123 protein-coding genes, 1 tRNA gene and 3 pseudogenes (2 of these 127 cut by a window edge) are annotated in these 109,493 nt (G+C 61.1%); 59 read left to right on the top strand and 68 right to left on the bottom strand.

Annotated features, from left to right (window positions below; all coding sequences use genetic code 11):
* Positions 1 to 478: the end of a ribonucleoside-diphosphate reductase gene (locus tag AC0L2M_RS04685; protein WP_473534171.1), read on the top strand. 1,772 nt of this gene lie to the left of the window's left edge; only the last 478 of its 2,250 coding nucleotides appear in the window; its start codon lies off the left edge, out of view; it ends in the stop codon at positions 476 to 478.
* Here the strand turns inward: AC0L2M_RS04685 and AC0L2M_RS04690 are convergent, their stop codons facing one another.
* The 31 genes from AC0L2M_RS04690 to AC0L2M_RS04840 all read right to left on the bottom strand — a co-directional run bounded on the left by AC0L2M_RS04690 (position 479) and on the right by AC0L2M_RS04840 (position 32,723).
* On the bottom strand, positions 479 to 793 hold the full coding sequence (locus AC0L2M_RS04690) for a hypothetical protein (RefSeq protein WP_473534172.1): 315 nt from the start codon (positions 791 to 793) through the stop codon (positions 479 to 481).
* Positions 794 to 840: 47 nt separating this feature from the next.
* The gene (locus tag AC0L2M_RS04695) at positions 841 to 1,254 is read right to left on the bottom strand and encodes a hypothetical protein (RefSeq protein WP_287118361.1); all 414 of its coding nucleotides are present in this window, start codon (positions 1,252 to 1,254) and stop codon (positions 841 to 843) included.
* Positions 1,251 to 1,466, bottom strand: coding sequence for a hypothetical protein (locus AC0L2M_RS04700; RefSeq protein ID WP_287210636.1), 216 nt, complete (start codon positions 1,464 to 1,466; stop codon positions 1,251 to 1,253). Before AC0L2M_RS04700 ends, AC0L2M_RS04695 begins: the two co-directional genes overlap by 4 nt.
* Before the next feature lie 3 nt (positions 1,467 to 1,469).
* Positions 1,470 to 2,405: an N-acetylmuramidase domain-containing protein gene (locus AC0L2M_RS04705; protein ID WP_473534173.1), complete on the bottom strand. Its 936-nt coding sequence runs from the start codon at positions 2,403 to 2,405 to the stop codon at positions 1,470 to 1,472.
* A 56-nt stretch (positions 2,406 to 2,461) separates the two neighbouring features.
* Positions 2,462 to 2,806, bottom strand: a complete 345-nt coding sequence (locus tag AC0L2M_RS04710; RefSeq protein ID WP_292047760.1) for a hypothetical protein — start codon at positions 2,804 to 2,806, stop codon at positions 2,462 to 2,464.
* Positions 2,807 to 2,845: 39 nt separating this feature from the next.
* Entirely contained in the window at positions 2,846 to 3,025 is a 180-nt protein-coding gene (locus tag AC0L2M_RS04715) for a hypothetical protein (RefSeq protein ID WP_292047761.1), read from the bottom strand.
* A 9-nt stretch (positions 3,026 to 3,034) separates the two neighbouring features.
* A complete protein-coding gene (locus AC0L2M_RS04720) occupies positions 3,035 to 3,703 on the bottom strand; it encodes a hypothetical protein (RefSeq protein ID WP_473534174.1) in 669 nt (222 codons plus the stop codon).
* A complete protein-coding gene (locus tag AC0L2M_RS04725; protein ID WP_473534175.1) occupies positions 3,703 to 4,011 on the bottom strand; it encodes a hypothetical protein in 309 nt (102 codons plus the stop codon). The genes AC0L2M_RS04720 and AC0L2M_RS04725 overlap by 1 nt, the downstream gene beginning before the upstream one ends.
* Positions 4,011 to 5,870: a hypothetical protein gene (locus AC0L2M_RS04730; RefSeq protein WP_473534176.1), complete on the bottom strand. Its 1,860-nt coding sequence runs from the start codon at positions 5,868 to 5,870 to the stop codon at positions 4,011 to 4,013. The genes AC0L2M_RS04725 and AC0L2M_RS04730 overlap by 1 nt, the downstream gene beginning before the upstream one ends.
* A gap of 7 nt (positions 5,871 to 5,877) precedes the next feature.
* Positions 5,878 to 7,302, bottom strand: coding sequence for a hypothetical protein (locus tag AC0L2M_RS04735; RefSeq protein WP_473534177.1), 1,425 nt, complete (start codon positions 7,300 to 7,302; stop codon positions 5,878 to 5,880).
* 68 nt (positions 7,303 to 7,370) lie between these two features.
* A complete protein-coding gene (locus tag AC0L2M_RS04740; protein ID WP_473534178.1) occupies positions 7,371 to 8,849 on the bottom strand; it encodes a hypothetical protein in 1,479 nt (492 codons plus the stop codon).
* An 11-nt stretch (positions 8,850 to 8,860) separates the two neighbouring features.
* Entirely contained in the window at positions 8,861 to 13,327 is a 4,467-nt protein-coding gene (locus AC0L2M_RS04745; RefSeq protein WP_473534179.1) for a phage tail protein, read from the bottom strand.
* Positions 13,324 to 14,346: a hypothetical protein gene (locus AC0L2M_RS04750; RefSeq protein ID WP_473534180.1), complete on the bottom strand. Its 1,023-nt coding sequence runs from the start codon at positions 14,344 to 14,346 to the stop codon at positions 13,324 to 13,326. The genes AC0L2M_RS04745 and AC0L2M_RS04750 overlap by 4 nt, the downstream gene beginning before the upstream one ends.
* Before the next feature lie 4 nt (positions 14,347 to 14,350).
* Positions 14,351 to 14,878, bottom strand: coding sequence for a tail assembly protein (locus AC0L2M_RS04755; RefSeq protein WP_473534181.1), 528 nt, complete (start codon positions 14,876 to 14,878; stop codon positions 14,351 to 14,353).
* Entirely contained in the window at positions 14,868 to 15,218 is a 351-nt protein-coding gene (locus AC0L2M_RS04760) for a hypothetical protein (RefSeq protein ID WP_473534182.1), read from the bottom strand. The genes AC0L2M_RS04755 and AC0L2M_RS04760 overlap by 11 nt, the downstream gene beginning before the upstream one ends.
* A complete protein-coding gene (locus tag AC0L2M_RS04765; RefSeq protein ID WP_473534183.1) occupies positions 15,181 to 15,678 on the bottom strand; it encodes an NlpC/P60 family protein in 498 nt (165 codons plus the stop codon). Before AC0L2M_RS04765 ends, AC0L2M_RS04760 begins: the two co-directional genes overlap by 38 nt.
* Positions 15,678 to 16,166 (bottom strand): phage minor tail protein L, encoded by a 489-nt coding sequence (locus tag AC0L2M_RS04770; RefSeq protein WP_473534184.1) that lies wholly within the window; start codon positions 16,164 to 16,166, stop codon positions 15,678 to 15,680. Before AC0L2M_RS04770 ends, AC0L2M_RS04765 begins: the two co-directional genes overlap by 1 nt.
* On the bottom strand, positions 16,163 to 16,546 hold the full coding sequence (locus AC0L2M_RS04775; protein WP_473534185.1) for a hypothetical protein: 384 nt from the start codon (positions 16,544 to 16,546) through the stop codon (positions 16,163 to 16,165). The genes AC0L2M_RS04770 and AC0L2M_RS04775 overlap by 4 nt, the downstream gene beginning before the upstream one ends.
* On the bottom strand, positions 16,546 to 21,975 hold the full coding sequence (locus tag AC0L2M_RS04780) for a phage tail tape measure protein (RefSeq protein WP_473534186.1): 5,430 nt from the start codon (positions 21,973 to 21,975) through the stop codon (positions 16,546 to 16,548). The genes AC0L2M_RS04775 and AC0L2M_RS04780 overlap by 1 nt, the downstream gene beginning before the upstream one ends.
* Before the next feature lie 240 nt (positions 21,976 to 22,215).
* A complete protein-coding gene (locus AC0L2M_RS04785) occupies positions 22,216 to 22,629 on the bottom strand; it encodes a hypothetical protein (RefSeq protein WP_473534187.1) in 414 nt (137 codons plus the stop codon).
* Positions 22,630 to 22,704: 75 nt separating this feature from the next.
* Positions 22,705 to 23,493, bottom strand: coding sequence for a hypothetical protein (locus AC0L2M_RS04790; protein ID WP_473534188.1), 789 nt, complete (start codon positions 23,491 to 23,493; stop codon positions 22,705 to 22,707).
* A gap of 264 nt (positions 23,494 to 23,757) precedes the next feature.
* Positions 23,758 to 24,207, bottom strand: a complete 450-nt coding sequence (locus tag AC0L2M_RS04795; RefSeq protein ID WP_287228378.1) for a hypothetical protein — start codon at positions 24,205 to 24,207, stop codon at positions 23,758 to 23,760.
* Positions 24,207 to 25,115, bottom strand: coding sequence for a hypothetical protein (locus tag AC0L2M_RS04800; RefSeq protein ID WP_473534189.1), 909 nt, complete (start codon positions 25,113 to 25,115; stop codon positions 24,207 to 24,209). Before AC0L2M_RS04800 ends, AC0L2M_RS04795 begins: the two co-directional genes overlap by 1 nt.
* Positions 25,099 to 25,635 (bottom strand): hypothetical protein, encoded by a 537-nt coding sequence (locus AC0L2M_RS04805; protein ID WP_473534190.1) that lies wholly within the window; start codon positions 25,633 to 25,635, stop codon positions 25,099 to 25,101. The genes AC0L2M_RS04800 and AC0L2M_RS04805 overlap by 17 nt, the downstream gene beginning before the upstream one ends.
* On the bottom strand, positions 25,635 to 26,345 hold the full coding sequence (locus AC0L2M_RS04810) for a hypothetical protein (protein ID WP_473534191.1): 711 nt from the start codon (positions 26,343 to 26,345) through the stop codon (positions 25,635 to 25,637). Before AC0L2M_RS04810 ends, AC0L2M_RS04805 begins: the two co-directional genes overlap by 1 nt.
* Positions 26,345 to 26,686: a UBA domain-containing protein gene (locus AC0L2M_RS04815; RefSeq protein ID WP_473534192.1), complete on the bottom strand. Its 342-nt coding sequence runs from the start codon at positions 26,684 to 26,686 to the stop codon at positions 26,345 to 26,347. Before AC0L2M_RS04815 ends, AC0L2M_RS04810 begins: the two co-directional genes overlap by 1 nt.
* A 54-nt stretch (positions 26,687 to 26,740) precedes the next feature.
* A complete protein-coding gene (locus tag AC0L2M_RS04820; protein ID WP_473534193.1) occupies positions 26,741 to 27,940 on the bottom strand; it encodes a hypothetical protein in 1,200 nt (399 codons plus the stop codon).
* Between the two features lie 36 nt (positions 27,941 to 27,976).
* Positions 27,977 to 28,372, bottom strand: a complete 396-nt coding sequence (locus AC0L2M_RS04825; RefSeq protein WP_473534194.1) for a hypothetical protein — start codon at positions 28,370 to 28,372, stop codon at positions 27,977 to 27,979.
* Between the two features lie 33 nt (positions 28,373 to 28,405).
* Positions 28,406 to 29,518 (bottom strand): hypothetical protein, encoded by a 1,113-nt coding sequence (locus AC0L2M_RS04830; RefSeq protein ID WP_292047796.1) that lies wholly within the window; start codon positions 29,516 to 29,518, stop codon positions 28,406 to 28,408.
* Positions 29,519 to 29,597: 79 nt separating this feature from the next.
* Positions 29,598 to 31,040: a hypothetical protein gene (locus AC0L2M_RS04835; RefSeq protein WP_292047797.1), complete on the bottom strand. Its 1,443-nt coding sequence runs from the start codon at positions 31,038 to 31,040 to the stop codon at positions 29,598 to 29,600.
* A 9-nt stretch (positions 31,041 to 31,049) separates the two neighbouring features.
* Positions 31,050 to 32,723, bottom strand: coding sequence for a phage terminase large subunit family protein (locus AC0L2M_RS04840; RefSeq protein WP_473534195.1), 1,674 nt, complete (start codon positions 32,721 to 32,723; stop codon positions 31,050 to 31,052).
* A gap of 180 nt (positions 32,724 to 32,903) precedes the next feature.
* On the opposite strand from AC0L2M_RS04840, the gene AC0L2M_RS04845 reads away from it, so the two are divergent.
* The 17 genes from AC0L2M_RS04845 to AC0L2M_RS04925 all read left to right on the top strand — a co-directional run bounded on the left by AC0L2M_RS04845 (position 32,904) and on the right by AC0L2M_RS04925 (position 45,559).
* Complete coding sequence (locus AC0L2M_RS04845; protein WP_473534196.1) at positions 32,904 to 33,362, top strand: hypothetical protein; 459 nt, start codon at positions 32,904 to 32,906, stop codon at positions 33,360 to 33,362.
* Positions 33,362 to 35,797, top strand: coding sequence for a bifunctional DNA primase/polymerase (locus AC0L2M_RS04850; protein ID WP_473534197.1), 2,436 nt, complete (start codon positions 33,362 to 33,364; stop codon positions 35,795 to 35,797). Before AC0L2M_RS04845 ends, AC0L2M_RS04850 begins: the two co-directional genes overlap by 1 nt.
* 60 nt (positions 35,798 to 35,857) lie before the next feature.
* A complete protein-coding gene (locus tag AC0L2M_RS04855; RefSeq protein ID WP_473534198.1) occupies positions 35,858 to 36,094 on the top strand; it encodes a hypothetical protein in 237 nt (78 codons plus the stop codon).
* A 432-nt stretch (positions 36,095 to 36,526) separates the two neighbouring features.
* Entirely contained in the window at positions 36,527 to 37,252 is a 726-nt protein-coding gene (locus AC0L2M_RS04860; RefSeq protein WP_473534199.1) for a hypothetical protein, read from the top strand.
* A 153-nt stretch (positions 37,253 to 37,405) separates the two neighbouring features.
* Positions 37,406 to 37,828: a hypothetical protein gene (locus AC0L2M_RS04865; RefSeq protein WP_473534200.1), complete on the top strand. Its 423-nt coding sequence runs from the start codon at positions 37,406 to 37,408 to the stop codon at positions 37,826 to 37,828.
* Positions 37,825 to 38,034, top strand: a complete 210-nt coding sequence (locus AC0L2M_RS04870) for a hypothetical protein (RefSeq protein ID WP_128204493.1) — start codon at positions 37,825 to 37,827, stop codon at positions 38,032 to 38,034. The genes AC0L2M_RS04865 and AC0L2M_RS04870 overlap by 4 nt, the downstream gene beginning before the upstream one ends.
* Before the next feature lie 389 nt (positions 38,035 to 38,423).
* The gene (locus AC0L2M_RS04875; protein WP_473534201.1) at positions 38,424 to 38,573 is read left to right on the top strand and encodes a hypothetical protein; all 150 of its coding nucleotides are present in this window, start codon (positions 38,424 to 38,426) and stop codon (positions 38,571 to 38,573) included.
* 226 nt (positions 38,574 to 38,799) lie between these two features.
* On the top strand, positions 38,800 to 39,228 hold the full coding sequence (locus AC0L2M_RS04880; RefSeq protein WP_473534202.1) for a hypothetical protein: 429 nt from the start codon (positions 38,800 to 38,802) through the stop codon (positions 39,226 to 39,228).
* A 162-nt stretch (positions 39,229 to 39,390) separates the two neighbouring features.
* Positions 39,391 to 39,699: a hypothetical protein gene (locus tag AC0L2M_RS04885; protein WP_473534203.1), complete on the top strand. Its 309-nt coding sequence runs from the start codon at positions 39,391 to 39,393 to the stop codon at positions 39,697 to 39,699.
* A gap of 499 nt (positions 39,700 to 40,198) precedes the next feature.
* The gene (locus tag AC0L2M_RS04890) at positions 40,199 to 40,753 is read left to right on the top strand and encodes a hypothetical protein (protein WP_473534204.1); all 555 of its coding nucleotides are present in this window, start codon (positions 40,199 to 40,201) and stop codon (positions 40,751 to 40,753) included.
* A complete protein-coding gene (locus AC0L2M_RS04895) occupies positions 40,750 to 41,103 on the top strand; it encodes a hypothetical protein (protein ID WP_473534205.1) in 354 nt (117 codons plus the stop codon). Before AC0L2M_RS04890 ends, AC0L2M_RS04895 begins: the two co-directional genes overlap by 4 nt.
* Positions 41,100 to 41,360 carry a hypothetical protein gene (locus tag AC0L2M_RS04900; protein WP_473534206.1) on the top strand — a complete coding sequence of 87 codons (261 nt, stop codon included), beginning with the start codon at positions 41,100 to 41,102 and terminating at the stop codon, positions 41,358 to 41,360. The genes AC0L2M_RS04895 and AC0L2M_RS04900 overlap by 4 nt, the downstream gene beginning before the upstream one ends.
* A complete protein-coding gene (locus AC0L2M_RS04905; RefSeq protein ID WP_473534207.1) occupies positions 41,357 to 41,596 on the top strand; it encodes a hypothetical protein in 240 nt (79 codons plus the stop codon). Before AC0L2M_RS04900 ends, AC0L2M_RS04905 begins: the two co-directional genes overlap by 4 nt.
* A gap of 134 nt (positions 41,597 to 41,730) precedes the next feature.
* A complete protein-coding gene (locus AC0L2M_RS04910; protein WP_473534208.1) occupies positions 41,731 to 42,000 on the top strand; it encodes a hypothetical protein in 270 nt (89 codons plus the stop codon).
* 855 nt (positions 42,001 to 42,855) lie between these two features.
* Positions 42,856 to 43,032 carry a hypothetical protein gene (locus tag AC0L2M_RS04915; RefSeq protein ID WP_473534209.1) on the top strand — a complete coding sequence of 59 codons (177 nt, stop codon included), beginning with the start codon at positions 42,856 to 42,858 and terminating at the stop codon, positions 43,030 to 43,032.
* The gene (locus AC0L2M_RS04920; RefSeq protein WP_473534210.1) at positions 43,029 to 44,618 is read left to right on the top strand and encodes an Eco57I restriction-modification methylase domain-containing protein; all 1,590 of its coding nucleotides are present in this window, start codon (positions 43,029 to 43,031) and stop codon (positions 44,616 to 44,618) included. The genes AC0L2M_RS04915 and AC0L2M_RS04920 overlap by 4 nt, the downstream gene beginning before the upstream one ends.
* The gene (locus AC0L2M_RS04925) at positions 44,615 to 45,559 is read left to right on the top strand and encodes a XamI family restriction endonuclease (protein ID WP_473534211.1); all 945 of its coding nucleotides are present in this window, start codon (positions 44,615 to 44,617) and stop codon (positions 45,557 to 45,559) included. The genes AC0L2M_RS04920 and AC0L2M_RS04925 overlap by 4 nt, the downstream gene beginning before the upstream one ends.
* 88 nt (positions 45,560 to 45,647) lie before the next feature.
* Here AC0L2M_RS04925 and AC0L2M_RS04930 read toward each other — a convergent pair whose 3' ends face one another.
* Positions 45,648 to 45,860, bottom strand: coding sequence for a hypothetical protein (locus tag AC0L2M_RS04930; RefSeq protein ID WP_473534212.1), 213 nt, complete (start codon positions 45,858 to 45,860; stop codon positions 45,648 to 45,650).
* 43 nt (positions 45,861 to 45,903) lie between these two features.
* Between AC0L2M_RS04930 and AC0L2M_RS04935 the strand changes: the two genes are divergently transcribed.
* The 3 genes from AC0L2M_RS04935 (at position 45,904) to AC0L2M_RS04945 (ending at position 47,554) form a co-directional block, all read left to right on the top strand.
* Positions 45,904 to 46,473 carry a hypothetical protein gene (locus AC0L2M_RS04935; RefSeq protein WP_473534213.1) on the top strand — a complete coding sequence of 190 codons (570 nt, stop codon included), beginning with the start codon at positions 45,904 to 45,906 and terminating at the stop codon, positions 46,471 to 46,473.
* Positions 46,470 to 46,703, top strand: coding sequence for a hypothetical protein (locus AC0L2M_RS04940; protein WP_473534214.1), 234 nt, complete (start codon positions 46,470 to 46,472; stop codon positions 46,701 to 46,703). The genes AC0L2M_RS04935 and AC0L2M_RS04940 overlap by 4 nt, the downstream gene beginning before the upstream one ends.
* 287 nt (positions 46,704 to 46,990) lie before the next feature.
* Complete coding sequence (locus AC0L2M_RS04945; protein WP_473534215.1) at positions 46,991 to 47,554, top strand: hypothetical protein; 564 nt, start codon at positions 46,991 to 46,993, stop codon at positions 47,552 to 47,554.
* On the opposite strand, the gene AC0L2M_RS04950 is transcribed toward AC0L2M_RS04945, so the two are convergent.
* Positions 47,551 to 48,414: an ATP-dependent DNA ligase gene (locus AC0L2M_RS04950; RefSeq protein WP_473534216.1), complete on the bottom strand. Its 864-nt coding sequence runs from the start codon at positions 48,412 to 48,414 to the stop codon at positions 47,551 to 47,553. The two genes, AC0L2M_RS04945 and AC0L2M_RS04950, sit on opposite strands and share 4 nt — an antisense overlap.
* 252 nt (positions 48,415 to 48,666) lie before the next feature.
* On the opposite strand from AC0L2M_RS04950, the gene AC0L2M_RS04955 reads away from it, so the two are divergent.
* The 15 genes from AC0L2M_RS04955 (at position 48,667) to AC0L2M_RS05025 (ending at position 53,293) form a co-directional block, all read left to right on the top strand.
* A complete protein-coding gene (locus AC0L2M_RS04955; protein WP_473534217.1) occupies positions 48,667 to 48,861 on the top strand; it encodes a hypothetical protein in 195 nt (64 codons plus the stop codon).
* Positions 48,858 to 49,058: a hypothetical protein gene (locus tag AC0L2M_RS04960; protein ID WP_473534218.1), complete on the top strand. Its 201-nt coding sequence runs from the start codon at positions 48,858 to 48,860 to the stop codon at positions 49,056 to 49,058. Before AC0L2M_RS04955 ends, AC0L2M_RS04960 begins: the two co-directional genes overlap by 4 nt.
* Complete coding sequence (locus AC0L2M_RS04965; RefSeq protein WP_473534219.1) at positions 49,055 to 49,318, top strand: hypothetical protein; 264 nt, start codon at positions 49,055 to 49,057, stop codon at positions 49,316 to 49,318. The genes AC0L2M_RS04960 and AC0L2M_RS04965 overlap by 4 nt, the downstream gene beginning before the upstream one ends.
* On the top strand, positions 49,315 to 49,533 hold the full coding sequence (locus tag AC0L2M_RS04970) for a hypothetical protein (protein WP_473534220.1): 219 nt from the start codon (positions 49,315 to 49,317) through the stop codon (positions 49,531 to 49,533). The genes AC0L2M_RS04965 and AC0L2M_RS04970 overlap by 4 nt, the downstream gene beginning before the upstream one ends.
* On the top strand, positions 49,500 to 49,709 hold the full coding sequence (locus tag AC0L2M_RS04975) for a hypothetical protein (RefSeq protein WP_473534221.1): 210 nt from the start codon (positions 49,500 to 49,502) through the stop codon (positions 49,707 to 49,709). The genes AC0L2M_RS04970 and AC0L2M_RS04975 overlap by 34 nt, the downstream gene beginning before the upstream one ends.
* An 8-nt stretch (positions 49,710 to 49,717) precedes the next feature.
* Complete coding sequence (locus tag AC0L2M_RS04980; RefSeq protein ID WP_473534222.1) at positions 49,718 to 49,927, top strand: hypothetical protein; 210 nt, start codon at positions 49,718 to 49,720, stop codon at positions 49,925 to 49,927.
* Positions 49,906 to 50,214 (top strand): hypothetical protein, encoded by a 309-nt coding sequence (locus AC0L2M_RS04985; RefSeq protein ID WP_473534223.1) that lies wholly within the window; start codon positions 49,906 to 49,908, stop codon positions 50,212 to 50,214. Before AC0L2M_RS04980 ends, AC0L2M_RS04985 begins: the two co-directional genes overlap by 22 nt.
* Positions 50,215 to 50,303: 89 nt before the next feature.
* Entirely contained in the window at positions 50,304 to 50,510 is a 207-nt protein-coding gene (locus tag AC0L2M_RS04990) for a hypothetical protein (RefSeq protein ID WP_473534224.1), read from the top strand.
* Positions 50,497 to 51,039: a hypothetical protein gene (locus tag AC0L2M_RS04995; RefSeq protein WP_473534225.1), complete on the top strand. Its 543-nt coding sequence runs from the start codon at positions 50,497 to 50,499 to the stop codon at positions 51,037 to 51,039. The genes AC0L2M_RS04990 and AC0L2M_RS04995 overlap by 14 nt, the downstream gene beginning before the upstream one ends.
* A gap of 73 nt (positions 51,040 to 51,112) precedes the next feature.
* Entirely contained in the window at positions 51,113 to 51,586 is a 474-nt protein-coding gene (locus AC0L2M_RS05000) for a hypothetical protein (RefSeq protein WP_473534226.1), read from the top strand.
* Positions 51,583 to 51,849, top strand: coding sequence for a hypothetical protein (locus AC0L2M_RS05005; RefSeq protein WP_473534227.1), 267 nt, complete (start codon positions 51,583 to 51,585; stop codon positions 51,847 to 51,849). Before AC0L2M_RS05000 ends, AC0L2M_RS05005 begins: the two co-directional genes overlap by 4 nt.
* The gene (locus tag AC0L2M_RS05010) at positions 51,836 to 52,021 is read left to right on the top strand and encodes a hypothetical protein (protein WP_473534228.1); all 186 of its coding nucleotides are present in this window, start codon (positions 51,836 to 51,838) and stop codon (positions 52,019 to 52,021) included. The genes AC0L2M_RS05005 and AC0L2M_RS05010 overlap by 14 nt, the downstream gene beginning before the upstream one ends.
* Positions 52,018 to 52,674 carry a hypothetical protein gene (locus tag AC0L2M_RS05015; protein WP_473534229.1) on the top strand — a complete coding sequence of 219 codons (657 nt, stop codon included), beginning with the start codon at positions 52,018 to 52,020 and terminating at the stop codon, positions 52,672 to 52,674. The genes AC0L2M_RS05010 and AC0L2M_RS05015 overlap by 4 nt, the downstream gene beginning before the upstream one ends.
* Positions 52,671 to 52,928, top strand: a complete 258-nt coding sequence (locus AC0L2M_RS05020) for a hypothetical protein (RefSeq protein ID WP_473534230.1) — start codon at positions 52,671 to 52,673, stop codon at positions 52,926 to 52,928. The genes AC0L2M_RS05015 and AC0L2M_RS05020 overlap by 4 nt, the downstream gene beginning before the upstream one ends.
* Entirely contained in the window at positions 52,925 to 53,293 is a 369-nt protein-coding gene (locus AC0L2M_RS05025) for a hypothetical protein (protein WP_473534231.1), read from the top strand. The genes AC0L2M_RS05020 and AC0L2M_RS05025 overlap by 4 nt, the downstream gene beginning before the upstream one ends.
* On the opposite strand, the gene AC0L2M_RS05030 is transcribed toward AC0L2M_RS05025, so the two are convergent.
* Positions 53,256 to 53,480, bottom strand: a complete 225-nt coding sequence (locus AC0L2M_RS05030) for a hypothetical protein (RefSeq protein WP_128204464.1) — start codon at positions 53,478 to 53,480, stop codon at positions 53,256 to 53,258. The two genes, AC0L2M_RS05025 and AC0L2M_RS05030, sit on opposite strands and share 38 nt — an antisense overlap.
* A 10-nt stretch (positions 53,481 to 53,490) precedes the next feature.
* On the opposite strand from AC0L2M_RS05030, the gene AC0L2M_RS05035 reads away from it, so the two are divergent.
* From AC0L2M_RS05035 to AC0L2M_RS05065, 7 genes and pseudogenes are all read left to right on the top strand, one after another.
* The gene (locus tag AC0L2M_RS05035) at positions 53,491 to 53,679 is read left to right on the top strand and encodes a hypothetical protein (protein WP_473534232.1); all 189 of its coding nucleotides are present in this window, start codon (positions 53,491 to 53,493) and stop codon (positions 53,677 to 53,679) included.
* On the top strand, positions 53,663 to 54,043 hold the full coding sequence (locus tag AC0L2M_RS05040) for a hypothetical protein (RefSeq protein ID WP_473534233.1): 381 nt from the start codon (positions 53,663 to 53,665) through the stop codon (positions 54,041 to 54,043). Before AC0L2M_RS05035 ends, AC0L2M_RS05040 begins: the two co-directional genes overlap by 17 nt.
* A 137-nt stretch (positions 54,044 to 54,180) precedes the next feature.
* Positions 54,181 to 56,343 (top strand): ATP-binding protein, encoded by a 2,163-nt coding sequence (locus AC0L2M_RS05045; protein WP_473534234.1) that lies wholly within the window; start codon positions 54,181 to 54,183, stop codon positions 56,341 to 56,343.
* Positions 56,344 to 56,350: 7 nt separating this feature from the next.
* A complete protein-coding gene (locus tag AC0L2M_RS05050; protein ID WP_473534235.1) occupies positions 56,351 to 57,202 on the top strand; it encodes a hypothetical protein in 852 nt (283 codons plus the stop codon).
* 72 nt (positions 57,203 to 57,274) lie between these two features.
* On the top strand, positions 57,275 to 58,018 hold the full coding sequence (locus AC0L2M_RS05055; protein WP_473534236.1) for a DUF7227 family protein: 744 nt from the start codon (positions 57,275 to 57,277) through the stop codon (positions 58,016 to 58,018).
* 294 nt (positions 58,019 to 58,312) lie between these two features.
* Positions 58,313 to 58,447 (top strand): annotated as a pseudogene (locus AC0L2M_RS05060) (helix-turn-helix domain-containing protein); the annotation flags it as partial.
* Between the two features lie 47 nt (positions 58,448 to 58,494).
* Positions 58,495 to 59,520, top strand: a complete 1,026-nt coding sequence (locus AC0L2M_RS05065; protein ID WP_473534237.1) for a site-specific integrase — start codon at positions 58,495 to 58,497, stop codon at positions 59,518 to 59,520.
* Positions 59,521 to 59,584: 64 nt separating this feature from the next.
* Here the strand turns inward: AC0L2M_RS05065 and AC0L2M_RS05070 are convergent.
* Together AC0L2M_RS05070 and AC0L2M_RS05075 are read right to left on the bottom strand one after the other, a co-directional pair.
* Positions 59,585 to 59,660, bottom strand: a tRNA-Lys gene (locus tag AC0L2M_RS05070).
* 105 nt (positions 59,661 to 59,765) lie between these two features.
* Positions 59,766 to 60,677, bottom strand: coding sequence for a PhzF family phenazine biosynthesis protein (locus tag AC0L2M_RS05075; RefSeq protein WP_473534238.1), 912 nt, complete (start codon positions 60,675 to 60,677; stop codon positions 59,766 to 59,768).
* Between the two features lie 126 nt (positions 60,678 to 60,803).
* Here AC0L2M_RS05075 and AC0L2M_RS05080 point away from each other — a divergent pair, with 126 nt between their 5' ends.
* The 4 genes from AC0L2M_RS05080 (at position 60,804) to AC0L2M_RS05095 (ending at position 64,390) form a co-directional block, all read left to right on the top strand.
* Entirely contained in the window at positions 60,804 to 62,096 is a 1,293-nt protein-coding gene (locus AC0L2M_RS05080) for an efflux RND transporter periplasmic adaptor subunit (protein ID WP_128180444.1), read from the top strand.
* Positions 62,097 to 62,100: 4 nt separating this feature from the next.
* Complete coding sequence (locus AC0L2M_RS05085) at positions 62,101 to 62,805, top strand: ABC transporter ATP-binding protein (RefSeq protein WP_031254763.1); 705 nt, start codon at positions 62,101 to 62,103, stop codon at positions 62,803 to 62,805.
* A 2-nt stretch (positions 62,806 to 62,807) separates the two neighbouring features.
* Positions 62,808 to 64,025, top strand: a complete 1,218-nt coding sequence (locus AC0L2M_RS05090; RefSeq protein ID WP_473534239.1) for an ABC transporter permease — start codon at positions 62,808 to 62,810, stop codon at positions 64,023 to 64,025.
* A 122-nt stretch (positions 64,026 to 64,147) separates the two neighbouring features.
* Entirely contained in the window at positions 64,148 to 64,390 is a 243-nt protein-coding gene (locus AC0L2M_RS05095; protein ID WP_091594283.1) for a hypothetical protein, read from the top strand.
* Between the two features lie 148 nt (positions 64,391 to 64,538).
* Here the strand turns inward: AC0L2M_RS05095 and AC0L2M_RS05100 are convergent, their stop codons facing one another.
* Both AC0L2M_RS05100 and AC0L2M_RS05105 read right to left on the bottom strand, forming a co-directional pair.
* Positions 64,539 to 65,255, bottom strand: coding sequence for a hypothetical protein (locus AC0L2M_RS05100; RefSeq protein WP_473534240.1), 717 nt, complete (start codon positions 65,253 to 65,255; stop codon positions 64,539 to 64,541).
* A 12-nt stretch (positions 65,256 to 65,267) separates the two neighbouring features.
* Positions 65,268 to 66,380, bottom strand: a complete 1,113-nt coding sequence (locus tag AC0L2M_RS05105; protein WP_473534241.1) for an endonuclease/exonuclease/phosphatase family protein — start codon at positions 66,378 to 66,380, stop codon at positions 65,268 to 65,270.
* Between the two features lie 155 nt (positions 66,381 to 66,535).
* On the opposite strand from AC0L2M_RS05105, the gene AC0L2M_RS05110 reads away from it, so the two are divergent.
* Both AC0L2M_RS05110 and AC0L2M_RS05115 read left to right on the top strand, forming a co-directional pair.
* Positions 66,536 to 67,177, top strand: coding sequence for a BA14K family protein (locus tag AC0L2M_RS05110; protein ID WP_023798826.1), 642 nt, complete (start codon positions 66,536 to 66,538; stop codon positions 67,175 to 67,177).
* Between the two features lie 180 nt (positions 67,178 to 67,357).
* Positions 67,358 to 67,642, top strand: a complete 285-nt coding sequence (locus AC0L2M_RS05115; RefSeq protein WP_023798825.1) for a PilZ domain-containing protein — start codon at positions 67,358 to 67,360, stop codon at positions 67,640 to 67,642.
* 206 nt (positions 67,643 to 67,848) lie between these two features.
* Here AC0L2M_RS05115 and ilvC read toward each other — a convergent pair whose 3' ends face one another.
* Both ilvC and AC0L2M_RS05125 read right to left on the bottom strand, forming a co-directional pair.
* On the bottom strand, positions 67,849 to 68,868 hold the full coding sequence (gene ilvC, locus AC0L2M_RS05120; RefSeq protein ID WP_023798824.1) for a ketol-acid reductoisomerase: 1,020 nt from the start codon (positions 68,866 to 68,868) through the stop codon (positions 67,849 to 67,851).
* A 139-nt stretch (positions 68,869 to 69,007) separates the two neighbouring features.
* Positions 69,008 to 69,661, bottom strand: coding sequence for a TetR/AcrR family transcriptional regulator (locus tag AC0L2M_RS05125; RefSeq protein ID WP_023798822.1), 654 nt, complete (start codon positions 69,659 to 69,661; stop codon positions 69,008 to 69,010).
* A gap of 179 nt (positions 69,662 to 69,840) precedes the next feature.
* On the opposite strand from AC0L2M_RS05125, the gene AC0L2M_RS05130 reads away from it, so the two are divergent.
* On the top strand, positions 69,841 to 70,269 hold the full coding sequence (locus AC0L2M_RS05130; RefSeq protein ID WP_023798821.1) for an anthrone oxygenase family protein: 429 nt from the start codon (positions 69,841 to 69,843) through the stop codon (positions 70,267 to 70,269).
* A gap of 38 nt (positions 70,270 to 70,307) precedes the next feature.
* Here the strand turns inward: AC0L2M_RS05130 and AC0L2M_RS05135 are convergent, their stop codons facing one another.
* Positions 70,308 to 70,760 carry a MarR family winged helix-turn-helix transcriptional regulator gene (locus AC0L2M_RS05135; RefSeq protein ID WP_023798820.1) on the bottom strand — a complete coding sequence of 151 codons (453 nt, stop codon included), beginning with the start codon at positions 70,758 to 70,760 and terminating at the stop codon, positions 70,308 to 70,310.
* A gap of 98 nt (positions 70,761 to 70,858) precedes the next feature.
* Between AC0L2M_RS05135 and AC0L2M_RS05140 the strand changes: the two genes are divergently transcribed.
* Positions 70,859 to 71,620, top strand: a complete 762-nt coding sequence (locus tag AC0L2M_RS05140) for a glutathione S-transferase family protein (RefSeq protein ID WP_084833688.1) — start codon at positions 70,859 to 70,861, stop codon at positions 71,618 to 71,620.
* On the opposite strand, the gene AC0L2M_RS05145 is transcribed toward AC0L2M_RS05140, so the two are convergent.
* Both AC0L2M_RS05145 and AC0L2M_RS05150 read right to left on the bottom strand, forming a co-directional pair.
* The gene (locus AC0L2M_RS05145; RefSeq protein WP_023798818.1) at positions 71,583 to 72,854 is read right to left on the bottom strand and encodes an FAD-dependent oxidoreductase; all 1,272 of its coding nucleotides are present in this window, start codon (positions 72,852 to 72,854) and stop codon (positions 71,583 to 71,585) included. The genes AC0L2M_RS05140 and AC0L2M_RS05145 overlap by 38 nt on opposite strands.
* 57 nt (positions 72,855 to 72,911) lie before the next feature.
* The gene (locus AC0L2M_RS05150) at positions 72,912 to 73,322 is read right to left on the bottom strand and encodes a winged helix-turn-helix transcriptional regulator (protein ID WP_023798817.1); all 411 of its coding nucleotides are present in this window, start codon (positions 73,320 to 73,322) and stop codon (positions 72,912 to 72,914) included.
* 136 nt (positions 73,323 to 73,458) lie between these two features.
* Between AC0L2M_RS05150 and AC0L2M_RS05155 the strand changes: the two genes are divergently transcribed.
* Positions 73,459 to 74,349 carry an SDR family oxidoreductase gene (locus AC0L2M_RS05155; RefSeq protein ID WP_473534242.1) on the top strand — a complete coding sequence of 297 codons (891 nt, stop codon included), beginning with the start codon at positions 73,459 to 73,461 and terminating at the stop codon, positions 74,347 to 74,349.
* 157 nt (positions 74,350 to 74,506) lie between these two features.
* On the opposite strand, the gene AC0L2M_RS05160 is transcribed toward AC0L2M_RS05155, so the two are convergent.
* Together AC0L2M_RS05160 and AC0L2M_RS05165 are read right to left on the bottom strand one after the other, a co-directional pair.
* Positions 74,507 to 76,420: a potassium transporter Kup gene (locus AC0L2M_RS05160; RefSeq protein WP_236386182.1), complete on the bottom strand. Its 1,914-nt coding sequence runs from the start codon at positions 76,418 to 76,420 to the stop codon at positions 74,507 to 74,509.
* A gap of 103 nt (positions 76,421 to 76,523) precedes the next feature.
* Positions 76,524 to 77,264, bottom strand: coding sequence for a pyridoxine 5'-phosphate synthase (locus AC0L2M_RS05165; RefSeq protein ID WP_473534243.1), 741 nt, complete (start codon positions 77,262 to 77,264; stop codon positions 76,524 to 76,526).
* 112 nt (positions 77,265 to 77,376) lie between these two features.
* On the opposite strand from AC0L2M_RS05165, the gene AC0L2M_RS05170 reads away from it, so the two are divergent.
* On the top strand, positions 77,377 to 77,781 hold the full coding sequence (locus AC0L2M_RS05170) for a SpoIIAA family protein (protein ID WP_473534244.1): 405 nt from the start codon (positions 77,377 to 77,379) through the stop codon (positions 77,779 to 77,781).
* A 57-nt stretch (positions 77,782 to 77,838) separates the two neighbouring features.
* Here the strand turns inward: AC0L2M_RS05170 and AC0L2M_RS05175 are convergent, their stop codons facing one another.
* A complete protein-coding gene (locus AC0L2M_RS05175) occupies positions 77,839 to 78,966 on the bottom strand; it encodes an ATP-dependent DNA helicase (protein ID WP_473534245.1) in 1,128 nt (375 codons plus the stop codon).
* Between the two features lie 346 nt (positions 78,967 to 79,312).
* Between AC0L2M_RS05175 and AC0L2M_RS05180 the strand changes: the two genes are divergently transcribed.
* Complete coding sequence (locus tag AC0L2M_RS05180) at positions 79,313 to 82,657, top strand: adenylate/guanylate cyclase domain-containing protein (protein ID WP_473534246.1); 3,345 nt, start codon at positions 79,313 to 79,315, stop codon at positions 82,655 to 82,657.
* A 112-nt stretch (positions 82,658 to 82,769) separates the two neighbouring features.
* Here AC0L2M_RS05180 and AC0L2M_RS05185 read toward each other — a convergent pair.
* From AC0L2M_RS05185 to AC0L2M_RS05230, 10 genes and pseudogenes are all read right to left on the bottom strand, one after another.
* Positions 82,770 to 82,955 (bottom strand): annotated as a pseudogene (locus tag AC0L2M_RS05185) (IS630 family transposase); the annotation flags it as partial.
* 93 nt (positions 82,956 to 83,048) lie between these two features.
* A complete protein-coding gene (locus AC0L2M_RS05190; protein ID WP_473534247.1) occupies positions 83,049 to 83,453 on the bottom strand; it encodes a nitrile hydratase accessory protein in 405 nt (134 codons plus the stop codon).
* Positions 83,422 to 84,081 (bottom strand): nitrile hydratase subunit beta, encoded by a 660-nt coding sequence (gene nthB / locus AC0L2M_RS05195; protein ID WP_473534248.1) that lies wholly within the window; start codon positions 84,079 to 84,081, stop codon positions 83,422 to 83,424. The genes AC0L2M_RS05190 and nthB overlap by 32 nt, the downstream gene beginning before the upstream one ends.
* Entirely contained in the window at positions 84,078 to 84,683 is a 606-nt protein-coding gene (gene nthA / locus AC0L2M_RS05200) for a nitrile hydratase subunit alpha (protein ID WP_473534249.1), read from the bottom strand. Before nthA ends, nthB begins: the two co-directional genes overlap by 4 nt.
* Before the next feature lie 65 nt (positions 84,684 to 84,748).
* A pseudogene (locus AC0L2M_RS05205) lies at positions 84,749 to 87,912 on the bottom strand (efflux RND transporter permease subunit).
* Positions 87,909 to 89,141, bottom strand: coding sequence for an efflux RND transporter periplasmic adaptor subunit (locus tag AC0L2M_RS05210; RefSeq protein ID WP_473534250.1), 1,233 nt, complete (start codon positions 89,139 to 89,141; stop codon positions 87,909 to 87,911). The pseudogene AC0L2M_RS05205 and the gene AC0L2M_RS05210 overlap by 4 nt, the downstream one beginning before the upstream one ends.
* Before the next feature lie 169 nt (positions 89,142 to 89,310).
* Positions 89,311 to 89,907, bottom strand: a complete 597-nt coding sequence (locus AC0L2M_RS05215; RefSeq protein WP_473534251.1) for a LysE family translocator — start codon at positions 89,905 to 89,907, stop codon at positions 89,311 to 89,313.
* A 146-nt stretch (positions 89,908 to 90,053) separates the two neighbouring features.
* Positions 90,054 to 90,629: an acetolactate synthase small subunit gene (ilvN, locus tag AC0L2M_RS05220; RefSeq protein ID WP_091594244.1), complete on the bottom strand. Its 576-nt coding sequence runs from the start codon at positions 90,627 to 90,629 to the stop codon at positions 90,054 to 90,056.
* 86 nt (positions 90,630 to 90,715) lie between these two features.
* The gene (locus tag AC0L2M_RS05225) at positions 90,716 to 92,497 is read right to left on the bottom strand and encodes an acetolactate synthase 3 large subunit (protein ID WP_287290879.1); all 1,782 of its coding nucleotides are present in this window, start codon (positions 92,495 to 92,497) and stop codon (positions 90,716 to 90,718) included.
* A 120-nt stretch (positions 92,498 to 92,617) separates the two neighbouring features.
* Positions 92,618 to 92,818 carry a hypothetical protein gene (locus tag AC0L2M_RS05230; RefSeq protein ID WP_091594240.1) on the bottom strand — a complete coding sequence of 67 codons (201 nt, stop codon included), beginning with the start codon at positions 92,816 to 92,818 and terminating at the stop codon, positions 92,618 to 92,620.
* A 138-nt stretch (positions 92,819 to 92,956) separates the two neighbouring features.
* Here AC0L2M_RS05230 and AC0L2M_RS05235 point away from each other — a divergent pair, with 138 nt between their 5' ends.
* Entirely contained in the window at positions 92,957 to 94,759 is a 1,803-nt protein-coding gene (locus tag AC0L2M_RS05235) for an NAD(P)-binding domain-containing protein (RefSeq protein WP_473534252.1), read from the top strand.
* 160 nt (positions 94,760 to 94,919) lie between these two features.
* On the top strand, positions 94,920 to 96,758 hold the full coding sequence (locus tag AC0L2M_RS05240; RefSeq protein ID WP_473534279.1) for an ATP-binding protein: 1,839 nt from the start codon (positions 94,920 to 94,922) through the stop codon (positions 96,756 to 96,758).
* A gap of 216 nt (positions 96,759 to 96,974) precedes the next feature.
* Here AC0L2M_RS05240 and AC0L2M_RS05245 read toward each other — a convergent pair whose 3' ends face one another.
* Both AC0L2M_RS05245 and miaA read right to left on the bottom strand, forming a co-directional pair.
* A complete protein-coding gene (locus AC0L2M_RS05245; protein WP_023798799.1) occupies positions 96,975 to 97,766 on the bottom strand; it encodes a GGDEF domain-containing protein in 792 nt (263 codons plus the stop codon).
* A 103-nt stretch (positions 97,767 to 97,869) separates the two neighbouring features.
* Entirely contained in the window at positions 97,870 to 98,862 is a 993-nt protein-coding gene (miaA, locus tag AC0L2M_RS05250) for a tRNA (adenosine(37)-N6)-dimethylallyltransferase MiaA (RefSeq protein ID WP_023798798.1), read from the bottom strand.
* On the opposite strand from miaA, the gene serB reads away from it, so the two are divergent.
* Together serB and AC0L2M_RS05260 are read left to right on the top strand one after the other, a co-directional pair.
* Entirely contained in the window at positions 98,852 to 99,739 is an 888-nt protein-coding gene (gene serB / locus AC0L2M_RS05255; RefSeq protein WP_473534253.1) for a phosphoserine phosphatase SerB, read from the top strand. The genes miaA and serB overlap by 11 nt on opposite strands.
* A complete protein-coding gene (locus AC0L2M_RS05260; protein ID WP_287176587.1) occupies positions 99,736 to 100,299 on the top strand; it encodes a GNAT family N-acetyltransferase in 564 nt (187 codons plus the stop codon). Before serB ends, AC0L2M_RS05260 begins: the two co-directional genes overlap by 4 nt.
* 16 nt (positions 100,300 to 100,315) lie before the next feature.
* On the opposite strand, the gene AC0L2M_RS05265 is transcribed toward AC0L2M_RS05260, so the two are convergent.
* From AC0L2M_RS05265 to AC0L2M_RS05295, 7 genes are all read right to left on the bottom strand, one after another.
* The gene (locus AC0L2M_RS05265) at positions 100,316 to 100,447 is read right to left on the bottom strand and encodes a hypothetical protein (RefSeq protein WP_280807523.1); all 132 of its coding nucleotides are present in this window, start codon (positions 100,445 to 100,447) and stop codon (positions 100,316 to 100,318) included.
* A 75-nt stretch (positions 100,448 to 100,522) separates the two neighbouring features.
* Positions 100,523 to 102,037, bottom strand: coding sequence for a DegQ family serine endoprotease (locus AC0L2M_RS05270; protein ID WP_023798795.1), 1,515 nt, complete (start codon positions 102,035 to 102,037; stop codon positions 100,523 to 100,525).
* Between the two features lie 138 nt (positions 102,038 to 102,175).
* A complete protein-coding gene (locus tag AC0L2M_RS05275) occupies positions 102,176 to 102,316 on the bottom strand; it encodes a DUF2065 domain-containing protein (RefSeq protein ID WP_236473681.1) in 141 nt (46 codons plus the stop codon).
* Positions 102,317 to 102,470: 154 nt separating this feature from the next.
* Positions 102,471 to 103,448: a protease modulator HflC gene (gene hflC / locus AC0L2M_RS05280; protein WP_023798793.1), complete on the bottom strand. Its 978-nt coding sequence runs from the start codon at positions 103,446 to 103,448 to the stop codon at positions 102,471 to 102,473.
* A complete protein-coding gene (hflK, locus tag AC0L2M_RS05285; RefSeq protein ID WP_091594230.1) occupies positions 103,448 to 104,557 on the bottom strand; it encodes an FtsH protease activity modulator HflK in 1,110 nt (369 codons plus the stop codon). The genes hflC and hflK overlap by 1 nt, the downstream gene beginning before the upstream one ends.
* Positions 104,558 to 104,699: 142 nt before the next feature.
* Positions 104,700 to 105,218 (bottom strand): dihydrofolate reductase, encoded by a 519-nt coding sequence (locus tag AC0L2M_RS05290; protein WP_473534254.1) that lies wholly within the window; start codon positions 105,216 to 105,218, stop codon positions 104,700 to 104,702.
* On the bottom strand, positions 105,218 to 106,225 hold the full coding sequence (locus AC0L2M_RS05295) for a DUF4424 domain-containing protein (protein ID WP_473534255.1): 1,008 nt from the start codon (positions 106,223 to 106,225) through the stop codon (positions 105,218 to 105,220). The genes AC0L2M_RS05290 and AC0L2M_RS05295 overlap by 1 nt, the downstream gene beginning before the upstream one ends.
* Before the next feature lie 245 nt (positions 106,226 to 106,470).
* Between AC0L2M_RS05295 and cobF the strand changes: the two genes are divergently transcribed.
* A complete protein-coding gene (cobF, locus tag AC0L2M_RS05300; protein ID WP_023798789.1) occupies positions 106,471 to 107,244 on the top strand; it encodes a precorrin-6A synthase (deacetylating) in 774 nt (257 codons plus the stop codon).
* Positions 107,245 to 107,271: 27 nt separating this feature from the next.
* Here cobF and AC0L2M_RS05305 read toward each other — a convergent pair whose 3' ends face one another.
* The 3 genes from AC0L2M_RS05305 to modB form a co-directional block, all read right to left on the bottom strand.
* The gene (locus AC0L2M_RS05305; protein ID WP_023798788.1) at positions 107,272 to 107,613 is read right to left on the bottom strand and encodes a winged helix-turn-helix domain-containing protein; all 342 of its coding nucleotides are present in this window, start codon (positions 107,611 to 107,613) and stop codon (positions 107,272 to 107,274) included.
* An 87-nt stretch (positions 107,614 to 107,700) separates the two neighbouring features.
* Entirely contained in the window at positions 107,701 to 108,813 is a 1,113-nt protein-coding gene (modC, locus tag AC0L2M_RS05310) for a molybdenum ABC transporter ATP-binding protein (protein WP_023798787.1), read from the bottom strand.
* Positions 108,810 to 109,493, bottom strand: partial view of a molybdate ABC transporter permease subunit gene (gene modB, locus AC0L2M_RS05315; protein ID WP_023798786.1) — the 3' portion only. The gene runs 21 nt beyond the window's last position; only the last 684 of its 705 coding nucleotides appear in the window; the start codon falls outside the window, past its right edge; it ends in the stop codon at positions 108,810 to 108,812. The genes modC and modB overlap by 4 nt, the downstream gene beginning before the upstream one ends.

Genomic DNA, 109,493 nt, shown 5'->3' on the forward strand with positions numbered 1-109,493 from the left:
CGACCCACTGGTGGCCGAATATGCCGCCAAGGGCTACCCGACTCGCGCTCTCAAGAGCTATGCGGGGACGACGATCGTCGGTTTCCCCACCGCTCCGGTCATCTGCAGCATGGGGAACGTCACCACGGCGGCCGAGGCGACGATGGAGGAGCAATTCCGCTGGCTCCGTCTCCTGGAGACGTTCTGGATCGGCCGTGAGGGCGGCAATCAGGTCTCCTACACCCTGAAATACGATCCCAAGAAGGTCAGCTTCAGGGAATATTCAAAGGTGATGGACGCCAACATCAATCTGGTGCGTGCCGTGTCGGTCCTGCCCCAGGTCGACACCCTGTCCTACGAGTACCAGCCGGAGGAGCCGCTCACCAAGGGCCGCTACGAGGCGATCGTCGCGGCCATCAACGAGCAGATGGCCGAGGACGTGGACAAGGTCCACATCGACTGCGCCGGCGGGGCGTGTCCCGTCGACTTCAACAAGTGATCAGCGCTCACAATAGTATGAGCTGATCGGATCTCTCCGCGCCGCTGTCGCCACGTCCTTATGGGATTGGTTGTAGGCGCGGAGAGATCCTCCAAAAACCCCCACAGTCGAGCTAAGCTGCTCGCAAATCTCTCGAGACGCCTTCTCCCAGTCGTCGGGCTCGTACCAGATGACGTACACCATCGCCTTTGCGTCATTGGTGTAGACCGTCTCTGCATAGCGAACGTTCCACATCATCTCGACCAAATTGGTCTGCGCAGATGCTGGTGAAATGAAAGCGGCGCACAGCGCCGCCAGCGTAATCAATTTCCTCATGGATCCCCCCATAGTTACTACAGGGAAAACCATTTAGTAGCTGGAGATTAACGACGCAATACCCGTCCGAGAACTTCCACACCCATGCCGGCAGCGCCCGTGTAGAAGACGTTCTGCCAAACGATGTCGGCATAAGCTTTGAGCTGCGGGGGAAGAGCAGCAACGTCTGGCAGCGCGCCGTTGCACAGACTGTCGATCATACCCCAACCGAACCAGAGGCTGACGGGCACCGTAGCGATTAGCCATGGTATCCAGAAGGCCTTGAACTGCATGCCGGTTTTGATGACGTCGGCGCCGGTCTTCGCTGCGTCGAGTCGGGTCTCGAGCCGCTTGATCTCCACGTCGGCGCGGATGCGGTCGGCGTCGTTCTTGGCGTTTTCCTTGATCTGCTGCCACTTCGTGAGCCCGTCGACAATCTTGCCGACAGGGTCGAACCCGATGAGCTTCAGGAGCCAGGTCATTCCAGATCGGCCGCACGACGGCGGCGGAGGTATTCGATCGCGAAGCCGTGTGCCACGATGAACAACGGAACCCAGGCGCCTGGAAGGATTGGAGCAACCACCTGGGGGTCGACGTAGGTCAGGATCACCGCCACCATGCCGACGATCATCTGGAGACGCGCTAGGGCGATCGTCTCACTGTCCTTGAAGAACTTCTTGATGCGCTTCCACATAGCTTATTTCCCTGTGAACGCCTTGAAGATGGCGAGGATGATGTCGAGCAGACCCCTGCCCACGGCGGCCTGATCCGCAGTCGAGACGGGAGCCGGGGCCGAGGCCGGAGCCACAATGCCGGCCGACTTCATGATCTCCCAAGTCTTCGGACCAACGATGCCGTCCGCCTTCAGGCCGTGAGCCTTCTGGACGACTGCGACGGCCTGCGCCGTGGCGCGACCGAATGAGCCGTCGATCTCGATGCCACCGAGGGTCTTCTGGAGCTCCTCAACGGCTGCACCCTTGTCACCGATGGTGAGAACGCCATCGGCCCACGGATCGACCACCGGGGCGCCGCCGAGGAATTTCGCGAAGGCCGACGCCAGCTTGATGTCGTACTTGTTCTTGGCGTAGCCCGAGCCATTGTAACCCCGCGCGAAGTCCTTCCAATTGCAGGCACGGAGCGCGTCCAGCAGCTTGGTGCCTTTGATGAAGCGCATCATGCCGTCCACCTGACTTGGCTCGCCGTCGAGGAAGGCATCGAACATCGCCTTGGCCGAGCTGTAGCCACACACCCCCGCGTTGAAGCCCATGACCTGGCCGAGACCATAGGACGCCCAGCGATAGGCCTGGTCCCCGGCGATCTCCACGGCGGCGCGGAGTCGGTCGCGTGAGACCGTGGCTTTGCCGTACGGGACGTCGCCCCAGCTCCTCCAGGCGAGACCCGCCGCCACGAGCTTCTGGCGAACCGCGCCGGAGGTCTCGCGATAGGCAATATGACCTTCGTAGAGGAGCTTCATGTTGCGATCGTTCCAGAAACCAGCAGTGCCGGCCTCGACTTGAACGACGGTTTGAACGTGTGCAGCCTGCAGGTTGTAGGTCCCAGCGATGCGCTGGTAGTCGACGAACGTAAGGCTGGTGGTGTTGCGCCCGATGGCGAATGTTGCTGACGGCTTCATGCCCCGTATATGGGAAGGACTACAACCTCGTTCTGGCTAGTGTGCTGCAGTGTGCATCACCGCTGAGCTTGCGTGTTGTCCTGCTTATACTGGACGTTGCCGACCGCGATCGTGAGCTTCGTCACTTCTCCGGTCAGCTTGTCAAACCTGTCCAGGATCATCTTGTAATTTTCACGAACCTCTTTGTCGGAGGTCTCTATCTGGAGGCGCAACTCGGCCACGTTGTTGTCGACCTTGGCCTCCAGCTCCGTGATGTCAGACTTGGCTTGGTTGAGCTCGAAGCCTTGATAAGTCACGTAGCCAACACCGCTGAAGAGCATTGCCGCGAGCGTAAACACGCCGACAAGGGCCGAGATGACCTTGCCGTTGATGACTATGCCTTTGATCTCTTCTGTGGACATAAGTCGAGATATAGGCACGATGGAGCCGATTTGTTCTACCTACTGCTGCGCAGTGATGCGCTCTGGTGGCGTGTCGCCGAACGCCAACGCATACTGTTTTCGGATCTCCTTGATGATCCAGTCGGAGGCGGTTTTGCTAGTCAGGTCGGCGAGCACGGCGAGCTTGGCGCGGTCCTCTTCAGTTCCATAGGCGATGATGCCCTTGTTGCGCTTCGGCATATGCCTCTCCTAGTAGTTTGTGACGTCGACTATGATGATTGCAGTGTCAATAAAAGCTGGCGTGAATGATGCTCCTCCAGCAAAACCGACGAAGGTTCCAACCTTGCTACCCACGCCACCTGTGCCTGGAGTGTAAAATCGTCCAGTCGTGACAGGGATAAAGATCAATTGTGTTTTGAATGGATTTCCGTTGGGGATGACAGCGTACGTTTTAGTTGCATCATATGTGTACGTCGTATCCCCGGTGTTGGACGTCTCCTGCTTGAAATCGATCGGCTTCAGAGGTTTTCCATTCGACTGGAAAACAATTTCATTGCTGGCGGACCTGACCACCAGCCCATCGCTGATGGAAGGAAGCTGCGATGGAAGATCGAAGACATAGTAATTCAAAACGGGGGGCGGTTCCGGGTGAGCAATTGCTATAAGGTCGAAGGTAAACGTACCGTTGCCGTTGTTATAGCGATGCAGGACGTTGGCCCCACCGGTCGAAGTAAACGCGAGTATAGGACAGCTACCTGGCATCGTCAGCGACGCCGTGTAGCACTGCACGTCGCTGCTTCCGAAGGTGACCGACGTCCATACAGTAATTGTGCCGGTGTATATAAGGGCAAGGTTCTTGTACGTCTCATCAATCTGAATTGTCTGAGCGTCATTGATAATTTTGAGCCCAGCAGGCATCAGTAAACTCCAATAATTAGCGTGGTCGCCTGTCTAGAACTCACGCTCGACGACCCCCAATCCCAGCTGACAGTAGTTGCCGTAGTTGTCAATTTTGGTTGAGTCTTCCCCATATCCGCCCAAGGATCTGCAGCGGATGCGTTGTTGATCCTCAAAGCGAACAGCGTCCCCTGATCGCTGCCAGCTGGTGTAGTGCTACCATTGCTGTTTATGTTCAGGTCCAAAATCTCGAGGATGCGCCCGCAGCGGGTGCTGAGATCGAGCGTGACATTTCCGGTTTCGTCGCGAACAATCAGCCCTTGCGGCATCACCACACCCCTAAACGAACGCGCTCGACATTGTTGGCATCGAAGACCTGGTACAGACCATCAGAGATCACCGTGCGCGCGCCGGTGGCTGCAGTCTGAAACGTGCCGATAGTGGCGAACATCGCCGACAACTCATTGGATTGCAGCTTGTCTGTGGTTATTGAACCGGCCTTTAGATGGACGGTATCGACCTGCTCAGAGCCAATGTGACGGGCCTCCACGGCATCCGCCTGGATGGCATCGGAGTCGATGGAGTTGAGGCGTGCCTGATCGGCAATCACGGTGCCGGTCTTCAACAAACCACCGTCGATGATCGTGCGGCCATAGTCTGTGACGAGATGCTTGTCACCCTTGTAGGCCGCCAGGATGACATAGTCATCGTCGAAGGCGGTGGCAGCGTTCGTGGTGGCCGTTAGGACCGTCGCGTCCTTTTGGTAGCAGATGAAGAGTGTTCCGCTGGTCCAGGTCCCGTCGCCGGCCGTGATTGAGCGAGTGACAATGTTGCCATCGTCGCCGATGTAGCGGATCGTGCCGGCCGTCCAGGAGACCTTGTTGGCGGTTGGGTTATTGAAGTCGAACTGGACGTCGTCGACTTGGATACCCCGCTGGCCGAAAACCGCCGCCTCGGCGCGCACCGTGCCGGTGCCGAGCTGGTTGCCGTTGATGGTGGTCAGGTCGCCTGGGTTGCGCCAGTCGGCAAGGGTCGTGGAGCCGCTAACCGTGATCTTGCCGGGATCGACCTTGGTTGAGCCACCATTGATGCGCGTGGCCGGATCGGCGGCCATGGTGTTGAGCGTGGTTCCGCTGACGGTTATCGAACCAGCAAGGGCCGTACCAGCCTCGAGCTTAGCCGCGCTCAAGCTGGCGATCTTGGCGTCGGTGATGAGCGCATCGCCGATCTGGGCGGTCTGGGTGATAACATTGCTCGCCGCCAGCTTGTTGCCCGAGACGGTGCCGTTGACCAGCACGTCGCCACCGAAAAAGGCTGCCAATTGATGCCATACGCCCGAGCTGTTGAGAACTCTGGTCTGGCTGAAACCAGCCGCCGAATTGTAGAGCGTGACGACATCCCCGCTTCTTGGCGTGACGTTGTATGCAATGAGAATGGCTTCGACTGCCTCTGCGTCGGTCCAGACCGAGCCGGGGATCGCCGCGGCTACCTGGACCGTTCCGCGCGCGCCGGACGTCGCCAGCGCGATGCGCTGAATGCTGTAGACATCGGTCAGGTCGCCACAGGTGGCGGTGATGAACAACTCATCGGCATCACCGAACTCGGCCAGGTCGATATAGCAGGTATCGCCGTCACCCATACCGGGCAAACCGACGACGTAGTTCCTAAGCCCCCATTCCTCGGCGTCGGTTCTCACCGTCATGCCGTTGCTGGCGTAGAAGAAAACCGGATCGATGGTGTTTGTGCGGACGGCGGTGATCACGAGGGTCTGGCTGATCGGATCAGCGACATTGTCGCGGAACGTGAAGCCTGGGGCGCTCGCAATCAGCTTGAGCGTGCCTCCGGCCTGGCCGCGCTTAGCCTTGGAGATCGAGAAACGTGAGACAACCGGAGAATACCCGGCCCTGGACGCAGTCAGGTCGACATAGCCGCTGTCGCCGAGAAGATTGGTCACCGAATAGGTCGAGCCCACCAGCGCGCCGGAGACGCCAGCGGAGGGTGCTGCCGAGACGACCCAGCTCGAGGTCGTGTCGACACCACCCATGAGGACGCTCAGCGTCGTCACGGCCAGGCTGTAGTCTCCCGCCGAGCCATCAGCTTCGGTCGACACTACAAAGCTGTCCTGCGTCAGACGGGCATTCAGCCCGTCATTGACGTCGGTGAGGGTGAGAGCGCCAGTCGCGACCAAGGGCATATTAGGACAGCGTGTAGGAGGAATTCAGCATGAAGGTTGTCGTCGCCGAGGCGCCACTGTTCGTAAAGAGGCAGCGCTGGTAGCGAGCCATCACGGGAACCGACAATATCTCGGCCACGTTGGCGCCGACGACGACGCTCTTGAGCCGGCGCCAGGTCACATTGTCGAGCGACACATCAATGGCAAGAGTTCCAGGCTCATTCGATAATACCATGGTGTTGAATTTGGCATACCGATGTGCGGTAGCGACCGCGACCGCAGTATCGCGCGCGCTGCCGGTCAGCGTTGCGCCAGCCGCAAGGGACGCGACGCTTTCGTTCCAGAAGATATTGTCGGCGCTGGTGGCCGTTATGGCGCCGGAAGTGACCGTGACGGGGTGCGTGGCGAGCGTGCCGATCACAGTGACGCCAAGGCCCTGACCGGCTGCGGTTTGACCGCGACCGCCGGTGATCTCGGCCTTTAGCTCCTCGTAATCCTGAACGTTGATGAATGGCATCGTCATCGTGACCGCGGTCGGGACCGAGGCGAGCGCGGTGCGCCCGGAGCCGGTCGTATAGGCGCCGGCGAATGTGGTGCCATCAAGCTCAATGGTATTGGCGTCGATCACCGTGATGGTGTAATTGCCACGGACTTCGGCCGTGCCGTTCAATACGCCATTGAGCGCCTCGACCCAGACAACCGCGCCGTTCGTGTAGGCATGGGCAGCGACCGTCAGACGGATAGCGCCGCCGGTGCCGGATATGGCGTTAGTCGGGTTCTTCCACAAAGCGTGGTTCATCGAGCGAATGCGGATTTTGTAAAGCGCGTTTGGATCGGGCAGCGACTGGTGCCGGACGAAGCTGGCTGCTCGGCCGGCGGTGCTGTCGATGATGCGCGAATGGAACCATGCCTCATCCTCGAAAGGCTCGATCTCGAGCACGGCCGATGTCGCCGTCGTGGTGATCGTGACCGCAGCGCTTTCAAGCGGCGTCAGGCCGCCGTTCTGGACGGCGTATTTCATCTGCGTCGCGGTCATCGAGGCGGCGCCGCCGATGTCGATGGATGCGCTGTTCTTGCCGTCGGGAATGCCTGTCTCGGGATCGACAGACACCAGCTCGATGATCTGGTGATTGGCGGCATGACGAGTGTTCGCCACGCCCGCCATGACCCGGAATGGAAGCGTGAACGTGTCCTTGCTGAGAAGCTCGATATACGAACCAGCCACCACGCCCGAGGAGATGGTCAAAAGACCACCGCTGACGGCCGCCGTCGAGCCGGAACTGGTGATATCCCACTGCTCGCTCAGAGGGCCTGCGAACGCGTCAACGAACTTGTTTGCCAGCGACCGAACAATCTGGTGCGGGATGTGAGCTCCACTGGCTAGCTCCGTCGACCGCGTTTTGGTCAGAGTGCCATTCGCCTGGCGCATTAGAAGATTGTCGGCCATTTATATTCCTGCTCCGGAAGGGTGTGAGGCCGTGATGGGCCCCACACGATGATAATTGCGACGGGGGATTACGGCCTGGTGGCTTCGCAATAGATACGGGCCTTGGCGTCCACTTCGTCGCCGGTCACGACGATTGCAGCGGCGCCCGACGTGGTCTGCTGGCCGCCACTGGCGCCGCTGCACACGAAGAGTTTGCCACCGACCATGTCGTTGGCGACGGCGGGCGCTGGGAAGTCCGTGAAGTTCAGCCAGGCGTTGGTGACGGGGGTGCGGATGGTGACGGTATTGCCGGAACCGGAGAGAACCTCATAGAAGCGCTCCGAGCCGTTGGCGTAGACCGCCTTGATGATGTTGCCGGCCGCAAAGGTGATCGCCGCGCCGTCGTATGTCAGGACGGCACTCGCGCCCGTGGTGTTGGCGGTGATGTTGCGGCCTCCGGCGACCGCCGTCCTGGTTGTGTCAACAAAAGCACCGCGCAGGCCCAGGCGATTGTAGAGGGTCCAGAGGAACGTCCAGCCCGTCAGCGAGGCGACGCGCTGTGAGCCGTAGTAGACCTCGGGTGTGATGCTCGTCGAGCCTATGCCGTTCTGCAGCTTGTCGCCCGAGGACGAGTTCAGCTTCACGTCATAGGGGTCGGAAGCGTCGGTGATGGTGAAGTAGGTCTGATAGACGACGCCGTCGTTGTCCTTTACCTCGACGCGATAGACGCCGATGTCGCTGATGGCCTGCTCGTGGATGACCAGCGTGTTGAAGGTGTTGAAGGCGCCTGAGGCTGGCAGGTTGGCACCGATGTCGCCCAGAGCGCCCGCCGGGGCAGCCGCCGGGGCGGTGGTCTTCAGTCCGTATTTGGTGGTGAAGGGGGCAGCGTTGTAGATTTGGGTGGCGCCGTTGTTTTCGAACCAGCGATAGGTCAGGCCCGTCGTATCAATGCCTGCCGCGCGGATCAGATCGGCGGCAACAACGGCGACGTTTTTCGTGGCGCCGGTCGCCTGTTCGATGCTGTCGGTGCCGCGCGTCAGGACGAACACCGAGTTCGTGCCGGTCTTGACCACGCCGAGCGTGATCTGGGCGACAACGTGGCTGGTCAAGCCGGTGACGGGGTCCGTGTAATCGCCTTCAAAATAGATGACGTCCGAAGGGACGCTGTCGAGCATGTTCGACTTGATGTTCATGGTCGAGCCACCGGCGTTGTGGACCGTGGTGAACGTCATGCCGGCGCCAGAAACGAACACCGCAGCCATGGGAGCGCTCGAAGAAATAAGCGCTGCCGTGCCTGCGACCGGCGTTGCCAAATCAAACGTCCAGCGACGGTTTGAGAGCTGGCCGGTGATATCCACGGCCGCGCCGATGCCGCCGATATAGACCTTGGCGGTCAGAAGCAGACCGGCGTTAGCGTTTACCGTCGTCCAGTCCGGCGTATAAGCAACGGAACTTTCGTCCTTGGAGAAAGCCTGTTGCGGGCCAGGGGTGGCACTGATGTAGGCAGTAATTGGCCTAGCATCGTTATTATCGACGATGGTTAGTTGGCCGGTTGCGACTATACCCATTATATTGTCTCCTAAGAAGAAATGATGTCTGCGAAGAACGTAGCTCGAGCGTTCACAGCATCAATGTTGATGTTGACCTGTTTGTACCCTGTTGCGTATTGGGAATTCCACGTCGCGTCGTCATTTGGTGGACCGAGTGGAATAATAGAAACCCTGCGCCAGCGGAACCAGTTGGCGGGGGTAACTGCGGTGACTTCCGCCCCATTTTTGAACAGACGGGCCGAAAGCGTCGTGTTTTGGCCTTGGCCAATTCGGAATATTGTTCCGTTGCTGCTCTCGATCGTAAGCTGGAAATTCGTGCCATCTTCTAGGTAGAGCTCCCATGCCAGCGGCGAGCCCGTGAGAACGTAGGATTTGCCATCGGTTGAATTCTTGTAGACTGCGTTCTGTACCCAGCCATCGCCCAGCGTGCTGGACGTCGGCGGTGTGGAGAACGTGCCGACGAAGTTGATCGAAGGAACCAAGCTGTTGGCAGCAATGGTGCTTAGGAGAACGTTGTTGCCGGCGAGGTTTACATAGGCAGTCGAGCCGACTTTTCCATCACCGCCAAAGACCGCATTTCCAAAAGCGTCGACGATTGAGAAGTTCGGAACTTCGAGGCCGTCGAGATCGTCGGCTTGAATGCCAAAGGTGGTGGCATCGACCCTTGCCGACCAGGCGCTCTTGTTCCCTGACGTATCGACGGCGCGTATCCAGTAGGAGCGAGCCGCCCCCGCCGGCAGGCCGCTGCGTGACATCTGGTCGGCCTGCGTCTTGAAGCTCGCCACCGTGGTCGCGGTGGGTTCTGCGGTCGTGGTGCTTTCGAAGATCTCGTAAAAGGCAAAATCCGCTTCGGTGTTCTTGTTCCACTTCAACCAAAGCAGTTCGAAACCTGGAATGATCGTCAGACCGGTGGGGATGGCAGGTGGGATGGTGTCGACAGTGGCCGTGTGGGTCACAGCTGTAGTATAGGCCGAGACATTGGAGCTCTTGTCGCGCGCCCTGACCCGGATCGTGTAGATGATGCCTGGAATGGCGTCGAACTCGAAGCGAGGCGTAACCACGGCATAGCCGACGAAGTTGCCGTCACCCTGCTTGATCTGGATGTCGTAGCCAGCGAAGTCGTCCTCGTCGTTGGCCCCCCAGATGGCGGTCACTCGCGCTTTGCCGTCGATTAGGGTCGACGTGACTTGAAGGTTATGCGGGGTGGCCGGAGCCTCACTGTCCACCATCTGGTAGGACTGGGCGTAGACCTCCTGGCTGTAGTTGAGCTCGGTCCTGCCCATCGTGTCGTACAGCGCCACACGGCAATATTTCGCGTTGAGCGACTCGACCGGAACATTCAGGATGTTCCCATTCAGATCGAAATCGGCGTCTCGCGAGGTCGGGTCGATCTCAGGCTCGTCGGAAACCCATACCAGGGAGCCAACGTAATCAACGATGCTGTCAATCGGCCAAGTGAAGGACACCGAGCCGAAGCCACGCTCGGCCGCCACCTGGGGTGCAGCCGGGGCTGGGTTCTTTATCAGGATCGAGGCGGGCTGGGATTGGTTGCCATAGAAGTCGAAGGCAGTGACCTCGACACGAAGCTGACGTGTCGCACCATCCAGGCGCATCATTGCCATGGTGTAGGTGAATATCGGAACGCCCATGAAGGTGGAGCGCAGCAGCTCCTCCGTGTCGCTGTAGATGTCAACACGGTAAGAAGAGAGTGCCGGATCCAGTTCTCCAGGTTCCCACTTGAGATCGGCAAACACGTCGTCGAAGAGATGAAGCTGGCCGCTTACGGTCGTCTCGTTCACCAAGGCGAGGTTCTTGATGGATGCGACAGTGCGGACTTCACCACTCAGATCGATGTCGACATAAGCCATGACCGTCTTCTGGCCGGTCATGGCTAAGCCCTGGATCGACACAACGTATTGGCCCTGCCGGACGTCATAGAGATTGAAGACCGGCTGGTTGACCTGGTCGTTGAACTGCCACTGGTCGTCGTTCAAGCGGCTGCTGATCGAGTAGGTCCGGACAAACTTGTTCGGATGGGGGTCCCACTCAACACGCAGGTTCTGGACCACCCGGCCGCTCCGGACCTCGGACCAAGGCGTTATCCGGGCGTTTTGGATCATCGACAGATCGGTCGGGAATTCCGGGATCGGAATGTCAACAGACCCAGGAGCCTCCGCCGCGACGGCATACTTCGTGCGGTTTACCTCGATAGCGCTGATGACGACGGTCTCACCGTCACCATCGTCGCCCTCGTTCTCCCCGATTACCATAACGCGGTAGGGCTTGACGTCCTGCCCGATCGTGAACACGGCCTGGCTGGGCAGGCCTACGGGAATGTCTTCCGTGACCTCCACGATACGGGTGGTATGCCCCACCGACGCGGAGGCGATCGGTAGGGTGGCAACCTCGAACTGGTTCAGATTGAGTATGATCTCGTGATCGAACCCATCCTCCAGATAGATGTTGTCGCGCAGGACGATCGTGCGGGCGCCGATGGTGCCGACAATACGGCCTGTGATGTCCTCGCCCATCGTGTCGTCGGACACGAGGATTATGTCGTACTGCTCGAGATACAGACCTTCACGGGCCGTTTCGAAGGTGACGGTCTCCACCTCCGTCTGGCCGGACAGCAACTTGACGTTCGCGCGATAGACCGCCTCGTCGGCGTTGTTGCAGCCAACAGCGATAAAGTCGTCGGGCACGCGGCCGAAGGTGTCGATGGAAGACTGGTCGTAAACCCGGCGGCGATCCTGTGCGTAGAAGAGATCGGGGTTCTTGAACGAAACTGTATAGTCGTTAACTCGGGTCTCGGTCTCCGTGTAGGAGTACTTGAAGGTCCCGCTCTTGACGTTTTCCTTGGTGAACAGATGCACAGCGGGAGCATCGTTGTCGATCTTGACACGACCATAACCATTGCCGTCGTCGAAGAAGCGGCCACCGAAAATGCCAAAGATATAGGTCGCCAGCTCGCGCGGGGACTGTGGGTCCTGGATCAGGCTATTGAAGGTGAATTGAGGCCTGCCGTTGGGTAGGCGCTGATCGCACCACACACCGCATTCGTAGATGTCGAACGGATCAACAGTGACCGGGTACGTCGCACTCATGCCGTACCGATCATTCTCCACGGCGTCGTAGCCGATGAAGGCCGGGTTGTTCGTGTATGCAAGCTTCCAGGTTCCATCCCAGACACCAGCATAAGTTCTCTCGACCGGATCGTAATTGGATGGCACCTTCACCACCCTGCCTTCGTAGACACCGGTGAGCTCTGGCAGGCTAGAGAACTGATCGCTGGACCGGCCCTTGAGGTGAACGGTGGCCAGATTGGGGAACCTCATGGGTTCGGCGATGATCTCCTGGAAGCTCTCCCAGGAGACATCAGTCCGATCCTCAGTAAGATCCTGGCTGTCCTTTGTTAGTTTGGTGACTCGAATGTCATAGGGGACGCCAATACGGTCCACCTTGATCTTCACCTCCCGAACGGCGGCAGAGGTGATCTTGTCACGAAGAACCAGCATGCCGGCTTGGTCGATGACTTTCACGCCCGCGGTCGGATCATATGCACCCTCGGGCCCTAGACCCGCGACCCAGGCAGCACCGTTGAACCACAAGAGCGTGCTGTCGGAAGGCTTAAACCACAGGTCCCCCATCCTTGGATCGGTCGGGGTTCCCACCTCCCAGAAGTAAATCTTCCGCTTGATATCCTGCCGAGCAGGGTCGATCAGCGCGATGTAGTTGGAGTCATCGAACTCGGCAATTTCTTTGCCAGGGGTGGCGTCCACCGTCAGATTGTCCGGGGTGAAGAACTCGCTGTTCGCGTAGAACTTTGGCTGGAAATTATTGACCCACCAGACCCGGCGGCCGTAAACCGCACCCAGTGAGCGTTCATCAGACGTGGGGTTGGGTTCAGTCGCCTGATTGTAAATTTTCTGGGTGCGGGCCGCGGTTGTGGCCGAAGCGATATCGTCCCGATGGATAATGTTCAGACCGTGTTCGTCCTCAGTGGTGGCGGTTCCCACATCGGCATAGAGAACGGGGGCTGTCCAAGAGGTCTCGTTTGAGGGCTTTATCTCAATCTGAATAGTTAAATCGCGTTTCCTGGCGCCATCTTCACTGTTACGAACAAGCTGGTTGATGACCAGTCGAAGCTCCAGCCAGTCGATGTCAGTCTGCGTCCCCTGTCGAACAACAGGGACATACTGTGACAGTTCAGTGTTGACTGTTTCGCTGACGGATTGCCCACCCAAAGTCGGAACGATCAGTTCTCCCAGTGGGGAGCCTACATTCACAGTGAGCTCAAAATCGGAGAAGTTTGACATCCCCGACGAATTGAGAAGCGGAGTGCCACCTACGTAGAAGTTCTTGGCAGTGCCGTCCTTCAGACCCTTGATCTGACCTTCGGAAATGGCGAGCACCAACTCGATGACGTCATCGCTAAAATAGGTGTCACGTTGGTTCTTTGGGCTACTACCACCCCCACTGCCGGCGAATTGCTTCATGCCTTCCAACGCTTCCTCATCCAAGCGAGGCGATCGACAGCCTGCTCGGGATCGAATTCCCATCGAATGAAGTTGAGGGGCGACGTCGCGTAGGGGTCGATCAGCGCCACCGGGCAGGTGTAGAGGTTGAGGTTCTCCGCGCCGATCGCATCGCCGAAGCTGTCGATCTCCTTGTAGGTGCCGACCTGGACCGCGTGGAATGCGCGCTCCGCGCCGGGGTGCGCGCCCAGCGTGTAGCCGGCCGAGTGAATGTGGCCCGACACGTAGATGTCGTGCTGGCCGTCGAAGAGCGCCTTCTTCACCGCGCCGAAGTTCTTCAGGTACTGCGAATTGCCCGGGAAGCCGTGCGCGGCGTAGATCTTCAGCTTGCGACCATTCGGGAAGCGAAGGCCAACCCGGGCACGCCAGTCGCGGGCGGCGCCAGCGTTGCCGGCCAGCATCTGGTCAAGGATCTTGGAGTGGCCGGACCACAGATCGTGGTTGCCATAGATCACAAACATCCAGTGGACGCGGTTCAGGAAGTATTCGACCAGCGCTCGGGCCTCGGCACCATCCGTGGTCTGCTCGGACCACAGGCGCGCGAGGCGGCCGGACCAGTTATTCCACATGTCGCCGAGACAGGCACCGAACATACCTTCGTTGCGACCGTCGAAGATCTCTGTGTGACGAAGCAGAAGCTTGATGTTGCAGCCGTCGCTGTCGACGTGGGGATCGCCAAGGAAGCCGACGCCGATCGGGCCGTCGATGTTGATGCTGACCGGGATCAGCTTATCGTGCTCGCGCTGCTTGTTCTTCTTCTCGAAGACGCGGATGCGACGCTCCAGGAGCTCTTCGATATCCACCGGCGGCCCATCGTCCACGGTGAAGGGCTCGTCCGCTGCCGTGGGCATGTTTGCAAGAGCGCGCCGGAGCGTCCGCTCAGAGATATCGAAGCCCATGCTGCGGAGCATTCGTTCAGCCGGACGAAAGCCACCAGCCTTGCTGAACGCCTCGATCATTTTCTCGTGGGTGGGGCGCATTGAGTTACCTTTTTGCAATTGCGTCGGTGTCGAAGGAGAGGAAGTGCCCACCGACGAGGTCCTCGCCGTAGAGGATCGGAATGCGTGTCCCGATCTCGACCGTGTTCTTTGGGGCGCCGAGGTAGCGAGACTTCTTCTCGTTGTCCTCGGCGTCGGGAGCGGGCATCAGCAGTTGGGAGATGCCGCCAAGGAAGATCAGCGCGCCCGCCTGGAGAAGGAAGCCGATGCCAGCGAACCAGCCGACCGCGATAAGCGCGACCCCAAGCAGGATCTGGAGAAAGCCACCGCTCTTCCCGCCGGCGAACTGCGGGATCAAATGGATCTCGCCGTTGATCGCCGGCCGGTAGAGGTTCTCGACATTCTCGCATCCCGCCACGGTGATGCGGTGGCGTCCCCTGACAGCGTTGGGACGGAACCCAGGGAGCTGGCGGGTGACGAGAGTGACGGCTTCGGCGACGGTGCTGGCGTTGACCTCAATCGGGCCTGGGTGAAATTTGGCGAAGTATCCGTGGAGGAATACCTTAACTTGCATTTTCCCATTTCTGATCGACGAGGACGCGCCCTTTTTCGACCCGGAACGAGCTCACGCCGTCCGTGCCGATGATGAGGTGCAGCCACTCGGGGTAGTTTCGAAACCCGTACCAGTCGTTGGTCGACAGGTTGGAGCCTTTGCCAGGGTGGGTGTGCCAGGTGGCGACCACCTGGTCGTGATATTTGATCAGGTCTTGGCCCGAGACTTCGAAGCCGTTGTCCGAATGGACGCAGATGTTCTTGACCTCAACAATCTCACCGGTTGTCAAGACAAAGCCGACGCGCTCCGGACCCTCGGTCAGCTTACCCTTGAGTTCCTGGATTGGCGGCTCGAAGTTCATCTAGTAGCTTCTGCTTGCTTGGCGACATATAATCCCGGAGATCTCGCGTCTCCACTCGGTTGATTGCCTCGTGGGGAAGATCTTGATGGCGATAGATGCCGGTGCAATTATTCCGAAGTAGTCCCCGATATGGATCGACCTTTGATCGGGCACCATACAGGTGGTGGAGAACACGCCCGTTTTCAACGAACACACCGCAGTGATTTCCAAAAGAGGACGACACCGCGGCCACCACCATGTCGCCAATATGGATCTCGGATGGGTGGACGTTGATCTCCTTGAAGCCGGCGTCTCGATAAAGGTCTTTGAAGAGGTTCAACCCCTTCTGATAGAAGTCCTCTGGTCGAGCAAAGTTCGGGAGCTCGATCTGGAAAACGTCCAGATAAAAATCCCTGAGAAGGCCATAGCAGTCGTACTTGCCCCAGATGAATTCTCGACCCAAAAGGTGATTGTAGTTCATCACGAGAGCCTCACAGTGGGGAACTCAGGGGGCATGAATTGTCGGGCCGGGACGCGGCTGTTCGGACCTTCGGTCATAACACGCAGTTCGGCTTGGATGGACTGGCCAGCGGTGACGTTGGCGATGCGTGAGATGTACCACATGCGCCGCTGGAAGATGTTGACATCGCCCTCGTAGTGGGCGCGCAGGATCCGGTAGCGAATGACCGTTGCCCGATCGAGAAGGCGTCGTCGGATCAGGGTGCTGAAGACGCCCTCGGGGTTGATCAGCTGCAACGTTGGACGGCTCTCCTCGTCGTCGGCTGAACGCTTTTCGCCGGATAGCTGGACGCCGAACATCTCCCAGACCTGACCCTGCCAGGTGCGGGTGACGCTGTCGCTCAGGCGCAGGATGACCGGCTCGGTGCGGAGCTGGATATGGTAGAGGTTGACGAACGCATCAGCCGTCAGCTTCTGCGACTCCGTCATATGCTCTTGGGGCTTGTTCATGGCTGCAGGATCAATTCGACGGTGAGTTGTTCGACTTTGCCGTTGCCGTTCTCGACACCCTTGGGGACCTGGAGGGGTTTGGAGAACCGGCAGACGACGAGGCCGCGTGTCCGGTGCGGGTAGTAGAAGGGCTCGTAGAGCCGATGGGTCTCGTAGAACTCCACCATCCGCTGCATGTTGATCTGCGGATTGATGTCGCGATCGACCACGCCGGGGGACAGCTCGTAGAACCACATGGCCTTGAAACTGAGTTTGAATGTGATCTGGTCCGGCCCGCGGGGCTTGGTGGCGAACTGGTAGCCGCCCCCAAACTGGATCACGGTTGAGCTCGACGGGTAATCGTCCTCGACGAGGTGATAGGGAAAGTCGAACGTCTGCATCATATCTTTCCGGAGTTGATTGCTTTGATCAGCGTGCGCGTAACGCCACGGCGGCGGATGTCGTCGCTGATGTAGGCCACCACGTCGTCTGGCCCGAGCTGTGGCTTCTCCTCCGGCAGGACCGCCCAGACATTAACGGGACGCTGGTCAGCCGGCTGGGGTGCCGGGACGGACGGCATGCCGGCGGCGATCCGGCGGTTGCCGAGAGCGTTGACCTTTTCCAGCGCGTCTCGGCCGATCTGGTTTACGGCGGAAGTGCGCAGGATCATCTCACCGGGCTGGACCATGCGGAGCTGGCTGTCGCGGAACGGGGCGCTGCCATGAATGTACTCACCGCCGGCGGCACGCTTCACGCCGGAGATGTATTGGCCGGTGGCAGCGCCACCGCCGAAGATCGCCCCTAGGAAGCCACCGCCGCTACTAGCCCCCATGAGGCTCTGAAGCATGTTGAAGACGAGCGCCTTTGCGATCATCTGCATGAGCATCTGGACGACGGACAGGGCGAATTTCTTGAACGCCTCTTCCGCCGACATCGAGCCGGAAGCCAGGTCCATGAACAGCGTACTCATAGAATTCGCGATGCCGTCGAGCGCCTGTCCCCAGGCCTGGCCGATGCGTTGAGCGGACGAGATCATCATCCCGTTATTGTCCATCAATCCATTACGCTGCATCCAGGCGCGGTTCGCTGCCTCGATAGAGTCCTTCAGCGACAACTCGCCCTGGGCCGCTGCTTCAGTGTCAGCCGTCGCCTGCCGGCGCACGCCGGTCAGGCTCTGCTCGACCGAGTACTGACGCTCCTTCAGCGCCTGGACCATCTGGGAGTTGGCACCGTACTGTTGCTCGGCGGCCGACACCTGCTGGAGGATGTAGGCGTGGAGCTGCTCAAGCTGGTTGAGGCGCTCCTGCTGCGCCGCCTGCTGCTGGAGCTGGACATCGTGCTGCATGCCCTGGACTTGGGCGTCAGAGTACTTGTTCGCATAGAGCGGGTTCTGCGCGGCCTCCAATCTTGCCTGCGCATCAAGCAACGGCTCGAACTGCATGTTCTCGATCGACTGCTGATAGCGGTCGAGCAGTGTGACGACCTTGCCGCTCAGGCCGGAATTCAGCTCGTCCTTCAGGCTGGCAAGCCGGGTGTCGAAGTCGTCCGTGCCTTCGTTCTCTTTCGTGAAGGCATCCACTTCCTTCTTGGCCATTTCGGCCCACTTGGTCTTCACCTGATCGATGATCGACTGGATGGCCTGCGGGTCCTGGGCTTTCGACGACTGGACCATGAGCGTGTTGATCTGGGCTTCGAGCGCCTGGGCCTGAGAGTCCAGAAGCTCGGTCGTTTTCTTGATCTGGTTCTTCTTGATCTTCTCACCGGCGCTACGCACGGCGTCACGCGCGCCCTCGGTGAGATTGTCCGTTTGGGTCTGCAGGGCGTCGTCGGCGGCGTCCAACGGACGCTGGACCATGCCCTTGACCTTCTGGAGGTGCTGGGCGGCCTTCGACACGACCATGTCGAGGAACTGAGACGCCGTTTGATTGATGTTGCCACCGTTCTTGGTGACAGCATCCGAGCCGAGCAGTTCCACAGCGTTGGCGGTCGGGTTGTCCCGGACGCTCTTGTAGCCAGTCTGGCCGAGCAGATGCGAGCCGTAATAGTCCTTGAAGGACAGTTGGGTCGTGCCGAGCTCTTTCTGCGTCCGCAGCATATCCTGGATGCCGGCATAGATCTGCATCTCGACGCTGCTACGATCAGCAGCCGTCAGGCCATGGCTTTCCCAGTTGGCGTCCGTGTTCTGGAAGAGACCATATGCAGTCGAGCCGGGGTTCTTTGCGGTCGGGCTGAAGCTGCCACCGGTCTCGAACGAGGCGAGCGCGAGCGCGATCTCAGGTGGGATGCCCCCCTTGTTCGCGGCCTCAATGATCCGGCGCTGGATGTCGGTCGCACTCTCCGTGGGAAGGCCACCTAGCGCGAAAGATCCAAAGTCGTCGGCGACGGAGATGCTGGCGATCTGGCCGGCGAGTTGCTTGGCCTTCTCGTTGAGCTCGTCCAGCTTCTGCTTGACCGCCTTGATGTATGCTTCGGTCGAGTTGTTATCGATCGACTGGGCGAGATTTTTCATCTCGTCCTGCACGCGCTTCAGCTGGTCATTGAGGTTCTCGTCGAATACCTCATTGGCCTTCGCCGCCAATTCGGCGCGCTTTTCAATCACGGAGCCGACGAGATCGTCCCGGCGGTTCTTCTGATCGTCGCGGATCTTCCGCTTGGCCAGTTCCAGGTCGGCGTCGTTGTCGCCGACGTTCTTGTCGGGGTTGACGTCGAAGGCGTCTCTTTCCAGCTTGGCCAGCTTGGTGTCGAGCTCATAGAGCTGGTTCTCCAGAAGATCGACCTGGCGCTCGTTCTGGGCGTCGGAGAGTTGCTTCCGCGTCGAGGCGATCTGGCGCTCAACGTTCTTCTGCTCCTGCTCGATCATGTAAGCCTGGAACTTCTTGAACGCCGTGATCGAGCCCTCGGCACCCTTCTTGAACGCGCCCTGGAGACCGGCGATGTCCGTCTTCAGTTCGCTGCCGTCGAGGGCCTTATTGATCTCGCCCTCGGTGAACTGACCGGACTGGCGCATTTCCTCGGCCGCGGCCTTGAGCCCGTCATTGATCTTGCCGATGCGTGCATTGAGCTCGGCCTCAAGCTCATCATAGGCCTTCTTCGTCTCTTCGATCGGGAGGTCTGAGCTGATGATCTCGCCCAGGCGGTTCGTCAGGAAACCCGTGGTCTCGTTCTTGAGACGGTCGGCGCTCTCGTAACCGGCGGTGCCCTGAAGGGTAGCCCCGGCCTGCTTGGAGACCTGGATACCGCGGTCAATGCCAGCTGCCTGGATCTGGGTCAGGTACTTCGACAGCGGGTCAAAGGACTGCTTCAAGGTCGTCAGGAAGTTGAGATCCTTGCGCAGCTCGACAAGCTGATTGCGTTCGTCGTCGGACAGTTCGCCACCGACGCCGAGAACACCGCTGCGCTCGTCCAGCGGTTTGATCTTCCGCTCGGTTGCGTGGATCTGGCGCTCCAGGATGGTCGCAAGGGCTTGTGCGCGTTGACCGTCGACCTTGTCCAGGACCTTCTGGTTCGAGGCGATCAGGAAAGCCTCGGCAACATCCTGGCCGAACTGCTGAGCGACCTTGTCGTTGAAGACAGAGGTCTGGTCCGAATAGACAGCCCCGCCGTTGGCGAAGCGCTTGGAGGCGCCCATTGACGCCGTGAACCAGCTGTCGTTACGCGCCTGGTCGGCAGCGGCCTGCCGAAGCACCTCGATCCGCTGATCTATCTTGTCGACCAGAAGGCCGAACTGATCTGGCAGACCGTTGACCATTTCGGCCTTCAGGTTCTGCATGGCCTTGATCAGATCCGCGATGGAGGCGGTCGAGGCGTCGATCTCGCCAGTCAGCTCCTGGAAGGTTGAGAGGACCTCCATGATTTTGGTTTTGCGGAGGACTTCGCTACCTTCGCCGTCGAGGCTCTTCTGTTTACGGGCCAGGTCGTCCATCGCCGCGGACAGGCTGCTGATCCGGTCGTTGGTGTGGTCGACCGACGCCTGGTACTCATTTTGCTCTGTCTTGAGCTGGTCGAGCGCAGCCTGCACCCGGCCGGCGCGGTCGGCATAGTGTGATAAAAGCTGCAGGCCCGTGATCAGCGCCGTGGCGCCGAAGAAGAGCGGGTTGCCGAGTGTAGCTGCGCGCAGGAGCCCCAGGGCGCCAGCCGCGCCGGTCGCGGCCGTTCCGATGGCGAGCATGCCAGCGGCCAGCTTGCCGAGACGGACCAGGACGAAGGCCGACGCCAAGGTGGCGAAGGCCGTCCCGACGATCTCAACCAGCGGGCCCATCTCCCGAAGCCAGGCGATAACATCCGATGCGACAGAGACCGTGTTCTGGAGTGTGCGCAGGAACGGTCCGAAGGCCGTGTAAACCAGCGCGCCGAGGTTCGAGCCGAAGTTCTTCGCCGTGTTGGCGAGAGACTCCATTTGGGTCTCGTTCGCCTCGGCGGCGGCATTCGACAGAAGGAAGGACTGCCTGAGCTCCGACATCGTGTCGAGATTGTTCGACAGAGCCGTGAAGGCGGCAGCGGCGCGAACCTCCAGACCTTCGAAGGCGCTCGACGTGTCGAAGCCAGCGTCCTTGAGGTTCTGCATGACGCCCGACAGGCCATGCGTCTTGAGGTCAATGTCCTCCATCGAGAGGCCGAGGCGGGAGAGTTCCGACTTGAGGTTCTTGGACGGATTGATGAGATCGACGAGCAGCTGCCGCAGACCGGTGCCAATGGTCGAGCCGGAGCGGATACCAGCGTTGGCGAGTGCGCCAACCGCCGCCGTAAGTTCGTTGTAGCTGATACCAACGGTGGCCGCGGTATTGCCGGCGTACTGGAGAGCGGCCGTCAACTGGTCGAGCGTCAGCTTGGACTCGTTCAGGGCGGCGGTGAACACGTCGGCCAGGTGGCCGGCCTCGCCGGTCTGCAGGTTGAAGATGTTGAGCGCGGACGTGACGACGTCCACGGCGTTCTTCAGCTCTGTGCCAGCGGCGGTCGCCAGCTTGCTGACAGGCTCGATCGCCTCGGCGACCTCGCCTGCCGACATACCAGCCTGGCCCATCAACGTGGCGGCTTCGGCGATCTCGTTGGCGGTGAACTTGGTCTTCTCCGCCACCGAGAGAAGTCGGTCTTCCATCACCCCCATTTCACCGTTGGTCGATGCGGTGATCGCCTGGAACTGCTTGAACTGCGCATCGAGCTGGACGATGAAATTGCCGAGGCTGAAACCGGCGGTGTAGGCGCCGCCGACCATGGCGTAGTTGTTCAGGATGCCAGCCTGGGACAGGAACTGGTTGGCACCGCCATTGAGGTTGCGGCGCTCGCTCTGCTTCATGAAGCCGAAGGCAGCATCGCCGTGCTGGGCGCGGAAGTTGCGCTCGTCCATGCGGGTGCGGAGGATGCGCTCCTCGTTCTGCAAGTTGGTGAGTGAGCGTTTGACGGAGCGGAGATAGGTGGCGTTGAGCTCGTCGAAGTACTTGCCGACCAACTGGTTGGTCGTTGCCTTCATCTCGTTGATCTCGCGCTGGAATACAGCACGATTGGCCTGGGACTGCGTGCTGCCCTGGGCGTAATCACGAGCGATGGCCGTAGGAGCCGAACGCTGCCGGTTGCGGATCTGGGAAAGACGAGCCTCGTGAGCGGAGGTGTCCTGGCCCTGCTTTTTCAGCGACTTCAGTTCGCTTTCGAGCTTGCGGATGTAGGAGACGTATTCCTCGGCCGCCTTGCGCATGTTCTTCTGAACATCGGTGGCGCTCACGGCGAGGTTGTCACTGAACGATTTCAGTTTCTGGCGGAGCTGATCAATTTCGCGAAGACTATCCTGTAGGTCGATATCGACGTCGTACCGGATGTCGTTCTGCTCAAGCGCCAATATGACCCCCTAGCGTCCTAAATGCTGCCTCGAGGGCGTCCCAGCTTTCAATGACTGTGACGTCATCATCGACATCGTCATCATCGGAACCGCCCAAAGCCTTCGACACGACCGTTGCCAGGTTGTCGAGGTGTTGGCCTAGTTCCGCTACCTTCCCTTCCGTGTTCAGCCTGACGATCGTGGTGAGGTCGTTGTAGGAGTGACCCCAGTAGACCTCACGGAGTTCGCTTGGTCTGACCCTTAGTGTCCAGACGATTGCTTCTTCGAAGGTGAGCCCTGCGATCCAATCAGTGAAGACGCGCCCCGAGTGAGATCTTCCAGAGCGCCCTTGGTCTTGACCACTCGTTCCATGGATCGCGCGAAAAAACCGATGGCATGGTCCACCTCCCAAGCCAGCAGCTCTTCCATGTCCGAGATCGAGATATCGACATCGTCAAGGGACGCGAGGAGCTCCTGGACCTTGCCCGTCTTTGAGCGTTGGTGGAGAGCTGCCAGGAGGACTCGCTCGCGAAGTTCGGGGGCGAAATAGACGCTGGCCGCAGTGGCCGGCTCGCCCATCATGGCTGTGATCTCATTGAGCAATCCAAAGGACATGAAGATCTCGCGAGCCTCGCCGTCTTGTTTGATCTCGATGTGGTCCTTTGGGTCGGACATGTAGTGCTCCTAGAAATAAAAAACCTCGCCAGTGATGTAGTCACGGGCGAGGTCTAGTTCTATGGATTTTGGAAATTAGCGAGCCATCAGGATTGCCTGACCCTGACCATATTCCGAATAGAACGGATCGGTCGTAACCATCTCGTAGGGCTGCATCTCGAACGGCATGTTCGAGAAGTTGTCCGACGCGAAGGAGATGCCGAGACCACGAGTCACCTTCACCTTCGGCAGAAGGATGATGAACGGCGTGTTGTCCTTCGGCAGGATGCCGGTGACCTTGCACGCCAGGTCAGGCTGGGTCACGTGCTGGCCGATGTCGACACGCTTCAAGCGTCCCACGCGGGACCCGATCGGGAAGGTCATGCCGGTCGGGATCTCGAAGCCCGCAGCCAAGGTGACCTCGGCCGCCAAAACAGAAGCGACCTTGACGACGTGGACGTAATCGTCCTGGCCCTTCTGGATGAAGAGATAGTCGCCGGCTACGATCGCCTGCGTGGGAGCAATGGCCAGCGTGATGCTGTCGTCCGCCGCCACGGCGGCGGCACCGAGGGCTGACAGTTCGGCGACAACGTCAAAGCCCGTGCCGGTGCCGTCGAGGCCGGCGGCATAGGCCAAGTTCTTGGCGGTAAACTCGTAGACCTCGCAGGAGGTCTTGAGACCTTCACCCGTACGTACGGACATCACGACCGCGTTGCGGATGCCCTGGGTCAGCTCGGTGAACTGGGCTTCGCCGGTCAGCTGAAAGTTCTTCACGAGACCGATGGAGTGTTCCGCCGGGTTGAGCTTGTGAAGATCAGCGAGGGCGCCCAGCATGACGGTCGCCGTGGAAAGCAGAAACTTATTCGTTTTGGCGTTACCAGCCATGGGGTGCTCCTTTTGAAATCGGCGCGCGGTGATTTTTTAATCGCGCTTGTTAGGTGGGCACCACGGCCTACATGAGCAACGAATGACTGCTGCATAATGGTGTAAAATGAAGCGCATTACTGTGAACATAGACGACGAGTTGAAAGAGATCCTGGAGCGTCGTTCTACCTTCCTACGACGGTCCTTGTCCGCAGAGGTCGTCACTCTTATTGAGACTGCCCTCGCTCAGGAGGACGAGGCCAACCGGGCAATCTTGCAGGCTCACTACAGCATAGGGTCGACAAGCCCTTCCGCCTGAATGAACTGCATAGACCGCTGGTTTGATCTGGACATCGGCGCCACGGTGGTGCCGTCGATAACTTTCATCCAGCTGTAAGGTTGTTCGGTCTCGCTATCGAAGACCGACATGCGCGTACCGGACGCAAGGGACTTGAAGAGAAAGTCAACCATCTTCCGGTGAACGAACAATCCCTCATCGTTGAATGATCCGACGCCGACCACAAAACTGGCGTGATAGATCCCGCTTGAGCTCTCCTCCAGCGCGAGTGAAGCGGGCCCGATCAAGTGGAGCGCGGGGGCTTCTTCGATATTGGCATGTGCTTCCCAGTCGAACATCTGCAGGCTGTTGGCCGGCGTGATGCCGTTCGCGATGATCATTTGGATCTGCTGGTTGACGTATGCAGCGACTGACGTCCAGACGTTGAGATATTCCATCAGCGGATCTCCGAAATTCGATAACGATTGATCACGCGCGTGACCGCGCGGGGTACGCGGACGGCGAAGAAATATGCGAGAGCCGGCTCGAGCAGCGGTCGCGAGATGATGCCCCTCTTGCCCCGGCTCACCGTTCGATCACGATCTGTCAGGGCCGGCCCCATCAGCTTGTCGATCGAGTCCTGACTGAGACCCATCTTGCGGCCGAGGTATTGGATGTCCGTTCGCGTGGTGGAGTAGGCGTCGAAGATGTCTTCGTTCAGGATCGATGCGATGCGATTTGCACGCGACTGGGAGAACAGGTTCACCTCGATCTCGGCGATCTTGTAGACCTTCTGGTTGTGAGGGTCGTGCCGATAGGGAACGATCCTCACGGGACCGTGGGCGATTTCCTTGCCGCCAGTGCGACCACCAATGCCGGGGTTGAGAGCGACAAGGTTTCGGCCGACGTTGGCGCGAATGTCCTGTTTCAGGGAACCGGAATGTAGGAAGAAGCGGTCCTTGTTTCCCTGCTTGGTGCGGATCGTGCGCAGCGAGAGGTTTTGCCAGTGGGCCTCGACAGCACCTTCGAACTTGTCGATGAAGGTGGTTCCTCCACCCGGCGGGCCAGAGGGGGTGCCAATCAGCTGCGTGGCGATGAACTGCCCGACGCGCATCAGCTCGGTGTTGACCTCTTCGGCCAACCTCTTCGCGAGCACCTTTGCCTCGATCTGAAAGAAATGACGCTCGTTGCCGGCGCGGATAGTCTTTACCAGCTCGTTGGCGATCATGTTTACGATGGTGCCGGCGTCCTGCGCTTGACCACCATAGGACCGGCTGACAGAGGCTCCGCCTGAGAGTGCAGCCAGCGAGTGACCCTTGCGCTGCTCGAAGTTGACGGTGACCCTGGCCTTAGCTGATCTCGGCATAGGTCACCCCCAGCGCGGTATCGAGTCTGCGGACAATGGCATCATCGACCTGGTCGCCGAGCTGGAGATAGGCCGCAGTGATGATCCGGCGAGTTTCCTCGGAAAGGTTGGTGTCGCGATCTGGGAATTCACGACCGGTCATCTCGACGAGGCACGGGATCTGGCCGAATAGCTGGGGCGGTCCCCCTTTCTTCAAGCCGGTGAGATTGTCTGTCTCACTGGCTTGGCGCTTCCAGGTTAGGTCAGCCAGCACTTGAAACAACCGGAAGGTGAACTGTTTCCCGAAGGCCGAATAACCATTGTTGGCGACGATGAAGCGGCGGTTGATATCGTCCAGGATGATGTCGCGGGGTTTCACGGCGTCAGCGTCGATCGTGCGGAGCATCAATCGGGGAGACGAGAAGTCGTAAGCCGGGATCTCGCCCTCATCAGCCGGGGTGATGGTGCCTTTGAAAGCTTGGCCGTTTTCCTTATAGATCAGCGACTGGAAACGGCGAGCGGCGGTGTGGAGACTGGCCATTATCCACCTGTGACCGGATCGGCGTCAGTCGTCGTAATCAAGATCGCGTAGCCGGGGTCGATCGTGGGATTGATCGCAGCCAGGGCTGCTGACAGACGATCCTCGGCGGCCTTCTTCAGCTCCGAGAAGTCCTTGCGGGTGTTCCGGCGGAAGGTGAGCGCGCCATCCGACTCCTCCTGGGCCACCCGGTTGGCAAGTGACGGGATGATGTCGAGCGCAGCGCGATAGAGGATCGCCTCATTCGCGCGCATCTCAGCCACGTCGCCAGAGACCAGGGCTGCAGACAGGGTCGCGCGCGAGATTTCGAATTCGAGGTTCAGGTGCGCTGCCGCGAGATCCACATCCTCGTCGGGCAGCTCGCCCTCGTTGACACCCAGGAAGGCTCGCACATCCGCGGGCCGGACGGTGTAGAGGATCGTCGGCACCAGCCGGTACATGGTCACGCTGTCGAACGGGATGCCTCCACGTTCAGCGGATATCCGCACTACGCGACGGGAGAACGCCGTGGAAATTTGATTGTGCTCGGCTGGCACCGTGACAACGATCACGACGTCGGTCGCACCGGTGGTGAGGTCCTCTGAGTAGAGGACCTCACCGGTCGGGGAGGCCACAGAAAGGACTGCCGTCCCGATATCCGGGATGGCAGGCTGGCCGTTATAGGTAAGGCTGACAGGCAAGGTCACATCCTTGCCGGCCTCGAACGTACGCATCAGGCGTCAGCTTCCGAGGTGGGGTTGGGGTTCTTCGACTTGGCGGCGCGCTTCTTCTTGCCTTCGGGGGCGTCCACAACCTCCTTGCCAAACTCCGCCAGGAAGGCGTCGATCGCGAGCTGCATGTCGCCCTCACTCTCCTTCAGGTATCCGACGAAATCAGCGTCCGTCGCCTCGGGCCTCAACTCGGCGATGACCCGCACCTGAGCGCGGCCGATGCGGTCCTGGATGAAATGCGAATTCTCGACGACACTCGGGCGGCGGGCGTAGATACGCTGGCCCTTGTGAGCCAGGTCATGGAGCTGGAAGGAGCCCTTAGTTTCTGCAAGCAGTTTGATCATTGTGTTTCCTCACAGAAAGGCCCGCCGCCCGGTTGGGCGGCGGCGCCAGGGGTCTTAGTCGTCGGTGCTGTCGTAGTCGTAGATCGACCGGGTGTCGCTGAACGCCAGCTTGTAGCCGGTGTTCACCGACTTGGTGAACGTGATCGACTGGTTGGTTATCGCGCGCTCGGTCTCCTCGATCTGCGAGCCACCCTCGTTCAGCTCCTCCAGCGTGTCGCCTCGGGAGATGCCGATCAGCTGCTTGTTTGGCGCAGCGGACGACAGGGCGAAGTTGACGGTGCCCTTCAGGATCGGCACGCCGCCGATCTGGAAGCCGGAAGCCGCCAGGTTCTCGGCATCGGTGCGGTTGTTGTTCGACGTCGGAATGGCGAACATCAGCAGCCAGTCGATGTAGGCGTCCCAGTTGCCGACAACGGTGTCGACGGGAATGCCAGCCTGGGCGCGGGCCACGAACCAGCGGAGCAGCGCCTCGTAGTTCAGCTTCTTGTTGGTGGCGCCGGCCACGAAATCCGCCTGCTTCACCAAAGGAGCGGCCGGGTTAACGCCGTCACCGTTGATCAGGATGTGTGTGGCCGCGCGGACCTTCGACATGTCCTTCTCACGGTCCATACGGTTGACGTAGGGAACCAGCGTCTCGATGCTGGCCCGACGATCGAACTCGTACGAGAAGCGGTAGCCGCCGCCGTGCTTGTAGAACTTGACCGACTGCTCGGACAGACGGATCGTCTTGACCGGGAAGCGGCCCAGTTCGGCCACGGCCGACACGACCTGATAGTCCTCCGCCTTGTCGTCCACGACCGTCGAGATCAGTTCGACGCCGGACATCGTGCGGCTCGAACCGACGAGAGCGTTGGTCGTCTCCAGGTTGTCCTGGCGGAACTTCCAGCGCACGACGTCGTCCACGACTTCCGGGAAGATGGCGCGGACGCCGGGGAACGTCTGGAACGTGTCCGACGCAGCTTCCAGCACGATGCCGCGCTCGAAGTCGTTCTGGATCGGCAGGTTCAGGAAGGCCAGCGAGGCCTCGTAGCCGGAGAGATAGCCGCGTTCGTCGCGATAACGCTTGTCAGCTTCCTCGGATCCGCGAACGTCGATCGCGAGATTGAGGTAGTCTCGCATGCCGAGGCCAAAGGACTTGGCTTCGGCGAGCAGCTTCTTGCCGGCGCTGACTGACGCCATGGCGTCTTCGGAGCGCAGAGCGGCGAGAGTCTCAACACCCCGACGCTTGACCTGAGAGAGAGGCTTGTAGTTCATTTCAGTGTTCCTCGTTTCGTTCGTTCGGGGTTTCGGTTAGACCTTCACCACCACAGCGTTCGTGCCGATGATCTCGACGACGAAGTTCTTGCTGTGGTCGGCGGTAGCAGCGGCTTTCACTTCGCCGGCGCCAGCACCCACAACCGTGTCGCCGATGGCAACGACCTGGCCTGCCTTGATCGGGAGGGTATTGGCGAACTGGAGTTCGACGGCACCGATGAGCGAGCCTTCGACCGTGCGATCCTCGACCGATGCGAGGCGGCCGATGATGATATCACCGTCAGCGGCCAGCTTGACCTTGTTGGCGCCGGACGTGTCGAGCGAGACGGCACGACCGATGTGGGCCTGCGTAATACCAGTGGCGAGGTTGACGGTGAGCGACGAGTCTTCCCAGTGGAACCCGCGCAGCGTGACATTCTGATGAGAGTACATGGGTGTGTTTCCCTATTCCTATTCCTGTTGCGGTTAGCGGCGGGTGCGGAATGATGCGACCGCGGGGATTGCCGAGGCTTCGAGGTCGCCCTCGGCGCCCTTGGAACGTCCGCCGGCGACCAGGTTGATCTTTGTCTCGGTGATCTTGGCGACGACATCTTCGAGCTTCGCCGGCACTTCGGCGTCGACTTGGCCGGCCGCCGTCAGAACTTTCTTGCAGATGTCGCGAAGAGCCTCGTCGGCCGCCGACAAGCTGGCTTCGGTGGCCTGGTGTTTGGTCTTCAGCTCGGCGAGCTCGGCCTTGACGGCCGGCTCGTCCTGGTTGGCCGCTGTGAGCTGTGTCTTGAGCGCATCGCGCTCAGCGGTGAGTGCCGTATTCGAGGCCTTGAGCTGCTCGTTCTCAATGGCGTTCTTCATGCTCTCCTTTTCAGTGGAGCGCAGTTCGGCAAGAAGTTCCTTGATATCCATGATTGGCTTGTCCGTAGTTGCGGTTGCGGTGAGTGCGAGACGATCGAGAGAAGCCTTCGCGGCCAGCGCCTTCATCTGAGGCGAGAAGTGGCTTTGATCGCTGTTCACGATGCGCGCGTTTTGAGCGCCGCCTTGCCCGACGAGCGAGGTCTCGAAGAAGGCTTCGAGTCCGACCATCTTGCAGTAGACGCCGTTCTCACCGACCGTGTGCCCATCGGGTGTGGTGCCGGTGATTATGTTGTCGAAGTCGGCATCGGGTCCGAAGAAATCGAAGCCGTCTGCCGAGCAGATCATCTGCTTGGGCAAGATGCCGACCGAGACTTGGTCAACGGTTCCGTTGTCGACTTGCTGGATCTTGTCCTCGTGAGTCTTGTCGATCCAGAAGAGGACGCGGAGTTCAGTGTCCTGACCGTCGACCACTTGGCCGCGGAAGACACGTCCGATCGGCAGATCTTCGCCGTTGTGCATGATCTGGACGGGCCGGGTCTCGGTTTCGAGCGCCAGAGCCATTTCCAAGAGCATTGAGCGCTGTGCGACCGCGCCCTTGTAGAGCGGGTGATGCTTGCGTAGAGGCCGGTTGTTCAGGGCAATCGCTTCGAAGACGACAACACCGTCAACCGACGCGCCGGCCTCTTTGAGGCGCGCGATGATCTCCGGTGTCTTCGTAATCTGCTTCACGACATACCCTTCGTTGCTGCAGGGCATGTCGTGATTTATTGGTCAGGTAGCAAATCTGTTGTGCATCATATTGATGCACTTAGTTGCTCCTCGCCGCTTTGCTTCCCTCCGGCGAGAGGGACCGACCAAGGGGGTCGGAGTTCGGGCTGACCTCTTCGGCCTTGGTTTTGACGGGGGTCATGAAGCCGGTGCCGCTCAGCTCCGGCGCGGTGTCAGGCCGGAGTCGGCCGTACATCCACAGGTGATATTCGTCGTCGGTGATGAGACCGTCCGACAGGTCCTGGCGGAGCCGGCTGGATTTGAGAGTGAGTTGTGGCTCGAGTTCGGTATCCGGGCGGAGCTCCGCCTTGCGGAACTGGACCTCGACGAAGCCCTGGAACCCCTGCTGGTGCAGGGTGAAGGAGAAGATGTTCTGCAGAAGCTCGGCGACGGGCTCATTGAGCTCGTCGGCGTTCATGGCCGCGATGCGCGCCTCGACTGAGCCTGTGTTGACGCCGGAGGCGCCACGGCCGATCACGGTGGCCATAGTCTTCAGCGCGGCTTGGTTCTGGGCGTTGAGCGTCTCGATCACCGCCGTGATATCCACGGCAGCTCCAGGCTTCTGGTCGTTCAGGATCGAGGGGCTGACGCTGTCAAAGTGGATCAGTGGCTGGTCGGAACGCAGTCCCTCGATAACGGTGCGGATCTCGCCGAGGCGGTTGGCCTTCCACTCACGCAGCTTGATGTCGTCCGAGCGGATGTTCTCCGGCGCGTTCTTGGTGAGAACTTCCTCGACAACCTCGACGGCCATGCGGGGGAAGCCTGTCAGGCGCATGATGCGGTAGAGGTCGTTGATTACTTGCTGGCGGGCGGCGATCGTGTTGATCGACGACACAAAGGTCGAATGCCCGTAGATGGACGTCGGATCCTTGCGGTAGTGTGAGACGAAGAAGGTCGGGATGTCGAGATTGATCTCGTCGTTCGAGCCCGCGATCTTCTGGATGGGTTTGTACTCTCCCGGTTTCTTCTCATACCACTGGATGGTCGACAGATCGACGTTGCGGATACGATCCGGAAGCATCTGCTTGTCGACGACGAGCTCGGCGCCAATGCCGCCGCGGAGCAGGCACATGTAGCGCAGCTCCTCGGCGATCGATCGCATGGACTTCTTCAGCTGGAAGCCGAGCGTGTAATCTGTCGGCCGGCCGATCTTCTCGATGGCCAGCATCAGGCTCTTGGTCGCGTCCCGGTCAATGTTCTGCTCCAGGTCGCGCGCGAGCACGATCCAGTCCGTGTTCGCCATCGTCAGGTAGGCATTGAGCGCCGCCGAGACGTCCGGATCGAACTTGAACAGGGATTGCAGAAGAACACGGCTGTCGTCCGACTGCCGCGAGGTGAACAGGTCCGTCAGATGATCCCGATATTGCGGGACCGTCAGAACGCGATCGGTCTGCTGCGGGTTGAAGGTGGGCGTAGAGGCGGTGCCGCCAGCTTTGGCTTTCTTCTTCGCAGGGATGATTGCGCTGAGAAATTCGAAAGCCACAGCCTGTCCTTACATCTGACCCAGCAGAGATGGGGATTTGATGCGGCTGCGGAAATCGAGGCCTGCTTCATTCTGCTGCACTGTGGGGGTGAGACCGAAAAGGAGGGCCATCTGGCGCTCCTCCTGATCATCCTGGGCAGCGATGTAGTCATGGATGCGGAAGGAATGCAGGAGATAGCCGAGCGCGTGGAAGAAGTGATCATCCCCGGTGAGCTTGACCCACTTGGCCGGTTGTTCAGGCAGCTCTACGCGCACCATGTCTTGAAGGTGTGTCTGGATGATCAGCTTCTTGTTACCGTAGCCGGCGAAGGCGATCTGCCGGCCACGGATGTGGCCCACCGTTTTGTCGATGATGCCAGTACGGTTGGACGAGACGTGAGTGATGTTCTCCATCTCATCCTTGACGAGCGTCAGTGGCGCCGCCTTGAGGCTCGTCGCATATTCGATGGGCATGATGATGCCCTTGGACTCGTCGCGGATTTCTCTGGCGAGAGGTGCGTATGGGTTAAGGTCCATGCCCCCGGCGACGACGCGATATCGCGTTCTGATCCCAGCCAGTTTCTCTTTCAGCTGGTCGGATGGAACCTGCAGCCATTCAAAAACAACCGGTATCGGTAGTCCCAGATGAGCCACGACAACATGACAGGTCTGACCGACGTCGACACCCACAGCCACTGGAGATCCGTCAGGTACATTGATTGCTCCTTCACCTTTCATGACGGCTTCGATCTCCGGGATGGAGAGGCGGGCATTCGCGTCGTTGTAGGGTTCACCGAGCACGGTGTTGTACCAACGCCGCATCGAGTTCTTGCGCTTGTAGTCGAGCAGCTGTTCGACGATGTATTGAACGGAGAGACGCGGCGTCGCAAAGGGTCGGACCCAGTAGCCGCGGCCGAGCCGGCCGGGGTGACGGGGCACCCACTCACGCTTGTCGGGGTCGCCCAGTTCCAGGCGCCGGCCGCAGTGCTCGCACATCATGAACGAGTTCTCGAAGTCGAACTTGACCGCCATGTCGTTGTCGATTTCGGAGAGATCGTTGAGATCCGCAGATAGCCCAGGGATCCTGACGAAGCGTGGACTGAAGACGGGAAGGTTCCAGTGGCCGCATCCACACCGGCAGAGGAACTCGTGCTGGTCCGACGCCTTGTACGCGCTGTCGATCCCATATCCTTCGAAGGTCGGGGTCGAAAAGCCCTGGCGCATCTTGATGTCGGAACCCTGCAGACGTGAGCCGTAGAGCGCCAGGATCTCCTGGTCGGTCAGGTCGACCTCGTCGTTGAACATGATGTCGGCATTGATCGAGGTCGCATCACCTTCCTTGCCGCCGGTGATGAAACCGAAACTGTCATCGATCTGGTAGAGCGACATGGATCGGACGGGCTTCTTCGACGCCTCGTGTTGATTAAACACCTGCTCGTCATCGACGAGCGGCTTGATGCGGGTCTGGCTGACCCTTTTGTACATCTCGTCGTTCGGAAGGCTGAAAATGCCGTTGATTGAGGTCGTCCGTTTGAGGAACGACAGGAATTTGCGGATCTGGACCTCGGTCAGGCCCACCTGCGAGCACTTGATGACCGACAGATTGAGGTGCATGTCGTCCACAATCTGGCGCTGAAACTCATATCCCTTGAACGAGAAAGGCTTTTTGCGCAGCGTGGTGTTTGCACAGATGTAGTCGGACATGGACATTTCTGCCCCGTCCTCGGGGAATTTTTGTTGAAGGCGGGTTAGAAAATCCGCGTACAGGCTCATGTGTCCGTATATCGGCCTGTTGTTTCCAGATTTCTTGCCTCTTGTCCTATAGTAACGACCTGATTGTTCGAAAATTAGCCCCTACATGTTACTCCCAACCCGGAGTAACCAATGTCGAATTTCTACCCTACGCTGCCGGAGGCGACTGTCCTCCAGCTCAGGGTGGTCTTGAACCAGTTGCGCGAGAAGCCCGACTATCTGGATCAGGCACCCTATTCCCTCGAATTGAAGGACTTCCTGAAAGAGATCAACGGTCGCGTTGTTTCTCTGGCGACGGTCGAATTCAACGGCGAGATTGATCGCCTTGATTACGTTGAGGCTGAGATCGTCACCGTCCTCAAGGATCTCGCCACCCTCGTGGCCAGCTTAGGTAACGCTGATCATTCAGAGAAACTGCAGGTGGCCAAGGCGCGGGCCGGCTTGATCGAGAAGCTCGTCGCCGCGCGCGAGAAGGTCTGGACCATGAAGAACATGGCCGATTTCCAGAGCCAGATTATGGGTTTCCTGGCCGACATCTGCACGGCCGACCAGATCCAGGAGCTGAAACTGCGTGTGAAAGGGGCTGAATAATGGGAATTTTCGGCTCTGAAGCCCCGAAATATTGGGCCCTGGGCAAGCCTGCGATCCCGCTGCGGGTCGGTTTTAAGCGTCCGTGGATCGATGCGTGGCAGGTTTTTGCCGATCGTATGCCTACCGAGCGTGAGCAGCGCGAGTGGCTGAACACCAAAGGTGACGGCAACATCGGTCTGCCGATGGGTGCTGCCTCCGGTATCGTCGCGATCGACGTCGACAGCGACGATCCGCGCGTCCAGCGCATTATTGAGCAGCTCCTGCCTGCTTCACCCTGGCGCCGTGTCGGCCGCAAGGGTGCCGTCTACGCTTTCCGCTTCGAGGGCGAGCGCACCTTCCGGGTCAAGGACTCCGAGGGCAACATGCTGCTGGAATGCCTGTCGAAAGGCACCCAGATCGTTCTGCCTCCATCGATCCACCCTGATACAGGCAAGGCTTATAGCTCAAATTGCGACCTGATCGAGGTCATTGGGTCGCTCCCGGCTCTCCCGAAGGGCGTCGAGGGCCTCCTGCGCGAGGCCCTGAAGTCGGAGGGTTTCGACCTTTCGACCAGTGGCAACACCAAAATCACTTCGTTTGTGCCGGCTGGTGCGCGCGACAACGCGCTGGTGTACAATGCCGGCCTGCTGGCGCGTGCTGTGACAAGGGGCGAAAGGTCCCTTGTCGAGGCCATGGGTGAGATGAAGGCCTGGGTTGAGGGCTACACCGAGAAGGTGGCCGGCGATGAGATCTCCGTCGAGAAGGCGCAGACCAAGGTCGTCGACTTCCTGATGCGTGATGTGACCGGCGAGAAGCGCAAGGCACTTCCTGTCGGCTGGGACGACGGTCTGACCGACGAAGACAAGGAGAAGCTTGGCCTCGTCATCACCGAGGAGAACGAGCAGTGGGAGCCGGAGAAGATCACATCCCATTTGGTGTCGGAGTTCGAGCGTCACGTCACGCCTGACACGCAAGGGTGGACGCGCGCCGTGGAAGTGGCGCTCGATCGCCTAGCACGCAACGCCGACATCGGGTCGCTCGACGAAGAGCGCATACTGAAGTTCATCGTCAGCCAGTCGAAGGGCTCCTACACCGTAACAACCTTGAGGAAGGAGCTCATGAAGCTCCGCGCCGGCGACATCACCGGCACCGACCACTCCGAGGTGGCGCGCGCCGTCATCAAGGACCTGGAGGAGTTCGGCAAGCTGAAGCACCACCAGGGCGAGTTCTGGCAGTGGAAGGGCGCCTCTTGGAAGACAGTGGACCAGAACGACTTCATCAAGCACATATCCGAGGAGTACGGCCATCTGCCGGTGTGTCGGCGGTACTCCGATATTTCGCAGATCGTGAAGCTGATGGCCGGTCTGATCTCCGACAACCTACAGACGGTCACAGTCCAGGGTGTGAACTTCGCGAACGGCTTTCTGACCGAGAACCTTGAGCTGCGGAAGCACTCGCCTGAGTTTGGTTGCGCCTACGTGCTCCCATATCGCTACCAGGAAGACAGCCGCTGCCCGCTTTTCCTGCAGATGTTGGACGATTGCTGGGGAGAAGACCCGGATTATGGCGACAAGGTTATGGCATTGCAGGAGGCTCTCGCAGTAACGCTGATGGGAGTTGCTCCTCGCTACCAGCGTGCTTTTTGTCTGATCGGCCAGGCGCATAGCGGGAAATCAAGAATACTGGAGATCCTCAAGGGTCTCATGCCGGATGGGTGTCACTCCGCGGTCCCGCCGACAGATTGGGGTGATAAATTCATGCCGGCACAGATGGCCGACAAGCTCGTGAACTTCGCGGGCGAGATCTCCGAGAAGCGCGACATCTCTGGTGACGTGTTCAAGCAGGTGATCGAGGGCCAGGAGATCGAGGCGCAGAAGAAGAACCAGCCGATCTTCCGCTTCCGGCCGAAGGCCGCGCAGTGGTTCGCCTCCAATCACACGCCCAAGACCAAGGACACCTCGGACGGCTTCAACCGCCGCTGGCTCTTCATCGAGTTTCCGCGCCGGATCTCGGACGAGAAGAAGGTGATCGACATCGACCAGATCATCCTTGCGGCCGAGCGTGAGCAGATCGTTGCATGGGCGCTCCAGGCGTTTGGCCGGTTGAAGGCCAACAAGGATTACACGCTGCCGTCGTCGCACATGGCTACCATCGACGACATGGCAAACCAGAATAATTCGGTGCGATATTTTTTGTCACAGAGCCCTCGTCTCAGAGTGGGGAAGCGCGAGCACGAGGGCACTTCCAAGACCCGCACTATGGGCGATCTCCTTTTCGACGAATACTGGAGTTTCTGCACAATGGCGGGGGGTGTCCAGCGTGTGCAACGGACGAGATTTCACGCATTGATGAAGGAGCTGGCGCCCGCCTTCAGGTTCGAACAGCTTCGCGAGACCCGGAACGGGGGCTTCGATTTCGTGTACAACTTCGTCACAGTTGTGGGAGCGATGAAGTGATCACCGTCGATGCTGACGAATGGTGGGAATACGAAAAATGGCTGCACTACGAGGGCGACCATGAACTCTGATGAGGACCAGGACCTATTGATGGATGCGGTGTCCGAGCACATGGACATCGCCTCTCAGGCAGGGGTGCCTGCGGACGAGGTCGTGGACGTCGTGATGCTGGCTAGTGCGCGATTTCTGATCGACAAGATGCCGGTCGAGCAGGCTCTGGTCGTGCTGCGGAAAGCCTATGACGATCTGCAGCTGAGAATGCCTCAGATGAAGGAAAACCCGGAGGTGAAGCACTAATCGAGTCTTATCCTAGAGTATCGCGTTTGACCCTCTACCCGGGTTGGGACTAGGGATTGGGTCAAGAAGACGCGGTTGAAGGGCGCTCTTCGGGGCGCCCTTTTCTTTTGGTGGAGTAATATTAGTCAAATTTCCAAAAATTTTTGCGGAGTATGTGTGGCTCTATACCCGCCATAAGTACCTGTTTTTGCTTGGAAAATGGTGTACTCCTTCGCTTGTTCCACATCCTAACCTTGGTATTCTTGGTTATCGGCAATGAGTTGCTGATGGGTGGCCGAGGCCACCGGGCGGCCCCTCTCGCGAGGGGAGTGGCGGAGCCATGCCCAAGCCGGAAGTTGCTCAATTGAGCAGCGCCAAGCCCCGAAGGGGGCGAGGACGGGGAAGGTGCGCCTGATCGACAACCTGCTCAATTGAGCAAAACGGGAGAGTGAAATGAGCGGTTACACGCTGAACGGCATTGTCGGCCGCATGGTCGACCTCGAAACGAAAACGCATGGCGGCTACTATGTCAGCTGTTGCTGGCTGGCCATGGGGCGCTCCTCGGGAGCAACGGCGCGCAAGGCCTTGGAAGCCAAGGTCTTCGGACAGGCCGCGCCGACTTCGACCTTCCGCAACGCATGGCGGATCGCGACCAAGTCCTATGCGGAAGGCTTTCCGCTGGAAAAGCGGGAGCACGCCAAGGGGCTGGAGCTGGATGAGGCAATCAAGTTCGCTTCCGAATGTCTGGAAGCGCACAAGCTGGCGCTCGATGTGTCCAACATGAAGGACTACGAAGAGCTCTGCCATCTGCCGGTCAAGCCGGTTGTGGATGAGGCCGAGGCCAAGGCCGAGGCCGAAGCCAAGGCCGAGGCCGAGGCCAAGGCCAAGGCTGAAGCCGAGGCCAAGGCCAAGGAAGAGGCCGAGGCCGAGGAAAAGGCCAGACGTGAGGCCGAACTCAACCCGGTCGACCCGCTGGTCGGTCTGAAGCACGCCGCAAGCGTGCTCACTCTGGAGCAGGCGGTTGAGTTCGCCGGTTGGCTGAACAACCACATCCAGCTGGCGATGTCGGCCAAGGCCGACGCCGAGGCCAAGGCGGAAGGCAAGGCCGACTTCGACCCGGCGGCCGAACTGGTCAAGGCCAAGGCCGAAGGCGACGCCAAGCGGGCCAAGGCCGCCTAGGCCACCCCACCCCCACCCTCCCGCTCCGGCGGGAGGGTCTCACCCCTGCGTGCGCCCATGTCGGCGCGCGCTCACATCCCTGCGCCCTCGCGGAGATGCGCGAGGCTTTTCCTTTAACGCCCGCTGCAACAGCCCAAAATCGCGAGACCAGACATGAAAATCCTGCCCGATCTTTCCCAGCCGAAAATGCGCCGGGTCTTCGCCAAGGCCACCGTTCTGGTGCGCGACGAGGGTTTCGTCCAGTCGCATTCCATGGCCGAGGTCGAGCATCGGGTCTGGAACAAGCTTTCGAAGGAGCGTGTTCGTGGTTGCACGCTTCGCGAAACCGAGCCGAGCGCTCGGCCGTCGCGCCAGCACCAGGCCAAAATCCCCCGCAACGCCCGCCGGCTGTACTCGCCGCAGGATCAGCGCGGGGTCGAGACGGTGTTCGTGATCATGGATCGCGTCACCGGCCAGGTGCTGGCGCGGGTGAAGGGTGGCGCCGCCCATTGTGAAATCGAAGCTGAGAAGCTCGCCCGATCGCAAGGCGGTGAGCTCTCCGATCTCAAAGTCATTTTCGAGGGGGAACTCGCATGATCCGCACAGCTCTGGCCGGTTCGCTGCTCGCGTGGCTGGTCTCACTGATGTCCGGCGAACCGGCGCCTGAATTCTATGAGGTGCATGTGACGACCTACGACAACCAGCTGTACGTGGCTGGCGCCGGGTCGGACTGCGTCGACGCTTGGAAGCACGCTCGTGTGCCGAAAGGGTGGCGTGAAATCCGGTGTGTCCAGGTTCGGTAACCTGGTCGGTCTAGCCCTCACCAAAGCAGGGCGCCCGTTGTCGAGCGGGAGATAAACAAGTCGAGCATCGGGAGCCCTTGCAGTCGTGGCGGGGTTCGTGCGTCCCCAGGACAATGACGACCATGAGCGTCATATCGCTCCTGACCTGGGCATGTCGGTAAACTGCCACCCAATTTTGCGCCTGCGCCTATTTAACAACCCGCCCGAGCTGTTGGGCCTGTGTCTGCAACTGTGAGTTGCTTAATTCGAGTCCGGTTCGGGCTCGGGGTTAGGCTTGGGCGCAGGCGGGGGACCAGTTCGGTCCTCCGCCACGCTTTTGTGCTGCGTGTTCGCGTGAATTTCTAGGAATAAATTCCGCCCTGTGGGGCGGCCAATTTCAGGAGGACAGAATGCAACACCCATACTGGCTGTCGGCAAAGGCCGAACAGCGCCAGGAAGCCATCGAGAGAGACCGGCTGGAGGCCATTCGCTACCTCGAACAGACCAGAGAACGCCGTCTGACCGGCAGGGTGCTCGAAGCAATCGAGACAAAGCACTAGAACTTTTCCTCGCAAGCCTTTCATTCTAAAGGCTTTTTCGGCTCTATATTAAGAACTCTCTTTTTCTTCTCCTAAGTCCCCAAGGGGGGGTAAAGGTTCCAACACATAAAAGAATACCGATTTCAACTCTGACTACGAAAGTTTGTACTCAGAGTACCATATTATTCTTAAGGAAACGAAATCGGACTTTTTGTGGGTGTTGAAATCCCCAGACACGGAGCACCCAATGGCCCGACCGAGCAAGCCCCTGGCCGAGCGTATCCGCCGGCTCACCCACCGATCCGGTGACCACCTCCTCTGGCATGGCCAGATGCGTGGTGGCCGACCACATCTCGACCGAGTTGGCAACCCGGCCCGTATCCTGCTCAATCTCACGGAGCATCCTGACTACCAGATACGGAAGCAGGACTGTGACGTGGATCGATGCATCGACCCGCACCACTATAGGGTGATCCGCGAGCGCAAGTTCAAGTACGACGATCAGCCGAGCACTCCATGGCGCGACCCCCGCGACATGTCCTCGTTCTCCGACCGCGAGCTGGAAGAGATCGCCGAGAATGTCGAGCTCCTAATCGCTGCAGAGATCACGGAAGACGACCTCGGCATCTTCCCGGAGCACATCCGAGATGAAATCCTGAAGCGCGCCACCGCCTAATCCCGACCCAAACCCCGCAACACCAACAGCAACAGCAACCGCACCACATCCACGCCCTTGCCCGGGCGAGGATGAGGCGCAGGCGGCCATGTCGTGTCCTCTGACCTCCAGGACCGGGCCTTACCACCCCGCATGGCCGCCACCAATTCGAGGAGCACGCCCATGCTACAGCTGCCAAGCGCTAGGGGCGACCGCCGCCAGCACTATCTGAACCTCAATTTCTACCAGGAGTATGTTCCCGCCCATTGGATGTTGGGCAAGTTCTGGCAGATCGACCGCGAGATCTACGACGAGTTCCTGAACCTGCTCCCGCCAATCTACTGCGCCGGAGGCTTCCGCCTCTGTGAGCGCCTCACCGGCGACATCGCCGCGACCTTCGTCAAGGTCGGTGCCGACTACTGGTGCGGGTTCACCAATCTGGGCGACACGCCGGCAACAAAGCTGGTGGCACATATCGCCGTTCTAGTTTGACTGGGCTTCGTCAGGGAAGACGAGCTGGTGAAGCGTTGCTCCTTGTGAGGGCGCCCGTTCGACTCGGGCCGACACGCTGAGGGTTCGAGGCCCTCCCCAGTCCATAGTTCGGCTTCGGCCGAAAGATCCCACAGCCCCGTCGATCGGGAGCCAACACAGGAGGCAATCATGAAGTTGTAACCAAGCCACCTCGGCCGTCACATCCTTATCCAGCCTATAAGGCTGGGATCACTGACATAGCGCCCCCATCAACCACCCCGCCCATCCGGGCTGCATACGGCGCACCGGATACCACCCAAATCATTTAATTGGCCAGCCAGACGCTTACAAACGTGAGCTGAGCCATAATATCCCTCGCTGAAAGCGGGTCTGCAACGACCTTAACTTGTGTCCCTGTCCACCGCATGAGCGTGGACCGAACCGCTCCCGCGATAGGTGGAGCAACCAAGGGCGTCCCCACCGGGACGCCCTTTTTGTTTGCCCATCCCGGAGAGCACCGATGCGCGCACAGATCAACCACGCCCGCCGCCACGCCACCTTCAACATTGCCGAACTGAGACGTCAGGGCTACCGCCAGATCGGCCGCGGGGCCTTCTCCACGGCCTTCGCCCATCCCGACGCTCCTGACGTCGTCATCAAGGTCGGCAGGCTCTACAGCCGGCGCATCGGCCTCACCGATGGCTTTCCGCACTTCGCCCAGCAGCTCCTCGACAAGGAGATCTCGAGCAAGTTCTTCCCCAAGATCTACGACCTACACCTCGATACTGGTCGCCAGGTCTTCTGGTGCATCATGAAGCGGTACACCAAAGGCACCCGCAAGCAGCGCCAGGCCTCCAAAGACATTCAGGCCTCGCTGAAGAAAGCCTCTGGCACGTCCAACCACTTCGAAGGCACGCCGGCCGCCCGCTACCGCAAGGCGGTCGAGCAACTGGTCGACTACCGGTTCGTCCCTGACATTCACCCCGGCAACGTGCTGAAGGACGACGATGACACTCCGATCATCATCGACCCGATCTGCATCCAGCCGCGCTACCAGCAGGAGTTCTACGCATGATCACCCAGGAACTGTTCGACACCATCTACCTCGGCCTCCAGGCCCAGGGCTGGCAGCGCTCTTTCAACGCCCAGCGTGATCTATGCATGTATCGCGGCCCCGAGGGTCGCAAGTGCGCGATCGGTCAGGCCATCCCCGACGACGAGTACGACCGGGCCATGGATGACGAAGACGACGACGTCGGAGTCTTCAACTACGACGATTTCCACCGCCGGGACATGTTCCTGAACCTCACCAAGGATCAGTTCAGCGAGCTTCAGTACGCCCACGACAACAACGACGAGCCGGATCAGATGCGCGCCGCCTTCGAGGACATCGCCTGCAAATACGGCCTCAAGGTGCCAGCATGAGCCGTGATCGAGTCCGCTTCATCATGCCCAACGACGGCCCGAACACGGCCCGTGCGGCCCAACGTGCCTTTGGCCTCACCTGCAGCCAGGCCTACAACGCCGTGCGCACGGAGCAGACCATCATCTGCCGGCCCAGCCAGTTCGCCCGCTTCCTGATCTATCGAGGGGGCGCCCACAACTTCAAGCAGCTCAACGTCGAGCTGATCCCGGCGCCCTACATGGACCCGTTTCTCGATGTGACGAGGAACGCGGCATGACCACGAAGATTGCTTTCCCACCATCCCGCTCCGGCGCCGAGCTATACGCGCTTGGCAGGAACGGTCACTTTCAGGCGACGGCAATCAACGTCCTGTCCATGGATCACGCCATCTGGCTGGAGAACTGGACCAGCAAGGAGGCTATCGGCATCGGCCGCGTGGTCCTGCCGGCCGACCGCAACACGGTTCGCGACCTCGCGAACCACCTCAACAGGATAGCTGACCGCTTACCCTGACCCACCAGTTTCAGGTGCCCGCTCTCCTCCGCCAGAACCCAACCATCCACTTAACGGCAACGCATGTTGGCTCGATGTCGCACCTGCATCGGGGCGTGGATGGTTGGACCTACCACTCTCACTCGGAGACCATCATGACCAAGGACGTCACCTTCAACACCGGACGCCTCTACACGCAAGAGGGTCAGATCATCCGCGCCGTCTTCGACGACGTCGCCTGCATCGTCCGGTTCAGCGATTTCTCACGCATGGTCTCGGGCGAGTTCCCGTACCAGCGCCACGGCAACAGCGAGTTCGACCTCGCCCGGGCGGTGATGGTTGCCTACGACCACGGCCTCTACACCCACACCCGCGAGGCACCGCGCCGTGATCCAACGGCAGGGATCAGGAGCATCCGGCTGTGACTTACGGGCATCCTCCGCAGGTACATCCGAGCCTGGCATCGTCGCGGCCGATCAACTCGCGTCTATTTTATGGCAGGGTCCACGCATTCGGTCCCATTTAGTAGGGGACTATCGCCCCGCTGAACGACGCAGAACCGTATCTGGTGAGCGCCTTGGTCAACGATCCACAATGGGAATATCACTCCCCTCGCAGCTTGGAAGCTGTCATTTCCATAAGCACCTTGGGTGTTGAGATCGAACGTGAATTTGCTAGTTGAGGCGAATGGACGATACAGAAGATCACATCGTGCGTTCTTGTTTAACTTGAATAATTTTCCGTCAATAGTCAGCTGCTGAATATTACTAGAACAATCGTACATCGCAGAAGTCTGGACGTTAAGGAGCATTGTACTGCTCCCGCATTCGAATACTTCCGCTTTACCCACTAGCTCCATTTTACAGGCGTCACGGCTTCCCTGCATCTCAAAATGATCTGCTGCTACCGGATCAGCAGTGGCGACTACTAACAGAAAAACAAGGTTCACGCAGCGTCCGATTAGACTAGGCATAATTATCCACAGGGCCCTGGCTGAGGAAGCTTGTGAACAGAATATGATCCTTCGTCACGGTTGGCAACCTAAGCCACCCCAGTGAGTGGCTGACATCGGCGGTCGCGGGCAGTCGCGCCCTGGCATGCTCGCTGCCTATAAGCTCTGCCAACACCGTTTCCCGGACTGGAAGGAAAGCCAATTCTGACCGCTCCGCGGGGTCGGGCGCTAGGGAAGTGCTTCGATCCGCGTGTTACCTTGCAATTTTTCAACGTTTCGTGTCGCCCCAATATTGACTTAAGTCGACGAGTCGACAAAGGCTCGGCCCATGGAAAACCCAGCTAAACGTGAACCCACCCCACGCAAGATCATCGGCTTCAGCTTAGCGCCCGAGGTTGCCCGCGCGGTAAAGGCCGAGGCAGCGAAGCGGGGAATTCCCCTCAAGAAATTGTTTGATGAGATGTGGACGCTCTATAAGAGTGAGGCTCCTAAAGGGAAGTCATGATCCGGACGGACCGCGAATTGGCGGCCACTGCGTTCGCCCTTCTTGCGCCGAAAACCGCGCTCACCGCAGACGAAAAGAAGCTCCTCGTTGACGCGCCCGCGCCCACCGAGAGGGAAATAGAGCGTGTGCGTGCTGCCATTGAGAGTGGCGGCGACCCACTGGGAATAGCCTTCTGCGCCGTCCGCTCTCGGGAAGATCGTCGCGACCTCGGGGCGACCTACACGCCCAAGCCGATCGTCGACGCTATGGTGGGCTGGGCGGAGAATGAAAAGCCGGCGCCCTTGCGAGTTGTGGACGCGGGTGCTGGGTCGGGCCGATTTACCGTAGCCGCGGCTAAAGCATTTCCAAACGCAAGCCTGATTGCCGTAGAGATTGATCCACTTGCGGCATTGATGTTGCGGGCGAATGCCTCTGTCCTCGGGTTCGCGGGCCGGCTAACTGTAAAGTTGGCGGACTACCGAAAGCTGTCCTTACCGAAAATAAAAGGTGCAACGCTTTTCATTGGAAATCCACCGTATGTCCGGCACCACGACATCGGTAAGCAATGGAAGTCGTGGTTGTCTGAAACTGCACAGCATCTAGGGTTTAAGGCGAGCGGGCTGTCGGGTTTGCACATCCATTTCTTTCTGAAGACACGAACATTGGCCCGAGAGGGTGACTACGGCGCATTCATCACGGCATCGGAATGGCTCGACGTGAACTACGGCTCTCTGTTGCGACAAATGCTGGCAGATGGGCTTGGTGGCGCCGCCCTACACGTTCTCGATCCCAAGTCGCAGCCGTTCTCGGATGCGATGGCGACGGGCACGATAACCTGTTTTCGAGTAGGAAACCGCCCAGACCAACTCGTGATGAGGTCGGTTGAGAGCTTGGACGATCTCGCGCCGCTGTCGGATGGGCGGAAAGTTGAATGGGCCGAACTGGAGGCCGCCCCGAAGTGGTCAATCCTCATTCGTCGATCCGCGCCCCCAATCGGGGATCAAATTGAGCTCGGAGAGCTCTTTCGGGTCCATCGGGGCCAAGTATCTGGAAAAAATTCGGTTTGGATTGAGAGCGCCGCAGCGAGTGGCGTTCCGGCGCGGTATCTGTTTCCAACGATCACTCGGGCTCGGGACCTCATCAATGCCGGCGTGGCCCTTGACGACGCGTCACGTTTGAAAAGGGTGGTTGACCTCCCCCGCGATTTGTCTGCTCTCACGAGGGCGGAGCGAAGAGGTGTGGACAGGTTTCTGGCCTGGGCAAAGCAAAATGGGGGAGATCAAGGCTGGATCGCTACTCACCGCCGGGCTTGGTGGTCCATAGGATTGCGTAGCCCGGCCCCCATCCTCTGCACCTACATGGCCCGACGCGTTCCCGCTTTTGTGCGAAACAAGGCGTCGGCTCGGCACCTAAACATCGCCCACGGTCTGTATCCTGTGGAGCCGTTGTCAGAGTTGGTGCTTGACGGCGTGACCCGCCATTTACGCGAGAACGTCAGCCTCGCAAGTGGTCGGACCTATGCCGGAGGACTTGTGAAGTTTGAACCAGGAGAGGTGGAACGGCTTCACATTCCCTCGCCTGCCACGATTGCAGCGATGCACGCATGAACATTCCGAACAGCAAAGCGCCTAGAGTTTGGAGTGGTGAGGAGCTGGCAAGTGAGGCACAGACTGCCCTTGAGGAGTTTGTTGATCGTCGCTTAAAGGAGCCCGAAGGCAGGTACGCAACCCAAATCCGTTCTCGCCGCAAAGCGATCATAAAACTCTTTAGAGTCCTCTCCGGCGTAGACCCAGCAAACCCAGAGCCAGCCGTGGTCAGGTCCATCTTACTTGATGACGATCTGTTCGGTGCGCTTCGCTACATTGCCGCTCCTCCGGTGTCTGAAGACGACCTTGGGGTGCTGGTCACGCGAAAGATAGTGCCGCTGTCGAAAACTGCCCTAAAAGGTTCTGATCCACTCGTTTTGAAGGTTCTTGCGTTGTTGTGCCGTTTGGCAGACCCCTACAGGTTTCCATGGATCGCGGCTAAGAGGACCCCGTCGCCCCGTGAACTCCGCACTGCCGTTCAAACGACGACTATCTTGCAGGCGTCACAGGCCCTCCAGACGGAACGACGAGGGCACGGCAAAATTGTTGAGGGCAGGCTGGAAAGCCGGCTGACTGAACTAGGCTTTGTGAAAGTTTCCGCGCCCCATAAGGGAATAATTGACGAGCCGATCAAGTATCCAGTTTACCCGACGTTTTATGGCGAATGCACCGTCCACGGACGGAAAGTCGATCTGTTTATACCTCTTCAAACGGGAAGGATGATTGCTCTTGAGGCCAAGGACAGCAGCTCAGGCCTGAACAGCGTGAAACGATTAAACAATGACACCGCAGCAAAAGCGAAACATTTTGCGGACCAGGCCGGAAAGAACATTGTCAACGTTGCCCTTCTTTCGGGAGTGTTCAAGCTCACCAGCTTGGTTAGCGCACAGAACGCTGGGCTTTATCTCGTCTGGGCGCACGACCTTGACGGCTTCATCGACTGGGTGAAGGCCCAGACATAATGAGCGCGGGGCGCCAGTCGCCTCGTTTTTCGTCGTCGGCCGGACCCGTATGGCCCGATGATGGTCGGCCCACCCTTCGGCGCCGGTCCTAAGACCCTGGCTTGAACTCGTCCACCACGCGGGCACCGTTGCGAAGTCTCACGATACGGCCCTCACGAACGACCAGGCACTCTTCGTAGGCCGCCCGAGCCACGCGAATATTCTTCGCCACGGCCACCGTCTCATCCACCCGCAGATCATCGAGACTCCACACCTCAACGTGGAAGGCGAAATCATCGCTGGTCTCTGGGATGGCACGCATGGAATATATTCCTACACCCTGAACGGACGGAGAACAAGCCTCCATGAGCATTGACGAGATGATCGAGCATTCGTTCCGCAATTTTCACGTCAAGGGGTTCGACTATCTGTGCATGAAGCGGACGCCGGAACACACCCGCAAGGTGTATTTTTTCGACGGAAACGTGTCGCAGTTGCCCGAGGTCGTGAACCCTCACGACCATCGCTACCATTTCTACACCACCGTGTTGACCGGCGTGATGTCCAATTCAGTCTATTTGCCGGACGACAAGCACGGCGAGGTCTACAACGAATTTGACTGGCGCACACCGCTCAACGGCGGCGATGGTTTCACCTGGAAGCGCGAGACTCGGCTCTTCGAGCACCAGCGGTTCTTTTACCGGCCTGGCGAGCGCTACGGCATGTGGGCGCAGGACTTCCACACCATCCGCATGCACGCCGAAGGCACGGTCATCGTGCTCGACCAGTACGAGGACATTGTGCCGGTCGGCGCACCAACGCGCACTTTCATGAAGGAGCGCCAGCCCCCGAGCCTGGACGGTCTCTACGAGAAGTTCACTCCCGACCAGCTGCTCAAGAGGATGGCCCAATACAAGGAGCTGCTTGACCAATGAAGTCCTTCACCCTCGACGGCAAGCGCCACAAGATCCACCCCAAGATCCCTCTCCAGCAGATCCGCTGGGTCGTCGGCCGCCAGCACGTCGGCACGCCCGACGACGAGATCGAGAAGCTGGTCGTCGAACGCACCAAGGACTGGCCCAGGGCAGCGATCGACTCCGCCAAGAAGCTGGCGCTGTGGTTCCACCGCAAGAACCAGGAGCTGGTGCGGGAGATGAGGCTGTGAACCTCGCTGATGTCACTGATCACGACCTACTCAAAGCTGGCTTGGTCAGCGTGAACGAGCTCGTCGAGGACGGTCCGATCACGGATCCATTCCGTTGTGGTGTGTTCGATCCCGAGCACGACTGGAGCGAGACCCAGCACGATCTCGAGGACGAACCTCCGTATCAGTTCTGCCACGTTTGTGGCGGCGTTCGGCTTCCGCAACCTGGGTAGTTGTACAGGTACCGACGCAGCTATGCCGATGAGAAAACAACAGCTCCCGATCAGCTCGCAACCTTGGAGATCCAAATGAGCAAAATGCCGATGCTGCCAGGCTACTACTGGGCGAAATGGCGGATAGCCGCGGAGGGAACCGTCGAAGGCGACGAGCTTACCCCGAGTGACTTTTGGGAGATTGTCCAGGTCAATGAAAATGACCCCAATTGGGAGCTCCACCCTGCTGAAGACATGGCACTCTCGGTTTCAGTCAGCGGCGTCAGCGAGACCCAGTGGCGTGACTGCTTCGTATGGGGTGATTTCGTCGCTCCGCTGCACAATGAACCGCTCTCGCATTTGACCCCCGCTCTGCCGGTTCAGCGCAACTTCTGGCTGAGCTATGACCACCAATCCGGCAGGTGGTGCGTGGGAAACGAGCCGCCGAAGGTCATTCGAACTGGCGCAGAGATAATCCACACTCGCGAAGTTCTCCCGGCTCTGGAAGCCGAGGCGGTAACCAGAGCCGATATTCTCCGCGAGTGGTTTGGAGGGGATAGGTACGCCCGTGACTACGAATATCTTGACGCCAATTATGGCTTTCTGGCAGACCGAGTTGTCGCGTACCTCACAGCACGCGTTCGAGCGGCAAAGGCCTAGTCCTCCACTAGACCCTGCAGCGACGCATGACGCAGCTTGTTCTCGCCCCGCAGATAGCGCACCCGGGCTTTGACGCTGGGCTTGAGCCATTCGACCTCCGGCCCCGTCACCGCCTTCGGAACCCCCTCGGGTGGCTTGCCCTTGCGGACGCGCTGCATCAGTCGTTCACGCATTTGCTTGGTTAGCGCGATGGTGGCAGGGCCGGCATATTTGCCGTCGCGCACCATAAGCCCAACGGTCTGCTTGCCAGGCTCCCGTTTCAGGCCGAGCAGTTCGAAGTCGCCAACTTCCCAGCATTTGGTCTTGACCCAGGAACCCTTCCGATAGGGACTGTTCCGGCGCTTCGAGACCATTCCCTCCAGGTCCATCTTCTCGATAGCTGCGTAAAACTCGGCACCGCCTCCCTCGACATGTTGGCTGTACTGGATGATGCCCTCGGCCGGCTTCACAAGATCCCAAAGGATCGCCTTCCGCTCGATTGCTGGCAGCGAGCGAAGGTCCCGCCCGTCAAGATGCAGGATGTCGAAGGCGACGAAAGCCAGCAACTCAGCATTCCACGTCATCCGGGAATGCATCTCATGAAAATTCGGCCTGCCGTCAGGATCCGGCGCGATCACCTCGCCGTCGAGAATGAAGGACTTGGCCTTCAGCTTCTCCGCAGCGGCGACGATCGGCCAATACCGTTTTGACCAGTCGGTGCCGTTCTTGGTGAAGGCCCGAACGCCTGCCCAGTCACGAATGATCTGGGTGCGGAAGCCGTCATATTTGATCTCGTGCAACCAGTCGTCGCTGACCGGCGCCTCAAGCACCAGAACTGGCTCAAGCGGTTTGATGAACTTCAGCCGCTCAACGCTACGCATGCAACTCCTCCTGGCGATAAGCCGCGAGGACCAATTCTGTTCCGAGGCATTTTAGCCAAATTGAATATACCAACTAATGGGGAGACGAATGAGACGCCATCGCTTCTTGAGGGTGCGACTGAAAGGCACGCATGAGACAGCGATTGGGCGGAAGAGCCCCCGCGGCTGCGTCCTCGTCCAGTTCGACCGCATCGACCATCCCCAGTCCCATGGGTGGCACCTGTACCCGCGCCATCATTTCGTTCGGCGCCGATGAGACTCCGCGCCATCTGGAGCAAGCGCTACCAGCACTGGGTGCTTTGCCAGGATCAGCCCTGCGAAAAGGGCGAGACCAGTGTCGTCGCCCGTCTCTACGACTGCAACGGGCCGGCGATCGCCGAGCGCTTCAACATCCACCCACTCCCCCAACGATATCTTACCCTCATGAAGGAGGTTTACGAGCTGTGACCAAGAACCAAATCCTGGCGTCCGTCTTGACCGGGCCGGCCGACGACATGCCAGCGATCATCGCAATGGCCATCAATCAGTGGACATCGTTCGGCAACGGCGTGACGCCGCTGCTCGAAAAAGTCTCCGAAGAGCTCGAAGCAGTCGACCCTGACCTGCGTGGAGAGTTCACCATGGCCTTGGAGGATTGGCAGTGAGCACCGCGCGCTACTTCTGCCTGGCCGTCTACGGCTTCAAGAAATGTTGTCCGGTCCACACAACCCCTTACACAAAGGACAACGCTGAGCGCGCCAAACGGTGGCAGGGTGGTCACAACTACCATGTGGTAACGGCGCACCCCACCGAGCGCGGCACGTTCGTGTCGGTCGAGACCGGCGCGCACTTCGAGGCTAGCCAGATGGGCTACACCAAGGAGGCTTGGGAGCGCTTCCTCGACCGCATATGGCCGTCAGTATGAAGCCGCGCCACAAGGCGATGCTGAAGATCCTGAAGCTGACCGAGGTGACCACCGCGCGTGGCTTCACCGAAGGTGAGGTGCGAACCGCCGACGCCAAGATCCAGCTGCTGATGGACACCTACAACCTTGAGTTCAGAAAGCCCCGCCGGCGCAGCTGGTGGTCATTCATCTGGAGTAAGAAATGCCCAAATACCAGGACATCGTCAGCGAACTGATCAGGCTGTACGAGGCCGGCTACAACGACGCCATGCTCGCCAGCCGCCTGCGTGACCACATGGAGCCCAAGCATCGCGCCCTGACTCGGGCCGAGCGTTTCATCTGTGGCTTCGAGGACGACGAGCTCCAGGAAGGCATTCTCGCCCTGCTGAAGGAGATCAGAGACGCCCAATGATCATGAACATGGACCGAGCTGTCGAGATCCTCGGCATCAACAACACAAAGGGCCCGCTCCAGAACATGGTGCGGGCCCTTTCCATGATGACCTGGCTGAACACGCCAGCCGACACGGAGCGGCGCGAAGCCGCCCAGTACGTTCTCCGGCGCTGGAAAGCCTACTGCGACGAATGCAACCGAAGGAGAGACCAGAAATGGCGTTCCCAGACTACATGAGATCGACTGAGAGCAAGATCGTCGGCAAACTGATCCACAAAGCCCTAAACCTTGGCTACGTCGTCTCAGTCTACGACGGCATGGATTGGCCGGTAAAGAAGTCCGACAACTACGAGGCCATCACCGCCGAGATCGCCACCACCGACGTCACCGAGCTCATCTTCCGCCTGGACGACGGCACCAAGGTCGGCTGGATGATGCTCGTCCACCGCAACGACGAGGAGGTTATCTGCGACTACTCGGACAACGCCCAGATGGAGAACCTGGTGGCGGGGGTCGACACATGAGGGTCCGAAACCTGTGGCTTCGAGTCCCCGAATAGGCTAAAAACTGGTGACTCAGCCCTATATTAATGGGGCATCATGAGGATAAGAAAATGGGCAAGTTCGTCAGCAGCAAAACATATCACACAGTTGGTCGTGACGCCACGACTGGTGTGTTCGTTGACCGAAAGGGCGCGACTGCAAATACTCGAGTGATGAGTTCGAAGGTCTTTGCAAAAGCGGTCAAGAAGGCTAGTGGGAAATTCCGTGAGGTTACTCATGGGGATGGGGCAAAAGCAGTTAGAAATGTTAAAAAATAGCGAAGAAACACCTAATTTACCCACGGCGACAAACAAGGAATACAATAGAATATTTGAGATATTAGTGACCGACCCGGAGGACGAAGTCCTCGGGGTCATTGCCTATGGCGTCTACAAGAAGGCGAAATGGGAGTGGGCACAAGAAATCTGGAAGAAGCATGGCCGCCCGCCGAACGAAGCCGAACTGAAGGCGTACATCGCAACTTGGACACCCTCTCAGCTCGATAACATAAGGAAAAACGCCGCTCAGGTGTTGTCCGAATACGCTGACACCGTCATTTCTGAGGAAGAGCCACGCATTCTGCGAGCTGCGCTAAAAGGCAGCTTTTGGAAAAGCGTTTGGACATCGGTGGTCGGAGCGGCAGCATACACCGTCATCCTGATCGTCTTGGCCTTCATTCTGGCCTTCGCGGGTGTTGACTTGGTCGGCATGCTTGAACGGATAGCATCCGCAAACGCAAACAAGGCTGAAGTCGAGCAGCAGGCACCGGCACCAGTCATTCCCGGCACGCCAAACACTGGCGGATAGTCGACCCAATCATCCACCATGTCATCAAAGCCCCGAGAGAAATCTCGGGGCTTTTTGTTTGTCCAGGAGGCTCATGAAGATCCTCATACAGACCCTCAATCATGAAGGAGATCATTGCGTGAACGTCACCGCCATCAACAACCTCGCCGCCTTCCTCGAAAACATCCCGAGCAAGCACGACCGCGGCTTCAACATGACCAGCTATATGGGTTTGACGGACCTGGACGAAAGGGGAAACGTCGACTTCCAATGCTCCAGCACGGCGTGCATCGCCGGCTGGGCATCCCTCGTGCTGGGCGAGAACGGCGAGATCAGGAAGACGGCCCGTAGGACCAGCGAGGTCGACGGGTTTTACGAGGAATTCGCCGGCGATCTCCTCGGCCTCGACTACTACACCGGCCTGAAGCTGTTCGAGCCCATGAACCAGATCGAGGAACTCATGGACACCGACTGGAACAAGGTTACGCCCCGACAGGCCGCCAAGGTCCTCCGCAACCTCGCCAAAACGGGAGTGGTCGATTGGTCGATCGCAGTGGAGGCAGCATGATCAACACCTATACGCTGGCCAATATCTGCCAGGTTGCGGCGGCGCGCTTCCGAGACCATGCGGAGGAGTTCCGTAAGCTGGTCGACTACAAGCCGACACCCAAACACGAAAAGGGTGGCGTCTGGCAGATCGACCTGACCCCGCACGGTGAAGGTGCCCTCCGCTTGGCCGAACAGTTCGATCTGCAGGCCAAGGAGGCGGAGGAGTACGCCGCCACCTTCGCCAATGCAGACAACGTTGAGGTGACCTATGAAAGCGCCTGACCCCGCCACCGCCGAGGACGCCCTGGCGGCGCTCCGTGCCATCGAGCACCTCCGCGAAGCGAGGAAGTTACTCAAGGGGATCGGTGCCAAGCGCGCCGTCCAGAAGGTCCGGCGTGCCCTGAAATCCGCCGAGGGCGCCGAGCGCCACGTTCAAAGCAGGAGATACCTATGAAAATCGACCTCTTCTATGTCGAGGGCGAGCACGACAACGTGCCGGGGATTGCCCGAACCGTCGTCGCCACCGAGGATGATGCCAATAAGGAGGCGGAGGTGCTGCTCAAGGCCGGCGCCTATGTCTATCGGCAGGACATGTCGGTCGAGATCCCGCTGGTCTACAGCCACCTCGAGATGGAGGCTGCGCTCTGCGTCTGGGAGCACCTGTGCGAGATCACCGTTAACACACCCGAGCCGGCCAGCCCCGCATGGATGGAGTATCGAGAGGGCGTCGGCTCGGTCCAGCTTCGTCATGAGAGCATTCAGATCGGCAAGTGGGTCCTTCAAGTCTACGATCTGCTGCCCGAATGGTATCGAGCCACCGGTGCCTACGACTGGGAAATTATCCCGGCGATCGTCAACAGGCTCGAACCCGGCGAGTCCTTCAAAGATCCGAAGCAGACGCGGGATGAGTTGCTCTCCAGTGAGGATGCGGAGATCGAATATCGTCGGTCGTTCTACTGGACCCTGAAAGCTCGCTACGGCCTGGACATGGAGGGCGTCGGTCTCTCCGACGAGGACTTCATCACCTATTGGTACGACCGCGACACCGCGCCGGAGGACCAGGTCGAACGCTACGCCGAGACGTACAATCTGGAGAAGATCCGATGAACCAACGTCTATTCGCTGCTGTCTCCAACACCACCGGCGAGACCATCCTGATCAAAGAGCGGAAAACCGGCTTCTGGCCGGCCCCGTTGATCGAGGACCCTCGTGCCTTCAACACAAGGAAGGGCCACACCGTCCAGGAAGTGGCTGCAGCCTACGTCGGCTCGATGTTCGGCTGGCGCATTCCAGGTGCAATGCCGGAAGTCTACACGGTCGAGGAAGCTGAAGCGATCGCCTACGGAGGGCCACCGAGATGATCGTCTACAACATTGAGCGCGGCTGGTTTCCGATGAAGAACGACGCCGACGCTCATCGGCGCAGGCTCGGCCTAAAGCCGGCAGCGCTCGCCACCATCCGCATCGACACTCGCGAGGAGTTGGCAGCGTTCCTGAACGCCCTCATGGGGCTGAAGAAAGAGGAGTCGGCACCCGCCGGCGCCGTGCTCGAGCCCCAACCACAGGGTGTTCAGCCAGAGGTGATCGAGCGCAACTATATCGAAGTGCCCGACTTCGTCCCGATGTTCCTGGCGAAAAAGCAGGCAGGCGGCAAGGAGATCCGGTGGATCACCGAGGAGGAATGGAACGCTAGTTTGGCTTCTTCCGCGACCAGCCCCGGATCTTGAAGTTCGGCAGCTGTTCCTCTTTGACCACGCCGGCCTTCACCATCTTCGTCTTGAGCTCCTGATACTGGCGGATCAGTTCATTCTGAAACTCGATCGCCTTGGCTTCCTTCGCCTGCATCACGGCTTCGTGGATGGCTTCGAGCTCATCCATGCTCTTGTCCGTAAAATCAACCGCAGCTTTCGCCATGAGAACCTCCATGTCTAAGAAATACGACGTCACCATAGTCGAGACGCTCATACACACATTCACCGTCGACGTCGAGCCCGACGAAGATCCAAACGAAGCGGCCGGTGAAGCGTTCGTCCAGGCTGAAGAACTTGAGCAGCTGGAGAACTACCAAAGCCACAGTGCCGATCGAAAGGTGGAAAATGCCACCGCCCAGTGACGTCTACTGGAACACCCACAAGCGGTGTTTCAGTATCCGACCAACCAAGCCCTCCGTGCTGGACGGCTTCGAACAATCCCCGAGGGGCCGCGTGTTTTACAACACCGGCCCCTTCGTTTTGGAGCAACCACGTTTTCACGTCTCGGAGACCGGCCGTCAGTGGGTCATCCGGAACAAGAAGAAGGCAATTCACGCAACAATCCGCGGTTACCCTAGAGTATCGGCTGATTTCCATCTCCCACCAACTGCTAGGAAGGTGCGATACAACCCATATCGCAACGAGACCTTTGTGCTGGATGACGGAACGCCAGTGTTCGAGGCTTGGACTGCGCTGTTGAAAGACAACGAGGTCTGGATCCTATGACCCCGAAATACACCCAACGCCAGAACATGGAGAAACTCCTTGCAGATACAGGTCTATGAACCGCTGACTGGCGACGTGCTCAGTCGAGCTGACGTCGCCAACATGAAGCTGCCCTTCGAAATGGGATGGGACACCTGGTGGGTGACGAGCCCGACAGGACGCATCCTGGGCCAGCACGCCAGCTACGAGGCGGCGCAGACCCACCTCCACATCCTGAACCCGCTGCCACTCGCAGCTTAAAACCCAACCACCTTCTCAATCGCTTCTTCCCGCGCCCCAGGCGCCACGGCGAAGCCATGCACAAGGACAAGACCATGAAACTGCTCAACACCGCACGCGCCGAAGACTTCCAATCGGGCGGCCTGACCGAGGCCCGCAAGTTCGGCTTCGAAATGAATGCCATCGCCTTCCACGCCGTGATCGACGGCATCTACTCCGACAAGGTCCAGGCGCCGGTTCGTGAATTGGCGACCAATGCATACGACGCCCACATCGCGGTCGGCAAGCGCGACGTGCCGTTCCTCCTGATGGCGCCGTCGACCTTCAGCCCGTATTTCATGGTCCGCGACTTCGGCCCCGGCATGGACCACGAAGAGGTCATGCAGCGCGCCACGACGCTGTTCGGCTCCAACAAGCGCGACAGCAACGAACAGGTCGGCATGCTCGGTCTCGGCATGAAGTCGCCGTTCGCCTACACCAAGCAGTATGTGATCACCTGCTTCGACGGCCAGACCAAGCGGGAATACGTCTGCTTCCTGGACGCAGGTGGCGCCCCCACCGTCAGCCTTGCGGCTGAGGAGGAGAGCAGTGAACCCCGCGGCTTGATGATCAAGTTCCCGGTCCAGCAGGGCGACATCGCCCGGTTCAAAACCGCGATCGAGCGGGTGATGATCGGCTTCGACCCGATGCCGAACGTGCTCAATGACCAGTGGGCGCCATCGAGCCCGACCGTGCTCATGTCCGGCACCAACTACCGCATCGTCAACTCGGCACACATCAAGAGCCCCCACATTCGCCAGGGGTGCGTGCTCTACCCGCTGGACATCACCCAGCTGGTCCAGGTCGACGACGCCGACGAGTACAAGATCCCGGTCATCATCGACGTACCGATCGGGACGGCCAGCGTGTCGACCTCGCGTGAGCAGCTTGGCTATGACGAGCCCACGAAGGACAACCTCCGGCTGATCTGGCAGCAAGTGCGTCAGGATATCAGGAAGGAGCTCCAGGCCACGCTCGATGAGCCGGACAACTATCTCGACGCCTGCATCAAATACCGCGAACTGAGCACCCGGCTCGGCAAGGCCATGATCAAGTCGCCACAGTGGCGGGGTCAGCGCACGATGCGGACCTCGTTCTCGTACCTCGGCGCCGGACGGGCTGCTGTCCTGAAGTCCTGGGACGACATCCAGTTCTCGCCGCCCCGCCAGCCCACCGGACGCGCTCGCTACTACCAGACCGCGCCGTCGCTCACCCCCGAGGAGCTGAAAGCCCTCACGGTCGTGTGGGAGGCAGAGGATTGCCGCTTCGCCAAGGACCGCATGCGGATGTTCCGCAGTGAGAATGACGACGCCGACATCCTGTGGATCAAGGTCGACGCGAAGGAAAAGATCATTGAGCACTACGGTGTCGAGACGATCGTCGACCTTCGCGACTTCGAACGTCTCAAGCTGGCGCGTACGTCGACGCCTCGGGTCGCCCTGACAAAGCAGGACATCCGCACGTTCGATCGCTACCGGAGCATCATCGTGGAGCCGGAGAAGGCTGTGTACGTCTACTCCGAGGCCAATAACTACGAAGTCCTCGGTCAGGTCCTGGAATTCGCCCAGGTGCATGACCGCTACATCAAGCGGCTGCGCAACATGGACTTGCTCGACGACCGTCAGGTCATCGTCTTGATGAAGAACCAGCGCAACCTGCCGAAGGACCGGCCGGGTTGGGTCCACCTGGACGAGCTGCTGCGTGACACAGTCGCCGGCTTTAACGCCAAGGCTCACGCCATCAAGACCGACGTGAGCCAGTTCCGGCAGGAGCGCATGGTCAACACGCTTCGCAACAAGCTGGATCTGCTCCCCAAGCGGCTGCGCGACCTTCTCACGAAGGCCGCCAACCTGCCTTCCAACACCTATCAGGAGTGCCTCATGGCTCAACTGTGGGCCGAGGTCACCGGGAAGACGCTGCCGGAAGTGAAGACCGACTTCAGCCAGCGGTTCGCCAAGCTGACCAGTGGTTATCCGCTGCTCAACGTGCTCGCCAACAACGACGAGCACCTCACCCACTATCTCAAACTCATTGCGAGGTAATCTGACAATGGTCCCACACGTCATTTCTGGGAACACGATCTCCGCCTTCGTCGGCGGAGATCTCAAGACCATAGACTCCAGCCATCCGAACTTCGAGGTGATCAGGCGCCGGCTGCGCGAGAACGCCGACGTCGGCGAGGACCTATTCGACTTGGCTGCAGCACTGCGCAAGCACCTGCTCTACGAAGACGAGCTGATCCGCGTCGGCTACGATGGGCTCACCTATAACGACGAGCCTCTCCACAACTACCTGACGCTGTGGATCATCGACCTTCTGCGCCGGGAACAGCCGGCGACCCCGTGGATCAACTTCCTGAAGCGCCTCCAGCTCAACCCGGACCCGGCGATCAAGAACGATCTCTTCGAGTGGCTGGAGAAGGGACAAATGCCGATCACCCCTGACGGCTACTTCCTCGCCTACAAAAAGGTCAACCCCGACTACCTGTCGTTCCACGACGGCAAGACCCTGAACACTGTCGGATCCACCATCTTCCTGCCGAGGGACGAGTGCGACCACGACCGCTTCAGGACGTGCTCGGCGGGCCTACACTTCTGCTCCTGGTCCTATCTGCCCGGTTACGCCGGCCGATCAGGCCACGTCCTGGTGCTCAAGATCGATCCAGCTGACGTGGTGGCGTTTCCCCCGGACCACGCAGCCAAGGGTCGTGCCTGTCGATACACGATCATCGACGAAGTGCCCGAGGACGAGGCGAAGCACGCCTTTCCAGCGCCAGTCTACTCGACCTTCTACGACGACGACGATGACGACCATTGGGGCGAAGCGGCGGACATCAATGAGAACCTCTACACGGGCATCTTCGGCAAGCTGAAGGCCTGGACAAAGAGGCTGCTCAACTAGCCATCACCATCCACCAATCCAGCCGATCAAAGGGCGCTCTTCGGAGCGCCCTTTTTCTTTTGCGAGGAAGAGATGCGATTTCATACAACGACCGTGTCGCGAAACGCCAAGACCGGCCCTATGCCTGTGATGACCAGCTCGCGAGAGACGTGTCCCGACAGCTGTCCGTTGAAGAAGGGCGGCTGCTATGCCATGACGGGACCGTTGAAGCTGCATTGGGACAAGGTGACCGCCGGCGAGCGTGGTTCGGATCTGGACGAAGCTCTCCGGCCGATCCGCAAACTGAACCGCGGCGCCATCTGGCGTTATGGCCAGGCCGGGGATCTTCCCGGCGAAGGGGATGTGATTGACCGCAACGGCGTACTGAAGATAGCCGAGGCCAGCAGGGGTAAACGGGCGATCATTTTCACCCACAAACCTCCAACCCCTGAAAACATTGCAATTGTCAGACAAGTGGCTGAAACTGGGTTGAATATCAATCTTTCGGCGGACAGCGTCGAAGAGGCTGACACTTTGGCCGACCTCAATTTGCCGGTGGTCGTGGTACTGAATTCGGAGTATGCAAGAAAGAAAAACGAAACTTTAAGTGAATATAGGCAGCGGGAAAAACAGCTAGCAAAAACTACGCCAAGAGGTCGAAAAATTGCAGTTTGTCCCGCCACCTATACAGACGTGAGTTGTACAGAGTGTGGCGTTTGTGCTGATGGAGAACGAAAAGGGGTCATAGTAGGCTTCCCTGCCCACGGCACGCAAAAGAAACGGGTGGACGAAATTGCTGGACATGCCGGAAAACGAGAAAATTTCAGAAGCGGATAAAGAAGTAATAAACAAGCTTCTCCTAGAGCTCGCAACAGAGCTTGACCTTCATTATGACGATGAAGACATGTTTGCTTTAACGCCGTCCTTTAGTGTGATAAAGGACGGCGTTAAACTTTTAAACCGGGTGGGGTATCCTGTCCATCCGGACGTGAAGCGTATATTAGCGAGGTTTAATAAGTCCCATCAATGAATTGTTAACAATCGTTACTTTTCGTGAATTTTGGACTTGAACGGCCCTCCGTTCCCTTATAGGGAAGCGCGGGTTTCACGCGGGTGACGGTAATGACTTGGATGTCGACCAAACAGCTCGCGGAAGCGCTGGCTGTTTCCGACAGAACAATTCGGTACTGGGCCGCTCGGGGTGTGATCCCCGGCGCCATTCGAATTGGGCGACAGTTCCGCTTTCGCTTGACAGAAGTTAATGATTGGCTGAACACCATGGGCGTTTCTCACCAACAGAGGAAGGTCCATCAATGGCCGACATTTACATCAGAGAAAGATCAACAACCTACCAGGCTCGCCTCAAGGTCGGAGATCAGATCGTCCGAAGGTCCACTGGACTTAGATGTCCAAAGGCTGCTCAGACGGAGGCAGACCGCCTAGAGAAAGAGCTGAACGACGCTCTCATTCTCGACAGCGACGTGACCATCATCAAGGCAACGGAGAGGCTGTTCGAGCATCCCCGTCGCAAACCGTACTCGAAAAACACCAAACGGCACTACACCACGAGCCTGACGAACATCGTCGAGGTGCTCGGCAATTTTGCCTTGCGGGTACTAGATGAAGAGAAGGTCAAGACCTACATCAAGACCAAGCTCAAGACGGGCAAGACGGTCCAGCTCCGCCGCGACCTGGCTTTTCTGAGCCTGCTGTTGACGTTTGCAAAAAGAAGGCTGGACTGTGGGGTCACCCGCAACGTGGTCAAAGAAGTCGACAAGGGTGACATTCCTGACGCCGCGAAGCGCGAGGTCTACCTGCAGCGTCACCACTACGACAAGCTGCTGGCGGCCTGCAGCAACGCAGAGCACCGTTTGTTCATAATCCTGGCCGTCTGGACTGGTATGCGGCACCAGGAAATCTTGAAGTTGCAGTGGGACGAGATCAACCCGCGGCTGACAGCAATACAACTGGACGGCGAGCGGGTAAAAAACAGCAGTCCAAGGCGCATACCGCTCCGCCAGGAGGTGCGCGACACACTTTCGCTCACACCCAAATCGGAGCGCACCGGATATGTGTTCAAAGGAGAAGAGGAGGGCAAGCCACAATACAGTTTCGCGAAGAGGTGGTTGGGCATCCGCATGCGGGCGGGAATGCCAAAGCTTCACATTCACGATCTGCGCCATACGTTTGCAAGCTGGCTGCTGCAGTCCGGCGTGGCAGACAAAACGACCCAGGATCTGATGGGACACAAGACGGACTCGATGACCCGTCGCTACTCACACAACAGCCTGAAGTCGCTCAAGAAGGCGATCGATCAAATGGAGGCCGACACACTTTGAAACACACTGCCTGCTGATTTATTTTGGTGATTTCGAAATATGATGCCTTTTTCAAGGACTTAAGTGGTGGGTGCGACAGGGATCGAACCTGTGACCCGCTGATTAAGAGTCAGCTGCTCTACCAACTGAGCTACGCACCCACTCGCCGGTAAAACCAGCGTCGGCGGGCATATAGCCGCCGCCATCCGCCATGTCCAGCCCTGCCGGATTCATTTCCCGACAAATCGCTGAAGTGCCGCACATCGTCAGACGAACAGCTTGCCTTCCGCCACCTTGACGGCATGGCCGCCGATGCGGGCGGCGGCCAGTTTGCCGCCTTCGACATTCAGTTCGAGGCGGATGCGCGAAGGCCGCCCCATCTCCAGCCCTTGTTCGATCCAACGCTGGGAAACACCCTCTCTCGGACCGTCGAAATGCATGATCGCGCCGGCGAAGGCGGCGGCCGCCGAACCGGTCGCCGGATCTTCATAGGATGGATTGCCCGGCACGATCATGCGGACATGGAAGGCGCTGTCGTGGTTCACCGTCTCGCGGCAATAGACATACGGGCTGGCGAGGGCCCAATCGCTCTTGCGGGGCGCCAGTTCCGACCACGCCTGGTTGTCCAGCCTTATCCGGGCCGCCGCCTCCAGATCGGCGACCGGAATGGTCACGTAGGGCACGCCGGCCGACCAGAACGAGACGCGGTGGTTTTCGAAGCCGACTTCGTGCGGCCCCAGGCCAAGTGCCGCCCCGATCGCTTCCGGGTCGGCGGACAATTCCAGCCGCTCCGGCAGCTTGGCCAGGTCGAACTCGGCAAAGATGGCGCCATCGTGCTTGCTGACGGCGCAGCGCACCGGGCCGATGTTTTCCTCCAGCACGAAGATGCCGGCAGTGTCGCCATCGCCAGCCATTTCGGCAAGCGCAATCGCAGCGCCCACCGTCGGATGGCCCGCGAACGGCATCTCATGGTCGGGCGTGAAGATGCGGATGCGGGCGCGGTGCTTGGGATTGTCGGGCGGCAGCACGAAAACGGTTTCCGACAGGTTGAACTCGCTCGCGATAGCCTGCATCGCGGCAGTGTCCAGTCCCTTGCTGTCAAGCACGACGGCCAGCGGATTGCCGCCCAGCCGCTCGGTGGTGAACACGTCGTAAAGTAAGTAATTCCGGGTCAGCATTGTAGAAAGCCTTCTGCCTCAATCCCAACAGGGGCCCAAACATGGGCGAAATTTAATTTGATATTTGAACCATTCGGCCTGATCAGTGCACCGGTTGGGACATCACTGGTATTATAGGGGTCCGGCGTGGACCAGATTGTCAATCTGCCAAAGACGGAATCCACTTCCGACATAAAGACGGCACTCGGGCTCGACCGCCTGGGTCTGAAGAAGAAACGGCGTCGCGGCTGGCTTTATGGCCTGCTTGTGCTGGTCGTCGTCGCCGCAAGCCTGGCGGGGTACCAATGGTATGCCGCGTCTCCCGCCAAGATCGACTATACCACTGTGCCGGCCGCTGTCGCCGACCTCACGGTCGAAGTATCGGCGACCGGCACGCTGCAGCCGCTCACCCAGGTCGACATTTCGAGCGAACTGTCCGGCGTCGTCCGCTCGGTCGCGGTCAACGAGAACCAGCAGGTGAAGAAGGGCGATGTGCTGGCGGCGCTCGATACGGCCAAGCTGGAGGTGCAGATCGAGCGCGCCGAGGCTTCCGCCAAGGCGGCGGCTGCCAATGTCGAGACCGCCACCGTAACCCTCACCGAAAACGAAAGGGCGGTTGCGCGCGCGGCGGCGCTCACCAAGCGCGGCATGGCGACTGACCAGTCGCTTGAAGCGGCGACAGCGACGCGCGACCGCTCAAAGGCAGCGCTCGACAGCGCCAAAGCCAATCTGGCCATCGCCAATGCCGATCTCAAGGCGCAGCAGACGGACTTCGCCAAAAGCACCATCTATGCGCCCATCGACGGCATCGTTCTGACGCGCTCGGTCGATCCCGGCCAGACGGTTGCCTCCTCGCTGCAAGCGCCGGTGCTGTTCGTCATCGCCGCCGACCTGAGGAACATGGAGTTGAAGGCAGCGGTCGACGAGGCCGATATCGGCGCGGTCAAGCCCGGCCAGCATGCCCGCTTCACCGTCGACGCCTTTCCCGAGCGGCCGTTCGATGCCGAGATCCGCGACATCTCCTATGCTTCGGTCACCACCGACGGCGTCGTCACCTACGACGCGCGGTTCGAGGTCGACAACAACGAGCTTCTGTTGCGGCCCGGCATGACTGCCACCGTTTCGGTCGTCACCAGAGAGGCCAAGGGCGTGCTCACCGTGCCGTCGACAGCTTTCCGTTACCGTCCGGCGGCATCTGCTGCCCGAGCGTGGAGCCTGAGCGACCTGTTCACGGGCCGCATGGGCCGTCCACGCGGCAACCGCCAGCGCCAGGCGACGGCGCAGCCCACCGACGGCTCGCGCACGCTCTACGTCCTGGAGAATGGCCGGCCTCGGCCGGTCAACGTCAAAGTCGGCTCCACCGATGGCGAACTGACCGAGATCACCTCCGGTCTCGCAGAAGGTGCGCAAGTCATCACCGCAGCGCAGCAGCGGAGCTGAAATTATGTCAGGCTCGCTGCTCATCACCTTCGACAAGGTCTGGAAGAGCTATGGCCAGGGCGAGGCCACGGTCCATGCGCTGGCTGGCGTCGATCTTGCCATCCGCAGCGGCGAATCCGTCGCCATCATGGGTCCGTCCGGCTCGGGCAAATCGACGGCGATGAACATCATCGGCTGCCTCGACACGCCGACGGCCGGAACCTACAGCTTCATGGGCATCGATGCTGGCCGCCTCGACCGCAACCGCCGCGCCATGCTGCGCAATCTCTATGTCGGCTTCGTCTTCCAGGGCTACAATCTCCTGCCGCGCACCACCGCGGTGGAGAATGTCGAACTGCCGCTGATCTATCGCGGCGTCGCCGCCCGCGAGCGTCACGACCTCGCGATGAAGGCGCTGGCCGAGGTCGGCCTTGTCGGCCGCGAGCACCACACGCCGGCCGAGCTCTCCGGCGGCCAGCAGCAGCGCGTGGCGATCGCGCGCGCCATCGTCACCAGGCCGACCCTGCTCGTCGCCGACGAACCGACCGGCAATCTCGACACCGCCCGCACGCACGAGATCATGGAGCTGCTGACGCGGCTGAACACCGAGCTTGGCCTGACCATCGCCATGGTCACCCACGAGGCCGATGTCGCTGCTTATGCCGAGCGCACAATTCGCTTCCTCGACGGCCACGTCGCCTCCGATGCCATGAACCTTGAGGTGGTGTAACCATGATCTGGGAAACCGTCCGCCTCTCGCTGCTTTCGGTGCGCCGCAACGTGCTGCGCTCGTTTCTGACGCTGCTCGGCATCGTCATCGGCGTTGCGGCCGTCATCGCCATGCTCACCATCGGCTCGGGCACCACTGAAAAGGTAAAGGCCGACATTTCCAAGCTCGGCAGCAATTTGCTCGTTGTCCGTCCCGGCCGCCCGGCCGGGCCCGGCGGACCGGGAGGGCTCGACCAGGCCACACGTCCTCTCGGCAGCAAGGAACTTGCCGCGCTCGTCGCACATTTGAGCGGCGCCCGCGCCATCTCGCCGGCCTCGCAAAAGCAGGTCCGCGTCATCTTCGGCACCGAAAGCCTGACGTCGGGTGTCACCGGCACCGACAGCGCCTATCTCGATGCGCGCGACTGGAAGCTGATCTCGGGCCGATCGTTCAGCGATTCGGAAATCCGCTCGGGCACCGGCGTCTGCCTGATCGGCGAAACCGTGCGCCAGCAGTTCTTCGGCGCCGGCGACCCCGAAGACGAGATCATTCGCGTCAACCGCACCTCGTGCAAGATCATCGGCCTGCTCGAGCCGAAGGGCTATACCGGCTTCGGCCAGGACCAGGACAATGTCGTGCTGATGCCGCTCGCCGCCTACCAGCGCCGCATCGCCGGCAACCGCGACGTCGACTCGATCTACGTCGCCGCCGACGACAGGACGCCGACCACCGAGCTGCTGCCGCGCGTCGAGGACATTTTGCGCGATGCACGCCGCATCCCATCGGACCGCGAAGACGACTTCTCGATACGCGACATGACCCAGATCGCCGACGCCATGGCGAGCGCCACCACGACGATGACCGGCATGCTGGGCGCGGTCGCCGGCGTCAGCCTGTTGGTCGGCGGCATCGGCATCATGAACATCATGCTGGTGTCGGTCACCGAGCGCACCCGCGAGATCGGCATAAGGCTGGCCATCGGCGCGCATGAAAAGCACATCCTCATCCAGTTCCTGGTCGAGGCCACCGTGCTGTCGCTGCTCGGCGGCATCATCGGCATCCTGATCGGCCTGGCGCTGGCCGGCCTCGCCTCGCTGACGCTGGCGATCCCGTTTGCGCCAAGCCCGGCGGTGATCCTGCTCGCCGTCGGCTTCTCGGCGCTGATCGGCATGGTGTTCGGCTTCTTCCCGGCGCTGCGCGGCGCGCGGCTCGATCCGATCGACGCGCTGAGGCATGAATAGCACGACGCAGCGTGCGTCGCCTTCAGATGTCCCCAAAATTTTGGCGCGGCCGTCGCCCTGCCCCTGTCGCGGAACAGCCCGCGGTGCTAGCAATCGCCTTGGGGATATGGGGGAATAGTGGGATGAGCAAGAAAGAGCGAGTGGCTCTGGTGACGGTGATCATCGAGGCCGCATTGGCGGGCTTTTGGTGGTATTTGGCCAGCTATGGCATGGCCAACCCCGATCATGTCACCGCCGATTTCCAGCAGGTTGTCGGTCAGACGATGGGAACGACGATGGGTGCGCTGCTGGGTATCGGCGTCATGCTGTTTTTCGTCGCCGCCCGCAACGACCGTAAAACCATCGAAAACAAAATGCGTCATTAGAGCGACGTGCGTCCACTTGGACGCACAAGTACGCTCTAACACTTCGAAACAGCGACGTGCGTCCACTTGGACGCACAAAGTAGCTCTAACACTTTGAATCTGCGCATCGTGCTTTCCGAAAATCGATTCCAATTTTCGGCCCGATGCGTTAGTCCTTGCCGGCAAAATGCCACTCGATCAGTGGCTTCATGTGCGACATCAACCCGTCCGGCAGGTCATCGGCACTGCGGATGATGACAGGCCCGTCGATCTCCGGCTCTGCCTCGGTGGCGACAAAGGCGCTGATGCGCTGCGCGACCTCGTCGGCGGATGCAGTCTCGCGATAGCGGCGAAAGATCACCGTGCCGGTTGCCGTCGACAGGGCATAGTAACGCTTGCCGCGCATCGCGCCGGCAAGATCGAGGCCGGTTTCTTCCCGCACCTCGCGGATGATGTTGAAGTCGACATCGACAAGGCCGTCGCGGAAATCGGTTGGCTCGAACGAGCCGGCGGCGAAATAGACGCGCCCGGCATTGACGGTGTGCGACGCCATGCGGATCGCCACCAGCGCATTGTCGCCGGCGACCAGCATGGCATGGGCATAGGCGTGCTCGGCCCCCGCCACCTGGCGATTGCCGCGCCAAAGCATGAAGGTCGAGTAGCGCACCGCATGGCAGCGACCGACGAGGCTGTTGTCGCGATAGCGGAGCGCCGAAAGCAGCACCACGGTGCCGTCGAACAGCGCCGGGTTGGCTGCGGTCTCGCGCCGCCAATTCTCGGCGATCGCCTGCGCATTATCGCGTTCGAACGGATGCGGGCCGGGGTCGAGCCTGACATCGACGGCGTCGACCGGAAGGATGATGTTGCGTGGCAGGTCGAAGCTCAACGAAAACGATCCTCAGGTCATTTCAAGGGTGATCGCCACAGGACAGTGGTCCGACGCCTTCGGCCGGTCCCAGCCGCAACGCGGAAACCGGTCCACCTCCTGGCCTGCCGGAAAGATCGTGCGCCAGGGCTGGCCGTTGCGGATGATGTCGGGAACGGCGGTCGCGTTCCTGGCTGCCAGTGCCTTCGACAACAGGATGTAGTCGAGCTGGCATAGATGCCGCTCTTGCGGCCCCCGCGTATGGTACAAGGTCCAACGGTCCATCTCCGGGCGCCGCTCGACCGCATTCTCGCAAAAGCCGCCGGCGGTGAGCACGTTGAGGCAGGACTGGCTCTCGTCGATCACCTCGAAGCGGTAGCCGTCAAAGGCGTCGCCGGAGATCTTCACGCGCTGCCGATAGTCGTTCATGTCGCCGCAGATCGCCCAGTATTTGTCGGCGGCGTGATCCCCACCGAAACGCTCCTCGATGATCCGGCGCACCGCTTGCGCCTCGGCGATGCGCAGCGGCATCGTCGCCTGGCGCCCGTCGAGACCGTTGCGGGGCGCGCCCATCGACTTGAAATGCACCAGATAGAGCGTCAGCGGCACGCCACCGACGGTCAGGTCGATTTCCAGGCAGTCGCGCCTGAAGATGCGCTGGTTGGCCTGATGCCCGAACGCTGCCAGCTCCGGCGTGTGCAGGCCGAACTGCTCGAACGTGACATAGGCGTGGCTTGTCATGCGCACGAATTCGATCGGCTGGCCCTGCGCGGTCTCGTTGCGCATCATCACGGCGACATCGATGCCGCGCGAATCATTGCCGGCTGTGGTGTATTTCTGGCGGTAGCCATGCCCGACCATCTTGAACAGATAGCCGTATTCGAAAGCCTTCAGCGCCTCGATATTGTCGACCTCCTGCATGCAGATGATGTCGGCGCGGGTGGCTGCGATGGCCAGTGCCGTCAGCTGGCGCGTGTCGTCGGAGAGCGCGATCGCCCGCGCCTGTTCCAGCATTTTGTATTCGGCCTCGCTCTGGATATCGAAGAGCGCCAGCGTGCGATCTTCATGGAGCTGGTTGCGGTATCCGGAAAAATCGAACCTGTTCATCAGGTTTTCGACATTGAAGGTGGCGAGGCGCAGGGACATGGCGGTGACCTTTGCCCACAAGCGCAGCCGAAAACAAGGGGGCTGGGCGATGCCCATTCATGGTTGATGGAACGTTTCCGTTCATCTTCCGTTCAGACGCAAAGGTCCATGATTAAGGGTTAGTCTGAGTGGGGCCTGAATTTTCGGAGAGTGAAATGAAACCGCTCTTTTTGACTACCATTCGATCGGGCATGTTGACCTTGGGTCTTGTTTCCGGCCTCTCGGCGCCTTCCATGGCCGGGCCCATTCAGCCTGACGTCCCGCTCCCAACTGCTGCCGCGGCACGCGAAATCGTGCCGGTGCGCGAGAGCTGGGCTGGCGGCAATAATAACGTCTGGATGCGTGGCCGTAATTTCTCCCGGAACTGGAACCGTGGCAATTGGAACCGTGGCAACTGGAACGGTGGGCGGCACTGGCGCCGCAACTGGAACGGTGGGCGGCACTGGCGCCATAATCGTGGCCGGTACTACGGTGGCGGCCATTACGGCCGGTACTACGGTGGCGGCTATTACGGCCGTTACTACGACGACGACGACAACGGCGCCGCCGCGCTTCTCGGTTTGGGCCTTGGGTTCGGCCTTGGCAGCCTGTACCAGGGCTACTACAACCAAGGCTACTACAACCGGGGCTACTACAACAACGGTTACTATGCGCCGCGCCGCTATTATCGTGCCGGGCGGCTTTCCAGCGCTCACGTCCGGTGGTGCTACAATCGTTACCGGTCGTATCGCACCTGGGACAACACGTTCCAACCCTATAACGGCCCGCGCCAGCAATGCTGGTCGCCCTATAGCTGATCGACTGATGCATTCCAGGCGGCGCCGCCCCTCGCGGCGCCGTTTCCGTCTGGCTAAGCCTTCTTCTGAACTGTTCTTTGTCCGGCCAGGGCACCGCGAAATCGTTTCGCCACCGACGATAACGCTATGTTTATCAGGCGGGCCTAATTATCCTGCCGATCGCACCAGGGATTATGCGCGATGGCTGAAGACGAAAACAGGGACAAACGCAGGCAGCGCGTCTTCAAGGGCGCGACGATCCTGACCGGCATCACCAGGTCCGAGGTCACGTGCACGGTGCGCAACATGCATGACGGCGGCGCCGAATTGATGGTCTCGATCGACGCTCGCGTGCCCGACGAGTTCCTGCTCTATGTGCCGACCGACGGCATCGCCTACAAGGCAGTGGTCCGCTGGCGCCGCGAGGACCGCATCGGCGTGATGTTCACCGGCACGGAGCCAAAGCCCCCCTGGCACTACGGCTAAATCCCCTGAACCGCATTCTCCAACCACCCAACCACACGGCCTTCATGTAAAAGCCGGCGGAGCGCTCCGCCGGCTTTTCCTGTGCAACGATAAAATTGCGGATTTCGGTCAGTTCTTGGCCTTGTCGACCAATTTGTTCTTCGAAATCTCCGCGCGCCCGCAGGGCGAAGCCCGAGGACGCGCAAGGAAACGAACGGGGATTTCGGTCAGTTCTTGGCCTTGTCGACCAGCTTGTTCTTCGAAATCCACGGCATCATCGCGCGCAGCTTGGCGCCGACTTCCTCGATCTGATGGCTGTCATTGTTGCGGCGGATGCCCTTGAAGCGCGACATGCCGGCGCGATACTCCTGCATCCATTCCGAGGTGAACTTGCCGGTCTGGATATCCTTCAGCACGCGCTTCATCTCGGCCTTGGTCTCGGCGGTGATGATGCGCGGGCCCGAAACATATTCGCCCCATTCGGCGGTGTTCGAGATCGAGTAGTTCATGTTGGCGATGCCGCCTTCATAGATCAGGTCGACGATCAGCTTGACCTCGTGCAGGCACTCGAAATAGGCCATTTCCGGTGCGTAGCCGGCTTCCACAAGCGTCTCGAAGCCAGCGCGGATCAGCTCGACCAGACCGCCGCACAGCACCACCTGCTCGCCAAACAGGTCGGTCTCGCATTCCTCGCGGAAATTGGTCTCGATGATGCCCGAACGGCCGCCGCCGACGCCGCAGGCATAGGACAGAGCGAGATCAAGCGCGTTGCCCGAAGCGTCCTGGTTGACCGCGACCAGGCACGGCACGCCGCCGCCCTTCTGGTATTCGCCGCGCACCGTGTGGCCGGGCCCCTTCGGCGCGATCATGACGACGTCGACCGAGGCCTTCGGCTCGATCAGGCCAAAGTGCACGTTGAGGCCGTGGGCAAAGGCGATCGCCGCGCCATCGCGGATGTTCGGCGCGATTTCGGACTTGTAGATGTCGGCCTGCAGCTCGTCCGGCGTCGCCATCATCATCAGGTCGGCCCATTTGGCGGCGTCCGCCACGCTCATCACCTTGAGCCCGTCGGCCTCGACTTTTTGGGCCGTCGCCGAGCCGGCCTTGAGGCCGATGGCGATTTCCCCAACGCCAGAATCCTTGAGATTGAGCGCATGCGCCCGGCCCTGGCTGCCATAGCCGATGATGGCGACCTTCTTGCCCTTGATCAGGTTGAGATCGGCGTCGCGATCGTAATAGACACGCATTTTTCTTCCTTCCCGTTTTTGAATTCAGAGCATAATGCCGAAAAGTGTGAAGCGGTTTTCGGACGACATCATGCTCTATCTCTTACGATTCAGAGCCGGATTCAGATTTCAGGTCGACTTGACCTGAAATCATCCGGCTCTAGGGGCCTTGCGGCCCGGTTTTTGCTCCGTAAAGAGCGAGAAACTGCTGCGTCGCCCGGACGGCATCGCCGCCAATCGCCGCATCAGTCAATTTTAGCCGGTCGCCGAGCAGCAGGCGGATCTGCACGTCGCGGGCGACCAGCCCGAAAAAGGTGCGGAATGCCTCTTCGGCATCCGAGAACTCGAGAAGCCCGGCCTGCCGGCCGGCCTCCAGCACCGGCTTCAGGCGCCGGGCCAGCGCGAAGCGCCCGTTCTCCAGCACGATGGCGCCAAGATCGTCGTTCCCCGACCCGGCACGGCCAATGGCGACGCGGTTCAGCGCGATCGATGTGTCGCTCGAAATCACCTTGAGCCAGTCCGAAGCGAAACGTGCGAGGCTCACCGTCAGCGAAGCAAGGTTAAGCCCCTTGCCGTCGACCGGCACCACCCGCACCTTGGAGGCCTGCCATTGAACAATTGCCGTCAACAGCCCGTCGCGATCGCCGAACCATTTGTAGAGCGTTTCCTTGGAACAGCTTGCCCGCCGCGCCACCGCGGTCATGGTCAACTGATCGCCCTCCTCGACCAGCAGGCGAAGTGCGGCGTCGAGCACGGCTTTCTGCCGCTCGGTCAGCGCTTCGCTGGTGTCGATGTCGACGCTTGCCTGCAACAAACTCTTTTCCTGCTCGATAACGGCGGCGGCCAGGACCGTACCGTACGTTACGGTTCGGCATCTCTATGACGTATTGTCGGACCCGGGGCAAGCCCTATCTCCGCTTTTTGACACTTCCAGGCCGGAACGGCCACCGCTCGAAACGGCGACCGCTCGTACGGCTTATCGCGGAGAGAAAAATGCTCGTCGGCCTGCTTGCATTGACTGTTGCCGCCGCTTTCGCGGGCGCCGCCATCTATATCAGCGTTGCCGAGCAACCGGCGCGGCTTCGCCTCGACGACCGTGCACTGCTGCAGGAATGGCAGCCTTCCTACAAGCGCGGCGCCGCTATGCAGGCGTCGATTGCCGTCGTCGCCTGTGTTCTTGGTGTCGTTGCCTGGTGGCAGACCGGCAGTCTCGCCTATCTCACGGGGGCGGTGCTGATCATCCTGCCATGGCCATGGACGCTGATCGTAATGATGCCGACAAACCGGTTGCTGGAGGCGATGGACGCGGCCGCCGTCAATCTGCAAGCGAGGGCGCTGATCGTCAAATGGGGCAATCTGCATCTGGGTCGCGTCATGCTTGGCGTGCTGGCGGCACTGGCATTCCTCCGGGGAAGTGTCTGACGTCGCTGCAAGCGACCTTCAGCGCCAGCCGGACCACATCACTCCGGCATCGCCGGATGACGCAGCCGCCCGAGCAGAGCCGACAAGGTTTCCAGGTCATCATTGGAGAGCCTGGCGCCGACCAGCTCGGCAATCGATCGCCCGTAGACGGCCCACATCCGGCGGCGCGTCTCGCGCCCCTTCCGCGTAATGCGGACAGTCTGTCCGCGACCGTCATCGGCAACCCTGAGCTTCTCGACCAGCCCGTCCGCTTCGAGCCGCGCCAGCAGCCGCGAGACGTTGTACTGCGCAAACAGCGTGCGCTCGATCAGCTGGAACGGCCGCAAGCCGCCCTCGCCGGCTTCGGCAAGCTCATGCAGCACGTCGTACCAGGCAAGCGGCGGCAAGCCGGCGTCCTTCAGCGCGTCTTCGGCTCTTTCCAGCAGCTGGCGCGAAACGCGCATCAGGCGCGCCCAGGCTTTGATGGCCGCCGGCGAAGGATTCTCCGTCATGATGCAGCATAGGCGATAGATGCAATTGCATCAAGCTTGCCAGTGGATGCAAATGCATCTATATAGATGCAACTGCATTTATATCGGAAGGCCCTGTCATGAAGCATGAAACTTCGGAGATCGCCGACATCCCGGAGACGGGCGGCCTGGTGACCGACAAGCTCGTTCTCGTCAGCCACCACCTTTGTCCCTATGTGCAGCGCGCGGCGATCTCGCTCGCCGAAAAGGACGTGCCGTTCGAACGCCTCACCATCGATCTCGCCAACAAACCGGCCTGGTTCAAGGCGATATCGCCGCTCGGCAAGGTACCGCTGCTGCGTGTGCCGCAGAATGGCGAGGAAGCCGTGATCTTCGAATCGGCGGTCATCCTCGAATTTCTCGAGGAAACGCTGGCCAACCCACTGCATCCTGCCGACCCGCTGGCCCGCGCCCGGCATCGCGCCTGGATCGAGTTCGGCTCGGCCATCCTCAACGCCATTGGTCGGTTCTATTCCGCTCCGACCGAGGCCGCCTTCCTTGCCGAAAGCGAAGCTCTGTCGGCAATGTTCGATCGTCTCGAAGCGGAACTGGCGGCTGGCCGGGCTGGGCCATGGTTTGCTGGCGAGCGCTTTTCACTGGTCGATGCAGTCTATGGGCCAGTCTTCCGCTATTTCGACGCCTTCGATCGGATCGGCGCGTTCGGCATCCTGAGCGGAAAGCCGCGTGTCGAGGCCTGGCGAAAGCGATTGCACGAACGCAAGTCGGTGATGGACGCCGTCACCCCGGACTATCCACAGCGCCTTCATGCATTTCTGCAAGCGAAGGGTTCGCACCTTTCGAAACTCATCCGCCGCAACCAGGCGGCCACCGCGCTTCCTTGATACCGATCCGCCTGAACGGATCGACCACGGTTCCAGCCACCATCGAGGCAAGGATGTTTGGCGCCGGCGGGATTTTTGCCACCGACGCCACCAGCCTGTCGCGGACGAACGGCATCACGGTCGAATCCGACTGGTAGAACGGCGTCAGCATCAGCGACAGCGCCTGAAACACCCGGACATGCCATCGCCGCGCCTGGACATAGACCTCCAGCGCAGTATCGACACGATCCGTTCCTATGAGCGCATAGTTGAGCGCTGCCGCGTCGAGCAGCGCCATGTTCGCCCCTTGCCCGAGCTGCGGGCTGGTCGAATGCGCCGCGTCGCCGATGATCGCCCATCGCCGTCCGGCCGGCACCTTGAGCGTGTGATGGCCGTAACGCGCCAGCGAAAGCTGATCGAAACTGTCGATCTGGCGCGTGAACGCGTCGCATTCGGGCCACAGCCGAACCAGCCTCGCCTTCCAGGTGTCGAGGCCTGTCGCCCTGACCTGCTCTGCATCCGCCGGCTTCAGGCTCCAGAAGAATGCCGCCATCTTCTCGACGCCCGGTTCCGGCCTGCCGATCGGCAGCACGCCGATCATCACGCTCGCTCTGTCGTAGCGCTGCAGCAGCGCGTGCTCGTCGAAACCGTCGCCGCGCCAGCCGAGTGACGCCCAGAACGCGCCATAGGCGAGCGGCCGCGGCTCCCCCGAATTCCCTACGCGCTGCCGCAATTTGGAGCGCGAACCGCTGGCATCGACGACCAGATCGAACGGCCCTATCCTTCGCCCGTTGCCGCAGATCAGCGTTGCCCGTTCGCCGGTTTCCAGCGTCTCGAGCTCGACGCCGGTTTCGATGGCGATCGCCTGGCGCCGGACGGCGCGGAAAAGCACGCCGAACAAGGCCGCCCGGTGCACCGCCAACCCGAAACGACTGCGGCGCTGCGCAGCATAGCGGACGTCGAGCACGGTGCGGCCGGTTTTCGCGTCGGCGCCATGCAGGCGGTCGATGCGGCTGCCCAGCGCCAGGATGTCGTCGAGCACACCAAGATCGGCAAGCACCGTCAGCCCGGTCGGCTGCAGGATCAGCCCGGACCCGACCGGCTTTGGCTCGTCGAAGCGCTCGAAGATGGTGACCCGATGCCCGGCACGTTTCAGATAGAGCGCCGCGGCCAGTCCGGCCGGGCCGGCGCCGGCAATCGCGATGTCCAGAGAAATGCCCATTGCCGCCGAATCGTCTCGCCCAGGCCGGACCATCCTTCAGCGCTATCGGCAAATAAAGCCGTCGCTCTGGTATCTCCTGGTATCGATGCGTCAGGTCTCGGCAGCGTCGAAAGCGTTCCGCGCGGCGCGCACCGCGCCATGATTGAGCTCGGCCCATTGGAGCAGCTGATGCAGGGGCCCGAACATCGAGCGTCCGAGATCGGTCAGACTGTATTCGACGCTCGGCGGTTTGGTCGGGAAGACTTCGCGATGGACATAGCCGTCGCGCTGCAGATCGTGCAGCGTCTGGGTGAGCATGCGCTGTGAAATGTCGGGCACCAGCCGCCGCAATTCGCCGAACCGGTACGGCTTTTCGGCCAGCGCCATCATCAGCAGCGAACTCCATTTGTTGCTGATGCCCTGGATCACGTCGCGCACCGGACAGTCGGCAAGGTTGCCCCCGCCGCTGCACGCTTTGTAAATCTCGAGCTTCGACTTCAGACTGACGACCTTGCTGTCCATCGCTGGTTCCCTGCGCCTGCCTACCTCCCGCAAAACTGCCTTCTTTACGAGGGTCGGTCAATTCCTATTTTAGTGCTGGTCTCTTTTTGAGACTTATACAAGCACCCGCCGCTCCGGCGCAACGACAGGACTTCCCATGACCGATACCCTTCTCGTCACCGGCGCCTCCGGCCAGCTTGGCCGCGGCGTCGTCGATCATCTGCTGGACACGCTCAAGGTTCCGCCCGCACGCATCATCGCCGCCACCCGCAATCCGGAAAACCTCGCCGAGCTGACGGCGCGCGGCGTCATCATCAGGCAAGCCGATTTCGATGACACCGCGTCGCTTGTCGAAGCATTCAAGGGCGCCGACAGGATCCTGATCGTCTCGACCGGCGAGATCGACCTTGGGGGCAAGCGCCTCAAGCAGCACGAAAATGCCGTCGCAGCCGCGCGGCAGGCCGGCGTTTCGCATCTGCTCTACACCTCGATGCCCAATCCTGAGCCGGGATCGCCAGTGCTGTTTGCGGGCGATCACTACGGTACCGAGCAGGCGATCAAGGCGAGCGGCATCCCCTACACGATTTTTCGCAACGGCTGGTATCAGGAGAACCTGTTCATGTCGCTGCCGCACGCCATTGCCTCGGGACACTGGTATACATCCGCAGCTGACGGCCGCATCGCCCATGGCGCTCGCGACGACATGGCCGCGGCGATCGCTGCCGGTCTTGCCTCGGGCGCCACCGAAAGCACGACATACACGCTGACCGGTCCGCAGGCCCATACCGTCGCCGAGATCGCGGCCCTGGTGACCGACGTCACCGGCAAGCCGATCGAGGTCGTCCAGCTTTCGGACGAGGCGTTGACCGAGGGCCTGAAGGCTGCCGGCGTTCCCGAGGGCTTTGCCCCAATCGTCACGTCCTTCGACACCAACACGCGCTCCGGCCGCATCGACATGGTGACCGACGCGATCGAGACGCTTTCAGGCAGGAAGCCGCAATCGCTGAAGCAGTTTCTTGAAGCGAACAAGGCAGCGCTGGCCGGCTGAAGTCGGCCGTGGTCAGGGCATGTCGAGATTCAGGTCAGGCCGAGTCGAGAATGGTGGGTTCCGAGAACCGGAGCGGAGCGTACTTTCGGGTACGTGAGCACCGGAAGCGCAGGAACCCGCCGTTCGCAGGCCGGCCTCACCTGAATATCGGCATGCCCTAAATCGCCACCTGCGTTCCGATCTCGACCACACGTCCGGTCGGGATCTGGAAATACTCCGTCGCATCGGCTGCCGTGCGCGCCAGGCCGATGAACAGCTTGTCCTGCCACACCGGCATGCCGGAATTGGGTGACGCCTTGAGCGAGCGCCGCGACAGGAAGAAGGACGTCGTCATGATGTCGAACTTCCAGCCCTGCTTGCGGCAGATCGCCAGCGCACGCGGGATGTTGGGCTGTTCCATGTAGCCGAAGGTCAGTGTCACCCGCATGAACAGATCGTTGATCGTTTCCATCTTGACCCGGTCGCTGTCGGGCACGACAGGCTGCTGCGCCGTCACCACCGAGAGGATGACGTTCTGTTCGTGCAGCACCTTGTAGTGCTTCAGGCTGTGCATCAGCGCGGTCGGCGCGCTGACCGGATCGCTGGTCAGGAACACGGCCGTGCCGGACACCAGCTGTGGCTTCTTCTTCAACAAATTGGCGGCAAGGAAATCGAGCGGAATCTCGTTCCTGCGCGTCTTGTCGAACAGATAGCGGCTGCCGCGTATCCAGGTCCCCATGATCAGCCCCATGATGCAGGCCACGGCGATTGAAACCCATCCGCCGTCCATGAATTTCACGATGTTTGCCAAGAAGAAGCCGGTGTCTATCGTGCCAAACAGCAGCGCCAACGCCGCAGCGAGAGCGGTCTGCCATTTCCATTGCCACCGCATCACCACGAACAGCAAGATCGTCGTCATCAGCATCTCGCCTGTCACCGAAATTCCATAGGCGGAAGCCAGCGAACTCGAGCTGCCAAAGCCGACGACCAGCAGCATCACGCCGAGCGCGAGAATGAGGTTCACGCGTGGCATGTAAATCTGGCCAAGCTGCATCTCGGAAGTATGCTGAACTTCGATTCTGGGCAGAAGATTGAGCTGCACCGCTTGCCGGGTCAGCGAAAACGCCCCGGAGATAACGGCTTGACTGGCGATGACAGTCGCTGCTGTTGCGAGCCCGACCATCGGTATCAGTGCCCAATCCGGCAGCATCTGGAAGAACGGATTGTCGGGCACGCCGCCATGGGCAAGAACGAAAGCGCCTTGCCCAAAATAGCTGAGCAGCAGGCAGGGAAAGACGATCCAGAACCAGGCCAGCACGATTGGACGGCGACCGAAATGTCCGAGATCGACGTAAAGCGCTTCGGCACCGGTAACCGCCAGAAAAACCGCGCCGACGGTGAGAAACGCGCCCGCTTTGGCCTCGGCAAGGTAGGCGACGGCATAGTAGGGGTTGATTGCCAAAAGCACCGACGGATCGTCGCTAATGTGCACCAATCCGGCAATGCCGATCGCCAGAAACCAGAGCGCCGTCACCGGCCCGAAAACCGTGGCCACCCTGCCGGTCCCGAAACGCTGCACGGCAAACAGGACGGCAAGAATCACCAATGTAATGGGAACCACATATGGATCGAACGCCGGGGTCACGACGCTCAGCCCTTCCACCGCTGAAAGCACCGAAATGGCCGGCGTTATGATCGCGTCGCCGAAAAACAGTGCGGCTCCGCATAGACCGATGACAAGAATGATGCCGGAGCCAGCCGGATAGGCTTTCCGGGCCAGCGCCATAAGCGACAGGGTACCGCCCTCACCCTTGTTATCCGCCCGAAGCACGAAGGCGACATACTTTATGGTCACGATAATCGTCAGTGCCCAGACGATCAGCGACAGAATGCCCAGAACGGCACTGCGCGGATCGGTGCCCGACGAAGCATGCAATGCTTCGCGAAGCGCATAAATAGGGCTGGTGCCGATATCGCCATAGACCACGCCGAGAGCGCCCAGCATCAGGACCTTGGTGCTGTGCTTTTCGACCTCAGGATGGCTGGATTGTTCGACTGGTTCTGCCTCACTACCACTGTTGGTAAGGGCCATGGACGACACTCCGATAAGCGCGCGGTGCTCTACGCTTGCTGCGATGCAATATCAAGTGCCCCAACGTGATGGCTGCCATGTCCGCAAAGCGAGGCTTCCATCTCTACCACCCACAAGCCTTCAGAAATCTTTTGACCGTACCGGCCATGCCATACTCCAACGCATCGGCTGTCAACCCATGTCCGATCGACACTTCGGCCAATGTCGGGATGCGTTTTGCCAATGCCGGCAGGTTGTTCACCACCAGATCGTGGCCGGCATTGACCTGAAGCCCGGCGGCAAGTGCTGCATCCGCGGTTTTTCCCACTCTTTCCAGCTCATTCGCCGCTTTTGCCGAATCGGAATGAAAGCTGCCATATGGACCCGTGTAGAGCTCGATCCGGTCGGCGCCGGTGTCGCGCGCGGCGTTCATGCCTGACGGATCCGGGTCGGAAAACAACGACACGCGAACGCCCCCTTTCTTCAGCCGTTTGACGATCGGTGTCAGGAACGCCGCCTCGGCGGCAAAGTTCCAGCCATGGTCGGAGGTGGCCTGGGCAGGGTCGTCGGGCACCAGCGTCACCTGCTCCGGCTGGTGCTTTTCCACAAGCGCCAGGAAATCCTCGCTCGGATAGCCCTCGATGTTGAACTCTGCCTTGGGGAATTCGTCGTCGATCAGCGCTCTGATCTGCGGCAGGTCGGAATGCCTGGTGTGCCGCTCGTCGGGCCGCGGATGCACGGTCAGGCCATGCGCGCCCGCGGCCAGCGCCAGGCGCCCGAGCCCGATGAGGCTTGGCCACGGCAGGTCGCGCCGGTTGCGCAGCATGGCGATGGCATTGAGATTGATGGAGAGTTTTGCAGGCATGGCTTCTCGGGTCCGGACATAATCGCGGCCATCTATACCGCCTTTGGCGGGAACAGACAGGGGGTTTCCGGTGTTCCAGAGGGACGTATAATATCCAGCAAGAGGAAGACCCGTGAATTATCTTGAAGACGTGCCGGCGGTTCGCCGCATCGACACCGACCGCGACGACCTGTTCGCCATCGACGTCGTCGGCCGTGTCACGGCGGCCGATGCGGAAAACCTGTTCGGATTGCTGGAGGCGGCCTACGCGCTGCATCCGAAAATAGACGTGCTGGTGCGCCTGATCGACCATGAAGGCGTCGATTGGGCCGATGTGTCGGACGAAACGCTTGAACAGGGCACGGCCCATGCCGTGGAGCATGTCGGCCGCTGCGCTGCGCTCGGCGAGCCGAACTGGGTACCCAACGCACAGAGCGTGCTGCCTGCTTCCTCGCCTGTCGAGCTCAGGCATTTCGAGGCAAAGGACGAAGCATCCGCCTGGGAATGGCTCGGCGCCAGACCGCTGGCCCCACGCTGACGCAGGTCGACCCCGTGCCAGTCCCAGATTCCTGGTCCATGGGGCAACTCGACCGGCCTATCTGACAATCGTCAGCCGTTCCGACGCGCGCGTGATTGCCGTGTAGAGCCAGCGCTGGCGGGTTTCCTTGAACGCCCAGCCTTCGTCGAAAAGCACGATCTCGTTCCACTGCGAGCCTTGCGCCTTGTGCACGGTCAGCGCGTAGCCATAGTCGAAATCGTCGAAGCGTTTTTTCTGCTGCCAGGGAATGTCGGCGTCCGGGTCCTCGAACGCCGCCTTGAGCAGCTTGATCTTGGCGACGCCGCGGTCGGGATCGTCCTCCTCCGGTGAGACCAGCAGATTGATGCCGGGTTTCACCGTCTCGCGCGACGAGGTCATCACCTTCCACAGCGAGCCGTTGAGCAGTCCCTTGGCTGGGTCGTTGCGCAGGCAGACGAGCTTGTCGCCGGCCTGCGGATAGTCGGCATTGAACCCCTTCAGCTCGCGCAGCCGCTGATTATAGCGACGCCGCGTCCTGTTGGTGCCGACCAGCACCTGGTCCGCCTTCAGCACCAGTTCCTGGGTGACATCCTCCTTGCCGATCACCTGCGCCGCGCCATAGTCGCCGCGCATGAACTCGCGGCCCTCGCGCACGTCGAGCGCCAGCCGGATGATCGGGTTGTCGCGTGCCTGCCGGTGGATCTCGGTGAGCAGAATATCCGGCTCATGCTCGGTGAAGAAGCCGCCGCCCGAGATCGGCGGCAACTGGCCGGGATCGCCGAGAACCAGGATCGGCGTGCCGAAACTCAAGAGGTCGCGGCCAAGCTGCTCGTCTACCATCGAACATTCGTCGATGACGACGAGCTTGGCCCGCGAGATCGGGCTTTGCCGGTTGAGCGAAAAGGTCGGCGACATCGAAGTCTTGCCGGTCACCTCGTCCGCCACCGATTCCTCGCCCTTCGGCCGGTAGATCAGCGAATGAATGGTGCGGGCATTGACCGCGCCCTTGGAACGCAGCACCTGCGCCGCCTTGCCGGTGAAGGCGGCGAACTGCACCTGGCCGTCGACATGCTCGGCGAAATAGCGCGCCAGCGTCGTCTTGCCGGTGCCGGCGTAGCCGAACAGCCGGAACAGCTGCGGCTTTCCGGTCTTGAGCCAGGTGGCGACCGCCTTCAGCGCATCGTCCTGTTGAGGAGAGAATTCCATCAGCGCGAGAGACCGGATTCGCGAGGGAAAGACAAGGCGCAACGATATCGGCGGCGGACCGCACCGCTTCCAATGGCGCAAGTCAGGCAGAAGACGGAACCTAAAGAGAACGAAGTCGAGCCGCCACGACCTTGTGGTGAAAACCTGACGCTTAGTACCCGATACAGACTTCGGTTTTAGGTGGAAAGCGGAAGCTGGCCGACAGAGCGGCGAAAGTCTGCTTGGTGCTGCCACGAGCTGCCCTTAATCCGAAGGTAGCTCGTGACGTTTCATCATGCCCTCTCCGCGATTTTGGGGTAGATTGAAGACCTTAGCGTTCTGGTCGCCACGAACCCGGGAGAGGGCCATGGACATTGGCGCGTGGCTGCGCGATCTGGGGCTGGGACAGTACGAACAGGCGTTCCGCGAGAACGACATCGATGGCGGCGTCCTAGCCGACCTCACCGCCGATGATCTGAGCGGACTTGGCGTCGTCTCGATCGGCCACCGCCGCAAGTTGCTCGCCGCCATCGCCGCCGTGCGCGCGGGCTCGCCTCCAGCCATGTCCCCATCCATCCAGCCACAGAGCACGATCTCCGGGACAGTGGCCCTGCCGTCCCCTGAGGCGGAGCGGCGCCAACTTAGTGTGATGTTCGTCGACCTCGTCGGCTCCACGGCGCTCGCCGCGCACCTGGACCCCGAGGACATGCGCGAGGTGATCGGGACCTACCACCGCCGCATTGCCGAGACGGTTGGTCGCTTCGGCGGCTTCGTCGCGAAGTACATGGGCGATGGAGTCCTGGTCTATTTCGGCTGGCCCCAGGCCGACGAGGCCGATGCCGAGCGCGCAGTACGCGCCGCCTTGGCCACGCTGGAAGCGGTTGGCCAGATTGCGCCCGCCGATGAGCGGTTGTCCGCACGCGTCGGCATCGCCAGTGGCCTCGCCGTCGTGGGCGACCTGCTGGGGGCCGGGGCCGCACAGGAGCAGGCTGTAATCGGCGAGACCCCGAACGTTGCCGCGCGGCTACAATCCCTTGCTGATCCTGGATGCGCAGTGATCGACGCAGAAACACGGCGGCGCATCGGCGGCCTGTTCGAGTGCCGCGAGCTTGGTTCGGTTCACCTCAAAGGGCTAACCGGCCCTGTCCGCACCTGGCAGGTGCTTGGCGAGGCCATGGTTCAGAGCCGCTTCGACGCGATGCATCCGGCCGCCCTCACGCCGCTGGTCGGGCGCGATGACGAGCTCGATCTGCTGCTGCGCCGCTGGCGGCAGGCGAAGGGCGGCGAAGGGCAGGTCGTGCTCATCGCCGGCGAGCCCGGCATCGGCAAGTCCCGCCTGATCGCTGCGCTTGAGGAGCACGTAGCTGGAAAGGTGCATCTCAAACTCAAGTACTTCTGCTCGCCCCATCACCGTGAGAGCGCCCTCCAACCGATCATCGCACGCTGGAAGAACGAGGTAGGCTTCGTGGACGGCGAGCCTGCGGAGGCTCGGCTCGTCAAGCTGGAAACCCTGCTACACCCACTCGCCGCCTCGCATGAGCTGGCGCTCATTGCCGAGATGCTCGGCGTGCCGGGTGGCGAGCGGTACCCGCCACTGGCTCTCAGCCCGGAGCGCAAGAAGGAGCAGACCTTCGGGGCACTGCTTCACATCCTCGATGAACGGGCCCGCCGATCCCCCGTGCTGATGCTGTTCGAGGACGTGCATTGGGCCGATCCAAGCTCGCTGGAGCTGTTGGACAGGTTGATCATGCGCTTGGCCTCGCTGCCAGTGCTGGTGGTCATCTCCTTCCGGCCGGAGTTTGAGGCGCCCTGGGTCGGTCTGGCGGGCGTGACCTTGATGGCGCTGAGCCGTCTCAGTCCGCGTCAAGCCGCGACGCTCGCCTCTCAGGTGGTCGTGGGCCAAGCATTACCGGCCGGAATGCTGGATCGGATCGTGGCGCAGACCGACGGTGTGCCCCTGTTCATCGAGGAATTGACCAAAGCCGTGCTGGAGAGTGCCAGCCAGCCCGATGCTGCTGTCTCGGCGCTTCCGATCCCGAGCACTTTGCAGGCTTCACTGACCGCTCGGCTGGATCGGCTGCCGGCCGCCAAGCAGGTGGCGCAGATCGGCGCGGCACTCGGCCGGGAGTTCAACCATGAGCTGCTGGCCGCCGTGGCGGGACTACCCGAGACAGCGTTGGCGCAGGGACTGGACGAGCTCGTCAATTCTGGTCTCGCGTTCCGGCGCGGCACGCCGCCCGAGGCGACCTACACGTTCAAGCACGCGCTCGTGCAGGACACCGCCTACGTGAGCCTCCTGCGTGGCACACGCCAGAAGTTGCACGCCCGGATCGCCCAGGTACTGGAAGAGCGCTGGCCGGAGGTGGTCGAAACCCAACCTGAGCTGCTGGCCCATCACTTTACCCAGGCGGAACTGACCGAGCGGGCTGCGGACTACTGGCAGCGGGCCGGGGAACGCACCTTCCGGCGCTCGGCCGTTGCGGAAGCCATCGGCCATCTCACCCGGAGCATTGACCTCGTGCGGACCTTGCCCGAGAGCCGCGCCCGGGCAGAGCGCGAACTTCATCTTCAGACTATGCTTGGTCAGGCGTGCATTGCCCGGTACGGCCACGCAGCACCTGAGACCGCCTCCGCTTTCGCCCGGGCGCAGGAGTTGGTAGAGGCCGTAGGCGACGCATCACAACAGTTTCCTGTGCTGTATGGGTTCTGGGCTGTCCAATTCGTACGCATGGCGCTTCCCGAGCAGCAGAAGCTGGCCAGGCAAATTCTCGCCTTGGCCGAGCTGCACCCAGACCCGGAGCGGCTGTGCTTGGCGCACCGAATGTGCGGCGCGACAGATGAGGTGGGGGGCGAGCTGCTCGCCGCCCGCGAGCACCTCGAGTGTGCCGTTGCGCTGTACGACCCGGAACGGCATGGTTCGACGGCCTTTGTTTTTGGCCAGGACCTTGGCGTGTCCGCGCTCGCCCACCTGACCTGGGTGCTGTGGCTGCTGGGCTACCCGGATCAGGCATCCCGCCGACAAGCCGAGGGATTGGCCGTAGCCCACCGGGTCGGCCATAAGAACACCCTCGGGTTTGCCCTGATGTACAGCGCGTTGGTGGGGGCTTTCGGCCGCGACGACAGCGCGGCCGCGGGGCATGCGGCGGCGTTGCTGGAGCTGGCCCGGGAACACAAGTTGGATCTATGGGCCGCCAGCGCGACGGTGGTCCAGGGCTGGGCCATGGCTCGTCACGGTCAGGAGGCCGCCGGGATAGAAGCGATCCAGCGCGGGCTTGCGGATTGGGGGAAGAGCGGCGCGGCGTGGATGCGTCCGTTCTTCCTGGGCCTGCTGGCCGAGGCTTGTGCCCTCTCGGGGGACATGCAACGGGGGCTCGGTGCACTGGATGAGGCTCTGGCAGTGGTCGAGGGGACAGGGGAGCGTTGGCCGGAGGCCGAACTGTATTGCTTGCGCGGGCAGCTTCTGGCAGCCCTACCGGACGGAAGACCAGATGAGGCGAGCGCCGCATTTGAGCACGCGATCGAAATCGCCCGGCGTCAATCCGCGAAGTCCTGGGAGTTGCGTGCGGCCACCGGTCTTGCCCGGCTGTGGCGCGACCAAGGCAAGCCTGCCGATGCCCACACCCTGCTCGTGCCCGTGAATGAGTGGTTCTCCGAGGGCTTCGAGACCCCCGACCTGAGAGAAGCCAAGGCGTTTCTCGACACCCTGAGGTGACTCAAGTCAGCTCGATGTCACTAGGGGTGGAGGCAATATGACTAAATGCCCGCATCGGGCTCAAACCTGTTAAGAGGGGTCGAAACCGGAATTTCGGCTCCGGTGTCAAGCGTCAGATTTTCACCACGTGGATGGAATCTAACACTTGATGCCCACGTTTGACGGCGGCGATGATTTTGTCGGGGTCGGCGGTCCAAGTGAACGGTTTGGGTTGCTGATTGTGTTCTGCGAGGTAGCGGTTGATGGCAGCCCGGAGGTCGACGACAGAGTGGAAGACGCCGCGCTTGAGGCGCCGCTTCCGGTGAAGGATATTCCTGTGCGCATGCGCCAGACTCGCATGCGCTTTCGCCAAAGGGAATCCAAGCCGGACTCTTATGTTAGGCCGATACCACTAGCCGGTCGGGCCGCCACGACCTTCGGTCGGGCTGGGATCGTTCTCGAGCAGGATCGGCTTGCCGTGCGGCGTTGCATGCGCGGCGCGTTCCCAGGCGGCAGCGAGCGCATCGACGTCGCTTTTGCCGGCAACGCCTTTTGCCGACAGCAAATTTTCCAGCACCGCCAGCCAGTGCTCGTAATAATCGTGGCCATCTCTTGCGGCACCAGGCTGCTTGACCTCGGCGGACAAGGCGTCCGCCCATTCGCTCCAGGAGAACAGGCCGTTATCGTGCAGCGCGACCGTCATGGCGAAGGCTTCCGCCTGCCATGGCTCGGCGAATACCGGCGCCTCGACGCCGGCCGGCAGCGTGGCGGTGGCTGACTTCGCCTCACGCCGGTTCAAGATAGCTCTCCCAGGCATCGATCGACACGGTCAGCGTCGGGTCGGCGCCCTCGCCCCAGATCTCGGCGCCGTCGAAAACCACCGTATAGACCCATTGCGGGTTTTCGCCCTGGCCGTGCGCATTCGTATCAGGGAAGACAAAACCGTCGCGCACCGCCTCGACGGCGCCTTGCTTGCCGCGGGCGTAGCGCGGCAGCCTTGTGTGGCCGGTCGGATGGAAATTCTTCGTGCGCACCAGATCGCCTGCCTTGAACCGGGCCGGCGTGGCGATCGGCCGGTCGCATGGGCCGCCCTTGGCCAACACCGCCGGCACGTTTTCGGCCTTCAGCACCCGCTTTGGCGTCGCGGCAGGGTCGACCGCCTTGCCCGCGGCCAGATCGCGGTCACTGACAAAACCATGCCGCTTCAGCAAGGTTTCGAGCGCCTTGACCCAGATCTCATAATAGCTCGAGCCATAATAGTCGGCGGGATGCAGCAATTCCCGCGCATGCCGGCTCTCGTCGATGGTCCAGGCGCCCATGGCGCCCGCGCACAAGGTCACGCCAAGCGCCCGCCTTTCCCAGTCGGCATGGAAACAGGGTTCGTCCTTTTCGGGCGCGACCGGCCCGAACCCCATCTGCCCGCCAAGATCCTGCGGCCCGTTCATGCCGGCTCCCGCGCCAGTCCGGTGCCGATCATCGCGTCGCGCGTCACCAAATCCGCCAGCCGCTCCTCGCTCCAGCTGTCGGTGCCCTTCGGCCGCATCGGCACGACCAGATAACGCAGCTCGGCGGTCGAATCCCACACCCGGATCTTTGTCGTTGCCGGCAAGGTCAGCCCGAATTCCTCGAGCACGCCGCGCGGATCGATTACCGCGCGCGAACGATAGGGCGGCGCCTTGTACCAGACCGGCGGCAGGCCGAGCACCGACCACGGGTAGCAGGAGCACAGCGTGCAGACGACGAGGTTGTGCGTGTCCGCGGTATTGAACACGGCCTGCATGTGCTCGCCCTGCCGGCCGGTGTAGCCGAGCGAACCGATCGCCGCCGTCGCGTCGCGTTTCAGCAAAACGGCAAAGTCCGGCTCGACCCACGCCTTCGCCACCACCTTGGCGCCGTTGCGCGGGCCGATTTTTGTCTCATAGGTGTCGACGATCACGTCGATCGCGGCTGGATCGATCAGCCCTTTCTGGGTGAGGATCGTCTCCAGCGCGCGCACCCGGGCGGCAAAAGGATCAAGCTCGTTGTCGTGATTATGATCGTGGGACATGGCCGCAAATTACGGCTGCATGCGTTCCACCGCAAGCGCCACGGCTTGGGCCAGCCCGTCGGCTTCTATTCGGCCGCCGCCTTGTGCGGCTCGCCCTGCAACACTTCTCCGTTTTCGAACAACGACGGCTGGTCGACGGCTTCGACCGGTGGCTGCTCGTCCCGGCGCTTCGGCCACAGCCCGACAAGCCAGCCCGAAAAATGCTCCATGTAGACATAGATGACCGGCGTGACGAACAGCGTCAGCGCTTGCGAAGCAACGAGGCCGCCGACCACCGCCACGCCGAGCGGCTGGCGCAATTCGGCGCTGGCGCCGGTGCCGAGCGCGATCGGGATCGTGCCCATCAATGCCGCCAGCGTCGTCATCATGATCGGCCGGAAACGCATCAGGCAGGCCTTGTGAATGGACTCGAGCGGCAACATCCCCTCGCGCCTGAGTTCGAGCGCGACGTCGATCATCATGATGCCGTTCTTCTTGACGATGCCGATCAGCATCAGGATACCGATGACCGCAATCACCGACAGGTCCATCCCCGCAAGCCGCAGTGCAACAAGCGCGCCGAGCACCGCCGACGGCAGTCCAGTCAGGATGGTGAGCGGATGGATAAAACTCTCGTAGAGGATGCCGAGGACGATATAGATGGTCAGGATCGCGCCGGCGATCAGCAGGCCCTGGTTCGCAAGCGAATCCTGAAAAGTTTTCGCCGTGCCCGAAAAAGTGGTCGAGATCGTCGCCGGCATGCCGATCTTCTCCTTCAGCGCATCGATGCGGCTCACGCTGTCGCCGAGCGCGACGCCCTGCGGCAGGTTGTAGGAAATGGTCACCGCCGGAAGCTGGCCGAGCTGATTGACGGTCAAGGCGCCGGCGGTCCGATCGACGCGGGCAAAGGCGCCGAGCGGCACCAGGCTGCCGCTGGCCGTCCTTACCTTGATCGCCAGCATCCTTTCTGGCGACCACTCGATCCTCGGGTCGAGCTCCATGATCACCTCGTAGCTGTCGGCCGAACCGAAGATAGTCGAGACCTGCTCGGTGCCGAAACCGCCATAGAGGCTGGAGCGCAACGTATCGGTGTCGACGCCGAGCGTCGCCGCCTTGTCGCGGTCGACCACCAGCGACGCCTGCAGGGCGTTGTTCTGCAAGTCATTGGTGACGTCGGTGAAGGCGCTACGGTCGGCGGCCATCACGTCGGTGAGCTTCTGCGCCCAGTTGTCCGCCGCGCCGATGTCGAGGCCCTGCACGACGAGTTGATAGGCGCTGGCCGAAGCGCGCGCACCGAGCCGCAGGTTCTGCACCGGCTGCATGAAGGTCTCGATGCCGGGGACATTGGCCAGCTGCCGCCGCAGATCCGAGAGCACCTTGTCGATATCGGGGCGCTGGTCCTTGTCCTTCAATTGCACATAGAGCCGGCCCTGGTTGAGTGCGTTGTCGCCGCTGCCCACCGACCACCCAACATGCGAGACATAGGGTGAATGGTAAAGACATCAGCCACTTGCCCCTGCAGCTTCACCATGGCGTCGAACGAGATGTCCTGGCGCGCGGTGGTCGTCACCGAAATCTGGCCGATATCCTCCTGCGGAAAGAAGCCCTTCGGCGAGGTCTGGATCAGCCAGGCCGACAGTGCGGCCGTCCCAATGAAGACGAGAAGAACCAGGAACCTGTGCCGCAGGCAAACTGTCAGCAGCCAGTCATAACCCCGCATGAAGAAATTGTGCCTGTGACCTTCGCCCTGCGCTGCTTCGCGCTCAGCCCTCGAAACCGACAAGAGCCGCGAGCACAGCATCGGCGTCAGCGTCAGCGACACGAACATCGAGGCTAGGATGGCGACCGTCACCACCACCGCGAATTCGTTGAAGATGCGCCCGATCACGCCGCCCATCAAAAGCACGGGGATGAACACCGCGACCAGCGAGATCGAGATCGAAATAATGGTGAAGCCGATTTCGCGCGCACCCTTGAGTGCCGCGTCGAAGGCCGAGAGTCCCTCCTCCTCCATGTGGCGAAAAATGTTCTCCAGCATGACGATCGCGTCGTCGACGACAAGGCCGACCGCCAGCGTCAGCCCCATCAGCGAGATGTTGTCGATGGAAAAGCCGAACAGGAACATGGCGCCGAGCGTGGCGATCAGCGAGATCGGCACCGCCACCGCCGGGATGATCGTCGCCGTTACCCGGCGCAGGAACAGGAAGATCACCATCACCACCAGCGCGATGGTGAGCAGCAGCGTGAACTGCACGTCGTCGACCGCCTCGCGGATCGACGTCGAGCGGTCGTTGAGCAACCGGATGCTGGCCGCCGCCGGCATCTGATCCTGGAAGGACGGCAGCATCGCCTTGACCCGGTCGACAACGTCGACGGTGTTGGCATCGGGCTGACGCTGCACCGCCATGATGATCGCGCGGGTGCCGTCGTACCAGCTTGCCGTCGTCGTGGTCTCGACCGAATCGATGACGCGGGTCACCTCGCCGAGCCGCACCGGACGGCCGTTCCTGGTGGCAATGATGATGTTGGAAAATCCCGCCGCGTTGTTCAACTGCGTGTTGGCGGTGATCGTCAGCTGCTGCTTGTCGTTCTGCAGCACGCCGAGTGGCGTGTTGCTGTTGGCCGAGGCGATCGCCGTCTGCAGCTGGTCGATCGAGATACCGCGTGCAGCGAGCGCCGTCGGATCGATCTGGACGCGCACCGCGTATTTCTGCTGGCCGAAGATCGAGACCTGCGCCACGCCTTCGATCGTCGACAGCGACGGCGAGATCACATTCTCGGCAAAGGCATCGAGATCGGTCAGCGGAACCGTGTCGCTGACCAGCGACATCAGCAGGATCGGCGCATCGGCCGGATTGACCTTGCGATAGCTCGGCGGGCTGGTCATCTCGGGCGGCAATTGCCGCTGCGTTCGCGCGATCGCCGCCTGCACGTCGGCCGCGGCCGCATCGATATCGCGGTTGAGCACGAACTGGATGGCGATCGAGGTCGAGCCGAGCGCGTTGGTGGTCGAGATCGAATCGATGCCGGCGATGGTGGTGAACTGCTTGATCAGCGGCGTTGCCACCGAGGTCGCCATGGTTTCCGGCGAGGCGCCGGGCAGCGAGGCCGAGACATTGACCACCGGAAACTCGGCGCTCGGCAGAGCGGCCACCGGCAGGAACTTGTAAGCGAACAGCCCGCCCAGCACGAGCGCAAACGACATGAGCAGGGTGGCGACAGGTCTGCGGATGCAGAATTCGGAGATCATGGCCGCGTCCCGCCCGCCTTGCCAGCCTCGGCAACCCTGGGAGGCGCCCGATCAACGGCATCGCCTTCGCGGACCGGCGCGCCGTCCTTCAGCTTTGCCTGGCCCTCGACGACGACATTTTCGCCGCTTTTCAGCCCCTCGCCGATGGCGCTGTTGTCGCCTTCGGTCAGTGCGATCTGCACGGGCCGCACCTCCACCGTGTTGTCGGGCTTGATCACATAGACGAACGGCCCCTTCTGGCTTGGCTGGACCGCAACCGTGGGAACCGAGGTCATTTGCGGCATGATGCCGGCATCGAGCACGACATTGACATACTGGCCCGGCCACAGCGAAAGATCGGGGTTGGGCACGCTGGCCCGCGCTGCGATCGTGCCGGAGGCGGTGTCGACGCTGGAATCGACGAAATCGAGGGTCCCCTTGCCAATCGGTGTCGGGTCGCCGTCCCTGGTCAGCGTGACTGCGCCTTGCCCTGGCGCCGCCAGCGCCTTGTGCAAAAGGGCAAGATCGCTTTCCGGAAGATTGAAGTTCACCCGCAGCGGGTCCATCTGGGTGATGGTCACCAGCGGGGTCGACGTGCTGCTGCCGCTGTTGGTGGTGACGAGATCGCCGATAGCGACGTTGACCGAACCCAGCCTGCCGGAAATCGGCGCCGTGATCGTGGCAAAGCCGAGTTGGACCTCGTCCGCTTCGATCGTCGCCCTGTCGGCATCGACCGTGGCCGCAGCGGACTTCTGCGCGGCGATCGCCTGGTCATAGGTCTGCTGCGTGCCGGCCTGCCTGGCGACAAGAGCCTTGGCACGCTCAAGATCGGCCGTCGCACTGGCAAGCAGCGCCTGGTCCTTGGCGAGCGTCGCCTGGTCACGAGCCAGTTGCGCCTTCAGCGCGCGGTCGTCCAGCGAGAACAGAAGGTCGCCGGCCTTCACCATCTGCCCGTCCTTGACAGCGATCGATGTGATCTGGCTCGAGGTCCGCGCATTCACGCTGACCACGGCGGGCGAGGATACAAAGCCGATGGCGTAGCGCCGGATCGGGAAGTCGGCCGTCGAAGCGGTGGCGGCAACCACCGCGGTCGCACGTGCGGCATTCGCGGCGGCCGCCGGTTTGTCAGGCGCCGCCTGACCCGCTGACAGCATCTGCCGGAACTTGTCCGTTGCCGCGGGCGAAAGATAGAGCCCAGCCGTGACAAGGCAGACGACCGCAAGCATCGCAAGCACGATCTTTCCACGCATCGTCAAAGACCTTCCATCCGACACGCCGTGGTTCGGTGGTCATGTCTGGTATAACTCGCAGCCGCCTCGTGCTGCGGTTTCACCAAATAGATAGAGGGCGCCGAGGGCAAAAAAGGGCCAAAACCCGGGATTACGAAGATTTAATGTGCAGTGCACAATAAAGCGGCAGCTACCGCAGCATCGGCCACAGTGTCGCTGCCAGCAGCACGCCCATGGCGATGTTGAACCATTTCAGCCGCACCGGGTCCGAGAGAAAACCGCGCAGCGCCGTGCCGAAACCTGCCCACACCGAAACGCTCGGCAGGTTGACGACGGTGAAGGCTATCGAAACCAGCGCCACCGACAGAAACGGATGCTCCGGAACGGCATAGACGGCCATGGCGGTGATCGCCATCACCCACGCCTTGGGATTGACCCACTGGAACGCTGCCGCATCGATGAAGCGCATCGGTCGCGCCTTGGTCTCGCCCTTGCTGCTGAGCGAACGCGACATGGCGATCTTCCAGGCGAGATAGAGCAGATAAGCACCGCCAGCGATCCTCAATGCGGTGTCGAGAACCGGAAACGCGATCAGAACCGCGCCAAGACCGAAGCCGACGGCAAGCAACAGCACGAGGAAGCCGATGCTGATGCCCAGCATGTGCGGAATGGTTTTGGCAAAACCGAAATTCACGCCGGAAGCCAGAAGCATGAAGTTGTTCGGGCCCGGCGTGATCGAAGTCACGAAGGCATAGACCAGCAGGGCAAGGAAGGCATCGATGGTCATTGGCTTCTCCCAGGCAGGTCAGCAATATTGTCCTTTTACCTCAGACGCACAAAGGCCACCTCTCGGCGGCAGCCGGGCCAGAAGGTCAGGATCAAGCAGAATAAATACAGGCGGTGCCAGAGCACTGGGCCCAAAGCGCCGGATGATCACATCCCCTGCGGGCCGCGATTCATCGCCGCCACGCCGGTGCGGCAGATTTCGACCAGGCCGAGCGGTTTCATGATGGCGATGAACTGGTCGATCTTGGAGCCTTTGCCGGTGATCTCGAAGATGAAATGCTCGGTGTTGGCGTCGATGACGCTGGCGCGGAAGGCATCGGCCAGCCTCAGCGCCTCGACGCGGCCCTCGCCGGTGCCGGCCACTTTCACCAGCGCGAGTTCCCGCTCCAGCGGCCGTTCCTGGCCGAGTTCGTGCGAGCGCACGGTGAGGTCGACGACACGGTGCACCGGCACGATGCGCTCGAGCTGGTGCTTGATCTGCTCCAGCACATGCGGCGTGCCGCGCGTCACGATGGTGATGCGCGACAGATGCTTCTCGTGCTCGGTTTCGGAAACGGTCAGGCTCTCGATATTGTAGCCGCGTCCGGAAAACAGGCCGATGACCCGGGCAAGCACGCCCGGCTCATTGTCGACCAGCACGGAAAGCGTGTGGATCTCCGGTCTTTCCGTCTCCTTGGCGATGAAGTAGGCGGAACCGGTGGGTTGAAGGTGCTGTGCGTTCATGACATGAATCTCGATTTCAAACTTTGAGCTGTTTTTCTGTTTCCACACGGCTTCCGACAGCCCTGCCTCGGCTCGGACGACAGGGGTTACACCAGTTCCCTGCCCTTGGCGTCGATGGCATTGGCCACCGCCTCGTCGGTCGCCTCGTCCGGCAGCAGCATCTCGTTATGCGCCTTGCCCGACGGGATCATCGGGAAGCAGTTGGCAAGCGTGGCGACCCGACAGTCGAAGATCACCGGCTTCTTCACCGAGATCATCTCCTTGATGGCGTCGTCCAGTTCGTCCGGCTTCTCGCAGCGGATGCCATGGCCGCCATAGGCTTCGGCGAGCTTGACGAAATCCGGCATCGCTTCGGTGTAGGAATGCGACAGCCGGTTGCCGTGCAGAAGCTGCTGCCACTGCCGCACCATGCCCATGTACTGATTGTTGAGGATGAAGATCTTGATCGGCGCCTCGTGCTGCACCGCGGCGCTCATCTCCTGCATCGTCATCTGCACCGAGGCGTCACCGGCAATGTCGATGACCAGCGCATCCGGGTGCGCAATCTGCACGCCGAGCGCCGCCGGCAGGCCGTAGCCCATCGTGCCGAGCCCGCCGGAGGTCATCCAGCGGTTCGGCTTCTCGAAATGATAGTGCTGCGCCGCCCACATCTGGTGCTGGCCGACCTCGGTGGTGATGTAGGTGTCCATGTCCTTGGTCAGCGCATAGAGCCGTTGGACGGCATATTGCGGCATGATAACGTCGTGGTTCATCTTGTAGGCAAGCGAATCCCGCGCCCGCCATTTCGCGATCTGCTCCCACCACGGGTGCAGCGCCTTCTTGTCGGCCCTGGCGGTGGCCCGCCACAGCCGCACCAGATCCTCCAGAACCCGGCCGACATCGCCGATAATGGGCACATCGGTGTGGACGTTCTTGTTGATCGACGACGGATCGATGTCGATATGGATCTTTTTCGAATTCGGCGAGAACGCGCTGAGCCGGCCGGTGATGCGGTCGTCGAAGCGCGCGCCGATGCAGACCATGACGTCGCAATCATGCATCGCCATGTTTGCTTCATAGGTGCCGTGCATGCCGAGCATGCCCATCCAGTTCTTGCCCGAAGCCGGATAGGCGCCAAGGCCCATCAGCGTCGAGGTTATCGGGAAGCCGGTCAGGTCGACCAGTTCGCGCAGCAAATGGCTGGCTTCCGGGCCGGAATTGATGACACCGCCGCCGGTATAGAGGATCGGCCTTTTCGCGTTGGCCATCAGCTCGACCGCCGCCTTGATCTTATCCAGGTCGCCCTGGACCTTGGGCTGATAGCTCGTGCGCGGCGCCGTCTGCGGCGGCACATAGGTGCCCTTGGCGAACTGCACGTCCTTCGGGATATCGACGACGACCGGACCGGGGCGTCCTGTTGTCGCGACGTGAAAGGCCTCATGGATGATCGCCGCGAGCTCGTTGACATCCTTCACCAGCCAATTGTGCTTGGTGCAGGGCCGCGTGATGCCGATCGTGTCGCACTCCTGGAACGCATCCGAGCCGATCAGCGAGGTCGGCACCTGACCGGTCAGGCAGACCAGCGGGATCGAATCCATCAGCGCATCCTGCAGCGGCGTGACCGCGTTGGTGGCGCCCGGCCCCGATGTCACCAGCATGACGCCGGCCTTGCCGGTCGACCGCGCATAGCCCTCCGCCGCATGACCGGCACCCTGCTCGTGACGGACGAGGATGTGCTCGACCTCGTCCTGTTGGAAGATTTCATCATAGATCGGGAGAACTGCGCCGCCCGGATAGCCGAAGACATGCTTGACGCCGTTGTCCTTCAGCGCCTGCACCACCATTTCGGCTCCGGTCATTTCGCGCCGTTCGTTCTGTCCACTGCTCATCGGTCTGGTCCCGTATTGTCCGCCATCGGGCGATTGCTGGTCGTTTAGTCGTGTTTCGGGCAATAAAAAAGGCCCCCGAGGGAGCCTGTGTCTTGCGCATGGGGGGTTTTCGCCCGGCGGTTACACCGCCTTGCCCACACGCTTTCCTACTACGAGAATGAGTGCCGTTTTCATGGTGGCGGACAATAGAATTGGTTTTGCGCCGCTGTCAACGGCGAATATGAAAGACGCCAGACGGTTCGGGCCAGGCAGCCCGGTTGCACCCATCGCCTCGAACCACCGTTCCGCATGATCGCCGGCAGGATCAGTGTCCGCGATCATCCAGATAAGCCATTGAAACCGCGCCAAACTATTTGACGACGTGACGCGGCACGCCGTTTGCCGCGATACTCCGGTCGACCGGCCTGGGAGGGGCCAGCAAGCCGCGATGACGACCAGCACTTCACGGGAGGAAGTTTGATGCTCGACAAGGCCCCAGCCAAGAAACTATCCGACGTGCTCGACCAATTCAGCGCAGCGCTCGCCGCCGGCGACATCGACCGCTCGGTCGGGTGCTTTCAGGAAGACTGCTACTGGCGCGACCTGGTGACCTTCACCTGGAACATCAAGACCATGGAAGGTCGCGACCAGGTCCGCGATATGCTGATGAGCCAGTTGGCGACGATAAAGCCATCGAACTGGGCGCTTGCGAAAGGCGAAGACGCCACGGAGAGCGATGGGCTGCTCGAAGGCTGGATCAGTTTCGAAACGGAGGTTGCGCGCGGCTTCGGCCATATCAGGCTGAGGAACGGCAAGATCTGGACGCTGCTCACCACCATGGTCGAGCTGAAGGACCACGAGGAACCCGCCGGCTTCGCCCGGCCGATGGGTGCCAAGCACGGTCACGGCAAAAACCGGCCAACCTGGAAGGAGGAGCGCGAGAAGGAAGCCGCCGAACTCGGCTTTGTCAATCAGCCCAACACGCTGATCATCGGCGGCGGCCAGGGCGGCATCGCGCTCGGTGCCCGGCTGAGGCAGCTCGGCGTGCCGACCATTATCGTCGAGAAGAACGAGCGTGCCGGCGATTCATGGCGCAAGCGTTACAAGTCGCTCTGCCTGCACGATCCGGTCTGGTATGACCATCTGCCCTATATCGACTTTCCTCGGAACTGGCCGGTCTTCTCGCCCAAGGACAAGATCGGCGACTGGCTGGAAATGTACACCAAGGTCATGGAGCTGAACTATTGGTCCTCCACGCAGGCCAAGAGCGCCACCTATGACGATCAGAAGAAGGAATGGACGGTCGTCGTCCGTCGCAACGGCAAGGACATCACGCTGAAGCCGAAGCAGCTGGTGCTGGCCACCGGCATGTCGGGCCGGCCCAACATCCCGCAGTTCAAAGGCATGGAGAATTTCAAGGGCGATCAGCACCATTCCTCGAAACATCCCGGTCCAGACAGCTACGCTGGCAAGAAAGTCGTCGTCATCGGGTCGAACAATTCCGCGCATGATATCTGCGCCGCACTCTGGGAAGCCGGCGTCGACGTCACCATGGTGCAGCGATCGACCACGCACATCGTCAGATCCGACACGCTGATGGATATCGGGCTCGGAGCCCTCTATTCGGAGCAGGCCGTGCAAAACGGCATGACCACGGCCAAGGCCGATCTCATCTTCGCCTCGCTGCCCTACAAGATCCTGCACGAATTCCAGATCCCGCTCTACGAGAAGATGAAGGAGCGTGATGCCGCCTTCTACGAGGGCCTGGAAAGAGCTGGCTTCATGCTCGACTGGGGCGACGACGGTTCGGGCCTGTTCATGAAATATCTCAGGCGCGGTTCCGGCTACTATATCGATATCGGCGCCTCCCAGCTGATCATCGACGGCGCCATCAAGCTGAAGAGCGGCGTCGACGTGACCGAGATCAAGGAACATTCGGTCCTGCTCAGCGACGGCACCGAGCTGCCGGCCGATGTCGTCGTCTATGCCACCGGCTACGGTTCGATGAACGGCTGGGCGGCAGAGCTGATCTCGAAAGAGGTCGCCGACAAAGTCGGGAAATGCTGGGGGCTCGGCTCGAACACCACCAAGGATCCCGGTCCCTGGGAGGGCGAGCAGCGCAACATGTGGAAGCCGACGCAACAGGAAGCGCTCTGGTTCCACGGCGGCAATCTGCACCAGTCACGCCACTATTCGCAGTTCCTGTCGCTGCAGTTGAAAGCGCGGCACGAGGGCATCGCGACGCCGGTCTACGGGCTGCAGCAGGTCCATCACACAGGATAGACGATCGAGGCTGTCGCCGGGACTCGCCGCCGGTCGGTTCAATTTTCGCGACCGGCTTAATCGTCCCTACACCATCCGACCTCATCCCCCCTTAACCGCGTCGGCGTAAGGTCGATCGCCTTGGGGAAAATGGAAAAGGGAAATGGGGAACAGCCTGTCCATGTTCGTCGACCGCGACGTCTCCGTTGGAGAGCCGACATTGCAGGAGCGCCGCAAGGCGGAGCAGAGCGACAAGCGCGTTCTGGGCAATGTCGTCCAGTGCGACGGCGCGCGCGCCACCATCAGCGCCCATGCCGCCGACATCCTAGGCACGGTCACCGGCCATTGGAGCGTCGGCAAGATGATCTCCATCAACCTTGGCAACACGCGAACCGTCGGGCTGGTCTACGCGGTCGGCAAGTCGGATCGCGCCTGGCACGATGAGGGCCAGAACCCGATCGAGGTCAGTATCGAGCTCATCGGCGAGGTGCGCGACGGCGCCGAGCCCGGCGCCAAACCGGTTTTCGACCGCGGTATCACCACCTATCCACATATCGGCGCCATTGCCCACCGCATCCGCAGCCGCGACCTGCAGGCGGTCTATGACCTGGCCGGGCGTCACTCGATCACCATCGGCACGCTGTCACAGGATGAGGAGATCGACGCCAACATCGCTATCGACGACACGCTGGCGCGCCATTTCGCCATTGTCGGCACCACCGGCGTCGGCAAATCCACCGCCGTCTCGCTGCTTTTGCGCAAGTCGATCGCCGCTCGACCCGACCTGCGCGTTCTCATCCTCGATCCGCACAACGAGTTCGCCGCGTCCTTGCCAGAGCACTGCGTCAGGGTCGATTCGGCGACGCTGGACCTGCCCTTCTGGATGTTCAAGCTCGAGGAGTTTGCCGAAGTGCTGTTTCGCGGTCGAGAGATCGTGCCGGAAGAGGTGGACGCCTTGCGCGATCTTATTCCCGCGGCCAAAAACCTTTATCGCAACCCGAATTCGGGCACGTATCTCAGGCGCGGCAGCGATGCGCTGACCGCGGACACGCCGGTGCCCTATCGCATTGTCGATCTCATCAAGCAGATCGACGAGCGCATGGGACTGCTGGAAAGCAAGAACGACCGCCCCACCCTCAAATCGCTGAAGACGCGCATCGAATCGGCAGCCTCCGATCCGCGCTACCGCTTCATGTTCAACTCGCGGCTGATCGAGGACACCATCCACGAGACGATCGGCAACATCTTCCGCGTGCCGCATCACGGCCGCCCGGTGACCTGCTTCGAGATGGCAGGCATGCCTTCGGAAGTGGTCAATTCCGTCTGCTCGGTGCTGGCGCGTCTGGCCTTCGACCTGGCGCTGTGGAGCGAAGGCCGGCTGCGGCTGCTTTTGCTGTGCGAGGAAGCGCACCGCTACATGCCGGCCGATCCGCGCCTTGGTTTCGCGCCGACCCGGCACGCGCTGTCGCGCATCGCCAAGGAAGGCCGCAAATATGGTTGTTATCTCGGCATCGTCACACAGCGCCCGGGCGAACTCGACCCCACCATCCTGTCGCAGTGCTCGACCTTTTTTGCGATGCGGCTCGCCAACGAGCAGGACCAGGCGATCATCCGCTCGGCGATCGCCGATTCCTCGGCCTCGACACTGGCGTTCCTGTCTTCGATGGGCCAGCGCGAAGCCATCGCCTTTGGTGAAGGCGTGGCGACGACCATGCGAATGAAATTCGAAAAACTGTCCGATGGCCTGATCCCGGGCACAGCCAAGCGCGAGGAAGCCTTGCCGTCCGAGCTTGGCCATGATGTCGATCTGGTGGCGATCGTCGAAAGGCTTCGCAACGTTCCAAAACCGCAGCAGGCGATGGTCTTCGCCGAAGTCGTGGATTCGAGCCGGCAGGCCGGCGATCCCGACTATCGCAAGCCGCCCGCCCCGACTGTCGCACGCGCCCAGCCGGACGACGATTTCGACATGCGTTATGGCCTGAAACCCGCAACCTTCGGCCTGCGCTCGCAGAACGATTGAGCCGGGCGGCTTTAGCCTGTGAGGCTAAGGCGCTTCCAAAGTTAAAACTATGTCACCCTAGGAAACCAGGGCAAATCCCGGAAGGGAATTCATCAGGCCGGATCGAATGACGTGGCTTTCGAGAACCCGGCGCGGAGTGGACATTTGAGTCCATGAGCACCGGAAGTCGAGAAAGCTGCGTCAGTCGGCCGGCCTCATGAATTCTTCTCCGGGATTTCAGGCGCAGACGCGGTTGCGGCCTTGCCTCTTGGCTTCGTAGAGCTGGCGGTCGGCGCGGCGATAGAACTCTTCGGCGGTTTCCTTGCGGTCCCAGATGGCAAGGCCGACGCTGGTGGTGATCTTCAGCCGGACATTGCCCGATAGTATCGACATGTTGGCGATCGCCTTGCGGATGCGCTCGGCGAACCTGGACAGCAGTTCGGCATCCATGTTGGGCGTGACCACCGCGAACTCCTCACCACCCAGGCGCGCCACCACGTCGTGATAGCGTGTCATGTCCTTGAGACAACTGGCGACCGCCCGCAACACCTGGTCACCGACATCATGGCCGTGGGTGTCGTTGACCTGCTTGAAATGGTCGAGATCAAGGATCATCAGCCCGACCGGCTTGTCGATGCGACGGAATTCCTCGAGATATTCCTTCAGTGCATCGTCGAAATAACGCCGGTTCTGCATGCCGGTCAGGCCGTCGGTCAGCGCCGCATGCTCCAGCGTTTCCGAACGGGCGCTGAGCGAAACCGTCATGGCGCGCAGCTTGCCTTCTTCCGTCGCCTGCTTGCGGATCAGCGGGTAGATGAAGAAAATCCCGAAGAACAGGGCAGTCGCCAAAAGGACGCCGGTCCCAAACAACAGCTTGTTGAGATAAGTGGTCTTCTCAATCGCGGCAGGCGTAGTGATCTCCGCCGCGAGCGCCTGCAGAAGCCCATAGGCGTGAAGCGTCACCAGGCCGGCGGCCAGGATTACGAAGATGAAGACGAAAAAGGCTGATTCCGCCTTGTGAAAACGCATCTGCTCCCCGTTGCAAAACCCTAAAGACGTTATGGCATCGACGGCCTTACGGAGGGTTAATTAGGACAACTTCAACGGGAGGTCTTCCCTTAAAGTCAACTTTTCAGGTTGCACTCGAAAAGGTATCCAAGATCGTGGATTCCACACGATCACCAGGGCGCAATCTCAGCCATTCCGGACCCAACTGATGCCTGAACCAGGTCGCCTGGCGCTTGGCATACTGTCGCGTCGCGATCTTCGCGCGCTCGATCGCTTCGGGAAAACTCAGCTCGCCGGCCATTGCGGCCTGGAGTTCGCGAACGCCGATGGCTTTCATCGCAGGCAAGTCGGGATCGAGGCCAAGATCGGTGATCTGCGTGACCTCGTCGAGGGCGCCCTTCTCCAGCATGCGGTCGAACCGCGCCTCGATCCGCTCCACCAGCTCCGCTCGGTCCGGCTCGATCACAAGGAAGCGCGTGCTGGCTCTGTCGATCAGTGGACGGCCGCGCGCCGCCTGCCATTCCAGGATGGAACGGCCCGATGCGTCGAGCACCTCCAGCGCCCGCACGATGCGCTGGCCGTCGGTCGGCTTCAGCATCATGCCGGCTGCAGAATCCCTGCGCAGCAGGATACGGTGCAGCTTGGCTGCGCCCTGCTCCTGGAGTTCGTAGCGCCAGCGATCACGGATCGACTGCGGAATGTCGGGCATTTCCGAAATGCCCTCCGCAAGCGCCCGGAAATAAAGCCCGGTGCCGCCGACGAAAATCACCGGCCGTTCGAAGAACGTGCCGACCGGACGTTCGACGAACGCGCCGTCGTCGATGAGATTCATCACGTCGCGCAGCCAGGCGCCAGTGGAATAGACGGTGGAGGGATGGACATGTCCGTAGAGGAAATGCGGGACGCGAGCGAGTTCGGCAGCAGTCGGCCGCGCCGTCAGCACGTCGAGCACCGAATAGACCTGCATCGAATCGGTGTTGACGATGACGCCGCCGTTGCGCTCGGCGAGGGCGAGCGCAAGGGCGGACTTGCCGCTGGCGGTCGGCCCGGCTATCAGGATCGCGTTCTTAACGCGGCCCTCGCCCGCCTGCCCGCCGGAATTTTTTATGCCGCTGATCGCCACGCTTGTATCCCATCCCGCCGGTCGCGCATTGTCGCCGGCGCTTGCGAATATGGCGTCGCGGTCGGTCGGCGCAAGCACTGTTCGCTGGCTGGCCGAAGGCACCGCTTGTGAAATCGCCCTGCCCGAGACGGCCGAAGCCGCTGAAACGACCGCCAGCCTGCGCGCCGTGCTTGCACCCGAACCGGTTGACGTGATCGTTCAGCGGCCCGAGGGCAGGCGAAAGAAAATCCTTATCGCCGATATGGATTCGACTGTCATCGACCAGGAGTGCATCGACGAACTCGCCGACGAGATCGGCGTCAAGGATTACGTCGCCGCCATCACGGCGCGATCGATGAATGGCGAGATCGCTTTCGAGCCGGCCTTGCGCGAGCGGGTGGCGCTGCTGAAAGGCCTCGACACTGCCGTGGTCGACCGCATTATCGCCAATCGCCTGACGCTGGCTTCCGGTGGCCGCGCGCTTGTCCAGACCATGCGGGCCAACGGCGCTTGGACTGCACTCGTGTCGGGTGGCTTCAACGTCTTCACCTCACGCATCGGCGGCATGCTCGGCTTTCAGGAGAATCGCGCCAACCGCCTGATCGAGCAGGATGGCCGCTTCACCGGGCTGGTCGCCGAGCCGATCCTGGGGCGCGCCGCCAAGGCCGATGCGCTGCTCGAGATTTCGGCGCGCCTCGGGCTGACGACCGCCGACGCCATTGCTGTCGGCGATGGCGCCAACGACCTCGACATGATCCGCCTTGCCGGCACCGGTGTCGCGCTTCATGCCAAGCATGTCGTGGCGGCGGAGGCAAAATTCCGCATCGACCATGGCGACCTGACCGCGCTTCTCTATCTGCAGGGCTACCGGCGGGAGGAGTTTGTGGAGTGACGCCAATCCGCACCGAGCGCCTGATCCTGCGCAACTGGGAGGATCGCGACCGCGACCTCTTCTACCGCATCAACTCCGACGAGCGCGTCATGGAGTTCTTTCCGTTTCGCCGCGACCGCGCGCAGGCCGACGCCAAGATGGACGAGTTCCGCGCCTGGATTGCCGAGGATGGCTACGGTTTCGCTGCCGCCGAGATAATTGAAACGCGCCAATGCATCGGCTTCGTCGGCCTCCTCGACACCGATCATTTGCCGTTCCTGCCGGCCGGCACCGTCGAGATCGGCTGGCGGCTGGCGCCCGAATTCTGGGGCCATGGCTATGTCACCGAGGCAGCCGAAGCCTGGCTCGCCTATGGCTTCGAAACGCTTGGCCTCAAGGAAATCGTTTCTTTCGCCGTCAGGGATAACAGCCGGTCCACTGCCGTCATGGAACGCCTGGGCATGACCGCCGACCCGACCAGCGATTTCGACCACCCCGGCATTCCGGACAGCCACGCCAGGCTCAAGCGGCATGTGTTCTACAGGCTGACAGCCAAGGATTGGCAGAAAAATCGGCGCTGATCAGTGCCGACCCTGATCAGCGCTTGTCAAACGGAAGCTCGTCGCCGGGCTGCGGCGCTTTTGCGCCGACCCGATCGAGCACTTTCGCGAAATCGTCGCCCGATGCATCACCAGCCCGTCGGCGCAGGAAATCAGCCGCTGTCTCCATGGCTCCAACCGTTTGCGACACGGCCGACGCGATCCACTGGTTCAGCGACACACCATCAGCACGCGCCTCCGGGACTCAGTCCATCCGGATCGTCACAAACCGCAATTCGCCGCTCTTCGACGCCAGCATCAGCAGCGCATTCTTGCGTCCCTGCTCCTTCAACGCAGCAATCCGGTCCATGACATCCTTGGGCGTGGCGACCGATTCCTGCGCGATCTCGGTGATCACCTCGCCGGCCTGGATGCCGCGTTCGGCAGCGGCTGAATCCTTGGCGACTTCAGTGATGACGACGCCGGAGACTTCGGCGGCAATACCGAATTTCGTCCGCGTCTCGTCGTTGAGGTCGCCAACGGTCATGCCGAGCACGGACGCCGTCGAAACGGCAGGCGCCTCGTCGCCGGTGTCCTTGTCGGTATTGCCGTTCTCGCCGCTGGCAAGCTTTTCGCCATCTTCGAGCCGGCCAAGCGTCACCTTCACGGTCTGCTCGACGCCCTTGCGCACGATGACCACGTCGACAGCCTTGCCGACCGTGCTCTCCGCGACGACGCGTGGCAGGTCGCGCATTTCATTGACGTCCCTGCCGTCGAACTTGATGATGACGTCGCCCGCCAGGATGGTGCCGTTGTCGACAGGCCCGCCCTTGATGACGCCGGCGACCAGCGCGCCCTTGGCGGTCGCCATGCCGAGGCTCTCGGCAATGTCGTCCGTCACCGGCTGGATGCGCACACCGAGCCAGCCGCGCCGCGTCTCGCCGAACTGACGGAGCTGGTCGACGACTCCCAACGCCAGCTGCGAGGGGATGGAAAAGCCGATGCCGATCGAGCCGCCGGACGGCGATATGATCGCCGTGTTGATGCCGATCACCTCGCCGGCGCTGTTGAACAGCGGCCCGCCGGAATTGCCGCGGTTGATCGCGGCATCGGTCTGGATGAAATCGTCATAGGGGCCGGAATTGATGTCGCGGTTGCGGGCCGAGACGATGCCGACCGTCACGGTGCCGCCGAGGCCGAACGGATTGCCGATCGCCATCACCCAGTCACCGACGCGCATCTTGCTGGAATCGCCGAATTTCACCGCCGTCAGCTTGTGCCCTTTCGGATCGACCTTCAGCACCGCCACGTCGGTCTTGGTGTCGGTGCCGACCAGCGTCGCCTTCAGCGTCACGCCGTCGGAGAAATTCACCTCGATGTCGTCGGCATCGGCGATTACGTGGTTATTCGTCACCACGATGCCCTGCTCGGCGTCGACCACGAAGCCTGAGCCCAGCGACTGCACCTTTTGCGAGGGGTTGCCCTGTTCGCCGGGACGGTTCTTGAAGAAATCGTCGAAGAAGTCCTGGAAGGGCGAGCCCTCTGGAAGCTGCGGCATCGGCACCGCGCCGGGGCCTTCCGTGCCCTTGACCCTCTGCGAGGTCGATATATTGACCACGGCGCCGAGCAGGCCCTGCGCCAGATCGGCGACCGAAGCCGGGCCGTCGTCGGCGGCCGCGGGCGCCACCAGCGACGGGACGGTAGCGACGCCGATAAGAAGTGCTGCAGCACCCGCGGTGAATGTCCGCCTCGCCGCGCGCAAAAAGCTGTTGGATGTCATCGAGAAGTCTCCCGGTGTCTCTGAGAAGAAAAGCGCTCGCCGAAAACGCTGCGTCGAGCCATGTTGGCAAGAAATACGGCACGTTTGCGGCTATGGCTATCGGCGGAGGATAAATCCTCCGTTATCCCGAAATCATCGTCATCCACCCCGCACCAGCCAGACCAGGCCGACACCAACGGCGATTGCAATCAGCCCGGCGACCCGCAGCGTATTTTCCGGCATCGACAGAACTTCGCCGGCAAGTTTCTTGGCGAGGCCGGGAAAGCCGCCATAGACCAGGCCCTCGACACTACAGCGCCGTGCGTCCTTTGGACGCGCAAAGGACGCTGTACCACTTTGATTTGGCGCATGATCCTTTCCGAAAATCGATTCCGATTTTCGGGTCATGCGCGAGAACCAGGCCTATTGCCGCCAGAAAGTCCTGCACCGGCCGTTACTGACCGGTGCCTGGCTGGGCTGTCGGTGCAGCGGGTGCACGGGGCACAGCTGCTGGCCCAGGCGCTGCCGGTGCAGCCGGCGCTGCCGGCGTGTCCGCGCCGGCGGGATTGCGGAAGAAACGGAAGAAGTCCGAATTCGGCGACAGCACCATCGTCGTCCCGGTACTGTTCAGCGCCGTGCCGTAGGCATTCATCGACCGGTAAAAGTCGAAGAAGGCTGGATCGCGCTGGTAGGCGTTCGCGAAGGTGGCGCTGCGTTGAGCTTCACCTTCACCGCGCAGGATTTCAGACTCTCTCCGTGCCTCGGCGACGATCTCCACCACTTCGCGGTCGGCGCGCGCCCTGATGCGCTGCGCCGCCTCGTTGCCGCGCGCCCGCAGCCGCTCGGCTTCGGCCAGACGCTCAGCCTTCATGCGGTCATATGTCTGTTGCGAGACTTCCGCCGTCAAATCGGTCCGGCGAATGCGGACATCCTCGATCTGCAGGCCGAGCGACGTGGCGTCGGGCCTCAGCTGATCGCGCACTTCGCGCATCATCACGGCTCGCTCTTCCGAGAGCGCCGCCTCGAAGTCGCGCAGACCGTAGACACGGCGCAAGGCGGCGTCGAGACGCGTCCTCAAGCGTGCCTCGGCCAGCTCGATCTGGCCGGACACCGCGGAGCGAAACACGCGCGGATCCGAGATCCGATAGGCGATGAAGGCGTCGACCTCATAAAACTTGCCGCCCGAAACCTGGACGCGGATGTTGTCGAGGTCGAAGCGCAGCACCCTGTTTTCGATCAACTGCACGCTGTCGGCATCGAAGAAGGCGAACGGCGCCTTGAAATAGATGCCCGGCTGGCTCTTGACGTCGACGATCTCGCCGAACCTGAGCACCAGTGCCTGCTGGCGCGCATTGACAACGAAGACCGACGAATAGAGCAGGAACAGGACGACCGCGGCGATGACGGCGATGATGGGAAGACGGTTGGCCATCACTGGTTTCCTCCCAGCACCGGCGCCGGCGCCGGCGCCTTCTGCTGCAATGCCGGCAGCGGCAGATAGGGAACGACCCCTGGTCCGCTGCCTTGCTCGATAATGACCTTGCTGGAATCCTTCAGAACCCTCTCCATCGTTTCCAGATAAAGCCGCTGGCGCGTCACATCCGGCGCCTTGGCGTATTCGTCATAGACCGAGATGAAGCGCTGCGCCTCGCCTTCGGCCTCCTGCACGACCCGGTTCTTGTAGCCGGCCGCCTCCTCGCGGATCTGTGCGGCCTCGCCGCGCGCCTGGCCGAGCTTCTGGTTGGAGTACTGGTTGGCCTGCTCGACGAACTTGTCCTCGTCCTGTTCGGCGCGCTGCACCTCGTCAAAGGCGTCGGCCACTTCGCGCGGCGGTGCGGCATCCTCGATCGAAATCGCGTTGACGTTCAGGCCGGCCTTGTAGCCGTCCAGCGTCGTCTGGATGATTTCGCGCACGGACGCTGCAATGCCCTCGCGATCGTCGCGGAAGATGTCCTGCGCCGGCCGCCGGCCGACCGCTTCGCGCATGGCGCTTTCGGCGACCTGGCGCAGCATGCCGTCGGGATCGGACACGTCGAACAGATAGGCCCTCGGATCGGAGACCTGATAGGCCACCGAGAACTGGACGTTGACGATGTTCTGGTCGCCCGAAAGCATCAGCCCTGAACCGTTGCCGGAGGCCGTGCCGCCGCCGATGTTGACGAGTTGTTCGGCAATGACGGCCGTCTCGACCGTCTCGATGGGCCACCAATGGAAATGCAGGCCAGGCTGGGAGAACTCTGCCTTTGGCACGCCGAATCTGAGTTCGACCGCAACCTCGTCGGGCTGCACGGTATAGACCGCCTTGAACGCCCACAGCGCTAAAAGCGCCGCCGCGATCAATCCGAACACGGCTGGGCTGGCGCCAGCGCCACCCGGCAAAGCACGCCGCAACCTGTCCTGGCCGCGCCGGATGATATCTTCGAGATCGGGAGGCGAGCCCTGCGGACCACTAGGCCCCTTTGGTCCCTGCCCCCAGGGTCCTGGATTGTTGCCGCCGCCCCATGGGCCGCCGCCTCCGCCGCTTTTGTCATTCCAGGGCATAAATGTCCTTTCGCTCCCTCACGCGCCGGCCTGACGACGCAAAATCCGGTGTTGTTCTTCTATAGGGATGCGACGGCGCGCTTTCAACGCGATCGGTCGTCGTCACCGTCCGTTTTGGACCGTCGCGACCCTTTACCGTCTTTCAATGCACGTCGCGGCGTCGCTCGTAAACCGAATAGCGTGTCGCATGACTATCCTTTTCACCGGCCGGAACGTCCTGCGACCGGCCGATGCGCCACAAATCCGGGTCGATCGGCGGGAAATGCGCGTCGCCGTCGACCGCGGCAAGGACATGGGTGACATGCAGGCGGTCGGCCAGCGGCAGCGCCTGGGCATAGATCTCGCCGCCGCCGATGACGCAGATTTCGTCGGCGCCGGCCATGCAGCGCCCGCGCACCTTCGCCAGGCGGATCGCCTCGTCGAGCGAATGCACGACTTCGACGCCCTCGGCGCGCCAGGCCTTGTCGCGGGTCACCACGATATTGAGCCTGCCCGGCAGAGGCCAGCCGATGCCTTCATAGGTCTTGCGACCCATGATGACAGGTTTGCCCATCGTGTCGGCCTTGAACCGCTTGAGATCGCTGGAAAGCCGCCACGGCAAACCGCCATCGCGCCCGATCACACCGTTTTCGGCGATGGCGACATAGATCGCGACGTCCATCAGCCGCCGCTCCCGCCCGAAGGTGCCAGCAGCAATATGTCGATGTCGTGCTCAGGGTAGAAATTCTCTGCCGTCATCTCGAAACGCGTCGGCCCGACTTTCCTGACGTTTTCGCCACAGAACGAGACCAGGTTCTTCGGATCGCCCTTGTCGACGGTCAGCCTGAACTTGCCGATCGAGCCAGTAGCCCAGTTGCCGCCAGTGGTCAGGACATAGGCGATGCGGTTTTCGAAATATCTCGGCGTGCCGTCGGGAGTGCCCTTCGCCGCCTTGCGAATTGCATTCTCGAACGTGCCGTCCATGCAGTAACGGGTCTTGTAGGCGGCGTATTGGCCCTGGAACTGGCCGTCATAGAAGAAGCTGACCAAGGAGGTGCCGCCGACGCTGGGCTTGTAGCGATGGGCGACGCGGACTGCCTTGTTGGCTGGAAAGGTCGAGCGCCACCAATAAGTCGAGCGCAATTGCCAGAACGGCACATAGACGGTTTTCATGCCAGACCCGTCGTCGGCGGTGTCCTCGATGATGAGGCCGCGGTCGACCCAGTCGTCGGCAACCGCTTGCGGCAGCTTCGCCAATGCCGCCCTGGCCGCATCGCCGAACGGGTAGAACGGCACGTTCTGCGACTCGAGATCGGCACTGATGTCGATGCCGAGCGCAAATGCCTTCTGCTCGAGCTGCGGCTTTGCCGCCACGCCGTCTATGGTCACCTCGAAGCCGAGGAAATTATCGCTCTGGCCGTCGGGAATTGCCGGCATCTCGTTCGGATCGCCTTCGATGTCAGGCATCGGAAAGGCGACGATCGCATCGACATCCTTGTCGGTGTTGTTGCGGAAGACATAGTCGACCGTCACCTTTTCGGGCGAGATGTAGAGGTCCTCGCTTTCCATGGCGACCGCGTCGCTGCGCGACAGGATCAGGCCGCCCGTCCCCAATTCGGCGATCGAATCATTGGCGAACACGGGCGTGGCCGAAAGCGCCAGCGCGGCGGTCAGGACATAACGGAACATGGAAGCTCCCTGGGCGAGATGCCGCTATGACTCTATCGCATCGGCCCGAAAATCGGAATCGATTTTCGGTAAGCACGATGCGAGGATTCAAGGTGCTAGAGCGTACTTTGCGCGTCCAAGTGGACGCGCGTCGCTCTAGACGTTTCAATGTGGAGTTTCAAAGCCCTTCCGCGCTTGCCCACATGCCATGCCGACCTGCCGAGCCAGTCTGGACAGCGACGTTCCGATCGGGCAGGAGATCGCCCATGCGCAAGCTTCTCGTCATCGGCATCGGCGCCGGCAATCCCGACCACATGACCGTGCAGGCGGTCGACGGCTTGAACCGCGCCGACGTGCTGTTCATTCCCGACAAGGGCGCAAAAAAGAACGATCTCGCAGAACTGCGCCGCCAGATCTGCGATCGATTCGTCACCAATCCAAACTCGCGCCGGGTCGAATTCGACGTGCCGGTGCGGGCCGAGCCAGCGCCCTCCTATCGCTCGGCCGTCAATGACTGGCACGAGGCGATCGCCGCGATCTATGAAAGCCTGATCCGCGACGAGCTTTCGCAAGATGGCTGCGGTGCGTTCCTGATCTGGGGCGATCCCTCGCTCTACGACAGCGCGCTGCGCATCCTGGAGCGGGTGCGCATGAGAGGCAATGTCGCGTTCGAGCTCGAGGTGATCCCCGGCATCACTGCCGTCCAGGCGCTCGCCGCCAGCCACAAGATGGCGCTGAACCGCATCGGCGATGCGGTTCAGATCACCACCGGCCGCCGGCTCACCGAGGAAGGTTTGCCCGACAATGCCGGCAGCACCGTCGTCATGCTGGACGGCAAATGCGCCTTCAACACGCTGGACGACAACGACCTCCTTATCCACTGGGGCGCTTATCTCGGCACGCCCGACGAGATCCTCATTTCCGGCCGCCTTGGCGACGTCGGCGACGAGATCGTCAGGACCCGCGACGAGGCGCGTCGGAAAAAAGGCTGGATCATGGACACTTATCTGCTGCGCAAGCCCGGCGAGCCGGAGGAGTAGGCTCCGCCGATACAGGTTCCACCGACCTCACCCGGCATCGATCTCCGCCTGTAATGCTTCCAGATGCGCCGCCGCCGCGGAAGCCGCAGCCCGTTCGATCGCGCGAAAGCGGCTGACCACCGCAAGCCCCGCCGGCGTCAACTGCGCGCCGCCGCCCTTTTTGCCACCGGTCTGCGCCGCGACCAGCGGCTTGCCGAACACCCGGTTCATGTCCTCGACCAGATCCCAGGCGTGTTTGTAGGACATTTCCATGCCGCGCGCCGCCGCCGAGATCGAGCCGAAGGCGGCGATCTGCTCCAGAAGCTCGATCTTACCCGGCCCGATGCGCCCTTCTGGATCGAGGTTTATCCGCAAGCTCAGCGACGGCATTCTCTCCTCCGCAGTCCCGCCATCCATCCTAGAAGCTCTCCGGCGCTACCGCTATTCCAAAATGATATAGCGACGATCATCCGCGGGTCATCCATCCGCCTCGACTGGCAGGCCGGCGCTCATGTTCGCCGGGTCGAAGCTAACCGTCTTGACCACCGCGTAGACCTCTCGACCAAGCCGGAGTTTCAGCGTCTGTCGCGATTGCTCGGTGATCCGGGCAAGCACGGTTGCGCCATGGCAGTCGATGCCGATCTCGACTGCGGGACCCTCGCCCGGCGCCATCGTTACGATCGTGCCCTGCAAGATGTTGAGCGCGCTGAGACCCGTCGGCTGTTCGGTGGCGATCATCACATCGCGGGCACGGATGCGAATGCGCATCGGCGCACCGACCGGCACCGCCAGAAGCGGCACGCGGATCTCGCCCGCCACCGAGCCGAGCACGGTCATGCCAAAGACATTGTCGTGGCGCAGCACCGCGGTATCCAGCACCGCGCCGCCCTCGCCGCGCTCCTCCGCCGGCAACAGGTCGAGCCGCTGCATGATCGCCCCGGTCGGGCCGCAAGCAGCGACTTTGCCTTGCGCCAGCACAACGACGTCGCTTGCCAGCCGCGCGACCTCTGAAATCGAATGGCTGACATAGACGATCGGGATTTTCGTCTCGTCGCGCAGCCGCTCGATATAAGGCAGGATTTCTGCCTTGCGGGCCTCGTCGAGCGAAGCCAGCGGCTCGTCCATCAGCAACAGTTTCGGGCTGGCGAGCAGCGCCCGGCCGATCGCCACGCGCTGTTTCTCGCCGCCGGAAAGCTTTGCCGGCCGCCGGTCCAGCAAAGCACCGATGCCGAGAAGGTCGACCACCGCATTGATGTCCGCATAGCGTTCGGCCGTCGGCGTGAACCAGCGGCCGTAGCGCAGATTGCTGGCCACGCTCATATGCGGAAACAGCCGCGCGTCCTGGAACACCATGCCGATGCGGCGCTTGTGCTTCGGCACGAACCGACCCGCATCCGTATCGACCAGCACGCGGCCGTCGGCCTCGATCAGCCCCTTGTCCGGCCGGATCAGGCCCGCAATCATGTTGATCAGCGTCGTCTTGCCGGAGCCCGAGGGCCCAAACAGCGCGGTCAGCCGCCCGGCGCTCTCGAAGCGGGCGTCGACCTCGAAGTCGCCAAGCCGATGGCTGATGTCGACCACAACCGTCATTCGACATCCATCCGCCTGCCGACGCGCCGCGCCAGCACCTCCGATGCGACAAGTGCTGCCATCGAGATGATGATCGAGATCAGCGTCAGCCTGAGCGCACCGGCATCGCCGCCCGGCACCTGCGTAAACGTGTAGATCGCCGACGGCAGCGTCTGCGTCTGGTTGGGGATGTTGGAAACGAAAGTGATCGTTGCGCCGAATTCGCCCATCGCCTTGGCGAAAGACAGGATCGCGCCGGTAATCAGGCCGGGCAGGATCAGCGGCAGCGTGATCGTCCCGAATACCCACAACGGATTGGCGCCAAGTGTCCCGGCCGCCGCCTCGATTCTGCGGTCGACCGCCTCGATCGACAGCCGGATCGCCCGCACCATCAGGGGAAAGCCCATGACAGCGCAGGCCAATGCGGCACCTGTCCAGCGAAAGGAGAAGACAATGCCGAAATGCTCGGCCAGAAACGCCCCGACCGGGCCGCGCCTGCCGAAGGAGAGCAGCAGCAGATAGCCGATAACCACCGGCGGCAGGATCAACGGCAGATGCACCAGCCCGTTGAGCAGCGTCTTGCCCCAGAATTGGCCACGGGCAAGCACAAGCGCGATCAATATGCCGGGCGGCAGGCTGGCGACCATCGCCACTGTCGCCACCTTGATCGACAGCCGGACCGCGTTCCATTCGTCGGGAGT

This window comes from Mesorhizobium sp. WSM4806, assembly GCF_055811635.1.

Coding starts and splice junctions, on each gene's coding strand:
- AC0L2M_RS04690 (WP_473534172.1), bottom strand. CDS start 793: ATGAGGAAATTGATTACGCTGGCGGCGCTGTGCGCCGCTTTCATTTCA.
- AC0L2M_RS04695 (WP_287118361.1), bottom strand. CDS start 1,254: ATGACCTGGCTCCTGAAGCTCATCGGGTTCGACCCTGTCGGCAAGATT.
- AC0L2M_RS04700 (WP_287210636.1), bottom strand. CDS start 1,466: ATGTGGAAGCGCATCAAGAAGTTCTTCAAGGACAGTGAGACGATCGCC.
- AC0L2M_RS04705 (WP_473534173.1), bottom strand. CDS start 2,405: ATGAAGCCGTCAGCAACATTCGCCATCGGGCGCAACACCACCAGCCTT.
- AC0L2M_RS04710 (WP_292047760.1), bottom strand. CDS start 2,806: ATGTCCACAGAAGAGATCAAAGGCATAGTCATCAACGGCAAGGTCATC.
- AC0L2M_RS04715 (WP_292047761.1), bottom strand. CDS start 3,025: ATGCCGAAGCGCAACAAGGGCATCATCGCCTATGGAACTGAAGAGGAC.
- AC0L2M_RS04720 (WP_473534174.1), bottom strand. CDS start 3,703: ATGCCTGCTGGGCTCAAAATTATCAATGACGCTCAGACAATTCAGATT.
- AC0L2M_RS04725 (WP_473534175.1), bottom strand. CDS start 4,011: ATGCCGCAAGGGCTGATTGTTCGCGACGAAACCGGAAATGTCACGCTC.
- AC0L2M_RS04735 (WP_473534177.1), bottom strand. CDS start 7,302: ATGGCCGACAATCTTCTAATGCGCCAGGCGAATGGCACTCTGACCAAA.
- AC0L2M_RS04740 (WP_473534178.1), bottom strand. CDS start 8,849: ATGGGTATAGTCGCAACCGGCCAACTAACCATCGTCGATAATAACGAT.
- AC0L2M_RS04745 (WP_473534179.1), bottom strand. CDS start 13,327: ATGAAGCAATTCGCCGGCAGTGGGGGTGGTAGTAGCCCAAAGAACCAA.
- AC0L2M_RS04750 (WP_473534180.1), bottom strand. CDS start 14,346: ATGCGCCCCACCCACGAGAAAATGATCGAGGCGTTCAGCAAGGCTGGT.
- AC0L2M_RS04755 (WP_473534181.1), bottom strand. CDS start 14,878: ATGCAAGTTAAGGTATTCCTCCACGGATACTTCGCCAAATTTCACCCA.
- AC0L2M_RS04760 (WP_473534182.1), bottom strand. CDS start 15,218: ATGAACTTCGAGCCGCCAATCCAGGAACTCAAGGGTAAGCTGACCGAG.
- AC0L2M_RS04765 (WP_473534183.1), bottom strand. CDS start 15,678: ATGAACTACAATCACCTTTTGGGTCGAGAATTCATCTGGGGCAAGTAC.
- AC0L2M_RS04770 (WP_473534184.1), bottom strand. CDS start 16,166: ATGAACAAGCCCCAAGAGCATATGACGGAGTCGCAGAAGCTGACGGCT.
- AC0L2M_RS04775 (WP_473534185.1), bottom strand. CDS start 16,546: ATGCAGACGTTCGACTTTCCCTATCACCTCGTCGAGGACGATTACCCG.
- AC0L2M_RS04785 (WP_473534187.1), bottom strand. CDS start 22,629: ATGTCCGACCCAAAGGACCACATCGAGATCAAACAAGACGGCGAGGCT.
- AC0L2M_RS04790 (WP_473534188.1), bottom strand. CDS start 23,493: ATGGCTGGTAACGCCAAAACGAATAAGTTTCTGCTTTCCACGGCGACC.
- AC0L2M_RS04795 (WP_287228378.1), bottom strand. CDS start 24,207: ATGGAATATCTCAACGTCTGGACGTCAGTCGCTGCATACGTCAACCAG.
- AC0L2M_RS04800 (WP_473534189.1), bottom strand. CDS start 25,115: ATGCCGAGATCAGCTAAGGCCAGGGTCACCGTCAACTTCGAGCAGCGC.
- AC0L2M_RS04805 (WP_473534190.1), bottom strand. CDS start 25,635: ATGGCCAGTCTCCACACCGCCGCTCGCCGTTTCCAGTCGCTGATCTAT.
- AC0L2M_RS04810 (WP_473534191.1), bottom strand. CDS start 26,345: ATGCGTACGTTCGAGGCCGGCAAGGATGTGACCTTGCCTGTCAGCCTT.
- AC0L2M_RS04815 (WP_473534192.1), bottom strand. CDS start 26,686: ATGATCAAACTGCTTGCAGAAACTAAGGGCTCCTTCCAGCTCCATGAC.
- AC0L2M_RS04820 (WP_473534193.1), bottom strand. CDS start 27,940: ATGAACTACAAGCCTCTCTCTCAGGTCAAGCGTCGGGGTGTTGAGACT.
- AC0L2M_RS04825 (WP_473534194.1), bottom strand. CDS start 28,372: ATGTACTCTCATCAGAATGTCACGCTGCGCGGGTTCCACTGGGAAGAC.
- AC0L2M_RS04840 (WP_473534195.1), bottom strand. CDS start 32,723: ATGTCCGACTACATCTGTGCAAACACCACGCTGCGCAAAAAGCCTTTC.
- AC0L2M_RS04845 (WP_473534196.1), top strand. CDS start 32,904: ATGTCGAATTTCTACCCTACGCTGCCGGAGGCGACTGTCCTCCAGCTC.
- AC0L2M_RS04850 (WP_473534197.1), top strand. CDS start 33,362: ATGGGAATTTTCGGCTCTGAAGCCCCGAAATATTGGGCCCTGGGCAAG.
- AC0L2M_RS04855 (WP_473534198.1), top strand. CDS start 35,858: ATGAACTCTGATGAGGACCAGGACCTATTGATGGATGCGGTGTCCGAG.
- AC0L2M_RS04860 (WP_473534199.1), top strand. CDS start 36,527: ATGAGCGGTTACACGCTGAACGGCATTGTCGGCCGCATGGTCGACCTC.
- AC0L2M_RS04865 (WP_473534200.1), top strand. CDS start 37,406: ATGAAAATCCTGCCCGATCTTTCCCAGCCGAAAATGCGCCGGGTCTTC.
- AC0L2M_RS04870 (WP_128204493.1), top strand. CDS start 37,825: ATGATCCGCACAGCTCTGGCCGGTTCGCTGCTCGCGTGGCTGGTCTCA.
- AC0L2M_RS04875 (WP_473534201.1), top strand. CDS start 38,424: ATGCAACACCCATACTGGCTGTCGGCAAAGGCCGAACAGCGCCAGGAA.
- AC0L2M_RS04880 (WP_473534202.1), top strand. CDS start 38,800: ATGGCCCGACCGAGCAAGCCCCTGGCCGAGCGTATCCGCCGGCTCACC.
- AC0L2M_RS04885 (WP_473534203.1), top strand. CDS start 39,391: ATGCTACAGCTGCCAAGCGCTAGGGGCGACCGCCGCCAGCACTATCTG.
- AC0L2M_RS04890 (WP_473534204.1), top strand. CDS start 40,199: ATGCGCGCACAGATCAACCACGCCCGCCGCCACGCCACCTTCAACATT.
- AC0L2M_RS04895 (WP_473534205.1), top strand. CDS start 40,750: ATGATCACCCAGGAACTGTTCGACACCATCTACCTCGGCCTCCAGGCC.
- AC0L2M_RS04900 (WP_473534206.1), top strand. CDS start 41,100: ATGAGCCGTGATCGAGTCCGCTTCATCATGCCCAACGACGGCCCGAAC.
- AC0L2M_RS04905 (WP_473534207.1), top strand. CDS start 41,357: ATGACCACGAAGATTGCTTTCCCACCATCCCGCTCCGGCGCCGAGCTA.
- AC0L2M_RS04910 (WP_473534208.1), top strand. CDS start 41,731: ATGACCAAGGACGTCACCTTCAACACCGGACGCCTCTACACGCAAGAG.
- AC0L2M_RS04915 (WP_473534209.1), top strand. CDS start 42,856: ATGGAAAACCCAGCTAAACGTGAACCCACCCCACGCAAGATCATCGGC.
- AC0L2M_RS04920 (WP_473534210.1), top strand. CDS start 43,029: ATGATCCGGACGGACCGCGAATTGGCGGCCACTGCGTTCGCCCTTCTT.
- AC0L2M_RS04925 (WP_473534211.1), top strand. CDS start 44,615: ATGAACATTCCGAACAGCAAAGCGCCTAGAGTTTGGAGTGGTGAGGAG.
- AC0L2M_RS04930 (WP_473534212.1), bottom strand. CDS start 45,860: ATGCGTGCCATCCCAGAGACCAGCGATGATTTCGCCTTCCACGTTGAG.
- AC0L2M_RS04935 (WP_473534213.1), top strand. CDS start 45,904: ATGAGCATTGACGAGATGATCGAGCATTCGTTCCGCAATTTTCACGTC.
- AC0L2M_RS04940 (WP_473534214.1), top strand. CDS start 46,470: ATGAAGTCCTTCACCCTCGACGGCAAGCGCCACAAGATCCACCCCAAG.
- AC0L2M_RS04945 (WP_473534215.1), top strand. CDS start 46,991: ATGAGCAAAATGCCGATGCTGCCAGGCTACTACTGGGCGAAATGGCGG.
- AC0L2M_RS04950 (WP_473534216.1), bottom strand. CDS start 48,414: ATGCGTAGCGTTGAGCGGCTGAAGTTCATCAAACCGCTTGAGCCAGTT.
- AC0L2M_RS04955 (WP_473534217.1), top strand. CDS start 48,667: ATGAGACTCCGCGCCATCTGGAGCAAGCGCTACCAGCACTGGGTGCTT.
- AC0L2M_RS04970 (WP_473534220.1), top strand. CDS start 49,315: ATGAAGCCGCGCCACAAGGCGATGCTGAAGATCCTGAAGCTGACCGAG.
- AC0L2M_RS04975 (WP_473534221.1), top strand. CDS start 49,500: ATGCCCAAATACCAGGACATCGTCAGCGAACTGATCAGGCTGTACGAG.
- AC0L2M_RS04980 (WP_473534222.1), top strand. CDS start 49,718: ATGGACCGAGCTGTCGAGATCCTCGGCATCAACAACACAAAGGGCCCG.
- AC0L2M_RS04985 (WP_473534223.1), top strand. CDS start 49,906: ATGGCGTTCCCAGACTACATGAGATCGACTGAGAGCAAGATCGTCGGC.
- AC0L2M_RS04990 (WP_473534224.1), top strand. CDS start 50,304: ATGGGCAAGTTCGTCAGCAGCAAAACATATCACACAGTTGGTCGTGAC.
- AC0L2M_RS04995 (WP_473534225.1), top strand. CDS start 50,497: ATGTTAAAAAATAGCGAAGAAACACCTAATTTACCCACGGCGACAAAC.
- AC0L2M_RS05000 (WP_473534226.1), top strand. CDS start 51,113: ATGAAGATCCTCATACAGACCCTCAATCATGAAGGAGATCATTGCGTG.
- AC0L2M_RS05005 (WP_473534227.1), top strand. CDS start 51,583: ATGATCAACACCTATACGCTGGCCAATATCTGCCAGGTTGCGGCGGCG.
- AC0L2M_RS05010 (WP_473534228.1), top strand. CDS start 51,836: ATGAAAGCGCCTGACCCCGCCACCGCCGAGGACGCCCTGGCGGCGCTC.
- AC0L2M_RS05015 (WP_473534229.1), top strand. CDS start 52,018: ATGAAAATCGACCTCTTCTATGTCGAGGGCGAGCACGACAACGTGCCG.
- AC0L2M_RS05020 (WP_473534230.1), top strand. CDS start 52,671: ATGAACCAACGTCTATTCGCTGCTGTCTCCAACACCACCGGCGAGACC.
- AC0L2M_RS05025 (WP_473534231.1), top strand. CDS start 52,925: ATGATCGTCTACAACATTGAGCGCGGCTGGTTTCCGATGAAGAACGAC.
- AC0L2M_RS05030 (WP_128204464.1), bottom strand. CDS start 53,480: ATGGCGAAAGCTGCGGTTGATTTTACGGACAAGAGCATGGATGAGCTC.
- AC0L2M_RS05035 (WP_473534232.1), top strand. CDS start 53,491: ATGTCTAAGAAATACGACGTCACCATAGTCGAGACGCTCATACACACA.
- AC0L2M_RS05040 (WP_473534233.1), top strand. CDS start 53,663: ATGCCACCGCCCAGTGACGTCTACTGGAACACCCACAAGCGGTGTTTC.
- AC0L2M_RS05050 (WP_473534235.1), top strand. CDS start 56,351: ATGGTCCCACACGTCATTTCTGGGAACACGATCTCCGCCTTCGTCGGC.
- AC0L2M_RS05055 (WP_473534236.1), top strand. CDS start 57,275: ATGCGATTTCATACAACGACCGTGTCGCGAAACGCCAAGACCGGCCCT.
- AC0L2M_RS05065 (WP_473534237.1), top strand. CDS start 58,495: ATGGCCGACATTTACATCAGAGAAAGATCAACAACCTACCAGGCTCGC.
- AC0L2M_RS05075 (WP_473534238.1), bottom strand. CDS start 60,677: ATGCTGACCCGGAATTACTTACTTTACGACGTGTTCACCACCGAGCGG.
- AC0L2M_RS05085 (WP_031254763.1), top strand. CDS start 62,101: ATGTCAGGCTCGCTGCTCATCACCTTCGACAAGGTCTGGAAGAGCTAT.
- AC0L2M_RS05090 (WP_473534239.1), top strand. CDS start 62,808: ATGATCTGGGAAACCGTCCGCCTCTCGCTGCTTTCGGTGCGCCGCAAC.
- AC0L2M_RS05095 (WP_091594283.1), top strand. CDS start 64,148: ATGAGCAAGAAAGAGCGAGTGGCTCTGGTGACGGTGATCATCGAGGCC.
- AC0L2M_RS05105 (WP_473534241.1), bottom strand. CDS start 66,380: ATGTCCCTGCGCCTCGCCACCTTCAATGTCGAAAACCTGATGAACAGG.
- AC0L2M_RS05110 (WP_023798826.1), top strand. CDS start 66,536: ATGAAACCGCTCTTTTTGACTACCATTCGATCGGGCATGTTGACCTTG.
- AC0L2M_RS05115 (WP_023798825.1), top strand. CDS start 67,358: ATGGCTGAAGACGAAAACAGGGACAAACGCAGGCAGCGCGTCTTCAAG.
- ilvC (WP_023798824.1), bottom strand. CDS start 68,868: ATGCGTGTCTATTACGATCGCGACGCCGATCTCAACCTGATCAAGGGC.
- AC0L2M_RS05130 (WP_023798821.1), top strand. CDS start 69,841: ATGCTCGTCGGCCTGCTTGCATTGACTGTTGCCGCCGCTTTCGCGGGC.
- AC0L2M_RS05135 (WP_023798820.1), bottom strand. CDS start 70,760: ATGACGGAGAATCCTTCGCCGGCGGCCATCAAAGCCTGGGCGCGCCTG.
- AC0L2M_RS05140 (WP_084833688.1), top strand. CDS start 70,859: ATGAAGCATGAAACTTCGGAGATCGCCGACATCCCGGAGACGGGCGGC.
- AC0L2M_RS05145 (WP_023798818.1), bottom strand. CDS start 72,854: ATGGTCCGGCCTGGGCGAGACGATTCGGCGGCAATGGGCATTTCTCTG.
- AC0L2M_RS05150 (WP_023798817.1), bottom strand. CDS start 73,322: ATGGACAGCAAGGTCGTCAGTCTGAAGTCGAAGCTCGAGATTTACAAA.
- AC0L2M_RS05155 (WP_473534242.1), top strand. CDS start 73,459: ATGACCGATACCCTTCTCGTCACCGGCGCCTCCGGCCAGCTTGGCCGC.
- AC0L2M_RS05160 (WP_236386182.1), bottom strand. CDS start 76,420: ATGGCCCTTACCAACAGTGGTAGTGAGGCAGAACCAGTCGAACAATCC.
- AC0L2M_RS05165 (WP_473534243.1), bottom strand. CDS start 77,264: ATGCCTGCAAAACTCTCCATCAATCTCAATGCCATCGCCATGCTGCGC.
- AC0L2M_RS05175 (WP_473534245.1), bottom strand. CDS start 78,966: ATGGAATTCTCTCCTCAACAGGACGATGCGCTGAAGGCGGTCGCCACC.
- AC0L2M_RS05180 (WP_473534246.1), top strand. CDS start 79,313: ATGGACATTGGCGCGTGGCTGCGCGATCTGGGGCTGGGACAGTACGAA.
- AC0L2M_RS05190 (WP_473534247.1), bottom strand. CDS start 83,453: ATGCCTGGGAGAGCTATCTTGAACCGGCGTGAGGCGAAGTCAGCCACC.
- nthB (WP_473534248.1), bottom strand. CDS start 84,081: ATGAACGGGCCGCAGGATCTTGGCGGGCAGATGGGGTTCGGGCCGGTC.
- nthA (WP_473534249.1), bottom strand. CDS start 84,683: ATGTCCCACGATCATAATCACGACAACGAGCTTGATCCTTTTGCCGCC.
- AC0L2M_RS05210 (WP_473534250.1), bottom strand. CDS start 89,141: ATGCGTGGAAAGATCGTGCTTGCGATGCTTGCGGTCGTCTGCCTTGTC.
- AC0L2M_RS05215 (WP_473534251.1), bottom strand. CDS start 89,907: ATGACCATCGATGCCTTCCTTGCCCTGCTGGTCTATGCCTTCGTGACT.
- ilvN (WP_091594244.1), bottom strand. CDS start 90,629: ATGAACGCACAGCACCTTCAACCCACCGGTTCCGCCTACTTCATCGCC.
- AC0L2M_RS05225 (WP_287290879.1), bottom strand. CDS start 92,497: ATGAGCAGTGGACAGAACGAACGGCGCGAAATGACCGGAGCCGAAATG.
- AC0L2M_RS05230 (WP_091594240.1), bottom strand. CDS start 92,818: ATGATCGCGGACACTGATCCTGCCGGCGATCATGCGGAACGGTGGTTC.
- AC0L2M_RS05235 (WP_473534252.1), top strand. CDS start 92,957: ATGCTCGACAAGGCCCCAGCCAAGAAACTATCCGACGTGCTCGACCAA.
- AC0L2M_RS05240 (WP_473534279.1), top strand. CDS start 94,920: ATGTTCGTCGACCGCGACGTCTCCGTTGGAGAGCCGACATTGCAGGAG.
- AC0L2M_RS05245 (WP_023798799.1), bottom strand. CDS start 97,766: ATGCGTTTTCACAAGGCGGAATCAGCCTTTTTCGTCTTCATCTTCGTA.
- serB (WP_473534253.1), top strand. CDS start 98,852: ATGCCGCTGATCGCCACGCTTGTATCCCATCCCGCCGGTCGCGCATTG.
- AC0L2M_RS05265 (WP_280807523.1), bottom strand. CDS start 100,447: ATGGAGACAGCGGCTGATTTCCTGCGCCGACGGGCTGGTGATGCATCG.
- AC0L2M_RS05270 (WP_023798795.1), bottom strand. CDS start 102,037: ATGACATCCAACAGCTTTTTGCGCGCGGCGAGGCGGACATTCACCGCG.
- hflC (WP_023798793.1), bottom strand. CDS start 103,448: ATGGCCAACCGTCTTCCCATCATCGCCGTCATCGCCGCGGTCGTCCTG.
- hflK (WP_091594230.1), bottom strand. CDS start 104,557: ATGCCCTGGAATGACAAAAGCGGCGGAGGCGGCGGCCCATGGGGCGGC.
- AC0L2M_RS05290 (WP_473534254.1), bottom strand. CDS start 105,218: ATGGACGTCGCGATCTATGTCGCCATCGCCGAAAACGGTGTGATCGGG.
- AC0L2M_RS05295 (WP_473534255.1), bottom strand. CDS start 106,225: ATGTTCCGTTATGTCCTGACCGCCGCGCTGGCGCTTTCGGCCACGCCC.
- cobF (WP_023798789.1), top strand. CDS start 106,471: ATGCGCAAGCTTCTCGTCATCGGCATCGGCGCCGGCAATCCCGACCAC.
- AC0L2M_RS05305 (WP_023798788.1), bottom strand. CDS start 107,613: ATGCCGTCGCTGAGCTTGCGGATAAACCTCGATCCAGAAGGGCGCATC.
- modC (WP_023798787.1), bottom strand. CDS start 108,813: ATGACGGTTGTGGTCGACATCAGCCATCGGCTTGGCGACTTCGAGGTC.